Here is a 115,343-nt window from a genome sequence, read left to right on the forward strand (position 1 = left end):
TGTCACCCCTTTGAATTTTGCCACCCGCGACAAATCATCCGCCGCCGGCAGTATAAGCTCTGCTTCTTGAGGCAGTTGCGCGGCAATTTCCAGCGTCGCGTACGCGAGTAAATTAGCCACTACCGCAATCATCGCATCTTTGCCGGCAAGTCGATTTTGCAGGGAAATCGACGGCAGACGACTCTTGTCGCCATGGGCAAGAAAATCTGCCCCCTCATAGTTATCCAGACTGCACACCCACTCCGGTGCATCACGCCGATCACTGTCAGGGTATGCGCATTCAGCGTGAGCCGAGACGGCAAAAAGACCAAACACCACCGCACTCAGCGGCAATAGGTGTCGCATGTAACTACTCCTATAGCGATTATCTTGTCGCAGCCTACTAGGAATTCGCTAATTCAGCCACCACCAGCTGCCACGCACCGGCGACAATGACCATAGAATGATGAGCCCTGCCATTCCATAAAGACGAGTTCTTCACTACTGCGTCTCGCTGCGAAAAGGCTGGGTTACGTCGTGGCGGCCTGAATGGTTTTCTCAGCAAGAAGGGGGCCAACCATGAACAAATAAGCTCCGCCGCCAACATAGAAAAAGCCGCAGTATAAAGCGACGTTTTCACTACGTAGCCGCGGCCCATCCGCTAATGATCAAAACACAGCCATTTCCAGCGAAGGTTCTTAACGATGTTTTTGCAAAGCAGCGTTTAACCAGCGCCTTTAAATCAAGCAGCTGTATTATGCAGTCTGAGTGTATTCAGTCATGGGTGTCATACCTTCGGAAACTGCCTTCTTAACTCTTCAAATGCGGTCCCCGGCCCCTCTGCCAATCTTTTTTCAATTAAATCACAGACAGCATCAGGCTCATGCTGCACGGTATCAATGTCTAAATCGCTACATGTGTTTTTGTAAACTGCCTCATAGAACCAGGGCCGCAGATGATCTAATCGCGCCCTAGATTTAAGCACCTGCTCAGAGGTACTGACACCGCTAAAGCGAGCGCCAATTTCGCGGCTGGCTACACGCTCCATCAATACCTCAAAAGGAGGTTTCAGGGTAACGAACAACACCGGCAACCCTTGCAAGCGCCAGATACAATCCTGCAATATCGGAGGATCCGTCGTCAAAATATGATCGATAATAATATTGCAATTTTGCCGTGACGCGGCGGCAACCCACTCGTGAAAAGCGGCAAATCCCTGCTTACCCCACTCACCAAATCCCCAGCGCAAATTTCCTTCAGGATCATTTTCATCGACCGGGTAGGCGTAAAAACCCTCGTTACTTCGCTCGCCATGATGGCCAAATTTTTTCGGGAAAGCTGAGCCTAAAAAGAAGTCAATACCGTATAAAAGCCAAAAGTCGTCGGAGCGTTTAACAAACTCTTCACACGTGGTCGTTTTACCCGAACCCGATGTCCCATTGACAATAATAATTTGACCGGCCATTTATTCAGCCCTCTTTCGTTGGGTAGGTATTACTATTTTTGCTCAGTAACAATTAAGACTGGCCACCAAGTTTGATAACACCACGAGCAATGCGCCGAAACCGCAGACTGGCGCAAAACTCTTGGTTATCTCCCCAGTGAGTAACACCATCCATATCCCACTCCGCCAGCGACCAAACCACCGTGCGATCAGTGTAGCCGGTAAACTTAAGACCTTCGTCAATGCGCCCTGTCGCGTACATTACCCGACCTAACTGATCCTCTGCTTCAAAACTGACAAGCCTGGGCCCATATTGACCATACTCCTCAACGCGACGCACACCCGACATCAAACTGGACATTTCACCATCGCGCCACAAAAAGCCGCCAATAATACTCTGTTCAGCCCCCTCTCCCTTAGCAATCGCATGGAAAGCACTGTTCTCTGAAATGCCCCAAAAGTAGCCCCCAGTAGAAGTCTTAACATAAACCCGTGGGCCATAGGAGGTATCTCGCATAGAAAAGCAGTCAATGGAAAATTCTTTGCCATCGCGGCATAAAGTTCCCGTCAGTTTTCCAGGCTGCTCCATATGAAATTTCTGAGCCCATTGCTGTCCGGGGTCATTGCTCTTTAAAACATGCATCGGTGCAATTGCTCGCCAATCCAGGTCCAGCTTAAAGTCTTCATTGTCATACGTAATTGAATAATGCTTTAGAGGCTCTAGCACTTTTACCGCCAGAGAGTTATTCGCTGTCATATTAAATTTTTCAGCCCCCTCGGGCACAGCCTGTAAATGACTCCAATTGTAATAAAGACAATCCCATACATTAGTACCTGAGGCATCCCACAGCACGGGACCACCGTTCAACATATTCATATTCGGGCGGAAGTAATATTGTATTAAGCCGTGCTGTCGCAGTTCGGGAATACTGAAGGAAAACCAAACGCTCTCATTCCAGTAGGGGTGGTCACTGGTTTCACTGCAAAAACGATCAGCCTGAGGTAATTCATTCATACCTATCCCCTACCGTAAATATTATAGATATCGACTATTCTTTCTGGAATTATAAACACGAGACAGCTAACTTTCTCGACAGTTTGTGCCTGAAAATTAACATTCGTTACTGGCGCCGCAGCACGCCATTTCACTTTAGAGCTTTCGCTATCCTCAATGACAAATATCAATAAAGGGAACGCTTTATCCGAGCCCCGCCGCCGGCCGCAAACGCGTATTCAGGTAATGAGAATTTGTTTACCACTGACCAAACCCTTGCCGGCCAGGGCCACAAGACCGAAATTTGACCGGGTTAGCCAATTCAGCCACGGCATCAGATGATAATTGACGGTGTCTGATCGTGGAAATTTTGGGTTGCGGCGGGGTGGTCAGGCTACTTTTTCAGAGAAAAGATAATTTATAGTTCGTGTACTTAGCTTAAACAGGGGGAACCGCACGTATTCCTCAACCCAGAAGTGCGAGTCATATTTCCCTTCGGTAATACTTGTATATCAACGACATGGGCACCGGTGCCCCCAATATTATGGAAATCAAAAACGGCTGTACGCGAGCTGCGTTGTTGGAAAACACATGTCCTATCGGGAATTGAAAGTGTAGACAATCCGTCATTCTCAACAGCAGAAAGTTAGCTTGATCAATGGCTAGGACCATAAGGCAAGCAAGCATCAACCCCGACCATAACAAAGCTACTTAGTCGCAATTCCAACATTTGTGCACTTAAGCCGACTTCGATGTCAGCAAATTATTCCTCTTTCGGATTATTCACATCCGAAGTAACGCAAAACCATCAGAATGATGAGCCCGACTCTTCCAAAAAGGCGAGCTCTTCATCAGATGACAATCGTCCCAAAATGGCATTGCGGTGTGGATAACGACCAAAGCGAGCAATGATCTGCTGATGCGCAACGGCAAATCGATAATTGCTTTCTAATCCCAAGGCCTCGTAAAGCCGCAGAGATGCATTCTGAATCGCCGGCGATTCACTGTGCATATAAGGCATATACAAAAAAGCCCGCTGCTCCTCGGATAACTCCGCTTCCGCATGATTGCGAATTGCCTCCTGAGCCAACACCAAAGCTTGACCATCGGCGGAGAACGCCTTCGCCGTATCGCGGTATATATTACGCGAGAACTGATCCAGCACAATAATTTCCGCCAAGCGCCCCTGCGGTTTATGGCGCCAAGAATATAATTCGCCAGCGAGCGCGGCCTGATGTATATCGCCAAAACGTCGTGTAATTGTGCTATCGAGTTCCGCGCTACTCGCAAACCATGCCGACGGCGGCAGCTCGGCGAACCAAAATTCTAATATCGACCGGTAGTGCATTTCGAACCACATTTCCCTATTTCTTAAAAACTGCACCCATTATCACCAAAAATCCCGCCGCTAACAGTGCGGAATTACCCTCATCTCTACAGACACTGTTAGAATACGCCCCCAACGACCACCCCAACTCACCGCTCAGGAGAGGCTGATGCCCAAGGCAAAGACTGTCAATTTTGAAACATCACTCAGCGAACTGGAAAAGCTGGTTCAGAGTATGGAATCTGGCGAACTCAGCTTAGAGGATTCGCTAAAAGCATTTGAAAATGGCATGCAATTGAGCCGCGATTGCCAGCAATCACTGGCTGACGCCGAGCAAAAAGTGCAGCTATTAATGGAAAAAGACGGCGAAATCGTCAGTAAAACACTCCATACGGACAATTAATAAATGAGTTGGGAGTTTTCGGACTTTCTCGCTGCTTGCCAGCACCGAGTACAGCAAGCCCTGCCGGCGCGCCTGCAAAATACCGGCAGCGAATTCGCTGATATGGACGCCAGCAAGCACTTAAACACCCTTGGCGAAGCTAGCCTGTACAGCCTAATGAATGGCGGCAAGCGCGTGCGCGCTACCTTGGTTTATGCCACCGCACAAGCGCTAAATAGCGATATAGAAGGGCTGGACGACATCGCATGCGCCATTGAAATGGTTCACGCCTACTCACTGGTTCACGACGATCTGCCGGCCATGGACAACGACGAGCTGCGCCGTGGCAAGCCCACCTGTCACATCGCCTTTGACGAGGCAACGGCTATTTTGGTCGGCGACGCCCTGCAAGCACGGGCTTTTGAATTACTCGCCAACCTGCCGGGAAACAACAAGGCCGACACTAAACTCGCCCTTGTTCGCCAACTCAGCGCCGCTGCCGGTCCACGTGGCATGGTGGGTGGACAGGCGATTGATCTCGCCTCGGTAAATCAGCAATTAGACCTGCGTTCCCTGCAAACCATGCATCAGCTTAAAACCGGCGCCCTCATTAGGGTGGCAATCAGTATGAGCGCAAGCTGGTGCCAAGCCAGCCCAGCGCAAGCCGCTAAGTTAGATGACTACGGCAAGGCAATTGGCCTGTCATTTCAGGTGCAAGACGATATTATCGATATTGAAAGTAATACCGAAACCTTGGGTAAAACCCAAGGTGCCGATCAAGCGCTAAACAAGCCAACCTTCCCCGCGCTGCTCGGCATGCCTGGAGCGAAAGACTTGGCGGCAAAACTGCACCAGCAGGCGCTGGACGCACTTAGCGAGTTCGATGAGCGAGCCACGCCACTGCGCGCCCTCTCGCACTACATTATCGACCGCCAGCACTAAGGTCCAAAGATGTCCAAGAGTGCATATATGCCAATAGAAATCCACCTTATGCCCCACGCGAATAGGTAAAACCGGTCAAATTCGTTTACAATCTCGCCCTTTCACCGGTTCTAGGTTCTACGCTTGATGTTTCAGGAAATCCCCTTCACAAGGCCAGCTACTCCACTGCTGGACACGATCGACTCTCCAGCCGATCTTCGCCGCCTGGATGAACACGATCTCGGCGCGCTGGCCCTGCAACTAAGGGAATACCTGCTCTATACCGTCGGCCAAACGGGAGGCCACTTCGGCGCTGGCTTGGGCGTCGTCGAACTCACCATTGCCCTACACTATATTTACAACACGCCTGATGACCGTTTGGTCTGGGATGTTGGCCACCAATGCTACCCCCATAAAATTTTAACTGGCCGCCGCGAACTCATGGGCGGCATGCGTCAAGCTGGCGGGCTAGCGGGCTTTCCCAAGCGTGAAGAAAGCCCCTACGATACCTTTGGCGTAGGGCACTCCAGCACCAGCATAAGTGCCGCACTAGGCATGGCAATTGCCGCTAGACAACAGAAACTAGACCGCCACACCGTCGCCGTTATTGGCGACGGCGCCATGACCGCTGGCATGGCCTTTGAAGCCATTACCCACGCCAGTCACACCGGCGCCAATATGCTGGTGGTGCTGAACGACAATCAAATGTCGATATCCAAAAATACCGGCGGTCTGAATACTTATTTCTCAAAAATGTGGGCGTCTAAAACCTACAATCAAATTCGCAGTGGCGGCAAGTCCGTTCTCAAGAAGTTCCCGCGTTCGGCAACCGATATTGCCGCTAGACTCGAAGAGTATATGAAGGGCATGGTGTCGCCAGCGACCCTCTTTGAAGAACTGGGCTTTAATTATATCGGCCCGATCGACGGTCACGATCTCAACATTTTGGTGCCAACCCTGCGCAATTTGCGCGAGCTACCCGGCCCACAAATGCTGCACATCATGACCAAAAAGGGCAAAGGATTTACCCCCGCGGAAGAAGACCCGGTGGGCTTTCACGCCATTTCTAAAATTGAGCCCAAGCCTAAAAATGGCCAGATTCCTGTGGCAAAAGCCAAGCTGCCAAAGTATCAGGATATTTTTGGTAGCTGGCTCTGCGATCAAGCAGAATTAAGCCCCGAGCTAGTCGCCATCACCCCAGCTATGTGCGAAGGCTCTGGCATGCTGGAATACTCTGAACGCTTTGCCGAGCGCTTCTACGATGTCGCCATTGCCGAACAGCACGCGCTAACCCTCGCCGCCGGTATGGCCTGCGATGGTCTCAAGCCCGTTGTCGCAATTTACTCCACATTTTTACAGCGCGCCTACGACCAGCTCATTCACGATATTGCGCTGCAAAATTTAGACGTTACCTTTGGCATCGACCGCGCGGGCTTAGTCGGCGAAGACGGCCCCACCCACGCCGGCGCCTTTGATCTGAGCTTTTTGCGCTGCATACCCAATATGGTTGTGATGGCGCCCGCCGACGAAAACGAAACACGGCAAATGCTTCATACCGGCTATGTATACCCCGGCCCAGCGGCCATTCGCTATCCCCGCGGCACTGGCCCCGGTGTAAGCATTGAAACGAATATGACCCCGCTGGAGATTGGCAAAGGCAGACTGGTTCGCGAAGGCACACAAATCGCTATTCTGAGTTTTGGCACCCTGCTGTCATCGGCGCTGAGCGCCGCTGACGACATCGGCGCCACGGTGGCCGATATGCGTTTTGTTAAACCGCTAGACACCGCGCTGATTGATTCGCTGGCTGACAGCCACACCCTGCTGGTCACACTAGAAGAAAACGTGATCGCCGGTGGCGCGGGCAGTGCCGTGTGCGAGTACCTGAACCAGCAAGGACGCTTTATGCCGGTATTGCAACTAGGCCTACCAGATCAATTTATCGACCACGGCAAGCACCCGCAATTGCTGAGTGACATTGGCCTGGATAGCAACGGTATTATCGACAGCATTCGCCGTCGCAGCGCCTCCATTCCAGAGCTAGATGCCAGCCTTAGCGCCACAGCACAGCATTAATCTGAACAGCACCGCCTGCTAAAGTATCCGCGAGCGGCACTAGCGGCCAGATTAAAGCGGAGAGACATAAGCTTCGCTCAATGAATATTTAGCAAATATAAATAGTAGGCGCCATGCAGCTAGCGCTCATAGAAACAAAATAAATAATAATTTTATTCCCTACTTTTATAGTGCGAATACTTTTTACGATGGGAAAATCCCCCGCAAACCGGCAGTCGTTACCTTTACACTTAATTAAGAAACCTAAACCAATCCTAACACTGGCTGTTCAGGGCAGCGATCACTACCTCCATATTCCAGGAGATGCACAATGTCTAAACATCGAATCTTCACCATGTCATTTGCCAACCTTTATCCGATGTATCTCAATAAAGCAGAACGCAAAAATCGCAGTAAAGCGGAGGTTAACGAAATAATTTACTGGTTAACTGGCTACGACGAGGCCGGCTTGCAGCAGCAACTAGCACAGAAGAACGATGTAGAGACATTCTTTGCACAAGCACCGAAGTTACACGCCAACACATCGCTTATCAAAGGGGTGGTATGCGGAGTCCGAGTAGAGGACGTTGAAGATCCGTTGATGCAAAAAATTCGCTACTTAGACAAGTTAGTTGATGAGCTGGCAAAAGGAAAAGCAATGGAGAAAATTCTGCGTCAGTAAAATTAATTACTGATTTTAAAACGACAGATTAATAAAACGCATGAATACTCCCTATTAATCTGCCCATCAAAATGGCTAAAACAAATGCCCGAGCTTGCCAGACTTAGTCGCCAAATATTTTGCATTGTGGGGGTTTTGTCCGGTTTGCAAAGGCAGGCGCTCTACGACCTCGACACCTTGATCGGTAAGGGCATTCACTTTGCGCGGGTTATTGGTCATCAAGCGCACTTTAGTTATGTTCAAATGCTCGCACATCACCGCCAGTAAACTGTAGTCACGCATGTCCGCACCAAAGCCTAATTGCTCGTTGGCTTCGACGGTATCGGCGCCGGCATCTTGCAGTTTATAGGCGCGAATTTTATTCAGCAGACCGATGCCACGACCTTCTTGGCGCAAATAGAACAGCGCACCGCGCCCTTCTTCAGCAATTTTTTCTAAGGCTGCACGCAGTTGCGAGCCACAGTCACAACGCATGCTGAACAGCGCGTCGCCAGTAAGGCACTCAGAATGTACCCGCGCCAAAACAGGCTCACCATCGCTGATGTCGCCAAGGCTTAAAACAACGTGCTCTTTGCCGTTGTCGGTGTCCTGAAAACCATGAATATCAAACACCCCCCAAGGGGTGGGAAGCTTAGAGGATTCTATAAAGCTAACTGCCACGGGTATCTCCATGAGCAAATCCGGTCGCGCATTTTACCAGCACGACGACCGCGAGGCGACCACTGAGGGAATAATCATTGGCGAGATCTCTAATAACGGGGGGTTAGGACTAAGATATTGTCCCGCTCCTGCAGATCGATATGCTCTAAAAAGCTCATTCCAAGCAAAATAATATGCGGGTAATCGCCTTCGATAATCACCGCAGCGACCTGCTGTGTCTTGATATCACCCACTTCAACGCGGCTTAACATTATCCCAAAGGCCGGCTTAATACCCCCTGCTGTGGCGACAGAGGTCGGAACACCATCGCGGTAAAAAATACCCAGCTGATCTGCCTGACTCGAACTCATGGCGACCGAGGTGGCGCCGGTATCCACAAGCGCATCGGCGCTCTGGCCATTAATGCTGACGCGAGTCCTGTATTCTTTATTACTATTTTTGAGCAATGACACTGAGCTTGACGAGGGCTCGCTGTACTTCGCGCCAATATGTTTGCTCAGCGTAAGTGTCTTTCGCCGTCCCTCGATGTCTACCACGGCCTCGCGGGGGGTGGCCGACACCAATAGTATGCCGGAAGAGTCTCGCTGCCCCGCGCGCAGCAATTGCTGACGCCCGTCGATTTCCAATAGCGCAGCCTGTTGAAACAAGCCTCGCACCACAATCTGGGCCGGCGCCGCGACCGCGAGGGCGCTAGCCAAGACAGCAAGCACCACACTGATAGTTCTTACCATCACGCACCAGCCTCGTGAAGTGCCATTAATTCTGCGACAACGGCCTCTGGGTCGTCAGCCTGGGTAATGGCACTGATCATGGCAACGCTACCCACCCCCGTTGCCAGAACGTCTTTAGCGCGCTTGCTATCAATACCGCCGATGGCGGTTAAGGTGTAATCGGCAGACAACATGCCAACCCAGCGTCGCAGCTGTGGCAGGCCCTGGGGAATCCAAGGCATTTGCTTACTGGTGGTAGCGTATACTGGACCGATGGCAATATAGCTTGGCCGCAAACTATGCGCCCTTGCTACTTCGTAATAGGTGTGGGTACTCACCCCCAAGCGCAATCCGGCCTCCGCAATGGCGGCAATGTCGGCGGTATCTAAATCTTCCTGCCCCAGATGAACACCGTAGGCGCCCTCGCTTATCGCGAGCTGCCAGTAATCATTGATGAAAACCCGCGCATTAAACTTTTTACCAATGGCAACAGCCTCGCGAATCTCTTGCTGCAGGGCATCGCCCGATAAATCTTTAGTTCGCAGTTGGATAGTCTTTACGCCACAGGCCAATAAACGAGCTATCCAAGCGGCGCTGTCTACCACCGGATAAAGCCCTAACTCTCCGTCACAGGAAGCAAATTTCGTGCGCGAGCCACGTTCCGGTAGACGACGGTTTAAGCTGGGGAAATCAATTACATGTTGCGGCCAACCCATGTGGGCAACCGGCCCGGGGCCACTGCCAAGCTGTACCGACATACGCAGCCCTTGGCTGACATAGGCCTTGGCAATCACTAAGGCATCTGGCAGTGAATATCCCCGCGCCACCACCGCCGCAATCGCGGAGGAAAGACTACAACCAGTGCCGTGGGTATTTAGGGTATCGATATTGGGGCCGCTAAGCCAAAAGCCCTGTTCACCGTCGGTCCAATAATCGTGGCGCTCATTATTGCGCGCACTGAGATGACCGCCGGTTATCAGTACCGACCGCGCACCCAGCGCAACGATATCTGCAGCTGCTCGCTCGACATCGTCAAGACCATCAATGCTGCGATTAAGAAAGGCTTCTGCCTCGCTCAAATTCGGCGTTAGTAAATCTGCGCGGGGCAATAATTTCTCGATCAGTAGGTCACAGATGCCGCTAGGCATCAACTCGCCACCCGAGCTCGACACCATCACGGGGTCGCAAACGACAAATCCTGGGAAACTCTCTAGATACTTGCTCACCATCGTAACCACATCTTCTGAGGCAAGCATGCCTAGCTTGATGACATCAGCCTGCAGGTCACTGTCGAGGGCATTTATTTGCGCCGCCAAAGTACGCCTCGGCGTCACCGAGACATGGCCAACGGCAAAACTATTTTGCGCAGTAATGGCGGTAATGACTGTGCAGCCATGTACACCAAAATCATGAAAGGTGGCTAGATCGGCTTGGATACCAGCACCACCGCCGGAATCTGAACCGGCAATAGTCCACGCGATCGGCTTTTTACGACTTGCCATAAATCCTCTAAATATCGGTCTCCGCTATGATCAGTATAGCGGAGGCTAGCAAAGGCGCATTATCGCCTTTCGCAATGAATTGTTTAAGACTGACAATACGCTTGCGATGGCGTATTAGAATCGAAAGTGGGTCATCAAGCCAATGTGGTTACCGTCAAACGACACCGAACCAAAATGACTCTCTTTCTTGTAGTTGATCAGTGTAAAGCGGGTGCCCAGCCACAAATGATCCATGACTAGATAGTCATACTCCAGAATCAATCCGGCAGCGGGATCAAAATTGATAGAGTCTCGCCCAGCTCCATCCATTTTCACCATCGCGGTTGGCGAAAGATGTACCGTCAGCCCCGCGCCAAAGCGATGACGTTCGCGTACGCCAAAGAGAATGGCCTCTAATGGATAGCGCTCAAAACTCGCCTCGCCATTTTCTGCGTCGATACTATCGAAATGATAATTAGCGCTTAATTGCACAGCAGAGCGACGGTCAGCAGCTAAAAACTCAACGCCAAACCCAAACAGGAATGCGCCGCCTGCCTTAATCTGGTCGTCATCACCACCCTCAAACTCCACGTCGACTAGTGTGTCACCTCCACTGGTAAAACCAGCAGTGACAATTGCACGAGCCGAATAGTCTTCTTCCGCTAGTGTGTCTTGAGCTTGCGTCTGAGTACAGAATAAAGCCCAAATGAGCAATACCTTATTGAAAAAACTACGTGGCATTGTGGCCACCTCCCTGTGTTATGCATTCTTATAATCGGTTAAGAATGACGTAATGGCCGTATATGTTTAAATACCCTACCGTGCGGTTACACTCATTTTTGAGCTTGCGAATACTCGCTGACCGCATCGGTTAGGTCAATAAAAGCGGGATAACAAAAACAGCTGTATTATAATTACCACCACTCGAAATAGCCCTCAAAAATCTACTGCCGCTGACTCTAAGGAATTCTAGAATGACTAACATTGACGAAATCAGCGCCTTCCTTGCGCGTGAGTTTCCCCAGAGTCCCTGTTCAGTAGATGCCATTGGCCCGCAATCTGCCACGGTGCGCTATCGCGTTGACGAGCGAGCCCTGCGACCTGGTGGCACTGTCTCAGGCCCAACATTGATGACCACCGCTGACGTCGGGCTATACGCTGCAATTCTCGGCGAAATTGGCATTGTTGCGCTGGCAGTTACCACAAGCCTAAATATTAATTTTTTACGCAAGCCCAGCGCCGACAAAGATATTATCGGCGAATGTAAACTTATTAAAGTGGGCCGCCAACTGGTGATCGGCGAAGTGTCTTTGTACTCAGAGGGTGACGACAGAATGGTTGCTCACGCGGTGGGAACTTATGCCATTCCAAAGAGCTAAATTACGTTTAAAAATACGTCGACCAAGCGCCTTGACCGCCGTCGAACAATAGCTTGATACCGACAATAAAAAGGAAAAAGTAGCAAATTCGATAAATCGTTTTTTCGCTAACTTTATGCAATAAGTAAAAGCCCAGCCGAACACCGACTGGCGCCACCGGCATTAACACCGCGGCAGTGAGTAAGTTAGTGTGATCGAAGCTACCTTGCAGGCTGTAGGGAATGAGTTTTATCACATTCACTACCGCGAAAAAAATCGCCATTGTGCCCATCAACAAGGACTTCTCTAGTCGCTGCGGCAACAGATACATATTCACCGGCGGGCCGCCCGCGTGAATACCAAAACTGGTAAACCCCGCAACTGCGCCCCAAAATCCACCACGAATAATACTTACCCCCTGCGCCTTCGCCGAACTTGGTTTAAACCAGTAATTCAAACAAAATAAAACCGCGATCACGCCAATGAGAATGCGGATCATGTCTTCTGATAAATAGCGAAAACCGATGCTACCCAACACAATACCGATCACTGCGCCGGGTAGTAGGATTTTTATATTTGGCCGGTCCCACTGCCCACGAAAACTCCAGAGCGCAACCGCATCCATCACCAATAGAATTGGCAGCAAGATCGCTGCAGCCTGTATCGGCGAAATAGCCAAGCTCATTAACGGCACCGATACCACCGCAATGCCGCCGCCAAAACCGCCCTTTGCCATACCAAAGATCAGAATTGCCGGCACGGCACAAAGATAAAAAAATGGGTCTATGATCACCGGTACACCAATCCTATTTATACATTTTTAGCCACAACGCGCCGCGCATGATATTCACGCGCGCTATGACATATCGAGTTTACGCGAGCCTTACATAGGCCAGTAAACTACTGTTAGTAGTGCAACGAACTCAAACGCCGCGCTCTTCAATCACATCGGCATCAAATAATGCCTGCAGCTCATCGTGGGCTTCGCGCGCACTTTGAATGAGCGCATCGCGATCGTTGAACACCTTGTGCTGCTCGGCCAGCAACGCTTCGTCGTGACTCTGGAAGCGCTGTATACGAGCCTCTGCACGCTCGGGGCTCAAGCCAAGACCTATCAAGGTCTCGCGGCTAATCTCCAAGCTCGAGTGAAAGGTTTCGCGAATTGGCCTTGCGCCCAACTCCAATAAGCGATGGACATGAAATCGACTGCGGGCACGGGCGATAAATTTGATATGCGGATACAGGCGGCTAACCAACTCGGTAATCTTAATATTTGTCTCCGGGTCGTCGGCGGTTAGTACAAAGTACTCGGCCTTGTCCGCGTCAACCGCGCGCAATATTTCTGGTCGCATCGGGTCGCCATAATATACCGGCATGCTGTCGATACTGCGGGACAACTCAATGGTATCAACCGACAAGTCTAAGGCCACAAACGGTACCCGCTGCGCCCGCAAAATACGGGCAACAATTTGTCCCATCCGACCCATGCCGATAATCACCACCCTTGGCTCGTCGCTCTCGATCTGTTCATATTCCGGTGGCACGTCCTTGCTGACCGGCACTGGCTTGTGCATCTTTACCAGTAACATAATCAGCAGAGGCGTTAGTGCCATCGACAAAGTAATGGCAAGGATTAGCGTGCTATGTAATGTCACGTCTAACAGCTGATGATCTTTCGCGATTTGAAACACCACAAAGGCAAACTCACCTCCCGCCGCTAGAACTACACCTAAACGCAGTGCACTGCGACGATCCAAACCGCCCAGCACATTGCCGACCAAGGCGAGTATTGGCAGCTTTATTACCATAAGCAAAACCGTTAAGCCCAGCACCGTCAACGGCATTGTCGCCAGCAATTGGATGTCGGCAGTCATACCCACACTGATAAAGAAAAGCCCCAGCAGTAAGCCTTTAAACGGCTCTATCTGCGACTCCAATTCATGGCGGTACTCCGAATCGGCTAACAGCAATCCGGCGAGGAAAGCGCCCAGCGCCATCGAGACACCCACCGCATCCATTAACCAAGCTGTACCCACCACGACAAGCAGCGCGGTGGCCGTCGATACTTCCTGCAGGCCTGTCTTCGCCACCATGCGGAATATCGGCCGCAGCAAGTAGCGGCCACCCACTACCACCGCCCCAATGCTCAGAAAAATACGCAGTACCGAGCCCGCACTGGCGTCATCAGTACCAGCACTGCCGCTCAGAAATGGCACCAAAGCTATCAAGGGAATGGCGGCAATATCTTGAAATAACAATATCGCGAATGCCATGCGCCCATGGGAGCTGTTTAACTGCTTGCGCTCGGCGAGGATTTGCAAACCGAAGGCGGTGGACGACAGCGCCAAGCCTAAGCCCAGTACCACACTGGTCTGCCACGACTGCGAAAAGCCGAGATAAGCGACACCGCCAATTACCATCCCGCTCAACGCAACCTGCGTCAAGCCGACACCGAATACCGCCTTGCGCATTAGCCACAGTCGGCGCGGTGACAACTCTAGACCAATGATAAACAACAGCAATACCACGCCGAATTCAGAAAAGTGCGCGACGTTTTCGGGATTATGTATGAGCTGCAACGCTGCGGGCCCAATCACTACGCCCGCAATTAAATACCCTAATACCGCGCCCAGTTGTAAACGCTTCGCCAACGGCACAACAAATACCGCCGCCAATAATAAAACGACTGTTGCCTGTAAAAGGCTGCTTTCATGTGGCATGCACGTCTCCTGGCGGCAATGAAGTGAGATCCATATTCAGTGCTCCATGATAACTGCCTTCATGATAAATGGGACGCTTTCACGGCGCCTAATTTCATTTGCTTACGGTTTTATCAACGTATATAAAGAAAATGCTAACGATGGCAAGAGATTGTATTTCCTCCTCGCGCATATTCAATCTCAGTCGCGACCGAGTATCCAAGTGAACAAGGCGAATGCTTTTAACTGCAGACATCCGACGTCCGACGCAACCAAAGCGAATGCCTTTGGTTTTTATAAAGCACTATGCGGCTTAAGGCCCGCGGTCTATGGATCCTCGATCGGGGTCGAGGATGACGATTAGAGGGCTGGAAAGTTATCCCGTCGACCTAGCGGTGACCGAATCACCGTCATACTCGGCCACGACCGAGCGTCCAGATGAGCAAGGCGAATGCGTTTAACGGCAGACATCCGACCGTCGACGTCCGACGAAACCCAAGCGCATGCCTTTGCTTTTTACAAAGCACGATGCCGCTTATAACTGCGCAATGATTTTGGAGTATTGCTCAATCATGGGCATGACGATCTCAGGCTTATTCCAATTTTGCATGCCGACACCAATATTACAGCGAGTCACACCGCAGTCTCGGTAGCGCTTGAGCAAATCAGGCGTTATCTCGCCCATCACCACCAAGGTAACCTCTACCGAGTCTGGGTCGCGGCCAAAGTCACTTACCTGTTTGCGAAAATCTTTAATAGCGGCACCGACATCCGGTAATACCACATCCACCGGCATCCAGCCGTCTGCCCACTGTGCAGTGTGACGCACTCCCAGCGGCCCCATCGCGCCAAATATCATCTTTGGAATGTGCAGGGGTTTTGGCTCAAACCACACCGGGTCAAAATCAATGAATTCACCGTGATACTCTGGCGCCTCGTCCTTAAACAAGGCTCTCGTTGCCGCCACGGTTTCTTTCATCGCCAAATAGCGGCGCTGCCAAGGCAGGCTTGTTACATTCTCAAACTCTTCCTGATTCCAGCCCACCCCAGTGCCAATAATAACTCGGCCACCAGATAGCCGATCCAGTGTGGCAATAGTTTTAGCCTGAGAAAATAGCTCACGCTCCATCAGTAGCGCAATGCCGGTTCCCAGCTTTAATCGCGTGGTCGACGACGCCGCCGCCATCAGCGAAATATAAGGGTCCATCATTTCCTTGTACGGCTCGGGTAACTCACCGCCCGGCGGGTAAGCTGTTGTTCTACAGCGTGGAATATGACTGTGCTCGCCATACCACAGGGACTCAAAACCGGCGTCCTCCAATATTTTCGCGAGTTGTGCCGGTTCTTGATCGTTGACAGTGTTCATGGAACTAAAGCCGAGATGCATATTATCGCCTCTTACTATTTTCATTATTTTGTAAGAGTGTAGTTCACTGCCATATCAGCCGACATACTTCACTTTGATGAGGGAGTAGCTCCCTCAGCAAGCCCCAAGATGGTCGAGTCAGGCAAAACAGGAGTAAGCAACAACATCACGCCTTAAAAATCGCCTCAGCTTTTGACCACGCTGGCCGCGCGCGCAGGCGATTTAAGTAAGCCTGAATAGCTGGATAAGGCAAAAACGCCTTACCGGTCTCGTCGCCGGCTTGCGCAAATAAGGGTGATTCCAACATCATCAAAGGAAACGCGACCATAATATCGGCTCCGGAAAAGTCCCCGGCAATATAATCCCGCTCGCCGAGAATATTATTCATATAAGTGAACACGGTTATAAACTCGCCGTCGCAAAAGGCCTTCAAACCCGGCGCATCACTCGCCGTCATCACACTCAACATATTAATAAATATCGGCGTCATCAATGTCGACTCCGCGGCATGCATCCAGTGTAAATAATCAATATAGGCTGGCGTACCTTTCGCTGGCCTTAAGCGCCCCTCACCATAGTTTTCCAGAAGATACTCAACAATCGCACCGGATTCAGGAATTGTCTGGCCCTTGTCTTCAATCACAGGCGCCTTACCCATCGGGCTGACATCCCATAGCGACTGCGGTGAACGAAACGTTTCCGCATTGCGAGTATGGGTCACCAACTCATATTGCAAACCCAATTCTTCGGCCAACCAGATGCTGCGATCTGAACGGGACATACCTAGATGATGAATTTTGAGCATAAGATCCTCTGCTATTGTTATGTATTTTTAGTCTAAGCCACGCCAAGATATGCGGGCTGCGCGCAAAGATGTTTACGCAGATAGCCCCTGTTCAGATTTAGGATCGCCGTTTCACTGCTGATGCCAAAACGGCATCCCTAAGGTCGGCGTCGACGGCGATGCCGTTTGGCGCTCTGGCATCGCTCCCGCTAGAGCAGCTTGACGACCGGCCTCAATCGCGCGCTTAAATGCGCTTGCCATCAAAACCGGATTACCCGCCTGCGCAATCGCAGTATTTAACAGTATCCCGTCGTAACCCAGCTCTAAGGCTTGTACCGCGTGAGATGGTTTGCCAATGCCGGCATCCACAATTAATGGCAGCTCAGGAATACGATCACGAATAGCCTGCAAATTATAAGGGTTCATCAAACCGCGTCCGGTGCCGATGGGCGAGCCCCAAGGCATTAAAACCTGGCAACCGACATCTCGCAGTCGCTGGCAAATCACTAGATCATCGGTGCAGTAGGGGAACACCTTAAAACCAAGTTTAATTAATTGCGCAGCAGCCGCGACCGTAGCAAGGGGATCGGGCTGTAGATTGTAATCATCGCCGACAACTTCCAGTTTTAGCCAGTCTGTTTCAAATAATTCCCGCGACATCTGCGCTAAGGTCACCGCTTCTTTGACGCTATGGCAGCCAGCGGTATTTGGCAGCATGGTTTTCTTTAACTCTTTGAGCTGGCGCCAGAATGATTCGCCACCACCCTGCTCCGGCGACTGGCGGCGCAGAGACACGGTAACAATTTCCGCACCGGACTCGGTGATTGCATCGCGCATAATGGCAGGCGATGGATATAGCGCACTACCTATTAACAGTCGGCTATTGAATGTTTGGCCGTAAAGGGTCCAAGTATCGGGGGGCATAGTGTCTGTTGCTGGTATCTTCATTTTGAAACTCTACGTTATTGGCCGGAAGTCTAATGTCTAATGTGAAAACCGTACTTATCGTCAGACGCCTGACTTCGGACATCCGACATCGCATCATCACCCTCCCTGTACCGGCGCGAGCACATCCACTTTGTCGCCATGTTCCAAACAGCAACTTTTATACTGCGAACGCGGCACAAAGTTTTGATTCACTGCGATTGCGACCTTCCCCGCTTCAAAACCCCAGATCGTTAGTAACTGAGCTAGGGGCTGATCTAAGGAGCACTCTTTGCTTTCATTATTTACACTGACGGTAATTATTAATCCGGTCATGTTAGTACTCTGCATCACTGGTCGGACGTCGGAAGACAGACGCCCGAAGTAAAATTAGTCGTAAACTCCCACATCAGACGGCATCGTATCCCCTAACTATCGAGCTGAACGCTTGATAGGAGACGGTAAACGCAGAACCACCGATGTCAGTAGCCTTTGCATCTCCCGTCAGGCATATCGCTGGCCGACTCCCGACTTCCTCAGCATCGCCAAGGCCGACTCAAGCACATGAGGGCTGAGTAAATAGCCGTGCCGATAAAGTCCATTCACCACCAGCAAGCCATCCGCACATTTTATTTCTGGCAAATTATCTGGCATCGCCGGTCGACAGTGAGCGTAGGCGTGCAGTACGGTCGCCTCGGCAAAACCACTGTGTACGCTATACAGCGCCGACATGAGTTCAAGGCTTGAGCGCACCGTCACCGGCTTCATCGATTCGCTTTCAATTTCCGTCGCGCCAATCACATAGCGATTTCCGGCGCGCGGGGAGATATATAATTTATAGCGCGGGTGCATGAGACGAATGGGGCGTTGCAGATTTACTTCCGGTGCGTGAACCCACAGCACTTCACCGCGAACACCACGCAAAGCTGGCAGCTGTACTTTCGCGCCCATGCCTCGGCTATCGATAGCCCAATCAAAGGAATAGTCTTCGTTTGCCAAGCGGATCTTCCCAGCATCAACGCTCTGCACTTCGCTAAACTCCCGCCACTTGCCACCGAGCTTGCTAATCGCTGTTTCCAAGGAAATGAGCAAGGCTTCGTTGTCGAGATATGCCTCTTCCGCCAAAAACAATCCGCCGTGGTATCGCTCTGCTAACTCTGGCTCTAACTCGGCTAATCGGCGCCGATCAATCCGCTCAATAAATTCGTCGCAGTCTTGTACCTTGCCGCGCAGCTGTTGCTCAAAATGGTTTAAGCTAGATTCATCTAATTTATGCGCCACCACCACGCTGCCCTTGTTGCCAAAATCAACGTGCTGCCCAGTTATTTCCTCTAGGGCAGCCAGTTCCTCGGGCCACCACGTCAAGGCCATTCGCCCCCAATCAAAGACACAGCGCTCAGAACTAACGACTTCACTATAGGGCGCCAACATCGACGCCGCGACTATAGCCGCACTGAGCTCAGCGGCGCGACTACCGCGCTCGAATAGGGTTACCTGGTGGCCACGCTGCAGCAAATTCCACGCGAGCAAGCGACCAAGCAAGCCAGCGCCGGCGATACCTATTTTCATCGCTTGATGCTGGACGGGAGACGTAAGACGCTAAGACAGCACCAACGCTGACGCGCACCAATGAGCGAAGCGAATGCCTTTCGAATTAGCGTTCTGCGTCTAGCCTCTCCCGTCTCCCGAGAAAGCCTTCTCACTGTAGCGCGCTCCCTTTTTGCATCTCTCGTCTCCCGTCCAGCATCTCCCATCAAACCTTCTGATATATCTCACTTCCCAACTCTTTAAACTCTGCGGACTTTTTCTGCATTTCTAATTCCAAATCATCTGCTTCAAGTTTGGCGGCGTAATCACGCACGTCCTGAGTAATTTTCATTGAGCAGAATTTTGGTCCGCACATGGAACAGAAATGCGCGACCTTGGCAGACTCTTTGGGCAGGGTTTCATCGTGATATGAACGCGCTGTGTCCGGGTCTAAGCCGAGATTAAATTGATCTTCCCAGCGGAATTCAAAACGCGCTTTACTCAAGGCATTGTCTCGCAGCTGAGACCCCGGATGACCTTTGGCTAAATCTGCTGCGTGCGCGGCGATCTTGTAGGTGATGATGCCGGTTTTGACATCGTCTTTATTGGGCAAACCCAAGTGTTCTTTGGGGGTGACATAGCAGAGCATCGCACAGCCGTACCAGCCGATCTGGGCCGCACCAATACCAGAGGTAATGTGATCGTAGCCCGGCGCAATATCTGTCGTAAGTGGCCCAAGCGTGTAGAACGGCGCTTCGTCGCAATGCTTTAACTGCTCGGTCATATTTTCATGGATCATTTGCATGGGCACATGGCCCGGCCCTTCGATCATCACCTGCACGTCGTGCTCCCAGGCGCGCTTGGTCAATTCACCCAGGGTGCGCAACTCACCAAACTGCGCTTCGTCATTGGCATCGGCTACCGAGCCCGGACGCAGACCATCCCCCAGGGAAAATGACACATCGTAAGCCTTCATAATTTCGCAGATATCATCGAAATGGGTATAAAGAAAATTTTCTTTGTGATGTGACAAGCACCACTTCGCCATAATCGAGCCACCGCGAGATACTATGCCGGTCACCCGCTTCGCGGTCAGCGGCACGTAGCGCAACAAGACACCGGCATGGATCGTGAAATAATCCACACCCTGCTCAGCTTGCTCAATTAAAGTGTCGCGGAAAATTTCCCACGTTAAATCTTCGGCAACGCCATCCACTTTTTCAAGGGCCTGATAGATCGGCACGGTGCCAACCGGCACGGGCGAGTTGCGTACGATCCACTCGCGGGTTTCGTGAATATTCTTGCCGGTGGACAAATCCATCATGGTGTCCGCACCCCAGCGAATACCCCACGTCAATTTAGCAACTTCTTCTTCGATAGAAGAACCCAGGGCCGAGTTGCCAATATTGCCGTTCACTTTCACTAGAAAATTACGGCCAATAATCATCGGCTCTAATTCAGGGTGGTTGATATTAGCGGGAATAATAGCGCGGCCACGGGCCACTTCATCGCGTACAAATTCCGGCGTGATTTCTTTGGGAATACTAGCACCAAAAGCATTGCCGGGATGCTGATAACCCAGCTCCCCCGGCTGCTCGCCCGCTTCACGCGCCGCAACCAAAGCCATATTTTCACGGATAGCAATGTATTCCATTTCCGGCGTAACAATACCGCGGCGGGCGTAATACATTTGACTCACATTCTTGCCCGCCAGCGCGCGGCGAGGTTTGCGCTTGAGGTCGAAACGCAGCTGCTGAAGATTCAAATCTGCCGCCCGCTTGCGGCTGTATTCTGAGCTGTCGCCAACGAGCAATTCGGTATCCTGGCGGTCGAGAATCCACTGATCACGAATGGGCGCGAGACCTTTGCGAATATCGATATTTGCTTTGGGGTCAGTGTAGGCACCAGAGGTATCGTAAACTCGCACTGGCGGATTTGGCTCCAGGCGCGTGCTGCCATCGGCGGCTTGTACCGGGGTTGAGGTAAGCTTAATTTCGCGCATCGGCACCTGAATGTCGGCGCGACTTCCCTGCATATAAATTTTTGAGGAACCCGGTAAGGGCTCTACCGAAGCAGCATCAACTTTGGCGGTATCGCGCAATAATGGATATTCAGATGAACTCATATTCTTTCCCCTTTTTGCCAAAACGCGCGCATCGTTAAGCAATAGCGTTGAACGATAACGCCAAATAGGGATTAGATCGGCTCTAGGATTACCACGACGCAGGGAAAGCCCTGCAGAGAAGATCTTGTTTCCTACGCTGGCATTATCCAGATCAGGTAATACGGGATTCGAAAAACGATCTCAGCCTATGCGCTTACGCGCGGGCACCCCGACAAGAGTTAAGAAGTGTAGACGCTAAAAATACGAATAACAAGCCAGTACGCGTATTGATTTCGCCAAAAATATAAAAACCTAATTTATAAAGTCGCTACTTATAAAGTCACTATCACCGCCCCCGCCACCGCGAGCGCCTTCGCACGGGCCTCTTCAATATCTGCACCGCGGGCTAAACCTACCCCCATGCGACGCTTACCACTCACCTCCGGTTTACCGAATAAACGCAGCTGGGTATCTGGCACCTCTAAAGCGTATTCGAGATTGCCAAACGACACGCGCTTGGATTCACCCTCGACCAATATTACCGCCGAAGCAGAGGGACCACATTGCTGAATATTGGGAATCGGCAAGCCGAGAATGGCGCGAGCGTGCAGGGCAAATTCGGATAGATCTTGGGAGATAAGCGTCACTAAGCCAGTGTCATGAGGCCGCGGCGACACTTCACTGAATATAACGTCGTCGCCTTTTACAAATAGTTCAACACCAAATAAACCCCAGCCACCGAGGGCTGTGGTTACCTGCTTAGCGATGTCTTGTGAACGCTGCAGTGCTTTTTCAGACATCGGCTGTGGCTGCCACGACTCCTGATAATCGCCGTCTTTTTGCAAGTGGCCGATGGGCGCGCAATAGCTTGTCGCGGTATCTTCGCTGCCACCGCGATGACGAATTGTTAACAGGGTAATTTCGTAGTCAAAATCAACAAAGCCTTCGACGATAACCCGGCCAGCGCCTGCTCGCCCACCTTCCTGCGCATAGCTCCAGGCGGCGTCAACTTCCGTCAATCGTCTTACTAAACTTTGCCCCTTACCCGACGAACTCATAATGGGTTTCACTACACAGGGCAAACCAATCTCGGCGATAGCGGCGTCGAATTCGTCTTTGCTATCTGCAAAGCGATAGCTAGAGGTGGGTAATTCCAGCTTTTCTGCCACCAGGCGACGGATGCCTTCGCGGTTCATGGTGAGCTGCGCAGCGCGGGCGGTGGGCACCACGTTAAACCCTTCACGCTCTAGTTCAACGAGGGTATCGGTGGCGATCGCTTCAATTTCCGGCACGATATAATCTGGTTTTTCTAACTCTATAATGCGGCGTAGCTCGGCACCGTCTAACATCGAAAACGTGTAACTGCGATCGGCAACCTGCATCGCCGGTGCATTTTCATAGCGATCGCAGGCGATCACTTCCACACCTAGACGCTGTAGTTCAATAGCGACTTCCTTGCCAAGCTCGCCTGCGCCACAAAGTAATACCTTGCAGGCACTATTACTAAACGGAGTTCCTAAAGTGACCATAATATTCCTCGTGAAATTTCACTCGCTATCGAGTTTATCAGCTCAAAACAAAGCACAGCTGCAATACTAAAAATGCATAAACACCGGCGAGTACATCGTCAATCATAATCCCAAAACCGCCGTGGACTTTTGCGTCCAAAACCCGGATCGGCCAAGGCTTCCAAATATCAAATAAACGAAATAGCGCGAAACCGAGGGCTATCCAAAATATATTCACAGGGACTAAAAATAAAGCAATCCACAAGCCGACAAACTCATCCCAAACGATGCCGCCGTGATCGTGAACACCTAATGCTTTTGCTGTTTCGCCACAAAAATATACGCCTGCTGCGAACGCTAAAATTAATACAATGATATAATTTGCCGGCGATAAAAATTGCAACACATACCAAAATGGCAGCGCCGCAAGCGTACCGAAGGTTCCCGGTGCCTTTGTCGCTAAACCGCTGCCAAATCCGACAGAAAGTAAGTGCACGGGATTTTTTAATAATGTCACTGGAATTTTTGTTGCCATATTTTATGTAAGCCAGTTTTAAAAATGTTGGTAGCCACCGCGAGGTGAATACAAATTTTGTTGCGCGTCATAGCAACGCAAACCACTGCCAGCCTCGATATAACCAACTTCGGTAAGCGCCAAATTCAAGCTCGCACTTAAGACCTCAACGTCCGCACGGCGCGATGCCGGCACGGTAAAGCACAACTCATAATCATCGCCGCCACTGAGTGCAGAATCAATCGCGCCACCGTGTTTTATCAGCGCCGCTGACAGTGGCAGATCTTGCAGCCGCAGTACAGCCGCAACACCGCTCGCTTTTAAAATATGGCTTAAGTCTGCAACGAGGCCATCTGAAACATCGATGGCTGCAGTAGCGAGATTTCGCAGTTTTTGCCCTAGTGCTAAACGCGGTGCAGGAGTGTGATAGCGCCTTAGAAGCTCGCGCTGGTGAGGCTGTAAGTCAGAGGACTGCGTATCTAAAAAGGCCAAGGCCGCGTTGGCATCACCCAGGTTGCCCGACACAAAAACAATATCGCCAAGCTGCGCGCCATTTCGCAATAATGCTTGCCCAGAAGGCGCCGAACCCATTACTTGAAAACTCATGCACAGTGGCCCACGGGTGGTATCGCCACCTACCAAAACCACCGCATATTCACTGGCGGCCTCTGCCAATGCTGCAGAAAATTCCGCCAGCCAAACTTCGTCAACCTCTGGCAGTGTTAGCGCCAAGGTAAACGCTAGTGGAGTCGCTCCACTGGCAGCCAAATCGCTCACACACACAGCAAGTGCTCGTCGCGCGAGCAAGGCGGGAGCATAGCTCTTTGGAAAATGAACCGTTTCAACTAAGGTGTCGACCGAAAGCAGCAGCTCTTCACCGGCGGGAATGGCTAGCACTGCACAATCATCGCCAATACCACAGCGAATTGCGTTTGCGTTAGCGCCGGAAATTTGTCCGGCACCTTCGCGAAAATAACGGTGAATTATATCGAATTCAGATGCCGGCATAAGGTTGTTCGTCGCAGATTATTCTGCGTTTTTCGGCGCGCTAGGCTTAGCGGTCTTGCCCTTTTCTGCAGCCACTTCAACCGCGCGACACTCCACCGCAACCCGGTCTAGCACGCCATTTAGATAGCGGTAACCATCGGTGGCGCCAAAACGCTTACCCAAATTAATAGTTTCATTGATGGCGACTTTATAGGGCACATCAATACGACGCAGAAGCTCATAGGAACCCATGCGCAACAAGCACAACTCAATAGGATCCAAGTCTGTTAATTTTCGATCTAAATGCTTTTCGAACAGACCATGCAATGCTGTTAGCTGTGCAGGAATATTATGCACAAGGTCGTGGAAAAACTCTTTGTCTACATGGGTCATGTCGTAGTCAGTTTGAAACTGGGCTTCGATTTCATTTAAGGCCTGACCAGCCATATGCCATTGATACAATGCCTGCATAGCATAATGACGCGCTTTGCGTCGGTCTGCCGCCAACTGATTACGGGATGGGTTCTCAAGACGATTAGCCACAAAATATTCTCATGCTAGTGGTTAAAACCACAAATAAAAAACCGTGCAAGCGCGTGAAGGCTGCACGAAACAATGCTGAGCACACGCTCAATGTTTTAAAACAATTACAACTGCTTGAGGAGGCTAACCATTTCAATGGCTGACATCGCCGCCTCTTCGCCTTTATTTCCAGCCTTGGTGCCGGCGCGCTCTACTGCCTGCTCAATGGTATCGACGGTCAGCACACCAAACGCCACCGGCACGCCATATTGCATTGTCACCTGTGCCAAGCCTTTTACGCACTCGCCCGCGACATATTCAAAATGCGGGGTACCGCCGCGAATGACAGCGCCAAGCGCAATAATGGCATCGTAATTTTTACTGTCCGCAACCTTTTGGCAAACCAGCGGAATCTCAAAGGCGCCCGGTGCACGAACAATAGTAATATTGTCATCTGCAACACCGTGACGACGCAGTGTGTCTAAGGCACCTTCTAATAAACTTTCAACAACAAAGCTATTCCAGCGACCAACCACGATCGCAAACTTTCCAGCTACCGCGACGAAATTACCTTCGATGGTTTTCATATCTACTTTCCTTTCCATTTTGCAGCTACTTCACTCACGTGATGTATACCGTCATTAAGCACTTATATTATCTGGGCTAACAAATTCCACCACTTCCAGATCGAAACCCGAGATCGCATTATATTTTACCGGCGCGCCCATCAAACGAATTTTTCCAACGCCAACATCACGGAGGATCTGCGAGCCCAAACCAACATTAAAGTAGGTCGTTTGATACTGCACACTATCTCCCTGCAAAGGCGATTTAGTGCCCTGTGCGATTCCCAGCTCCGCCAGAATCGACTCAGGTGTTTCGCGGTTGGCCAGTAGCACCACCACGCCACCGTGGGCAGCGATTGTTTCTAAGCTGCGGTGCATATTCCAACCGGTGGTTGAACCCGGTGGCTGGGTTTGCAAAAGGTCGCGAACTGACGAACCTAGGTGTACACGCGCTAAGGTCGGCGTGTCAGAACTAATGTCGCCCTTCTGTACCGCGAAATGGATTTCACCGGCCACAGAATCTTTATAGGCATGCAGAACAAAATCGCCAAAGTCGGTGGAAATGGTCGCGCTGCTAATTTTATCAATGGTTTGCTCATTCAACACCTGATAGTGAATCAGATCGGCAATGGTGCCCATTTTTAAATCGTGTTCAGCAGCGAAGATTTCCAAATCGGCGCGGCGCGCCATGGTGCCGTCTTCATTCATAATTTCGCAAATCACGCCAGTTGCCTCAAACCCCGCTAACCGCGATAAATCGCAGGCAGCTTCGGTATGACCGGCGCGGCTCAACACCCCACCCGGCTCAGACATCAGCGGAAAAATATGGCCGGGCTGAACGATATCGGCTGCCACCGCATTACGCGCCGCAGCGGTTCTTACAGTATGGGCTCGGTCAGCGGCAGAGATCCCTGTTGTCACGCCCTTGGTCGCTTCAATCGACAGGGTAAACTTGGTGCCAAAGCCTGAGGCGTTGCGGTCTACCATGAGCGGCAGAGCTAGCTGTTTGCAGCGCTCGCGGGTCATCGGCATACAAATTAGTCCGCGGCCATATTTAGCCATGAAGTTAATATCTTGTGGACGCACGCATTCCGCCGCCATCACGAGATCACCTTCATTTTCGCGATCTTCGTCGTCCATTAAAATAACCATCTTACCCAGGCGGATATCCTGAATTAGATCTTCTATTTTGCTCATTGCCATAATACTGTCCTAGCTCGTCGAGACGATTGGCGGCGACTATTTCCGCGTCTTTATAAATCCATTGTCGGCCAAAGTGGCCATAGAAAGTCCCGCAGGCTTATCCGCCTGCAGTAAGCGCTCAAGATATCGCGCCACCATATCGACTTCCAAATTAACTTCCGTACCGACACCGTAGTTTTGAATGATCGTTTCGGTCGCGGTGTGCGGCACAATATTTAATTCAAAACTGCTAGCCTCAACTCGGTTAACTGTCAGGCTAACACCATCTACACAAATCGAGCCCTTGCTCGCAATATAGCGGGCCAACTCACTTGGCGCCTGAATACTTAAGCGAAGTGAACGGGCGTCTTTGTGGCAAGCTGCCACCCGTCCCACACCGTCGATATGCCCACTGACGATGTGTCCGTCAAAACGGCTACCCACCAACATTGCGCGCTCTAAATTTAAAGATTGACCAACAACAGCCTTTGCAAAGGTACTGAGTGAGAGTGTCTCATTAGAGACGTCCGCCCAAAAACCATCGCTTTCGATAGCAACCACGGTCAAACACACGCCGTTGCTCGCGATACTGTCGCCCAATTTCACATCGGTCATTGGCAGGCTAGCGCAGCTAATCCGTAGACGCATATCACCACCGCGCTTTTCAATCGCGGCGATACTACCTTGCGTCTCTACAATACCGGTGAACATTTACGCCTGCTCCAAGCCATTGTGCTGGGCTTTTGGTACGCGGCATTGAATACGCCAATCTTTACCCACCGCGCGGATATCAATGATATCAACAGCCTGTTGCTCTTGCATCGCGGTCATCGGCCAGTCGACCAATGGCCGGCCACTACTCCCCATTAAACACGGGGCCATATACACAAACCAATCATCCACCAAGCCCGCGCGAAGTGCAGCGCCAGCTAACACCGCCCCGGCCTCAAGTAATACTTCATTACAACCGCGATCCGCCAAGTAACGCATCAATGCGGGCAAGCTGACCTTGCCGCCGCCATCATCCTCAATGACTACAATCTTAGCACCCGCCGCCATTAGCGCTTTGTGCTTGGCAATGTCCGTCACTCGCGTTGCGATTAACACCTCGCCACCGCCAGCCAACAACTTAGCTGTTGGCGGCGTGCGCAGCGAAGAGTCGACAATCACACGAAGTGGCTGACGCCATTGACCGTCAAGTGCCTGGGCCGACACATCCTCTATTGAAAAACTGTCTGCCCTAACCGTCAGCGCGGCGTCGTCGTGCAGAATAGTTTCTACACCGCTCAAAATCGCGCAGCTTTGGGCCCGCAATTTCTGCACATCGACTCTGGCCTCAGGGCCGGTAATCCACTGGCTTTCACCGGATGCCATAGCGGTTCTACCATCGATACTACTGGCCGACTTTAAACGCAGCCACGGCAGGCCACCGCGCATGCGACGCATAAAACCAGGGTTTAGCGCTTCGGCCTGCACGGCCATTAAACCCACATCAACATGAATACCCGCCTCTCGCAGACGGGTAATTCCTCGGCCGGCGACTAAGGGGTTGGGGTCTTCCATCGCCACGACAACGCGGCTCACTCCGGCATTAATAAGTGTATCCGCGCAGGGCGGCGTTCGACCTTGATGACTGCAGGGTTCCAGCGTGACGTAAGCGGTAGCGCCCTTAGCGTCACTCAATTGCGCCAAGGCGTTCACCTCGGCATGACCTTCGCCGGCTCGCTGATGCCAGCCCTGCGATATCAGCTGACCGTCGCGACAAATAACACAGCCAACGCGGGGATTTGGACTCGTTGAATAGCGACCGCGCTCAGCTAAACGCAGCGCCTCAGCCATCATCCGCAGGTCGACATCGCTAAAGCTCATAACTACTCGTTAAATCCAGAGCGGGGTTCTGCCGACAGGCGGTCAATTTCAGCCCGGAATTCATCCAAGTCCTGGAAGCTTCGATATACAGAGGCAAATCGCACATACGCAACGTGATCTAAGGCCTTCAGGGCTTCCATAACCTGCTCCCCCACGTCGCGACTGTCGATCTCGCGCTCACCGGTCGCCTGCAAGCGACGCTTAATGCCGCTAATCTCAGCTTCGATATGCTCAACACTGACCGGCCGCTTTTCTAGTGCTTTTAACACCCCCGAGCGCAATTTGGCTTCGTCAAAAGGCTCTCGTGAGCCGTCAGTTTTGATGATTTTTGGCATCAATAGCTCAGCACTTTCGTAGGTGGTAAACCGTTCCGAACAAGAAAGGCACTCGCGACGACGGCGAACCTGTCCGCCTTCCGCCACTAAGCGCGAATCGATTACTTTGGTATCGTCAAAATTGCAAAACGGGCAGCGCATGAATATGCCTCAAGGGCTGGAGATATTGCTGAAGTCTAGCATATAGCGGGAGACGCTTGATGGGAGACGGTAGACGCAAAGCGTTTGCGGCGCTTATCGCGCCGTGATCTTAGCGTTTCCCGTCTCCCGTCCAGCATCAAGCGTAAACAGGATAACGCTTACAAATTTCCAGCACTTTCGCTTTCACTTCGTTGATTTTGGCAGTGGCATCGCCTGCTTCCAGCGCTTCCAACACATCGCACATCCAATTCGCCAACTCGATACACTCGGCTTCTTTAAAACCACGGGTGGTGACTGCTGGCGTACCAACGCGCAAACCGCTGGTGATGAACGGCGAGCGCGGGTCATTTGGTACCGCATTTTTGTTCACGGTGATGTTGGCCGCACCCAGCGCCGCATCGGCATCTTTACCGGTGTAAGACTTACCGATCAGATCAACTAGCATCAGGTGGTTTTCAGTACCGCCAGAGACGATATTAATACCGCGCTCAATGAAGGTCTTAGCCATTGCCTTAGCATTGCTCACTACCTGCTTTTGGTAGACCACATACTCAGGCGCCATCGCTTCTTTAAAGCTAACAGCCTTAGCGGCGATCACGTGCATCAAGGGGCCGCCCTGACCACCGGGGAATACCGCCGAATTTAGCTTCTTCTCGATTTCTTCATTGGCCTTAGCCAAGATCAAACCGCCACGCGGGCCGCGCAGGGTTTTGTGAGTTGTCGTGGTGACAACATCTGCGTAGGGCATTGGGTTGGGGTAGACACCCGCTGCAACCAAGCCGGCCACGTGTGCCATATCAACCATGAGATAAGCGCCAACCATGTCGGCGATTTCACGGAATCTAGCCCAGTCAACAATACCTGAGTACGCTGAGAAACCGGCGACAATCATTTTTGGCTTGTGCTCAAGGGCCAGAGCCTCAACCTGGGCGTAATCGATCTCGCCGGTATCGTTGTTCAAACCGTACTGAACCGCGTTATAGGTTTTACCTGAGAAATTGGGTTTGGCACCGTGGGTTAAGTGACCGCCAGCATCCAAACTCATCCCTAATACTGTCTCACCCGGCAATACCAGCGCTTGGTAAACCGCGCCATTGGCCTGTGAACCTGAGTGGGGCTGCACATTGGCGTAATCTGCACCAAACAGCTTTTTTGCACGTTCAATGGCCAGTGTTTCAGCCTTATCAACGTATTCACAACCACCGTAGTAACGCTTGCCAGGATAACCTTCAGCGTACTTGTTAGTCAGAACCGTACCCTGCGCCTGCATGACGGCGGGACTGGTGTAGTTTTCAGAAGCGATCAGCTCGATATGCTCTTCCTGACGCACCTCTTCTTCTTGGATCGCAGACCAGATTTCGTCGTCGAAACCGGCAATTGTCATCTCTTTGCTAAACATCACTACCCCCGAGGTATACACAGGCTTTGAAAAGCCGCGCATTGTACAATAAATGTGCGCTTTCGGCACCGTTTAATGGCATCCTCCGCGCCCTCAAAATAAATTTTTATCCGCATCGCTACTGGCTCGACAAAACATTGCGGAACCGCCCAGCTTTCGGTACCTTTCCGTCTATTTAATCGTCGTCGAGCCTCGGCGACACAGTGCTTTGTCAGGAGTCAGCATGGCGCAATTCGTCTTTACCATGAACCGCGTGAGCAAGGTTGTACCGCCCAAACGCGAAATTCTGCACGATATTTCTCTGTCGTTCTTCCCCGGCGCCAAAATTGGCGTACTCGGCCTAAACGGCTCTGGTAAATCTACCCTTCTAAAAATCATGGCCGGTCTCGATACCGAATTTAATGGCGAAGCGCGGCCCCAGCCCGGCACCAAAATCGGCTACCTTTCACAGGAGCCACCGCTAGACCCGAGCAAAGATGTTCGCGGCAACGTCGAAGAAGGTGTCGCCGAGGCCAAGAATGCACTGACCGAACTCGACCAAGTGTATGCGGCCTATGCCGAACCCGATGCGGACTTCGATGCCCTGGCAAAACGTCAGGCGCAACTGGAAGACATTATTCAAGCCACCGACGCCCACAACCTTGATCACAAGCTCGAAGTCGCTGCTGACGCCCTGCGCTTGCCACCATGGGATGCAGACGTAACAACCCTTTCAGGTGGTGAGCGCCGCCGTGTTGCGCTGTGTCAATTGTTGCTCTCCAACCCCGACATGTTATTGCTCGACGAGCCAACCAACCACTTGGACGCAGAATCAGTACATTGGCTGGAACGCTTTTTATGTGACTTCCCCGGCACAGTGGTAGCCATAACCCATGACCGTTATTTCCTCGACAACGCCGCCGGCTGGATTCTGGAACTGGATCGCGGTCGCGGCATTCCCTACGAGGGCAATTATTCTGACTGGCTAGAAGCCAAGGATGCCCGCCTGGCGCAAGAGGCCAAAGCAGATGCATCTCGCAAAAAGACCATCGCCACCGAACTGGAGTGGGTGCGCAGCAACGCCAAGGGGCGCCAAAGTAAGAGCAAGGCGCGCTTAGCCCGCTTTGAAGAAATGAATTCGCAGGAATTCCAAAACCGCAGCGAAACCAATGAAATTTATATTCCACCAGGACCGCGCTTGGGCGACAAAGTCATCGAGGTCAATGGAGTAAGTAAAAGCTACGGCGACCGCCTGCTCATCAACGACCTGAGCATGTCGATACCCAAGGGCGCCATTGTCGGCATTATCGGCGGTAACGGTGCAGGTAAATCGACCTTGCTGCGCATGATCACCGGCCGAGAAACCCCAGACAGCGGCACCATTGATATTGGCGATACGGTTAAGCTGGTATCGGTTGAACAGATGCGAGATGGCCTCGACGATAAAAAAACCGTTTGGGAAGCCGTGTCTGAAGGCGCCGACATATTGCGCATTGGCAGCTATGAAGTGCCATCGCGCGCCTATATTGGCCGCTTCAACTTTAAAGGTAGCGATCAGCAAAAACGCGTCGGCGAATTGTCTGGTGGTGAACGGGGCCGCTTACATTTAGCCTGCACACTCAAAGAAGGCGGCAACGTCTTACTGCTCGATGAACCCTCAAACGATTTGGACGTAGAAACCCTGCGCGCACTGGAAGACGCCCTACTCGACTTCCCCGGTTGCGCCATGGTGATCTCGCATGATCGCTGGTTCCTCGACCGTATCGCCACACATATCCTGGCCTACGAGGGCGACAGCGACATCGTGTTCTTTGAAGGTAACTACAGCGAATACCATGAAGACTTTGTTGCGCGGAAAGGGAAAAATGCGGGGCCGAAGAGGGTGAAGTATAAGAAGTTGAAGTGATGTTAAATGCTTGACGGGAGATGGGAGACGCTTTTTTGCGCGCCGCTTATTCTCTGCGTTTACCGTCTCCCATCAAGCGTCTCCCTGAATACCTACGTCATTTTCGCAACAATCCTCAGCGGTAAAAACTTCATCGCCAAGCCAACCGGCACCCAGGGCCACGCGGGTACTTTGGCCTCAGCCGGTTCTCTTTCAATCGCTTTCACCAACGCTCTGCAGCCGGTTTCCAAATCTACTCGCAAGGGTGCTTTTTTCAAATCTTTATTAATAGCCGTAAGTATAAAGCCCGGCAATATACAGCTGGCCTTTATCGGTGTACCCAATAAATCGGCGCGAATACCTTCTGTTAGCGTTCTCAGCCCCGCCTTGGTGGCAGCGTAAATATTAATGGCGCGGGGCATTCCCCGTACTGCGCTCATAGACGACATGGTGACCAAGTGACCGCTATTTTGCGCCCGAAAAATCTCCATCGCCGCTTCGCACTGGGCAAGTGCGCCGACAAAGTTTGTTTCAGCAGTGCGCCGATTTGCTTCAAAATACCCCTTGCCTAGCGACGCGCCCTTGCCCATTCCGGCATTCACAATAACGCGATCCAAACTCCCCATATCCTCTTTAAAGGCTTTGAATACGTCAAAAACCTGCGGGTAGTTGCAGACATCCAGCTCGCGAATAAATACCTTTATATTGGGATAAGCCGCCTCTAACTCGGCCTTCAGTGTTTCCATCGGCTCCATGCGCCGCGCGCATAAGGCGAGATTACACCCCTTGGCGGCGAACTCCCGCGCCATACCTTCACCAAGCCCCGAGCTAGCACCGGTGATTAATATATTTTTACGTATACTTTTTGCCATTTTAAAATTTATTCCCGCTAAAAAGGTGTGATGAGTAAACCGACAAATGTGCGTTTGCAGAAACCTCTGCCTATCGATAACTCAATAGCGCTCGATGCTTACCGTCTATATGGCTGTGCTCATTCATACTCGCCATAACGACGCCGCTCTTACCGGCCAACACTTTACTGTAGGCTGCATTCGCTAGTGTCCAGCTTAACGACAAAGCTTTTACATTATTTAAGGCCAGCAATTTCCGGCTGACAGCTGAAATAGCCCCGCCGGATGTGAATACAAATACATTGCCATTCCCACTCGCTGCAGCCTGCAATCCGCGCTCAACGCGATCACAAAACACCGACCACGTTTCACGATACTCATGATCGTGCTCACCTTCGCACCAGCGCTGCATGGCGAGGGAGAAGTGGTTCTGAAATCCAACTTTAGGGTTCTCGCCAGCCATATCTTGGACCATTTTCTCACCAACCCCAGGCAGCGACGTGTAGGCCTCTAGTATTTGCAGATGGTCGTATTCATCCCAATCGGAGTCCAATACGAAATGCTCTCCACCTTGCTGGAATGTTTCGCTCAAGCCCATCGCCGCCAAACACTGTTCTGCGGTTTGACGATGGCGTTTCATGCCACCGCAAATCACCGCACTGGGAATGATGCCTTGCTCAGCAAAATGATCACCTAAATGTCGAGACTGGCGCTGCCCAAGATCAGAGAGCTGATCGTAGTCCTCCGCTCCAAATGAGGCTTGACCGTGGCGAATTAAATACAAGGCCGGCATTAACGCTGCTCCCGAATAATTCGGCGACAGCGACGGTCGAGATACCACACAATTAACCAGAAATTTTTAAATGCGGGGTTATTGGTTTGTTTGTGATGATAGCGATAGTAGATTTGCTGAATAATGACGGCTAAACGAAACAAACCAAACACCTCGTAAAACGCCCAGTTGTTCGCATTCAAACCCATTTTTTCACAGTAGTAAGACACCACCTCTTTACGGCTTAACATCCCCGGTAGATGGGTGGGCTGACGCCGTGTGGCACGCAGTATTTTATCGTCATCGGCCTGTACCCAATACGCCAGCGCGCTACCCAAATCCATTAGTGGATCGCCAAGGGTCGCCATTTCCCAGTCGAGAATACCGAGCACCTCGGCGGGATTTTCAGGATTCAATACAACATTATCAAAACGAAAATCATTGTGAATGACGCAGGTTTGCACGTCGGTCGGCGTGTTATCTGCCAACCACGCCATCACCTTTTTAAAGCTGGGTACATTCCAGGTTTTCGATTTTTGATAGCGACCACTCCAGCCGCGCACTTGTCGCTCACAGTAACCGTCACCCTTGCCTAGTGAAGCCAGACCCGCAGATTGATAATCCACTTGATGCAGTGCCACTAATTTATCAATCACCGACAGACATAAATCGCGGGTTTGTTCAGCCGAAAGCGCCAAACCCTTGGGCATATTGGCGCGGGGGATGAGACCTTCGATGCGACGCATAACGTAAAAATCGCAATCAATAACGGCAGGATCATCACAAAACGCCAGCATCTCGGGCACAAAAGGAAATAGCGGAGCCAAGGCCGCTTGTACCTTATATTCGCGCCCCATATCGTGAGCCGATTTTGCCTTGGTGCCCTTGGGTGGACGGCGCAAAATTAGATCGTGACTTTGGTATTGCAAGCGATAGGTCCAATTAGATGCGCCACCGCTGTATTGCGTAACAATAGGCTCACCACTCAAATCTGCGATGCGTGGCTTTAACCAGGCATCTACCGCGGCAATATCTAACTCCTCCCCACTTCGCACCGTTCCCGCTACATCGATGACCGACTTGTTTTCCATTAGCAACTTAACCCTTGCGTTTATTCGTCATCATCCGCGCTGTTTGCTTCAACATCATGGCGCGATAGCGCTTAAACGGCAGCCAGCGCTTTAAACGCCAGATCGAACGCCCCTCAGGATGAGGAAGAATGTAAAACTCGCCCTTTTCAATTGAATTAAAGACCCGCCCTGCAATTTCATCTGCACCGAGCTTCGCCTTATTGACCAAGCGCTGAGTCGCAGCTTGGCTATCTGCGTCAGAGGCCCGCACTGACTCGGCAAGATTTGTTCTAAAGAAACTGGGGCACACCACCGATACATTTATATTGTCGGCATCCAGCTCTAAGGACATGGTTTCAGACAAGGCCACTACCGCGGCTTTAGTTGCGCAATACGAGGCCATTTTGGGTGGATATATTAAGCCCGCCAAGGAGGCGATATTCACAATATGTCCGCTACCCTGCTCGCGCATTAAACGCGTGAACACCTTGCAACCGCGCACGACACCGAGCAGGTTGATATTTACAATCCACTCCCAGTCATCCATGGAGAATTCGGCAATGCCACCTGCAGATGCCACGCCCGCATTGTTAATCACAATGTCCACACCACCCCAGTTACTCAGCAGCCAATCGGCCGCACTTTGCAGGGCGTGCTCCTTTGTTACATCACAATTAACATAGTGCGCCTGACCTTTGGCCTTCAACTCCGCGAGCGCTTCCGCGCCGCGCCCATCGTCAACGTCACCAATGCAAACTGAATAACCCGCATCCGCAAAGCGGTTGGCTAAAGCTCGCCCCAAGCCGGAGGCACCACCAGTGATAAAAACGCGTTTAGATCCCATTGCCCATTTTCTCCCGCAACATTTAATTTCTTATTTATATTTTGCCAATTCCATTCGAGCAATTAAGCCGCGATGCACTTCATCCGGGCCGTCAGCTAAACGCAACACCCGCGCCATCGCATACATATTCGCCAGCGGTGTGTCGTTAGATACGCCGGCACCGCCATGAATTTGGATGGCAGCGTCAACCACATCTTGCAATACATTGGGCGCAATCACTTTAATCGCGGATATTTCAGTTAGTGCAGCCAGCGCCCCCACCGAGTCAATCTTCCAAGCAGCGTAGAGCGTGAGCAGACGCGCCTGATCGATAGCGATGCGAAGATTGGCTACCCGCTCCTGATTACCGCCAAGCTTGATAAGCGGTTTTCCAAAGGCAATACGAGTGGTGCCGCGCTTAATCATTAATTCTAGCGCTTTTTCCGCCGCGCCCAAGGCGCGCATGCAATGATGAATACGACCGGGGCCCAAGCGACCCTGTGCAATCTCAAAACCGCGACCCATACCCAACACTAAATTCGTCTTTGGCACCCGCACATTCTCGAACCACACTTCACCATGCCCCTCTGGTGCATCGTAGTGGTTGAATACCGGCAGCATGCGTTTGATGGTGACGCCCGGGGTATTCATCTCTACCAAGACCATGGAATGCCGACTATGTCGGGCAGCATCGGGATTACTGACGCCCATGAAAATGCCGATTTCGCAGCGCGGGTCACCTGCGCCACTAGACCACCATTTTTTACCATTTAGGATCAGATCGTCACCATCTTCTATGATGGTCGCTTCCATATTCGTCGCGTCAGAGGACGCCACGTCCGGCTCGGTCATAAAAAATACCGAGCGAATTTCGCCCTCTAGCAGTGGTTCTAACCAGCGCTGCTTTTGCTCTTCGCTGCCATACTTCCACAACACTTCCATATTGCCGGTGTCTGGCGCGTTGCAGTTAAACACTTGTGGCGCGAGATGGGAGCGGCCCATTTCTTCCGCTAAGGGCGCGTACTCGAGGGTCGACAAACCCGCACCGCGCTCTTCGTCGGGCAAAAACAGGTTCCATAAACCCTGCTCTTTGGCTTCTTTTTTGAGGGTTTCGATTCTTGGATCCACCCGCCACCGGGTCCAGTCGCCACCACTATTACCCGCCAATATGTCAGGCATTAAATCTGCCTCTACCGGCGCGATGCGATCTTTTATAAAAGCGCGCACACGATCAATGAGTTCTTGGCAACGGGGGCTGTGACTAAAGTCCATGAATACTCTCCTGTGGTTATCCGATTAAAGATAGACCCCACCAACACATCAGTCTAATTTATTTTATAAATGACATATAATCACTACAGTGAATGTATTGGTGGGTGAGTGCTATGGATTTAAACTTATTTAAAGTCTTTGACGCGGTATACCGCGCCAACTCCCTAACCGAGGCCGCAAAAGACCTTCACATTACGCAGCCCGCAGTGAGCAACGCCCTTGCCAGACTGCGAGAGCACTTTGACGACCCGTTATTTGTGCGCCGCGGTCGCCGCATTGCGCCAACGCCGCTTGCCGACAGCATCGCCAGTGATATCGCTAACTCGCTAATAACTCTGCAGGAAAGCCTGCACAAAGGTCAGGAATTTGATCCCAGCACATCAAAACGTCAGTTCACTATCTGCATGGGCGACCCCATAGAATTTGTCGCGCTGCCAGATTTAATTACCCAATTACAGAGGCATGCGCCCGGTATTAAATTGCAAAGCCAGCGCCTGATCCGCGATCAGCTCAGTCGCCAATTAATCAGCGGCGAAGTGTCTATGGCGGTGGATATTCCACAGCCCGTCGATAACAGTATCCAGCAGCAATTTTTATTCAAAGATAATTTATGCGTACTTATGCGCCAGGACCACCCCTTAAGCGGGCAAACCCTCAGCTTGAAACAATATCTAAATGCAGGTCACATTACCGTGTCTGGCCGCAGTCGTGGTGTTGTATTAGAAGATGCCACTCTCAATCGCAAAGGCTTGAACCGGCATATTATTTTACGAGGGCAGAGCTACTACTCGGCAAGCCATATTGTCGCCACCTCAGATTTATTTCTCACTTTACCACTGCATTTAGCCCAGCGTTTCCAACAGTTTTTAGCGCTGCACACTGCGACGCTACCACTCAAAATGCCTGCATTAGAAATGATGATGTACTGGCATCGCAGCGCCAGTAACGACACCGCCCATGAGTGGCTGCGAGGCCGCATCCAAGACATTATTGCCCAAAACGCGACGCCAAAAACAAATTAAAAGCCCTAAACTCAAACCATAAAAAAAGCCGCCTGCAATAAAGCGAGACGGCTTCTAGAATTAAACGAAACGTTTAACTCAAAGGATAATGCTCAGGGTAAGGCAACTGAGCGACACCGCTATCAACGGCTGCCTGTGCAACCGCGGCAGACACTTTGCCTAATAAACGGCGATCAACTGGCTTGGGAATAATGTAGTTGGGGCCAAACGAAAGCTCCCCCACACCACAGGCATCTATAACCACCTGCGGTACATCTTCTTTTGCCAGCTCGCGAATAGCGTGGACCGCGGCAATCTTCATCTCCTCGTTGATCGCCGTTGAACGCACGTCCAAAGCACCACGGAAAATAAAGGGGAAGCCCAATACATTGTTTACCTGGTTGGGGTAATCCGAACGCCCCGTCGCCATGATTAAATCGTCACGTACCGACAACGCCAGTTCAGGCTGAATTTCCGGATCTGGATTAGAGCAGGCAAATACGATTGGCTTAGGCGCCATTGAAAGCAGCATCTCTGCGCTCAATAAATCTGCGCCTGACAAGCCGACAAATACGTCTGCATCTTTAATGGCATCACTCAGCGTGCGCGCATCGGTATCGTTCTGGAATTCTTCTTTATATTGGTTTAAACCCGCGCGCCCAGGGTAAATTACACCGCGGCGATCGATCATAAAAATATTTTTATATTGCGCACCTAAACTCACCAGCAATTTCATACAGGCAATGGCGGCGGACCCCGCACCTAAGCAAACTATTTTTGCGGTTTCAATCTTCTTGCCCTGAATCTCTAACGCGTTCAGCATGCCCGCTGCTGTCACAATAGCGGTGCCGTGCTGATCATCATGAAACACCGGTATCGGGCAGATCTCTTTTAATACGCGCTCGATCTCGAAACACTCTGGCGCTTTGATATCTTCTAAATTAATACCACCAAAAGTGATGGAGATGCGTTTAACGGTATCGATGAACGCTTGACTATCTTCCGCATCCACTTCGATATCAATCGAATCAATATCAGCGAAACGCTTAAATAATAGCGCCTTGCCTTCCATTACAGGTTTGCTGGCCAGCGGACCTAGATCACCTAGCCCCAAAATTGCTGTGCCATTTGAAATCACCGCAACGAGATTCCCCTTGCTGGTGTACTTGTAGGCGTTGAGTGGGTCTTTGGCGATTTCACGCACTGGCTCTGCGACGCCGGGGCTGTAGGCCAGCGACAAGTCATACTGAGTTTCAGCGGGCTTGGTCAACATGATGCCGATTTTGCCCGGCGTGGGGAGAGAGTGGTAATCCAGAGCCGCTTGCTTCACATCTTTGGACATTCTTTATTTCCCGATTTTAGCCTTTTCACAAAAGATGAAAACGCATTTGTAAAAGTATTCGCTCAAACAATAACTTTGTATGACAACGCCGCACTGCCGCGAGACAAGAAGATTTATGTGTTCGTCGACAACACCCGACTACCTACTTACCCAAAGCTGGCAGCGGATACATCATCGTGATTTGCACTAGCGATAAGCTCGCGCGAAATGTACCAGTCGCTACCGCGACATCTGACTTACATATTCAAACACAAACGCTGTAAACAAAAATGCCCGGTCAATTTTTTAACCAGGCACTTTCTTAGTGTGGCTGCACTCGCAGACCACCAAGCACTGCTGCGATATTACGCTTTAGTGGTACCACGGCTGCCGAAACGCTTGCGGAACTTATCAACACGGCCGCCAGTATCAAGCATTTTCTGCTTACCGGTATAGAACGGGTGACACGCTGCACATACGTCAACGTGAAGCGCTTGGCCTAAGGTAGAACGCGTTTCAAAGGCGTTACCACAGCTGCACGTTACGTTGATAGCAACATAATTCGGATGGATATCTGCTTTCATGGGTCTTTCCTCATTGGTCGCCGCCACCCGATCTTTTGCCGGGCACCGCGCAGGGCTGACAAGCTTAAAAAATAGCTTGAAATTCAGGCGGCGAATATTAACAGAAATTGTTCAAGAAGCAAGCAAGGCGCGCCGTGGGCTAAAAACGAGACTCTTACCGCCGCACTATTTCTTATACACTGTGGCTCTTTGTTGTAGCGAAACCGCTTTTTCATGTCGAAACTTGTCACTATCGCCGTCCCCTGCCCCCTGCGCCGAGGTTTTGACTACCTGTGGCCGGACACATTACAGCTAGACCCCGAGATCGGAATGCGGGTGACCATTCCATTCGGCCCCAGACGCTTGGTAGGAGTTATTATTGCCACCAACGTCAGCAACGACATCCCCAGCCACAAAATGAAAGCCGTGCTCAAGGTGCTCGACACGCGACCAACACTGCCACCGGACCTGGTTGAGTTAGGATGCTGGGGGGCGGAGTACTACCACCACCCCATCGGCGACTGCATCCAACAAATGCTTCCTGTCACATTGCGCAAAGCCGAACAAGCCAAGGAAAGGCCCGCGCAATATTGGCAGTGCAGCGATCAAATTCACACGCTACCGCCCTTGTCGACACGCGCTCACAAACAGCACAGCCTACTTGCCATTGTCCAGCAATCCGGGCAGTTGTCGCGCCGCCAAATTAAAGACTTAGGCTATAGCAACAACATTCTCAACCCCTTAATAGATGGCGGCTACCTCTGCAAGGCGGACGCTCCCAGTGCCAACACCGCTCACCTACAGGCCGAAAAACCGACATTGAATCGCGGGCAAGAGGCCGCAGTAGATGCAATAACGGCGACGCTAGGCCGCTTCGAACGCTTTTTACTAGACGGGGTAACCGGTAGCGGTAAAACCGAAGTGTATCTTCGCGCTATTGAAAGCTGCCTTGCGCGGGGTGAACAAGTGTTAGTGCTGATTCCAGAAATTGGCCTAACACCGCAAACACTGCAGCGCTTTGAACAACGCTTTCCGGCCAATGTCAGCACCTTGCACTCTGGACTAAGCGACGGCGAACGCCTGCATAACTGGCAAAAGATACAGTCTGACGAGCATAAAATTGTGCTCGGCACCCGATCAGCGGTATTCACGCCATTTAACAAATTGGGCCTAATCATTGTTGACGAAGAGCACGACGCCTCTTACAAACAACAAGATGGCTGGCGTTATTCCGCGAGAGACATCGCGGTGAAACGCGGATCAGACCACCACTGCCCAGTGGTGCTTGGCAGCGCCACGCCAAGCTTAGACAGCTTGCACAATATTGCCCAAAGTCGTTACCGGCTGCTGGAATTACGTGAGCGGGCCGGCGGCGCCAGCGCACCTTCCATTCGCCTATTAGATATTCGCAACGAACCCCTTGACGACGGCCTGAGCAAATCACTGCTCGACGCCACCACTCGCACAGTAAATGCTGGCAATCAGGCTTTAGTGTTTTTAAATAGGCGAGGATTCTCACCCCAGCTGCAGTGTCATAGTTGCGGCTGGCTGGCAAACTGCCAAGCCTGCGACGCCAAAATGACAGTGCACTTTGGCCGCCGTGAACTGCGCTGCCACCACTGCGACGCCAGCGAGCCACTGCCGACCATCTGCCCTCAGTGCCACAATCACCAACTTATATACCAAGGCCCAGGCACCGAGCGCCTGGAGTTAAGCCTAAGACGACACTTCCCAGACGTGCCGATTTATCGAATTGACCGCGACACGACCTCCGCAAAAGGCAGCATGCAATCGCTGGTGAACGATATCCGCACCGGCGAACCCTGCATTTTGGTTGGCACCCAGATGCTGGCCAAGGGCCATCACTTTCCCGATGTCACACTGGTGGGCATTGTCGATATCGATGGCGGCTTATTCAGTGCCGACTTCAGAGGCCCAGAGCGCAGCGGTCAGCTCTTGATTCAAGTCGCCGGCCGCGCCGGACGAGCCGACAAGCCCGGCACGGTATATATTCAAACCCACTGCCCCGACCATCCGGCGCTGCAAGCACTGGTCAACAGCGGCTACCAGCCTTTTGCCCAACAATTACTCGCCGAGCGCCGACTTTTTTCACTGCCGCCGATCAGCTTCAGCGCTGTTATTCGCGCAGATGCGACGTCGCTGCAAGGCGCAGAAGACTTTCTCGAACAAATCAAAGCGGCGCTGCCACTTGGCGATACCCAGTGGAGCATTGTCGGCCCACTGCCTGCGCCAATGACACGCAAGGCGGGACGTTTTCGGGCGGCCCTTATTTTACAGGCCGAACGCCGCAGCCTACTGCATACTCAGCTGCACACGGCCTGTCATATCGGCGACCAGCTCAACAAGCCACAGAATCTGCGCTGGTCGGTGGACGTAGACCCTATCGACCTTTTTTAGGTACTAATCAGACCACAGCAAATGCCTCCAGCACTGGCAGCGTGCCGCGTAAACAGTGATAATACGCGGCCTTGTTTCGACCAAAGAGTTTTTGCCCCGCCATGAAAGAGAAAGTCGCCCAACATATACAGCAGGCACTGCAAACCTTGCGCAGCGCCCAATCTTGGCCAGACGAGCTTGCGGTAAATATTCAGGTCGAACACACACGAGATAAGGCGCACGGCGACTTTGCCAGCAATATTGCCATGACTTTGGCAAAACCACTTAAGTCAAACCCCCGCGCGATTGCCCAGCAAATCGTTGACGCGCTGCCCACCACCAGCGACATCGTTAAAGTCGAGATTGCCGGCCCGGGTTTTATTAATTTCTTCGTCAATGAAGAGAGCAACTTCCAGGTGCTGCACGACATCTTCGCGCAGGGTAGTCACTTTGGTCGCCAAGCGAGTCGCGAAAAATCAGTTCAGGTTGAATTTGTCTCGGCCAACCCGACTGGCCCACTTCACGTCGGCCACGGCCGTGGCGCAGCCTACGGCGCAAGTGTTGCCAATATGCTGGAAGCCATTGGTTATAAGGTATGTCGCGAATACTATGTCAACGACGCCGGTCGCCAAATGGATATCCTCGGCACCAGCGTGTGGCTGCGCTACTTACAAGCCTGCGGCGAAGAACTCACGTTTCCAAGCAACGGCTATCAAGGCGACTATATTGCCGACTACGGTCGCGAATTATTAGCTGAGCACGGCAAGATTTTGCACCACAGCGCCAGCGATGTATTCGCGAGTGTCCGTGCTGACGCACCAGAGGGTGACAAAGAAAAGCACATTGACGATTTGATCAATCGCGCCAAAGCGCTACTGGGTGACAATTACGACATCACCTTTAATAAGGGCCTCAATGCGATTCTTGGCGACATCCGCACTGACCTTGCTGAGTTCGGCATTGAGTACCAAGAGTGGTTCTCTGAGCGCAGCCTAACCCAAGACCCCGACCAGGTTGATCGCGCCATTCGCAAACTGCAAGACAACGGTTTTATCGAAGAGCGCAACGGCGCACTGTGGTTTATGTCCACTCGCTTTGGCGATGACAAGGACCGCGTGGTAAAACGCGACAACGGTCAAACCACGTATTTCGCGTCTGATATCGCCTACCATCTCAATAAATTTGAGCGCGGCTTCGACACCGTGGTAAATATTTGGGGTGCCGACCACCACGGCTATATTGCCCGCGTGAAGGCAGCCCTGCAGGCACTCGATATCGACCCAGATAAACTCGTAGTCCGACTCGTGCAGTTCGTGTCGCTATATCGCGGCGACCAACAAGTGCAAATGTCGACCCGTTCCGGCTCTTTCGTTACCCTGCGGGAATTGCGTGACGACGTGGGCAACGACGCGGCGCGATTTTTCTATATTATGCGCAAGGCCGATCAGGCAACAGATTTTGACCTGGAGCTTGCTAAATCAGAGAGCAAAGACAATCCGGTCTACTACATTCAGTATGCTCACGCTCGGGTTGCCAGTATTTTGCGCAAGCTTGCCGAGCAGGGCGAAACCTGGAACGCGGAATCAGGTCTCACCCATTTATCAGAGCTGAGTCACGAAGTTGAAAAGGATTTGCTGGTTAAATTATCCCGTTACCCAGAAATACTTAGCAACGCGGCCGAACAGTTTGAACCCCATGCGCTCGCGCACTATTTACGAGAGTTGGCGGGTGACTTTCACACCTATTACAACGCTCATAAAATGCTGGGCGAGGAAGCTTCAGTACGCGACGCTCGTATTACCTTAGCCTGCGCAGTACAGCAGGTATTAAATAACGGATTGACACTGCTGGGGGTATCCGCCCCAGAGGAAATGTAAGGCATGGCAACACAAAAGAAAACAACTCGCGGCGCAACTCGCAGCCCCGAGCGGCAAGGACTTCCGGCATCGGCATTGCTGGGCACTGGCTTTATCGCCGGTATCATATGTTCGGTACTGGTTTACTCTACCGTCATCAGCAAGCATCCCGAGCGCGAAGCGAAGTTGGCAGAAACCAAGGCCGCCGCAGCAAAAGAAAAAGCCCAGCAAGACCGCAAAGATGTCACCACCAACACCAAGTTTGATTTCTTTACCGTACTGCCTGAGCGCGAAGTTATCGTAACCGACGAGCAACGTCCGGCCGCCAAACCCGCAACAGCCATCAAAACCGCTGACAAACCACCGGCAGTGAAACAAGATATCAGTGACGAGCGCTATATTTTGCAAGCGGGCTCATTCAGGCAAGGCGCCGACGCCGATCGCCGCAGAGCGCAGATACTACTTTTGGGCCTAGACGCTAAAGTCGAATCCGTGGAAGCCAATGGCGACCGCTGGCATCGCGTTTACGTTGGCCCCTTCCAGTCTCACAACACACTTACCGATGCTCGCAGCAAGTTAATTAATGAAAGTATCGACACTCTAGTTATCCGCCAAAAGAAATAGCGCGACCCAAAACCGCCCAGCTCGCCCTTGAAATCATCAAGGGCGCCCCCACATCTCTTAGCAGACTGCTAGGGTCATCAACACCTAATAAACCCACCTTTTTAACGATAAGGAGTCCCGCGTGGAACAGTTTCGCGGCACCACAATTCTCTCCGTTCGCCGTAACAATCAAGTTGTCATCGGCGGCGACGGACAGGTCACCATGGGTAATACTGTGATGAAGGGCAATGCCCGTAAAGTCCGCCGCTTATATAAAGATCAAGTTCTGGCAGGATTTGCCGGCGGTACCGCCGACGCCTTTACCCTCTTTGAACTATTTGAAGCTCAGCTCGAAAAACATTCCGGTAAATTAGTTCGCGCCGCCGTAGAGCTTGCCAAAGCCTGGCGGAGCGAGCGCTCACTCCGCCAACTAGAAGCACTGTTAATTGTGGCGGACAAAGAAACCACCCTCGTCATCAGTGGCAACGGCGATGTTATCGAACCCGAAGACAATATGATCGCCATCGGTTCCGGCGGCTCTTTCGCGACCGCAGCCGCCCGTGCCCTCATGGACAACACTGAGTTAAGCGCTGGCGACATTGTAGAAAAAGGCTTAACGATTGCGGGCGACATCTGCATTTACACCAATCACAGCCGCACCATCGAATCACTAGAATACTAAGCGCCACCGCGCCCTCGGAGTAACTAATGTCTAATATGACGCCCCGCGAGATTGTTCACGAACTCGACAAACACATTGTTGGCCAGAACGACGCGAAACGCGCCGTGGCCATTGCCCTGCGCAATCGCTGGCGCCGCATGCAGCTAGAAGAATCACTGCGCAATGAAATCACCCCAAAGAATATTTTGATGATCGGCCCCACCGGTGTCGGTAAAACCGAAATCGCCCGCCGCCTTGCCAAGCTATCGAATGCGCCATTTATTAAAGTAGAAGCCACCAAGTTCACCGAAGTAGGCTATGTGGGTCGCGATGTCGAGTCCATCGTCAGAGACTTGGTAGACGTGGCAATAAAGCTTTATCGCGAACAAGCAATGGAGCAAGTTGCACATCGCGCCGCCGATGCCGCAGAGGAACGCATACTCGACATTCTGTTGCCCCCCGCTCGCGGCGAGAGCAATGGCGAAGAACGCATTGACAACACCCGCCAACTATTTCGCAAGAAACTCAGAGAAGGCGAACTCGACGAACGCGAGATCGACATCGAGTTGAACGCAAGCCCCATCGGCGTGGAGATTATGGCACCGCCCGGCATGGAAGAAATGACCAACCAGCTACAGGGTATGTTTTCCAAGCTAGGTAACGACAAAAAGAAAACCCGCCGCATGAGCGTTAAAGCTGCGCTCAAACAGGCCCAGGATGAAGAAGCCGCCAAGCTGATTAATGAGGAAGACCTAAAGTCTCGCGCATTAGAAGCCGCAGAGCAAAATGGCATTGTCTTTATTGATGAAATTGACAAGGTAGCAAAACGTCAGGAAACCGGCGGCGCCGACGTTTCACGAGAAGGTGTACAACGCGATTTACTGCCTCTTATAGAAGGCTGTACCGTGAGCACCAAACACGGCGTGATTCGCACCGACCATATTCTTTTTGTTGCCTCTGGTGCGTTTCACTTAAGCAAGCCCTCAGACTTAATACCGGAATTGCAGGGCCGCTTACCGATTCGAGTAGAATTATCCGCACTCACACCGGAAGATTTTGAGCGTATTCTCACCGAACCCCACGCCTCACTAACTGAGCAGTACCAAGCACTGCTCGCCACCGAGGGCCTGAAAATAGAATTTACCAAAGACGGCATTCGTCGCATTGCCGAAACCGCGTGGGAAGTGAATGAACGCACTGAAAATATTGGCGCCCGCCGCCTGCACACCATGATGGAACGCTTACTAGAAAGTATTTCCTTCGATGCTGGTGAAGCGCAAACTATCACCATTGACGGAGATTATGTTTCAGAGCAGCTCGGTGAATTGGCAAAAGATGAAGATTTAAGCCGCTTTATTCTCTGATACGCGAAACGCGGCACGGGAGACGGGAAATGCTGTTGAGTTTGCGTCTCCCATCTCCCGTCCAGCATCAAGCCAATTACGGACACCACCATGAGCCAAGCGCCCACCGATATTAAATTCCGCAAACAGTCTCAGCAGCTAGAGCTCAGCTACGCCAGCGGCGACAGGTTTTCACTCAGCAGCGAGTTCCTGCGCGTGCACTCACCCTCAGCAGAGGTTCGCGGTCACGGGGCGGGCCAAGAAACCCTGCAGATAGGAAAGCTCAAGGTCAATATCACCGAACTAATTCCGGTTGGCAATTATGCCCTGCAACTGGTGTTTAGCGATGGTCATGACAGCGGAATTTTTTCGTGGACGTATTTGCGCGAACTCTGCGATCAACAAGATGAATTGTGGAAGAGGTATCTGCAAAAACTGGATGAGAACAAGGCGAGCCGCGACCCCGATGAGCAGGTCGTTAAATTTTTTAATTAAGGTTAATCACGCAATATAATTCGCGGACTAAGATTCACCCCGCCGTCCTCTTCCAAGACGCCGATATTGACGCCAGTCGAGTTTTCAACGACCACGAGTGGTGGCTCAAAACTGGGCTGCCGAATAAATTTAAGTGTCCAGCCAAAGTTCTCGATGCGACGCAAAGCTGCTTTTTGCATATCTGTTAGCAAATCGAGCGCATTTTCAGGGATTGCTGGGCGCCCGTCGCGCTGTTCCTGAATAAGTGTCATAGCCTCAAACGCCAACGTGGTTTTAGAAACTATCACCATACGCCGCTGGCAGCCCTACTCAAAGACGCATTTAACCGTATTGACATGGAGAGAAGCTAGGGTGTAGTGGCAAATGCCACCACAACCCTAAGCCGCGAAACTCAAGCCCAGTGCTTACAAATTCTCCTCTGCAAATGCGGCCAATCTCGAGCGCTCAATACCGTTAACATGCATAACCCCAGCGTGCTCAAAGTTTTTACTCTTTTCAACAAGATAGGTAAGCCCCGAGGTCAGCGGCGAAATATATTTATTATCGATCTGGGCTAAATTTCCCAGCACCACAATCTTTGAATTAACACCCACCCGGGTAATTATTGATTTCAATTGAAACTGCGTCAGCCCCTGCGCCTCGTCTATCACAATATAGGCATTATTGAAGGAGCGTCCGCGCATAAAATTTAATGATTTAAACTGAATATTGGCCTTGTCTTTAACATATTCGATGCTGCTATAAGGAGACTCGTCCGTACCGTGCAAGACTTCGAGGTTATCTTCAAATGCCGCCAACCACGGCGCCATTTTTTCTTCTTCGGTGCCGGGAAGAAAGCCGATATCCTCAGCCATTGGTGGCGTAGAGCGCGCCACTATCATCTTGTCAAAACGCTTTTCTTCTAAAATCGCGTGCAGACCATAAGCCAGTGCAATGAGTGTTTTACCTGAGCCGGCGGGGCCAGTGAGCACCGTCATATCGATATGCGGGCGCGAAATCAAAAAGAAGGCCATAGCCTGCTCAAAATTCCGCGGACTCAAGCCCCACATCCGCTGATGCATCAGCTGATCTCGGCTTAAATCGAGCAGCTCCAGCTTATCTTCATCCACTGACCTGACCATACTGGCAAAGCCACTATCATCGTATAAAAATTCGTTGATATGGACCTTTGGCAGCACGTCGCGATTCAGTACATGAAGGGTTTGCCCACCCTCTCTCAGGGTATCAACCTTGTCGACCTGGTCCCAAAAATTGCCCGGCAAATGCTCGTAACCCTTTGCCATATATTGAATATCTTCCAGGACACGATCCTTGCGATAGTCTTCTACATTCTCCAAGCCCGAACCCTTGGCCTTCAAGCGCATATTGATATCTTTGGTGACTAAGCACGCATAAGCCTTGGGATTCTTTACCTGCAAATGCAGCGCCACATTAATAATGCGATTGTCATTTGCCTGCTGTTGACTGCCATCAAGATACGGCGCCGGTACATCATGATTAATTAATTGATCAGGAAATATGGCCAATGTGCCATTACCCCTATCGCTGCGCGCATTAGGGATAGGAACCCCCTCTTGAATCGCCTTTGGGCTCGCGTTGAATAGAATTTTATCGATGGCGTTAATCGCTATTCGCGCCTCGCGACTTACATCTTTGTCGCGCCTGTCCTTGATATGATCTAACTCCTCCAGCACCGTCATCGGGATAACCACCCGGTGTTCATGAAAGGCGCTCAGCGCCATTGGGTCATGCAGTAACACGTTAGTATCAAGAACAAAGATTTTTTCCATAGGGCACTCTCTGTTAACAACAAAAAAGAAAGCCGACACCGATTACTGCCAAGCAAGGCCAGTTTACGGAACCAGATAAAGGGGAAACCAGGGAAGAAAATGCCAGCTCGCAGAGCGTAGGGCTGATATAGCGAGGCTGAGCGGGTACAGCGCGCAAAGGGGATGTGACTGTCAGCCCGAAGGCCAAGAAGGTGTGACGGCAATATACCTTTCCATACAACACAGCGTAGCTTGATTATTAAAAGCGATGGCCATGATTGTCAACCGTTATTACGGTGATATCGGAAGACTCCGCCACGCATTTCCGCTACCCTGTACCCCTTTTTCGCGACCCGAACACAGGTACCATCGATCCATGCTCGACAAAAATGCCTTGCAACAGCTCAGCCAGCTAAAAACCCAAATCGTTGAATCCAAAGATCAAGGCGACGGCGAAGTCCGCGGCAGCCAGCGGCGGTTTGGATTTGTACGTCTAGACGACGGTCGCGATGTATTTCTTGCTCCCGATGACATGCAAAGGGTTTTCCCCGGCGACAGGGTTCGCATCAACGTTCTCACCGACGACAAAGGTAAGTTCAAAGCGGAATTAGAAAAACTATTAGACAGCCCACTAGACTGCTTTACTGGGCGTTATGTCGTCCGCGGCCAAGGCCACTTTATCGAACCAGACTTACCACGTTTCAATAAGCTACTTTTCATTCCGCCATCGCAACGCAAAAAATGCAACGAAGGTGACTTTCTGTACTGTCAGGTTGCTCAGCACCCCTTTAAAGATGGCAAGTCGCAGGTCAAAGTCCTAGAAAATATCGGCAGTCCCGACAACCCCGGTATTGAAGGTAAATACACCCAACGCAAATTCAAGTTACCGAAGGATTGGCCGAAGGACAGTAGCATTGGTGATGACCTTTACGCCGCGAACCGCAGCGATCTTCGCGACATTCCTTTTGTTACCATCGACTCAGCGGAAACCCGCGATATCGACGATGCACTTTGGGCTCAAGCCAACGACAGTGGCTGGACTCTGTACATTGCGGTAGCCGATCCTGGCGCCTTTATAGCGCCAGGCAGCCCCCTAGACCGAGCCGCCTTACAGCGCGCCAACACAGTCTATCTACCCGGCTTCACCCAAACGATGCTGCCAAACCCCGTTTCTCAGGGAAGCTGCTCACTGCTTGCAAGTGAAGATCGTACCGCCATCGTTTGCCGCGTACAGGTCGGCAAAGACGGCGCGATCAGCGACATTCAATTTAGCGAGGCAATGATTCAATCGCGTGCCAAATTGAGCTATCACGACGTTAACGCCGACCTCCATGGTGACATGGACTTAGGTCAAACTTGTCTGAAAGATTTGTATGCGGCCAGCCTCGCGCTGAGACAATACCGCAGCGAACACCACATTGTGATGCCCGAGCAAGCTGACTTCCATTTCCAGCTGAATGAGCAGCGCAGAATTGAAAACATCACTAAAATTGAGCGCAACGATGCGCACCGCTTGGTAGAGGAATGCATGTTGGCAGCCAACCGCAGCGCTGCGCTATGGCTAGCAGATTCGCCAGCTCTATATGTGTCGCATGCTGGACTACGCGAGGATCGCTATAACAATGTCCGCGCCGTCATCGCAAAAGAAATGCCTAATTTAGCCGACTGCCAATTCGAAAACTTATCTGGTTATAAGGCACTCATCCAAGCCTGCGAACACAGCGACTCTGCTCTACCATTGCGCAGCATATTTGCGCGGATGCTGCAGCCAGGAGAGCTAAGCGTGGAAGCAAGACCGCATTTTGGCCTAGGCTTAGAGTGCTATACGACGTTTACCTCGCCACTCCGCAAATATAGCGACCTATTAGTTCAACGCTGCATACGCGCCAAACTTAATAACACGACACCAACTTTACCCAATGAAGCTGAACTCGCGGCACTGCAAGACGCAATCCGCAATGGAAGACAAGCTAGCAAGCAAATGGAACAGTGGTTGCAATATCAGTACCTAGCCCGCAACACTACCGACACCGTTTACGAAGCTCGCATTGCTCACGTGAACGGCGGCGGCTTCACCGTTGAACTACTTGATACCGGTATCAGCGGCTTTGTGGAAGCGCGTACTATTCCAGAAAAATTAAGCTTCGACGCAGACACCCTGCGCCTGTTTAACGACAAGCAATCCTTCCAGCTTGAACAGCTGGTAAGGGTAAAAACATCTGAGCTAGACGATTTCCAACGCAAATTGATGTTTTTATTGGTTGCCTAGCAACAACGATTTCCTTATCGAGTTTTAGCGCGAGCCCGACTCGATTCTGCTTAGAATAACACCAGAATCGAGTCGCACTTTACAATAGTAGCTAACCGCATCTTTATCAGCGATTTAGCACATCATCGCGAACACTTTCTGCTATTTTTGCAACTTCAGCAATATCCCCATCGCTCACACCCAACTCTTTCAATGTGGCCGCTAGGTTTTCGACCACGGCGTTAAAATGGCCATCATCAATCCCCATCCCCGCATGCGCACCTCGCATATCTCGGCCGGTGTATTCACTCGGGCCACCAAACACCATCGTTAAAAATAATTTTTGCTTGCGCGCCTGCGCGAACATATCGATATTTTCAAAAAATGCTTTAATTCGATCATCGGCCATAATCTTGTCATAAAAAATATCAACCGCCGCGTCAACCGCCGCCTAACCACCAATTCGTTCATACAATGTTGTCATATTAATCAACTCCAGCAATAACATGCAATTTAAATGCATCTTTAAAAGAGGTATAGTACTCCCACCATTTACCTCAACGCAACCCTCTAACGATGAAACTTAGCAAACAGACAGACTATGCTTTTCGGACCTTGATATTTCTCGGCCACCTACCCAGCGACCAAATGACGACTATTCAGCATATCTGCGACTATTACGACATATCCACGAACCATATCTCGAAAGTAGTTATGCAGTTGGTTAGGTTAGGTTATGTAGAAGCATTAAGAGGGAAAGGAGGAGGCATTCGCTTAAGAAAGCCAGCTGAGGAAATAGCACTAATAGATGTGGTTAGCCATTTTGAAACCACGCTAAAACCGATTAATTGCAGCGAGCAACCCTGCCGCATAATACGCAGCTGCAAATTAAAGAGTTTGTTAGATAACGCCATGAACGCATTTCTTGATGCTTTAAAGAATTACAAGCTCGCCGACATCTTGGACTCTGAAACCCAGGCCATTCTTTTTTCAGAAAAATAACATTGAGTTAAAGCCCAAGAGCGTCGACGTGCAATGCAGCTTATATTCTGCATCAATCAGTAATCGGCATGTTTTGGCGTTCGCGGAAAAGGAATCGCATCGCGGATATTTTCCATACCGGTGATGTAGTTCAGCAGGCGTTCAAAACCCAAACCAAAGCCGGCATGCGCCACCGTGCCGTAACGGCGTAAATCCCGGTACCACTCAAGTCCATCCAGCCCTTGTTCGGCCATACGTCGCTCAAGTACATCGAGACGCTCCTCACGTTGACTACCACCAATAATTTCGCCAATACCGGGGGCAAGCACATCCATCGCGGCAACGGTTTTCTCGTCATCGTTCATGCGCATGTAAAAAGCTTTAATGTCTTTGGGGTAGTTCGTCACGATGAGAGGCCCGCCAACATGCTGTTCGCACAAATAGCGCTCGTGCTCAGATTGCATGTCTAAGCCCCAGCGCACAGGAAACTCAAACTTCTTCTTCGATTTTTCTAAAATTGTAATTGCGTCGCTGTAATCCATTCGCTCAAAACGAGTACTCGCTACTTTTTGCAAACGAGCTAATACGCCATCGTCTACAAACTGATTAAAAAAGGCGAGATCGTCTTCGCAATGCTCTAAAACTTGCGATAGCAAATAACGCAGAAAATCTTCAGCCAGTGCCGCGTCATCGTCTAAGTTAGCAAAGGCAATCTCTGGCTCCACCATCCAAAACTCGGCGAGGTGACGGCTGGTATTTGAATTTTCTGCTCTAAAAGTAGGCCCAAAAGTGTAGACCTTAGACATGGCTAAACAATACGCCTCGGCATTTAACTGCCCAGACACCGTGAGGAAGGCTTCTTTACCAAAGAAATCTTCACCGAAATCGACACTACCATTATCAGTACGCGGTAAATTCATTAAATCCAAGGTGCTAACGCGGAACATTTCGCCTGCACCTTCGCAGTCGCTCGCCGTAATTAACGGTGAATTAATCCACTGAAAACCGCGCTCGTAAAAATAGCGATGTACGGCATTAGCCAATACTGTTCGCACTCGGGTGATGGCGCCGAAGGTATTAGTGCGCGGCCGCAGATGCGCAACTGTGCGCAAATACTCAAAACTATGACGCTTTTTTGCAATGGGATAGGTATCTGGATCATCAATCCAGCCACAAACTTCAATCTGCTTTGCCTGAACTTCAACACTCTGACCCTTACCCTGTGATGCAACCAAGTCGCCAGTAACAACGACGGAGCAACCAGCGGTTAGCTTCAGAATATCGATCTCATAGTTTGCAAGCTCACCCGGTGCGACGACTTGAATGGACGACTGGGCCGAACCGTCATGGACAGCTAAAAACGAAAACCCACCTTTTGAATCACGACGGCTGCGAATCCAGCCCTGAACTGTTACCTCGCAACCCGGTTCACGCTGTCCCGCCAATAGGGCTTTTATCGATACTGCAGACATATGATCTCCAAAAAATTATCGCTAGACTCGCATTATAGGCTCGCAAACCCAATAGCAGTAGTCATTGCCGACTCGGGATTTTGATACGACAATAGCTGCGCACTTTATTCCAGCTAAGATAAATTGGATACTGTTATAAAACTCCAACCGCGGTGAAATTGATATGCAAGTAGAGAACTTTGTAGCCCACCGCGGCTGGCGACAACACTACCCAGAAAACACCCTCATCGCCTTTGAAAAAGCCATTCAGGCCGGTACTGTGAATATTGAACTCGACGTTCAACTTAGCGCCGACCATATCCCCTATGTTTTTCACGACGCCAACTTAATGCGGATGTGCCAGCGTGAAGGCTTCATTTGGGATTACCCCGCCGCCGAGCTAGACACGTTTTTTGCCACCGAAAGTTATCGCTTGGGCAATGCATTTCCCGATAACCCGATGTGCCGACTCAGTGATATTGTCGCCCTGCTGCAGACCAATCCAGCCGTGAACGCCTATGTCGAAATCAAAGAAGAGAGCCTAACTCAGTTTGGCGAGCAAATTGTAGTCGACGCCGTTATCAATACCCTGCGCCCCGTCGCGTCGCGCAGTATTCTGATCAGCTTTGAACTCAGCGCTCTTCGCCTTGCTTTGCACGAGGGCTGGCAGCGTTTTGGCGCCGTGTTTGACGTATGGCCAGATCCGCAATCAGCTGCACTGGTAGAGTTGCAGCCCGAAGTTCTTTTCTGCGACCGCAACTGCGCACCGATTGATCTTCATTTAAGTACGCTACCTTGGCCTATTTTAATTTATGAAGTAGGGAGTAAAACAGAAGCCGAGGATTGGTTTAGCCGGGGCGCTGTCGCCGTAGAAACCTTTTTAATCGGTGAACTTCTCAAAGATTTTGCCTTAAACACAGGAAAGTAGTCAGTAAAAACTGCGGTCGCTGGGTGATTTTTCCCTGTCATTACAACAATTTAACTCGCGAGCCATCATTACACCCATATAACACCCGCCTAAATATTCGGTAATAGATGCGCTAAGTCTTTGTTTTTACGTACCCGCCATTCTGTCCAAATGATTAAAAAAACATGTAACAACATTATTTTAGCGACACTACGACGCACGCGGTGTAACCCAATTATTTATTGCTTCTTCGTATACTGACTACGTCATCAAGACACACACAAAACTTTATAGACGGAGCACTACCATGACTCAATTACAGCAAGCAGTACTTAACCAAGACACCAACGTTATCGGCGAATTGCTCGCAAAATACAGCCTACTAGCGATTGTTGCTGTCGGCATTGCATCTTGCTTTGTTAGCTTGATCTAGCACCATTCTACTAAAGAGGATTTAAAAATGAACTCGCACACCGTTAGCGCGTGCACAATTAGCGACATAGCTCAGCAAGGTGCAAAATTCAGCCTGATCTCCATCGTTTTTACAGGCTTGTTTTACTGCATCGCCACACTCTTCTGAGTCACAATAAAACCATCTCCATACTCAGATAAGAAGTAAAATTAGCCGCCAAACATCGGCGGCTAATTCCCTTCTCAAGCTCGTCCCAAAAACCAACCCCCCACAGCCTTTTACCCTAATATTGCAAGTGACTCATTCACCACACACACTAGGAATTATCAATATCCTTTGGATTTAACATCATGACGCCATTACACCAAACTAGTTATATTTTGTTCAGTACAAAAAAGCGGGACGGCAGTTTTGTGGCAACCCCAGTTTGGTGCGCCGGCGATGACAACACACTTTATATTTTTTCAGCCGGCCAAGCAGGCAAAGTCAAACGGGTTCGCAACTTTAGCGAATGTAAAATAGCGCCGTGTACGGTGACGGGCAAACCACTTGGCGATAATATTGACGGCAGTGCCCATTTAATCGATGACGCCGAAAGTCAGCTAGCGCATCGCCAGCTGGTAAAAAAATACGGCCTGCAAATGCGTCTATTAGACTTAGGAGCAGCCCTTGGCGGACGCAAGAAAACTCGCGCATTTATCCGCATCGACCTGACTTAGATTGCCAAACAACAATGTCAATGAGGCCATTGACCCACTTTAATCATTCACTTAGCTTAAGCTTTTTGATTGAGTAGCGGAGATCTGCTGTGCGCAACCTGACCCAATGGCTAGACGAATATAACGCTTCGCACCAAAATCCTGGCAATAAACGCATCCATTATTGGTGTGTACCCGCAATTGCCGTATGCACCGTAGCCCTACTGTGGCTGGTGCAAATACCCGCCACGCCGGTCAATCTTGGTCAGATTATCTTAATTGGCGCCATGTTCTTTTACGGCTATTTATCGGGAAAGCTAGCGCTGGGCATGCTGCCCTTCGTATTACTTCTCGCCGCAGCAATTATGGCCTACCAAAGTTATGTCGCTTTTCCACTGTGGATACCCGCTGCCACCATATGGATCATCGCTTGGGTCTTTCAGTTTATTGGCCACAAGAAAGAAGCCCAAAAGCCATCTTTCTTTACTGATATTTTGTTTTTATTAATCGGGCCACTTTGGATTTTGGGCGCGGTGTACGACAAATTCGGCATTCGTTTTCGCGACGCCTAAAGTTAATCTTGGGGCAACCGGCAAAGTAAATGCACGTAACGCCCCAGCGACCAGAAAGGCTCTTCTGCACCATATTGCCACTCAAGCGCCTGCACATCGTCGATACTTCTCTCAGCCCGCACTGCTCGCGGCATTAAATCGTAAACTAAGCGAATGCCGCGCTTAGCAAGCACCTCAAGTCCCGCCTGCTGCAATAGCTCTATTACTTCTTGCGGCTGTCGCGGCGCGGGCGGCGTCAGCCCACCGGGATGCCCTGCAAAATCTCTATCCCGTAATTTATAGAGATTACCCTTGGCCATATTACTCAAAATAAGCGCATTGCGATTATAAAACATCAGGGACAGATAGGCCCCAGGGCGCATCCCCCTGACCAGAGCAAAGATCACGGCTTCAGGATCGGCGACCCACTCAAGCACCGCATGACACAGCACCAAATCAAAGGAGCCTTGATACTCAGCGCTTGAACTAATCGTCTGTATAGCGGTATTTGATACATCGATACGCGAAGTCAGTCCTGCCTGACTAATACTATGGCGCGCCAACTCGAGCATGTCGGAAGAAATATCGTTAAGTAGCACTGAGTGGCCTAGCTCAGCCATTCGAACACTCATTTGCCCCAGACCACCGCCAGCGTCCCATATCGACATCGGCTGATTTGCGCTTAACAGAGGCAGCTTGTCGATTAACTCTCGCCAACACAAAGCTAGCCGCAGCTCCCCCTTGGCATTTCCATAGATATTCTTTTGGAAGCGCTCAGCGATACCGTCAAAGTTACGATCTATCATGGCAAACGCGCACTGTCATAAAATGGAAATCGCTGCAGGAGGCTCAAGAAAGAGCGCAGCTTAAGCAAGTCATCACAAAAGCTCAATGCAAAAAAAAGCCGGAGCAATTGCTCCGGCTTCTATAATTTCGACATCCATTGTCGCACCCAATCCATTGAATGCCTAAGTCATCCTGACGCTGACTATTATGCCCGCTTGCTAAGGAAGTAAAAGCAGATAACAGCAGCATGCTTTGTGAGATATATCTCACAAAGCATGCTGCCAGACCCGCTTCACGCATCTAGGTCCGGAATAAGCTCGTCTTTCAACCACTGTATTTCATCCTTGATGCGCAACTTTTCTTTCTTTAAGCGCTGCAAAAGCAGCTGGTTTTGATATGGATTCAAAGCCAGCTCAGTTATTTCCGTATCCAGAGCACGATGACGAATCTGCAAAAGCAAAATACGTGCGCTTATGGAAGGCATTCTGTCCATTTTTAAGCGAAGTTCCTATACGGGATATACGAAGATGTAGGTTCACGTTTTACTCTGCCAAGCATGAACACACAAGACCAAACACAACTATGGGCTTAAAATACTGATCTTTTTAGTCAATGGCGATTGATTACTTAAGCCATTGTCGACGCCCAGGGTGTCCGCAATACTAATCGGGTCAATTCATGGCGCCGTATATTCCGCGCCACAAAAAGTCAGAGGCTCGAAATGTATACCGAATTATGTAAAAAGCTCGGCATAGAATACCCCATATTTGCTTTCACACATTGTCGTGATGTAGTTGTTGCAGTCAGCAAAGCCGGTGGTATTGGCGTTTTAGGTGCTGTTGGATTCTCTCCCGAGGAACTAAAAGCGGAATTAGACTGGATAGATGAACACATCGGCGACCTGCCCTATGGCGTAGATATCGTCATCCCGCAAAAATATGAAGGCATGGGCGACATGAGCTCAGAGGAGCTCGAGAAAGAACTGTGGAAAATGGTACCGCAGGAACATATCGACTTTGCTCAAAAATTATTAGCTGATGCCGGTGTTCCTGAATGGCCAGACGGTACTAAAAACATGGGGCTATTGGGCTGGACAGAAGCAACCGCTACTCCGCTACTTATGGAAGCGCTAACCCGCCCCAAATGCAAATTGATCGCCAATGCACTCGGCACACCACCAGCCGATAAAATTAAAATGATCCAAGACAGTGGCCGTCTAGTCGGCGCGCTATGTGGTCGTGTCAAACAAGCTAAAGCCCACAAAGACGCCGGCCTAGACTTTATTGTCGCACAGGGCGGCGAAGGCGGCGGACACGCTGGGGACGTTGGCTCAGTTGTACTATGGCCGCAAGCTGTGGCTGCAGCAGCACCAGTTCCAGTACTCGCAGCCGGCGGTATCGGAAATGGTCAGCAAATGCTAGCCGCAATGAGCATGGGCTGTGCAGGTGTATGGACTGGCTCCTTGTGGTTAACGGTAGAAGAAGCCCACGCTGAACCTGCCCAAAAAGAGTCGCTACTAAATGCATCTAGCGAAGATACTGTGCGCTCACGGTCTTGGACTGGCAAAACCTGCCGCATGCTGAAAAACGAATGGACCGAAGCCTGGGAGCGCGCTGACACTCCTAGCCCGCTGGGAATGCCCTTACAAGGCTTGGTAAGTGGTGATGGTATTCGCCGCACCGCACGCTACGCATCAGTTGGCGACTGCCAAAAAGTCGCCTTTAACCCTGTCGGTCAGGTTGTCGGTCAAATCAACCATGTTGAATCGACTCGCGCCGTCATATTTCGCTTAGTCACTGAGTATGTCGACGCACTAGAGCGCGTCAACAGCCTTATGCCTAGCGAGTAAAAACCATAGCGGCTCCGGTGTAAAACGCTGGAGCCGCTTTTAACTACCCCGTTCAGCCAATACCCGCTCTACCGTATCGACAATGACTTGGGTTTGTCGGTCTACCTCTATATTTACACGATCACCAACTCGCTTATGTGCAAAGGTTGTTACCCGCAATGTTTCGGGAATTAAACAAACCGTGAACTCAGCCTCATCGCGCCTATAGTCTGCCACCGTCAAACTGCAGCCACTAACGCCAATAAATCCTTTTTTGAACACGTACTTGCTTAAGCCTTGCGGCAAACGAAAGTGCAGCGTGCAATTATTCTCAGACTCGTCAATCGCAATGATTTCCGCACAACCATCGACGTGGCCTGAGATATTATGACCACCTATTTCTGCACCCTGCTTAGCCGAACGCTCGACGTTAACACTGTCGCCTTCATTCAGCTCACCCAAGGTCGTTAAAGACAGGGTTTCCTGCATGGCGTCAAATGATACACGTGCACCATTAATACCCGTCACCGTCATGCATACACCATCTAAGCCAACACTGGCACCTATGACTAACTCGTCTAGCAATACCGGTGGGAGGTCAATGGATAGCTGATGCAAACCCGGTTTACGTATCACCGTCGCGAGTGGGTAGGCACCGTGCACAATTCCGGTATACATAATGTCATCTTCTCAATCTAGATAAATGTTAAGTAATGCGATTGTAACAGGACTTGAAGCCCATAATTCATTGCGGCATTATGCAGCGACTTAGAAGAATAACGAAGGATTCAAGTCTTATGACCATGCTATTGAAAATTGTTCAACTCAGCTTCTGGGTCGCATTCATTATAAATTTTGCCTTTCCCCTGCTCGGTGAGAACAGCCAGTGGATAACGTGGATCGGCATAGGCCTACTTGTCGCGCATGGGCTGGAATGCATCGTTTTCCGCAAAGACATCCACAGAGAATACAAAAACCCCTTGGAAGGCTATCTTGTGGTTCTGTTATTCGGCGTACTGCGCACCGGTGAATGGATTGGTAAAAAACCGTCGCAGCCCAACTAAACTGCCGCGGCACTAAAACACATAAAGTAGGGCCATAGCACCTTGGCACGAGAGCTGCTAGGATTTAGTTTTTCTCAGTAATACGTCGTCAGGGCATAAGGCAATGAAGCGGGTAATCTTTAATCAGAAAGGCGGGGTCGGCAAAACCAGCATAAGCTGCAATTTAGCCGCAATAAGCGCGTGGAAGGGCTTTAAGACACTTCTTATTGACCTTGATATCCAAGGAAATAGCAGTGAATACCTAATTGGCTCACAATTTCGTGATCTTGAAGACAATGCCGCCGATTTCTTTAAACAAAAATTGTCGCTATTTGGCAAAAGCAAAGACGCAAGCGATTGTATTTACGAAACAGAGTTTGAAAACCTGTACTTAATGCCATCGCACCCAGAGCTCGCCGTGATTGAGCGAGAGCTGGAGACACGCCACAAAATTTACAAACTTCGCGACGCACTTAATAAGCTGCAAGCTGAATACGAACATATATACATTGATACACCGCCCGCTCTCAACTTTTACAGTCGTTCGGCGCTTATTGCCGCGGATTCTCTGGTGATTCCTTTTGACTGCGACAGCTTTTCTCAAGGTGCGCTAATGGGCCTAATGGAAACCGTTGAAGAAATTCGCGAAGACCACAACCCAGATTTAAAGCTTGAGGGGATAATCGTTAACCAGTTCCAAGCTCAGGCCAGCTTGCCCACCCAGTTAATCGAAAGCATGAAAGCCGACGGACTACCTATTTTTGATCAATATTTAAGCAGCTCGGTTAAAATGAAGGAGTCACGCAGCAGGCAGATTCCGCTGATTCATTATGCGCCATCGCATAAGTTAACCCAGCAGCTTGTTAGCCTTCACGACAAATTAGACAGTGGCAAGAAAAGTAAATCTGCTAAAAGTGCTTAGTAAATACGGTGGCAGGGCTAGCAAGCCTGCCCCGATAGCTTACGGTGCAGAACTACCCATTCCGACCTTACCCACTTTATTGATCGTAATATCCCCAAGACCGAAATTCGACACCGCAGCCGTCAAACTCAGTTTGTAATCGAGATCGGATTGCATATTGCCGAGTATTTTACTCAAGACACCAAGACCGCTAAGCAAATTCACCTCGACGGGAACAACTATTTGGGCCTGCCCATTTGCCGGCAAGCTTATAGCTTCATTTAGACTACCGCCCGCGAGTGACTGGCCCTGCAATTCCAGCGTGTATCTCAATCGACCAAGGTTTAGCGCGAATGAATTTGGGTTATCGAGCTGCAAACCCACCAACAACTTTTGCTGAAAACCATTGGCAGGCGCCATTTTAATATTAGTGATTGCAACTTGGGGCTTTTCAATCGGATTGAATGCGGCACAAGCAGCCAGCACCAACACTGCAGTGAAAACCAGCAACAATCGGTAGATAATTTTTGACATTTCTTTGGCCCCAAGCTTATTTAGACAAAAAAGGGCGTCACGAATGACGCCCTTCTAAGAATAAATCGCCGGTTACTGAGTAGGTAACAACTCAATTTCTACGCGACGATTCTGCTCACGACCTGACGCAGTGCTGTTATCTGCAACCGGATCGCGCGGGCCATAGCCTGTGGTACGGATACGACTTGCTGCAACACCTTGGTTCATAAAGTAGCGACCAACACTGCCGGCACGCTGCTCTGACAATGACTGATTGGTTTGGAAACTACCGGTAGAGTCGGTAAAGCCATTAATTTGCATTAAGGTCTTATCGAATTCTTTCGCTACCAATACAACGCTATCAAGCACGTCGGTAAAACCACCTTTGATCGCTGAACTGCCGGTATCGAAAGTGATATTGCCAGGCATGATTAGCTTAATGGTATCGCCTACACGCTGAACGCCAACGCCAGTACCCTCGAGGCGCGCTCGTAATTTCGCCTCCTGACGGTCCATATAGTAGCCGTAGCCACCACCTGCAGCGGCACCAACTACTGCACCCTGTAGCGCACCTTTTTTACGGTCACTTTTACTTGATACCGCCGCGCCCAATACCGCGCCGCCCAAAGCACCCCAGCCAGCGCCTTTAGCCGTATTACTGGTCTTTTCTTCGCCGGTATATGGATCAATACTACATGCTGTTGCGAAAACTGCCGCCATTAGCAATGTAGCCCAACGGCTAACATTAATTGACATTCTCATAGGTGAACCCCCTCGTTCGTCATCGATCTACGTGTCCTGAAAGTATCATGACACAGCCATCATCTAAAAAAACATGCCAATATTCACAGCATTAAATCATTCGCACGGTATAACGATTCACATTCGGCACTTGCCGACTATGACAATCTGAACTTAAGACTAGTTCATTATCTTGGGCGCTTGCCACTTCCCGTTGCCATCGGCATCAAGGTAAATGGGGTTACTCAGGGCCAGCGGAGCTAAATCAGGCATCAGCGCGCGATACACCGCATTTGGCTCCCCGCTTACCTCCACCACCACATAGGAGTCCGTATCGGCAATTAGCTCAATCACTTTGTGATCGCCAACTGCGACCTTCAACTGACGATAAACTTCACCGTTCACCCACACAGTTAAGGTATCAACCGACACCCAAGGTGCCGCATCAATTTGAATATGCAGCTCACCGCGACGCCCCGAAAAGGTTTCTCCCATGCCCGCCTCTGAATACGCATCCCGGAGTGTTACCGCCAATAACGGGCCAGTCGTCGCAAAACTGTGCCCCGCTCTAATTGCATCAACAAAAGCCGTCTCATCCAGTGGAAGCTGCTTGTTTGAATTAGGTATGTAAACATAATTGCGAGGGGCGGCTACCACGCTTCGTAAACCATGGGTGTCGCTATTCCCCGTTGCCGCCCGCCTCGCACCTTGATTCAACAGTGAAAACCAGTCATCCCGAATTTGCGAATACACCGCAAATTCCGCACCATTAAGCACTTCAATCACATCGAAATCGATATCGCGAAACCCTGACACTGGATCAGGGGCAAGTAAGCTACCGTTATTAATACTGTCTAAAGGTTGCTTTGGATCATAGCTTTGACCTACCGATAAATGATCAAAAAAAGCTAAATCCGCATCCAAGGGAATTACCGCTCGCGGGTGATTTAATTGAAATAGCGCATTGGGCGCCTGCTCTCGCACTCCGGCAATAACCTCACGCAAGGCCCTGTTTTCTACTGCGGGACTACCACCGGCAAATTCCATTGGCTTAGCAGTTAAAGGAAATGCATTGCTATGACCCACAGTCGTTGGCGCATTCACGGTTCTAGCCATCCCCGTCAACTCACTGCCGGTAATGACCTGCACCTTACCTTCCAACCCCAAGGCGGCCACTCGCCCGCGTTGATCAATCAAGCGATTGTGCTCACTGGCCACCAACACCTCAGCCCCCTGCGCCACAAAACTGCGCAGACGCTCGTCAAAGGGCAGAATTGAGTCAAAGCTCGCGCCGCTATGGACATGTAAATCAGCAGAGTGCCAGTCCCCACCGTGCCAAATACGTTTAAGCGGGACTATTGGCAGCTGGCTGGTTTTACCGGCAACAACCGTCAACAAATACTCTCGCACATCAAACTCGATACCACGTGCCGCTAACACGCGATATTGGCCAGGCGGCAAATTAATCTCTTTTAAATCTGAGTCCACACCGGCGAGATCAATACGATTTCGGCGCAACATACCGGGTAGCTGCACGCCCTGCTCGGTAAAACCCAGTAAATCGTTGCCAAACTCTGGCGTTGCGGTATCGCCAAAACCAAAAAAATATAGGCTCAAAGGAATGTCACTCGGTAATTTCAGCGCGCCATTTTTACGGAACACCCAGCGCCCACTGTCGTTGCGCGCATCAGCCAATGACAATTCCCGGGTGATTTTTTGCCCCCAAGGCGCTGTGGCCTGCATTTTCACCCACTGCACGTGGGTGGGTAGCCTAATATTAAAACTGCCATCCGCCGCCACGCGACTCTGGGTCACGGGTCTGTCTTCCTGATCCCAAACCGCCACCGAAACATCGAAATTATTCGCATAACCACGCAATCGCGGACCGCTATAAATTTGGTCTGTCACCGATGCAACGTCAGCTCGATCACCCAACAAAATCGTAAACTTGGCAAGCATTTGCTCACCTTTTTCTAAATCCATAAACTGATTTTGCAGCAGTGACAGCCACGTTAGCCGCTCACTTTGAAACCAAAGTGGGCGCGTCATCCAACCATGTAAACTATAATCGGGAAACACGGCCAAAAATCGTGGTAAGGGCTGACGACTTCCATTTGCCTTAATCAATTCCGCGGACCCCAGCTGCACGCCGTAACTAATTTTGGTGTCGTAAGTATCCGCACCCACCAAAATATTCCAGTCGTTAGGCAACATGCCACCAAGCAGGGAAGACACTTTATTACGATCAATTGCGGGATGCTGAAAACCCAAGGTCGCATCAGGAATATAACTAGACAAACTAAATGGGGTTAATGCTCGCTGCGAGTACAGGGTAAACAAGCCACTCATCTGCACGGCACGACCGTCACCAATACGCTCTATTTTTACGTCGATTTCGAGGTTTTCGCCGCCTTCTAATAAGCGGTATGTAACGGTTTGACGTATGCCGTCGCCCTCTCCCTCGGTGACAATGTCGGCGTGATCGCCTTCAATCAACGTGCTAACTTTCGAAACTGGGATCGCGGTCTCTTTTGCCAATCCAGTCAATATATTCGCATAGGTCCACTGATCATTCCCGCGTTCACAATGCGACACATCAATAAGCGTACCACCACCGGCAACAATACCAGCGTGATGGCTAACACCACTTACCGCCACACAAATTTTGCCGTTAGACAACCACCAATCGCCAAGTCCAGCAATGCTATCCGGGCCACCGCGAGGAAAACTATCAAATGTATCACGCTTTATTTGTTCTGCGCGCAGCAACGATGGTGGCGGCGGTGCCTCCTCTACCGGCAAAAATTCTTCGGCGGTTCCGAGGCCAGCCTCTTCTGTAGCCTCGGTTTTCGCATAGCCATTTGCACTGAGGACAAAGCCCAGCGCCAAACACAATATCCGTATCTTTTTGTCCATCACTGCCGTCATTCGTTTTAAGCCGCCATTATAAATAGAGCAATACACGCTCCAAGACCGACTAAAAACGACAGAGAACGAAGCGCATCCTTGTTCGCTATGTAAAAAATTGGATAGAGTATTCGCGCGACAATAAACACCTCTGCGGCGATGGCAGATTTACTCGCGTCAACACCAGCCAAATGCGCCACCAACACGGCAGCAACGAAGATAGGTAAAGCTTCCCACGCATTCTGCTGTGCGGCGTAAGCGCGCGCCCCCGGACCTTCAAGTTGCCCATACTGAGCGCGAGGGTGTTTATTATCGATCTTACCGAACTGCTTCCCCCGAAAATACCCACACACCCATGCCGTCACGATTGGCAGCAAACACGCGATAAATACACACCAAAAAGCCACAGTCATCTTTACTTTCCCTATTAATTATTAATAACTACCACGCAGATTTGCGCATCCCTTTGCCCAACAAGCCAAAGCTCACTATTGGCCAATCAATATAACCGGCCACATTACGCTTCGATAGCCCTATATGATCACCTCTTGTTCACTCACTTCGCAGCACGAGTGACTGTCACTTGAGGGATTTCAGCGGGCATCGTGTTTAACAAAAATTCGGCTGCTTCCTGGCGCCGCAATTCACTTAATGCGAATTTTGATTCAAAAAACGAATAGACAGCCAAGGTAGTAAGCCACTGCTGACGAACAGGATTCATCGCCGAAGGCAAAGGATCCATAGTACAAAGCGCCGTTTGAGGCACCACCAATATCCCCTCCTCCGCAGAACCTAACTCGTTCGCCCACAGTTCATCCGCAGTTTTTTCGAGCCCGCGCGTTACCATCGTGCAACCCAATAAATCGGGATTATCCAGCCATCGCAGATAACGACCTGGGTCCGCAAAACCGGTGTGCGAAGCCTTAGCCATTGTCACCAAAACCGCACCTTTTACATTCGGCAAAACTGTTGCTGCATTCGTTTGATAATCAATCATGGCGTCAATCGGCGACGCGATCATCATAAAGGGAATATCTCTCGACTCGTAAAAATCTGACCCAAAAACGAAAACGGGCCCAGCAATAGAGACCGCTGCAGAAATACGTAAATCAGCACTGCGTGGGTGAAACGCGGCCAAGGTCGACGTCATACCACCTAAGGATAAACCCATCACGCCGATACGCTGCTCATCTACGCGTTCGTAAAACTGATTACTGGCATCGGTATCCCACGAGACAAACTGGTCGATCAAAAAACTAATATCGTCCGCTTGATTCACAACATCTTTTACCAGCGGCCCGCCCGGTGCGTTCATATTAGTGAGCGGATAATCCATTGCCGCAACAATATAGCCATGGCTCGCAAAATGCTCAGCGAGATAACTACCGCCGCTTCGCGACGACATAAAGCCATGACTGTATATCAGCAGCGGCGCCGACCCCACAAACCCATCGGGATACCATATCCGAGTTTGCAAGCGACGCTCATCACTCCCCGCGTAATCCCCATTTTTTTGGGTCGGACGAGTATCATCAACTAACTCGACATCAAAATAACTGACGTCATATATGCCGCCCTCCAACCAATGACTACTTTGCGTATCCGCCGGCAAGGGCTCAGGCAGGTGACCAAATCGAAGATACACAGCCGCAACAATTAACAACACCGTCAGCGATAATAAGATTTTTTTAAACATGGCGCTCACTTGTCCTGATTAAAAACAACCCCTAACTTATCAAGGCTGCCTGAATGACTCCACCTTAAAGCGCTTATCTATCAATTTATAGCGAAATAAACACCTTGCTGATCACGCTAGCACGCATTATTAAACTGCGCACTTAATTAGTGTTGACGAGTGGTATTTGCAAAAAACGACAGCTGACAGAACAATTGGCGGGAGAAACTTTAAACCCTATCGGGGCAACCTAAAAATCACTAAAAAAAAGCCCCTTTACAAGGGGCTCAAGAAAAACAAAGCAACGCAGACATTAATGCTCGACAAAAGCTCGCTCGATCACGAAATGACCATACTGACCACCACGCGTCTCCTGAAAACCGGCACCGTTAAGCAGGCTACAAGTATCTTTCAACATGCTTGGGCTACCGCAGATCATAAAGCGGTCATCATCGATATTCAGCGCAGGCAAACCCACATCCGCCATCAGCTTTCCGCTGCGAATTAAATCGGTAAGACGACCTTGGTTAGCGAACTTTTCACGGGTAACCGTGGGGTAATACACCAATTTATCGCGCACCACGTCGCCAAAAAACTCATGCTGCGGCAAATGGTGGCGAATAAAGTCTTGATAGGCCAACTCACTTTCGTAGCGAACACCATGTACCAGCACTATTTTCTCAAACTTCTCATAAATATCTGGGTCTTTGATAATGCTCATAAACGGCGCCAAGCCCGTACCCGTGCTCAGCAAGTATAAATTTTTACCGGGCAATAAATTATCCGCAACCAAGGTACCTGTCGGTTTACGGCTGATTAAAATTTCATCACCCACTTTGATTTGTTGAAGCTTAGAGGTCAGCGGACCATCAGCCACTTTGATACTAAAAAACTCAAGCTCCTCCTCGTAATTCGCACTCACAATGCTATAGGCGCGCATCAAGTTTCTTTCACCCTGCTTCAGACCAATCATAGTGAAATGGCCATTCTCAAAACGGAAAGATGGATCACGGCTAGTTTTAAAACTAAATAGCGTGTCGTTCCAATGGTGTACGCTGGTAACTCGCTCAGAAACTATATTACTCATTGCAAACCTCTCTTCAGTATTAGCGCATTGCCCGCGCCACTAATCTCGCTTGCCAACACTGTAAGGCAGGTCTATGATATCTGCAAAATGACTTATAATGATTTTTTATATCGGTTTTACAGGTATGCACTACACTCTACGCCAACTCGAAGTTTTCCTTGCCGCCGCTCACACCGAGAACATCACGCGCGCCGCAGAAAAACTCGCCATGTCGCAATCCGCCGCCTCTAGCGCTCTCAAAGACCTGGAACAGCAATTTTCGATACAACTATTTGATCGAATAGGTAAGCGACTGCAAATTAATGAGCTCGGACGCGCGCTGCGCCCTCAAGCAGAGGCGCTACTAGACCAAGCGCTGGCACTGGAACAAGGCTTTAGACGTCACGACCAAGTGGGGGAGCTGAACGTTGGCGCGACACTCACTATCGGCAACTATCTCGCGGTCGACATTATGGCGGAGTTCATTAATCGCTATCCCGCGGCAAAAGTGCAGCTAAATGTTGCCAATACCGCCGTCATTAGCCAGCAAGTCTTAAATTTCGACTTAGACATAGGCTTAATAGAGGGTGAGTTACACCACCCAGACCTTGAAGTGACGCGCTGGCGTGAGGATGAACTGCAAATATTTTGCAGCGCTAAGCACCCCTTAGCCAAAAAGAAAAATCTAAGCAACGAAGATCTGCTGGCCGCGCAATGGATATTGCGCGAAGCCGGTTCCGGCACACGCCAAGCTTTCGATCGCGCCGTCCACGAACTGCTGCCCGACCTCAATATTCGACTTGAATTACAACATACTGAAGCGATTAAACGGGCCGTTGAAACCGGACTTGGAATAGGCTGCCTTTCAACTCTGTCGCTACAAGCTGCCTTTGACAGCGGCCGGCTCGTGCCGCTAACCGCTAATGGTCGCGACTTTAAACGCTACTTCTACTTTATCCTGCACCGCCAAAAATACCGCAGCGAGGGCATTTTGCGCTGGTTGGAGCTCTGCCAAAACAGCTAATCGTGCATTATTTAATAGCGACAAGCTCGGAGGAGTGTTTTGGTACAAACCACCATGCGACAAGTGCAGCGGCAAACATCGTTAAAGTCATTGGCCACATTTGGTCGCTTAAAAACAAAGTCGATACACCACTAACAAGCGCAGCAATTAAATATTGCGCGCTACCAAGCAAAGCTGAGGCAATACCACTGTGATGAGGAAAATACTGCAGCGCACTCGCCTGCGAATTCCCCATTACCCCACCAAGCGCGCCTATACTGAGCATAATCAAAGGCACGACCAACCAAATCGGTGGTGCGAAGCCACTAATCAGTACTAATCCACCCGTCGCTACACACTGCAACACCATAGCCTTAGGCAAAATTTGCGCGGCAAGCGTGGTATTCAACAACTTATTATTTACCCGATTGGCAACAGCCAAGGTGACAATATTTGCCGCGAACAACATCGAAAACTGGGTTTCAGTCATGCCATATTGATCGATATAAATAAGCGCCGCATTCGCTAAGAACGTCACCATCACGCTAAACGCGAGGCCTTGCGATAGTAAATACCGCATCGCTTTGCGATTGCTCAACACATAGCGATAGCGAGCAATTAAGCTATCGCGAACGGGCTTAGGTTCATCAGCAGATCGCGAACCCTTAGGCTCACCGCCAATAAATATTGCCCCCATAATACACACGACAACGGCATACGCGGCAAGCACATAGAACACCATACGCCAGCCGCTTACGCTATAAATAAAGGTACCAATACTGGGGGCTACTGCAGGCGCAATAATGGTAATTAACATGATTTGCGAAAACAATTTCGCGGTCGCCTGACCTTCGGTGTGATCGCGAACAATAGCGGGCACGACCACCGCGGCAAAACCACCGCCGACGGCTTGTAAGAATCGCGCAAACCAAAGTACCTGCAAAGAATTTGTCAGCGCAATACTGAGACTCGCCAACGCAAAAACGGTTAAGCCAAAAAACAGCACGGGGCGTCTGCCAATATAGTCACTGATCGGCCCACCAAAAAACTGACCAAAACTTAAACCCAATATATAAAGACTGACTGTAATCGCAACGTCTTGCACAGGTACCGCCAGCTCATCTGCGATCGCAGGAATGGTAGGCAAGTACATATCAATTGCTAATGGCGATAAGGTAAAAATCAACGCCAATGAAATAATTAACCGCATGGGCGGCATAGAGGAGACCATATAAATTCCATATTTATCTTACCGGAAAGATATTATCTAGAATTTATCTTTCCAGCAAGATAAGATCCAACTATTCACTAAACAAGTCACGAGCAACAACCTCGCGACAACGATATATAGCGGGATTATCCATGGATGACAAACGTATCACCGTCGACGAACTTCACCGCCAGCAAGAAGCAAACTGGCCGGAAATGTATGCGGCTACAAAACCCGCTGTACTAAGAATACTCCGCGCCAGCGACGTATTTACGAATCAAACGACACTCAAGCTTAAAGAGCACACACTTTCGCGAGCAGAGTTCGATGCCCTAGCAACGCTCCGCCGCCAAGCTGCCCCGCACCGCATAACACCCACAGCGTTGTGCAAAGCGCTGCTCATCAGCTCCGGCGGCTTAACCAAACTGCTGTATCGACTGGAATCTGCAGAATTAATCAAACGTCCCGCAAGCCCAGAAGATGGCCGCAGCTTGCTAGTACAGCTCAGTCCAAAGGGGAAAAAACTCATTGAAGGCTTGGTCGCAACGATTGGCCAACTGCACACGGATCGACTGCGCAATTTGACCGACACGGAACAGGCCCAGCTGGATCATCTATTACGCAAAATGCTTCAAGACAACGAGGGAGAAGCGCTTACACGAGAAGACCACCTAGAAGGTCCAACGTAAGCGCCAAAAAAAGTCTGCTTCTAAGGTATCAAGGCGCGCTTGATCGACCACATCATCCATTAACGGCGCCGCCGCAACTAACTCCGTCTCAAAACCATAAGCAAGTTCGAGGCTCAGACGAACACCGGCATCGGCCACAATCTGATCTGAACCAAGCTCGCCGGACACATTATTAAAACTTGTCGCCCCGTATTCAACGAAAATTGACGCCTCCATCGGCATGCCCCAAACACGCTGCTTGGCATTAATGGCGGCATGTAAAAAATAACCGTTGTCGCCAATCAACACACCCGGTAGATAGGCACTTAAACTATTCATCCCACCCAGCACATACTGTTGCTGCTGAGGCAATTGGGTGTTGTCGGTAAACTGCCCATCTAAGTTCAATGCCAACTCATACTGTGGGGCTAAGGCAAGTTTATAACCCAATTTGGGCCGCAACATTAAAAAGTCCGCCGAGCGCTGACCTATGCCAACACCGTCGCTGCGATTACTCTCTAAACTGCCACCATCGCCAAATCCGCCCCGCACAGAAAGTTGAGCTTTAAAATACGACGGTGACTGGCCCAAAGCGCCGCGCACCGAATACTTCGCACCAAGCTCCAGAGTTTGATACGACTCATCTAATAAGGGCTGAGATTGCAAGTCGGATTGAATTTCCGAATTAACATACTCGATGCGCTCAAAGACTGACCAGCGCCGCACCGGATTACTGTATAGCACCTGCTCACCGGAAAGCGCCGCAATATCTATTTTGGCATCGAGATCCACCACCGTTGAGCCGCCGCTAGGTGTACAGCTAATCAAGGGCGGCAAACACAAGCCGAGAAGACCACCCGTTGTCGCTCCGCCGCCAACCACGGGCTGCCGCTCATACTCAATACGAGTCAGATCCAGACCATACAACCCGAAGGTAAACGGATGCTCGATACTGATATCCATCTGCTGATAACCGTCACCGTCGCCCGCTTCACCAAACTCTTCAAAGATAGTTTTGTAGGCGACACTTGCCTCGGTTCCGCTCGTAAAACGATGCCGGACGCCAGCCAAGCCAAAGTAGCGCCCGAGGAAACGGCTACCCTTATTATTTGCTTCCAGCACCACGTCAGTCGCGTCGTGATTGTCGACAGGCACTTCGCGAAAATCGAGAATCACCTGATTATCATAGTGCTGCTCATAGGCAATGCTATACGCCAAGCCAGCGCGTTGCGCGTGCAAATCTGCCAAGACCCGCGCGCGATCAAATTCCGCCAAGCTTAAATCGGGATCGCCAACCAGCCCATCAAAATGCGCGGTAATGGCGGGATTACCACGAAAGCCTTTGACAGCTGCTTGATTCACTAGAATCGTCACGGTGTCGTCTACGCGAAAGTAACTCACGCTCACCAACAAATAGCCGGCATTGTAATAGCGCCGCGTTAAAGCCGTAATCGCGGCGGAGGGTGTTTCTGCCGCAGACAATATTGCGGTGATTTGCGCAGGGGACAAATATTGATTACCCACAACGCGCAGAGTGATACCCGCCACAACCGCAGTAATCGCCTCGGCATTTGCTTGCGCTGCGGCTTCAATCTGAACATGGGTCGCCAACTGTGGTGGCATCACGGGTGGCAGATCAATTGCCATTCACATTCTCCTAAACTCATTCGGCTGCAGTGAGGCCGCAAGACCCCACCAGTGTTTTGCTACTGCGCTCTTTTTACTATTCTGAGCTCCACGCGACGATTCAAGGCCCGCCCCTTGTCACTCGTATTGTCCGCTCGTGGCGACGACTCGCCGTAACCTTTAGTCTCCAAGCGCGCCTGTTGAATGCCTTGAGCAATCAAGTATTCACGCACTGTGGCTGCACGCGCCGCCGACAAGCGCAGATTGTATTCAGCATCACCGGCATTGTCGGTGTAACCACCCACTTCAATTAGGGTCGCTGAGGACTGTTTAATAACCTCGGCAACTTTACGGAGTATTTGCTGGGCAGGAATAGTTAGCTGATCACTGTCATTTGCAAAAAATACGCCCTCAAGCGCGACACCACGAGGGCCGTCTAAATAGCAGCCATTGGCGAGAACCTTAATACCGACAGGTGTTTTTAAACACTGGTCGTCCTGATCACATACCCCATCGCCGTCACCATCGCTGCATTGATAAGTTTGGGTTTGTATTTGCCCCACATCAAACACAGGATCGAGGTTTACTAAAGGAATCAAAGCCGGCTGATCAAAGGCGGGAGCAGGTGCAAACACACTGGATAAAATAGTGCCAAGGGCGGACGTCACCGGCGTATCCATACTCAGCAAATCACTGCTTTGCTCTGATGTTAAATTCAGTTCGGCGCCCATCATATCTGCGCCGCTCATATCTACACCGAGCACGCCACTAACAGCCCCATCGAGGCTTGTCACGGTATCGTCTAATTCAATACCCACTGCCGTGGTCACTGGCGTGACAATATTAAGAATGCCTGTTTGGGTGAGCAACTCTCGCAATACGCCAGCGTGACTGGGCACGCAAACGCTGATTGTGATCATCAGCACCACCAGGGCATATATTCGACTTGTTCTTTGTTCCATCATGCAAACAGCTCAACCTTAAGCGCTGAATCACCGTGTGACCCAAAAATAGAATTCCGTGTTTTAGATTAAATCGTATTTAACACGATGAAGCATGGAGTTTATTCAAAATGCGGTGTCTTTTTTAAAAAGAGGAAACGGCGCGACAGGGGATTTGTGACGCCATTCACACGTCCCCAGCAGACTACTACTCCTTCAACATGATATTGAAGGAGCACTAGGCTAGCTGATGCTCGGCTATCACAGAGGCTTTTGCTTGCTCGAACTCAGCATCGCTCAAGGCGCCAGACTTATGCATGACATCTAAACCCTGTAGGGCCTCGACCAATGACTGACTGGGCGACTCCGATTCCAGCGGTGCTGACGTAGAAGGAGATGCGGTTAATGCTACCGCCGGATCACCTGCTGCGTCGCGGGTTTCATCTGCCAGGCCAAGCCACTGACCAATTTTCCGAAAAATCCGTCCAATTCCACGCCATAACTTTGGCAGCAACCAAATTAATAACAACAGGAAGGCAACAAAACCTATCAAGAATAGCACCGGATGATTCAGCGCAACCCACAAGCCACCGAAAACAGCGACGTCCTCAGAAATAGACGCAACCCAATTACTCACCGGTTCCGGTGAGGTATTTATTAAAACCCGCGTACTCGCCTTGGCGGCATGGGTTACCGACGTAACCGAGCCCCCCACAATACCCGCCGCAAGCTGCAGGGCAGGACTGACATCGCCGACGGTATTCGCTGCCAACAAAGCACCGGCGGGAATTCTGATAAAGGTGTGCAAGGCGTCCCAACCGGTATCCACGCCGGGCACTTTATCCGCAAAAAATTCGACTGCGTACATCAACCCCGCCGCCAGCATAACCGCCGGATCCTGCACAATCTGCAGGCTTTCGGGTAAATCGATATTGCCCGTAGAGCCCCCAAAACCCAATACCAGAATGGCAGCATAAAGATTCAGACCACTGGCCCAGGCCACCCCCATCGTCAGGGAAATAACGCCTATCAACTGTTGATATTCATCCACTGCTTTATTCCTCGCTGCGCTTTAAACCACGCGCCAATAGCCAGCAAATCACCACCGTACTCAACTCAAATGCGAGCGCTGATGCCGTGTATACAGACATAGTGCCAGCAAGCGCGACGCCAACCAAGCGACCACCCGCAATGCCGCCAGCAACCACGCCATTCAAGAATAAAACATGACAGCGCCAACGCGGACGCAATAGGGCCAGGAGCACCGCGCCACCAATGGCCAGCTCCATACCGCCATACATTGCCCGCAGCTCAGCTTCGCCGGTTGGGGTCAAGGCCGCCACCCCCGCGTAGGATTCCAAGGCGCTGGGGTCGTAAATTAGCCATGCACCAATGCCAAACCAACTCAACATTAAATACACTAAAAATATCGCCATTCACTCCACCACCTTATTGTTATGTCGTCCGCCATTTCCGGCAATGACCGAAAGCGTCACTGAAATAGACCGCTAAGGTCACTTTCTTTAGCCGCCAAGTCGATAATATCGTAGCCTATTGTGGAGGATACGTATGCACGCGGCGCCAGACTACCCAGAAAACCCGAATTACGGCCTAGGCCGTTATAGACGCCGCATACGCCTAACATCTATTGGCAACAGCGTTCACGGCGAGCTCGAAGACAGCAATCACGCATTTCGCTGCGAAATTAGCCACGATGGCGAGCGCGTCACTGACATTCAAAGCGAGGTCCTCAGAATACCCTTTAACACCTGCCCCGGCGCGTCGGAGCCCATCCGCAAACTCATTGGTCTCAGCCTGTGTGACGATATCCAAGAACTTATTCCACACACCGACACCAGCGGCAATTGCACCCACTTACTTGATTTAGCGCTACTGGCAATTCGCCACGCCCGCAGACAAGAAAGCGAGCGCGTGTACGATATTTGTATCGAGGATCAACAGGGCGAGCAAACTGCGCAGGCGGAAATACTCGCCAATGGCGAGCTCGTTCACAGTTGGCAGACCCACAACTGGGAAATTATAGAGCCCGCGCCATTGACGGGAAAAGTCTTATACAAAGGGTTTAGTCAGTGGGCCAGCGCCACATTCAGTGGCGATATCAAAGAAGCCGCATTTGCCCTGCAAAAGGGATATTTTGTATCGAGTGCGCGCCGTTACAATATCAACGCTCAAGCCGGACTGCCCGCCGCCGAACACATGGATGTCATGTTGGGCGCATGCTATAGCTACAGCTCGCCACAAATTGAAGTAGCACTGCGCACCGCCAATAGCGCCCGCGACTTCAGTGACACACCTGAGCAATTACTTATGTTTCTCGACCCCACCGTAACGTGAGTATTTTTATGCCGATTCATAAGCATAATTACGAATATTGTTCCAGCTCTGTTGCCACTATTCTGAGACCATTGTTAAGGCACACAGTCCCATCCAACGGTCTCCATAGTAGCACCCCCGCTTGGCACCCAAATTTTGGGTGCTTTTTTTATGCCTGGGGATTTGCCAATCACAGCGCAACCCCCAGCATTGGCTCACTTCAGCAAAAACACCACATTCAAGGTTGCGCTCACCGTCTCTTTACCGAGCAACATTGGCGCGGCGCTCATCTTGGCGTCCATCATCACCATTCGCTCCTGACGAATAGGCCCCTCAGTGCCTTCGTCAATGTGGTAAACACCCGCCACTCTGCGCCCAAAGCCGGCTGCCAGGGTAGCCGCCTTCGCATTGGCGTCAGCCATCGCCGCTTGAAGAGCCTGGGCCATCAGCGCATCGCGATTGGACAGGTCAAAACTCACATTGCCCAATTCGGTAATGCCAGCCTGCACAAGACCGTCAAGTACCGCCCCGTAGCGACTCAAGTCGTTCAAGGTCAAATCGATACTGCGCTCAACCCTTTGCCCGCGAAGAATGCGCTTGCCGTCATCCCATTCGTAATCGGGATAAATTCGAATTTGCGACGCCTGAATATCTTCATCGGCGATGCCCTGCTCCCGCACGGCAGTCAACACCCTCGCGGTGCGCTCATCGACGCGATTTTTAGCATCGGCCGCGGTGTCGCGGGTTTCGGAAATTTGCAACTGCAAGCGCGCAATATCTGGCAGCGCCTCAACCTCGCCGCGCGCCGACACCACCACATGCGGATCATCAGGCAAAGTGGCGGCGGCGGCAAACATAGGCAGCAAAGCGCACAAGACAATAACCCATTTACGATTCAAGATAAGACCAATCCGATTTTTCATCTGCACATTCCTTATATATCTACTAAGGCTCGCTTGACCACAAGCAAGCCACAAACGCGTCACTACCATAACCATAAAACGACTACGACAGGGAGAATACTATGAGCAATCTCGGCGAAAACTCAGTTATTTCAGCTATGCGCAGCACGCTCGACAGCCAGCGACGGCTTTGTACCAGCGGCGGCGCTGTCAGTGCGGAGGTTCGCATAGACCGCCTATCCCGCGCCATAGATATGGTTTTTGACAATCGCGAGGCAATTGTCGAAACACTGGCATTAGATTTTGGCCATCGCAGCAGCCATCAATCACTGATGTCAGACATCTATGCCACCATTGAGTGCCTTAAACACAACAAGAAACATCTTAAAAAATGGATGAAAACCGAGAAACGCAAAGCCCCATTTCCCATGAATTTAATGGGTGGCAAAGCAAAAGTTGAATACCAGCCAAAAGGCGTCATCGGCATTATTGGCACGTGGAACTTCCCGCTAAACACCGTGTTCGCGCCCTTAGGCGGAGTACTCGCCGCAGGCAATCGCGCCATGATCAAATGTTCCGAGGTAACACCACAAACTGGCGCGCTGCTAGAAACCCTCGCAGCAAAATACTTTTCAACCGACGAAGTCGCGGTATTCAATGGCGGCCCAGACGTGGGCGCGAGTTTCGCCGCGCTGCCCTTCGATCATATAATTTTCACTGGTGCGACCAGCATTGCGCGCCACATTCTGCGCGCCGCCGCCGACAATCTAACGCCAGTGACACTAGAGTTAGGCGGCAAGTCCCCCGTTATTATTAGCGACAGCTACCCTCTGCAAGAAGCGGTTGAGCGGATATTCAACGGCAAAATCCTCAATGTCGGTCAAGTCTGCTTATCGCCAGACTATGTGTTTGTACCGCAAGCGCAACTGGAAGAGTTCTGTACCACGGCGACGAGCTATATATGCAATCTGTTTCCAACCCTGCGCGAAAACCCCGACTACAGCTCGGTGGTGAATGAACGTCACTACCAGCGTTTAATGAGCTACCTGGAAGATGCCCGTCAGAAAGGCGCTGATATTCGCGAAATCAATCCGGCCAACGAAGATTTCTCGCAGCAAAAAGGCACCCACAAAATTCCACTTACACTCATCATCAACCCCAGCGACGATATGCTAGTGATGCAGGAAGAATTGTTCGGCCCCGTGATCTGCGTAAAAACCTACTCCTCGGTGGACGATTGCATAAGCTACGTCAATGCCCGCCCGCGGCCGCTGGCGCTCTACTATTTTGGTAAAAACAAAGATGAGCAGCGGCATATTTTGGACTCGACTGTCTCGGGTGCCGTTACCATTAATGACGTGATCTTCCACGTGAGCTGCGAAGACCTGCCCTTCGGCGGTATTGGCCCCAGCGGCATGGGCAGCTACCACGGTCAAGACGGTTTCAAAACCTTTAGTCACGCCAAAGCCGTTTACAAGCAAAGCAATGTGAACTTCCAAAAACTCGGAGGCATGCTGCCGCCCTACGGCGATAAATGTGATAAAACGCTCAATACAATGATAAGAAAATAAGTCCCGCCCAGGCTTGTGCAGCGACGGTGGCACCCATGCCACCATCGCTGCACTAGTTAAAAAAACCTCACCAAAGCTATTACCTGACAATCTAAGCCGCTATGCTGGCCACCTTAATGCCTGATTTCAAAGAGGTCGCGTTTGGCACAGACAACTCTAGGATGGCGCGAATGGGTCAGACTACCTGATCTAGGCATAGACGGTATCAAGGCAAAAATTGATACCGGTGCACGCAGCTCGTCACTTAATGCAGTAGACATTCACCCGATCGATGTCGATGGCGAACAGTGGGTGGAGTTCAAGGTATATCCCGTACAGCACCAAACCGACCACGCAGTACCATGCCGAGCGCGGGTAAAAGACTACCGCCAGGTCACCGATTCTGGCGGCCACCGCAGTATGCGCTATGTTATAGAGACCACCATCACCATCGGCAGTGAACAATTTACCGCAGAGATGACACTGGCAGACCGTTCACAAATGATGTTCCGCATGTTGTTAGGGCGCACCGCCATGAAAAATCGCTACACCGTAGACCCTGGCCGATCTTACTGCGCGAGCCAGAAACCCCCGAAAGCAACGGGAACTATTTAGGGTTCAGGCGAATCACAGCACACCGCCTCTACACCCGCACAACCAAGAGATACCGTCATCATGAAAATTGCAATACTGTCACGCAACAGACGCCTTTACTCCACCCGCCGCCTGGTTGAGGCCTGCACCGAGCGCGGCCACGAAGTGCGAGTACTAGATACACTAAAATGCTATATGGAGCTCAGCTCACATGAGCCAGTGGTATGGTATAAAGGCGAAAAATTAGAGGATTTTGACGCGATCATTCCCCGTATCGGCGCGTCGATTACGCCCTATGGCTTGGCCGTTATTCGCCAGTTCGAAATGCTCGGCACCTATAGCCTCACGGAATCCGTCGCGCTGGGTCGCTCACGGGACAAGCTGCGGGCACTGCAATTACTGTCGCGCAAAAACGTCGGCATGCCCATTTCCAGCTTTGCCCACGACGTACACAACACCAAAGAGCTCATCAAGCTGGTTGGTGGCGCGCCGGTGGTGGTCAAACTGCTGGAGGGCACCCAGGGACGCGGCGTTGTGCTGGCAGAAACCGCAAAAGCGGCCGAGAGCGTCATCGACGCCTTCCGTGAATTAAAAGCCGACTTCCTTGTTCAAGAGTTTATTAAAGAAGCAGGCGGAGCCGATGTGCGCTGTCTTGTTATTGGCAAAAAGGTCGTCGCGGCTATGCAGCGCACCGCCGCCAGCGGCGAATTCCGATCAAACTTACATCGCGGCGGCACCGCTGAACTCACACGCCTCACACCTGCCGAACGGGCAACCGCTGTAAAAGCCGCGCAAATTATGGGCCTCAACGTTGCCGGCGTAGATATTTTGCGCTCGTCACGGGGGCCGCTGGTAATGGAAGTCAATTCCTCCCCCGGTCTAGAAGGCATTGAAACCGCCAGTAAGAAAAATGTTGCCGCAGAAATCGTAAAATTTATTGAAGAAAATGCCGGCCCGAATAAAAATAAAACCCGTGGAACCGGCTGAAAAAACAAGAATGCAAAAACTAACCATCGCAGGGATTGATATCACCCCGGGCACTCGCCAACAAATCGAGCTGCCCGTTGCCAACCTTTATACCCACACCGAATTATCGATGACGGTAAAGGCGGTGCGTGGCCGCAAAGATGGCCCAACCTTGTTCGTAAGCGCCGCTATTCACGGCGACGAAATCAACGGCGTAGAAATTGTTCGGCGGCTCCTGCAACACAAGGCCTTGCGCTCAATACGCGGAACGCTGCTGGCCATTCCCATCGTCAACGTACACGGTTTCTTAAACAATAGCCGCTACCTTCCCGATGGTCGCGACCTTAATCGCTCGTTTCCCGGCTCACCAAAAAGCTCACTCGCGGGACGTATGGCCCACACCTTTTTAAATGAAGTGGTGCTGAAGTGTACCCACGGCATCGACCTACATACCGGCGCTAGGCACCGCAGTAACCTGCCGCAAATTCGCGCCGACATTAAAGACAAAAGCACCCTCGCCATGGCCGAAAGCTTTGGCGCACCGGTTATTTTGCACTCAGCAACGCGGGATGGTTCGCTGCGAGAAATCGCCAGCGAAAACAATATTCAGGTTCTACTTTACGAAGCTGGCGAAGCCCTACGCTTTGACGAAGTGGCCATTCGCGCCGGTGTCAGCGGCATTCTCAATGTGATGCGTCACATTGGCATGTTGCCGCCTTCGCGAAGTAAAAAACCAAAACGCAGTAGCATGATTACCGGCCAGTCTGCATGGCTACGCGCGACCAGCAGCGGCGTACTAAGGGCACTAGTCCCGCTTGGAGCCTTTGTTAGTAAAGGCGACGTACTCGCACTGATATCAGACCCGATGGGCGACAATAGCTCCGACGTAAAAATACTTGCCAGCGACGACGGCATTGTCATCGGCCGAACGTTTTTACCACTGGTCTATGAGGGCGACGCACTCTTCCACATTGCCAAATACAAAGCCAATATTGAAGAAGCGTTGGAACAGGTTAATGCGTTTAGAGAGGCCTTTGAGCCCGAGATATACCCCATCGCCGACGAGTATGACGACCATCCGCCCATTGCAGGCTAGATTTTGAATACTGTAAACAAAACCCACTACCAAGCACAAGCTGCACTTGGTAGTGGCGACAAACAAGATTTATTCGGTACGAATCCCAACCAATAATTCCATAAAGGAAAATTCACCAGTAGAACCATCATTAAAGGTAGTATCACCAGCCTCAAATGATCTGGTTAATAGCACCGAACCATCACCACTTACTATAAAGTCGACCGTGAATGTGTCGCCATCGTCTGGAAACGTCACGCTTACAGTACTGCCAGTTTGCACATAAGTAATCTGATTAGTTTCACTTTCTGAATCAGAAAAATCGGTGAAGCGATTGAATGGCGTATTTGCCTCATAGGTCTTATCAGCGCCAGCGTCCACAACAAATGTGCCGCTAAGGCTTTCGCTAGAAAAGCTAAGCGTAGCGGCAAGGCTGCCGTTACTGATATTGGCAAAATCGTTAGGACCGTCTTGTTGATATCCATTTTGAGCACTACTACCCACTGCCACTTCGCTATTAATACTGCGAATTTGGTACGTGCCCCCAGCAACGGAATTATTAGGTTCCGCCAGCTCTAAATTGCTGATTCGCTCAGCGTTGTCGTTAATCGCAGCAATAAGCGCGCCGAAAGTGCTGTTGACTTCCGCCGCCTTTGCCGGAGTACCGGCGCTAAACGTTGTGACCGAAGAGGCATCCACTTCGCCGGCAAATAAGCTTGGTGTAGCAAAACCCAGTACCGCTGCAAAAATAATGTGCTTTTTCATTTTTATATTCCCCTAAAACTGCTCACTAAAATCTGTTTTTTTTAATTACGGTGTTCTTACTGCCAATTGGCGTCATCCCAATTAAAGCTATCCCACACGGCTAAGGTCGGTTCTGGATCATCCTCATCACACACATCACCGATATCATCGCTATCGCTGTCGGCTTGATCCTCATTCGCGACCGCCGGGCAGTTGTCTACGTCATTGTCAACGCCGTCACCATCCACATCGGTATCACCGTTGTCACCAACACCGTCGCCATCCGAATCCACGGACTCATTTTCATCCAGCGGAAAGGCATCGTCAGCATCAGCAACGCCGTCATCGTCATCATCGGTATCCGCATTGTTGCCAATGCCATCGAGATCGGTATCAGTGGTTTCCGACGGATCTAGCGGAAAGGCATCATCAACATCGGCGGTATTATCGCCATCGTCATCGGTATCCGCATTGTTGCCAATACCGTCACTGTCGGTATCAACGGTCTCAGTAGCATCATTTGGGAAGGCATCATCTGCGTTTGGGACACCGTCTCCATCGCGATCACCATCACAGACATCACCAGCGCCATCTTCGTCCAGGTCTTCTTGACCGGGATTACTAACGGTTGGGCAATTGTCTGTGCTATCCGCAACAGCATCACCATCGATATCCGAGGCTGTCTTTGCAGGCTCTGGGTCTGCGGAAACGCTGCCACTTGCAACATCAGCGCTATCTACGTCTTCACCAGTGGCGTCCTGCTCAGCGACCAGCACAGATTCAATATCCGCAATGGACGTGTCGGTGCCGGGAACCTTAAGCGTTGCCGGGTCAACCGTCACCAGCGCAACAACATCGGTAATGTCGGCAAACGCAGAAATTGGCTCACCACCGACCGAGCCATCAATTACGTCATCACCAAGGTCAGCCGCCAGCGCGGATAACAGTGAATCTGTAGTTTGTGTCGAGCTGGCATTGTTCGCCGTCGCGTCATCTTTCATCGTTATCAAGATGGCACTCAAAGCCTCTATCGCAGCGCGATAACGTATCGCTTTAAGCTTGGCATCAGTAGTCGTCGTTGCCGAGGTAAGTAACGCTGGGGTGGCATTAAGGTCTGTATCAAGCTCTAGACCAAAGCCCACCGTCGCCAGTACCTTTTGCGAAGCTAGAGCAAACGCGGCTGTCAGTTCATCTTCACTTACACTGCCGTCATCATTCCCGCCGTATGCGGCCGAGTCGGCATTATCCACTGCCAGTTCGTAGGCTAACGAGGTCAGCGGCGATGGATACACAGGAACATTGCTTTGCACATTACTGCTATTCAACACCGTGCGAAACACGGTGATCGCCGGAGCCAGATCAGTGCTTAAATCGCGGGTTTGCTCGTTCGCTCGAACTTCCAGAATAAAGACGCCACTGTAATCACTGGGCAGTCTTAGGCCGGTAATTGCAGCTTGCGCATTGGTCGTGCCGCTTGCCAATAAACTCCCTATCAAGCGGTCATCGCTGGCATCAAAACGAAAAGCCGATACATCTGCATTGACCATCGGGCCTTTAATCGGCGTCCCGCTAATGTCAGTGCCCCCGGCGCCGGCAGAACCGCCACCCCCACCTCCACTGCCGCAAGCCGCTAGCAGCACAGATGACAATGTGATGCCAAGCAAGCCCCTATTGGCTTGTGTTTTATGAAATCCCACCATAAATCTACCCTTGGTTTTGCGCGACGTAGCTGAACTCTGCCACACGCTTTATTTTTGTCATAACCTTGGATTCTCTATTTAACGTGCTAAGAAATCCGTCATATTCCTTCATTAGCGCATCTAGTACCCACAGCATTAACAGCAGGGGCACTTAGAATTGCTCACGACTAAATCTAACGGTATAGTTTACTCAGCGCCTCCCCTAGATTGGGGAGAACGACTTAAAAATGGCCGTAGGGAAGCGAGTCAAGAAAAAATAACAAGGCCATAAATAATTAATGCGAAATAGTAAATTGTCCCAGCTAATTGGTGAGCTATATCGACATGCTCACCAAGCTGATGGATGGATGGCATTTTTTGCCATGCTAGAAACTGAAATACCATCGAGGTCGACAACCTTGATGTTTGAGGAAATCGAAACTCACGCAAGCGATATTGTTTTTTCTCGGCACTTGAGTGACGACGAATTGCAGCTTTACGGCGAACACTTCATACATACCGATGTGTGGGCGGAGGCGATGGCCGATCTTCCGCTATTACAATTCCACAGCAACGAGATGTTTCCAGATCGAAAATTTCTATCTTCAGAATTTTATGCCGACTATACCAAGCCACTCGACATAAGATATGCCTGCGGCGCGTACATTGAAGACCCAAAGATTGGCCAGGCTTTTCGCGTAACTATTCAGCGCGGCCACCAGCATAAGCCATTTAGCAAGGAAGAACTCCAAACACTAAACCTGTTTATTCCCCACCTGCAAAATGCCCTGGCCATTTATAAGCGCAACATTGCGTTAGAATCTTTGCAAAGCATTTTTGACTCTATTACCAGCATCACCGACAGCGCCGCCTACCTGCTGCGATCAGACTCCACCATCGTGTCGCAAAATGCATTAGCCGAAGAATTTCTTTGTCAAGACATCGCCTGCATTAGCGCAGGCAAGCTGTCGTTCCGGTCACATAAATTACGCAATACCATCGAACGATTAATAAATAATAATAATGACTTTACGGAAAATAAAAGGCGCAATCGACGAAATTATGCGCGAACCGAGCACTACCAAATCAGCATAGAGCCGCACTTACTTCCGAGCTTAACGCCCGGCACACAGGAACTCGGCTTTCTTCTGCAAATTAAAAGTATTAATACAAATATGAATATTGATTTGGCAGGCCTCGAAATTTTATACGGACTTACCACAACCGAAGCTATGGTTACGCGCCACTTAAGCCGCGGCCTTGTGGTCAGAGAAATTTCAGACGCCATGACGGTAAAAGAGAGCACCATAAGATCACATTTTAAAGCTATTTATGCAAAGCTTGGCGTGCGCTCTCAATCTGAATTGCTCAGTAAAATTATGTCGTCGCTCGCCCGAACCAAAATGGATTTAATATAAATATTTAATCACTAATATCGAAGCTAAGTCCTAGCAAGAGCTAGGACTTAGCGGCACTGAACAAGCACTCATTCAGCTGAAAACTAGATAAAGGTTACTTCAAGGCTACTGCCAACCCGGCACCCACGTTTTACTAAACGCAGGACTCGCCCATCCAGCAGGAAAATCTGCAGGCGTCATTTGCTCTCCGCCGATAATCACCTCACCCAGATCATCTTGATACTTCAGCCAGGGAATTGTTGGCTGCCAAGCCAGAGGTTTTTTAGACCAGTCACACACCCCTGTCGCAAAGGTTTGCTCTAACTTCTGCCAGTCCGCCTCTTGCCAAACCAAATTGCCCAAACCGTAATCATCAGCTCGGCTAAAGGGTTTTAATTGGCACTGCACCTGATCACCATACTTGTCAGCACCGGCCTGGGTGCGTGGCGTACCGAATACCAACATAAGTTCGTCTGGACACATTTGCCCCGGCACGCCGCTACACTGATCTTGCACACTCGCGGGCTTGTTGGTCACTATTTTCTGCGCCAGTGGTGCGTCGCTGGTGTCGGCTTCTATCGTGTCTAACCACGATGCCATGGCGATCAGCGATTGACTCATATACGTCAGATCACCAATCAATGGCGTTAGGCCGCCCCAGTGAACAAAGTTGTCGCGGTTGCCAAACTCTCGCTCTAAGCGCCAGCGCACCCAATAGCCGTGCACACTGTCGTGAGCGATGCCCGGATCAGGCCCCGTCATATTAATAATCGGCACCGTGTCCATATTCACTACGGTATTTAAAATCCCCGTGCGATAGGCATTGGGCAATGCCGGATAGTCAGGTTTTAAGCGTTCAGCGGTCACATTCAAGCTAGGATCAAGCCCGCCAATATTGGTGTTCAACTTTAAAAATTGGTCGGGAGTAAGAAGCCCTTGTTGCAGTGGAATGAGGCCGTATTGCACGCCTTCATTGCCCAACGGAAAACCGGAAAATGCGTAACCTAAGTCTTTTTCAATTTGCGACCAATGATCGCGCAGCTGATCCTCAGCGGGGAATTGCTCGCGCTGACCAATCATATTTTGCATAAACGTCAGCACGTCACAGCGCGCGCCGCCGGGGTTAGTATCTTGATCGAAGCGCTCTTCATCGCTGATGCCGCCGCAGCTAGACGCAGGATCAACCGCCTCGGCAAACAGCGCCGAATCGGCAACAGACGCATTCACAATGCCGTTGAGATGACCGTAAACCTCGTTCTGTTGAAGCACCGTAAATAGCGTGCCATCACGCGCCAACAACGCCGGATCATTCATATTGGTTTTAAAGTAACGCAGCAAAATATGATAATCCGCAAACTGGGTCGCCGTACTCATCACATCGGGATAAGTACAGGTCGTCAGCAAGCCTTGGTACAAACCAGGGTAGGCATTGGCGATCATATTCTGGGTTATCGCACCGCCGGAACAACCTGTACCCACGGTGTAACGGAGCTCGCCGTACTGCTCTATAAAGCGCTCCTTCGCCATCATCAGCGATTCCGCTTGATAGCTAAGATTACAGTTGTGACCAAGATTCAACTGCGCGGTAGACAGCACCGACCACCCCATACTCAGCGCCGTAATATAAGACTGATCAATCAGCGGGTTGCCTGGAATCGTGCCAGAATAATCGTCGGTTTTTGGCGAGCTAGTATCGTGGTCGCCTCGGCAATTACCGCCGTGGGTGACCAACAATCGTCCATTCCACTGCGACTGGGGCTGAACCGGTGTCCAATCTTCACCCACCTTCTGCAGTGTAAAAATCGTGTACTGATCCCGCGCCTGATAACCAATCTCCTGCCGCACAATAAACGGCAGCGTTTCGCCGGTATCGGTCGTAGTCATCGCCACATCGTCTGGCGGGGCTTCCGGGTCATAGGGCAGCAAACCGCCATTTAGGGGATTGCTCGATTTATAAAGCCACTTGTATTCCACCTGCTGATTACAATCTTCATCAGCCGCCGTATCTTGGCACTCCCAAGGCTGAATATGCGGGCCTGTAAACACTGGGCCACCAGAAGGATGGTTCACCACCGTAAGGTCATTGCCGACATTGGTGCTGAGGGTGTTGTCACCCACCGCCAAACCGTCAACCACACCCACTAAGCGCAGAGGGTTATCTGGCGTGGCCTGCAACACACTAGTTACATCGCTGCCATTGCGGGTCAACACCAGTCCTTCTACCGCAGCAGCATTTTCTAACACCACCTCCACTAGCACATCGCCCGCCGACACCATATCTGGCCGATTAGACAACACCCGCAGCTGCGCTGTGTCTTCAGCCGTGCCACCAGAACCGGGATCAGGGTCTGGCGTACCAGCAGAACTGCCACGACCAGAACCACTGCCGCCGCAGGCGGCCAACGTCAGAGCGATCAATACCGTTATTATTTTTACATTCACTGCTACAACCTCTGCTCGCGCTTGCGAACTGACTTACGAAACAAAAACCACTACGACACTTTATAGGCAAAATGTGCAGTGTCAACTTACATAGTATTTAGAAAGTATAGACGTCGAGGGAAAAAACAGTCGGAATTAGCGGCAAAAATAGAAAAATCGAGACTAGACAAAGGATTACGCTAGCGAGTGAATGTTAGCCTCAACACCCAACAGATTTACCAACATAACTGAACCAGAGCTTTCTATGTTGTTGCGCTCTTTGTGAACAATTAAGCCCTAGCTGCAACCCAGGCATTACGCCGACACACGAAATACATCGCCACAGCCCAATCAAACGTCGCACAAAACGCACCATAGGCGAGTGGTACCTGCGTAGCTTGCCTACCGGCGAACACATTCGTTCCGCTGTGCTGGTGAATCTCATGAAGAAGATCCCACGCTCCATGCAATGCGTAGCCCGCGATAAGCAATATCGGCAGCCTTATGCCGAGACAACCCAAAACAGCAAAGACGACAACCGCTGTCGTTTCAAGCCGCCATGCCGACTGATCACCAAAATAAGACGTAAACGCCAGATAAAAAGCAGCGATAAAAATCAGGAACGCACCATACAACGCAGACTCGAATCGAGCCGGCACAAAACGGTGAGAGAGATACATCGAACCGACCGCAGCCAAAACACCGACGCTGACATACAAGATCATAATGATTGCTAGCGCCATCAACGTCATCTCTATTTAAGCTATTCGTAAATTTATTATTCACACGTATCGCCAACCCTAAATGAAAATCTAGAGGGCGCTAAATCGAATATTGCCTTACTTAATTCCAATTCAAATATGCCATATCTCGACGTGCACTTACTAGCACAATTAAGCCCAAAGCAATCCGAAACAGAAATATTAATAGCGATTAATTATCCACAAGAAAATTAAAAAAGCCCCTCAAACGAGGGGCAAAGAGGTGTACAAGATTAGAGCGATTTAAGCAGCTTGCCCCTGCTCAGTTTTTACTGACGCCTCCGGCTCATCAACCACTTGTCGGATAAGATAATCAAAGGCACCCAGCGCTGCGGTGGCTCCGCTACCTACCGCGACAACAATTTGTTTGAACGGTACGGTGGTCACATCACCCGCCGCAAACACGCCTGGGATTGATGTTTCACCGCGTGCGTTAATTTCAATTTCGCCGCGCGGTGTTAATGCCACTGTGTCTTTCAAAAACTCGGTGTTGGGCACCAAACCGATCTGCACAAAGATGCCCGCTAGGCTTACCTTCTGCGCGTCGCCGGTTTTGCGATCTGTGTACTGCAAACCGGTAACACGTTGGCCATCGCCGAGCACTTCGGTGGTCTGCGCACTGGTAATAATGTCGATGTTTTTCATCGACCGCGCTTTGCGTTGCAGTACTTCGTCAGCACGCAATTTACTGTCGAACTCCAATACCGTGACGTGTGCAGTTATACCTGCCAAGTCAATTGCGGCTTCTATGCCGGAATTACCTCCGCCGATGACCGCGACGGATTTACCTTTAAATAAGGGGCCGTCGCAGTGTGGGCAGTAGGCCACACCTTTGCCGCGGTATTCTTGCTCGCCGGGTACGTTCATTTCTCTCCAGCGTGCACCGGTGGCTAATAGCGCCGAACGGCTGCGTAATACCGCGCCGCCTTCAACGCTGACTTCTATACTGCCGTCGTCTGCAACGGTCAGTGCAGATGCTTTGTGGCCGCGCATAATATCCACATCGTAGGCGCCAACGTGGGCTTCTAAATTAGCGACTAATTTAGGGCCTTCGGTTTCTGATACTGAAATAAAGTTTTCGATGCTGACGGTATCTAGCAATTGACCGCCAAACTTATCGGCGAGTACACCGGTGCGGATACCTTTACGCGCTGCGTAGATAGCCGCCGATGCGCCCGCCGGACCGCCGCCGACAATCAGCATGTCGAACAGGTCTTTCTCCGCCAATTTTTTAAGGCTGCGCGCACCGGCATTTTTGTCGATCTTTTTCAAAATATCAGCCAAGCCGATTCGGCCCTGCGAGAACTGCTGGCCGTTCATGAATACGGTGGGCACAGCCATGACTTTGCGCTCATCGACTTCTTGCTGGAACAGCGAGCCGTCAATCATTTCATTGCTGATTTGCGGGTTGATCGCGGCCATCATATTCAGCGCCTGAACCACTTCTGGGCAGGTCTGGCAGCTCAAGGAAATATAGGTTTCAAAGCGGTATTCACCGTCAAGATTGCGCACTTGTTCTATCAAGTCTTTATCGACTTTCATTGGGTGGCCGCCACTGTGCAATACAGCTAATACCAGCGAGGTAAATTCGTGACCAAGCGGCACGCCTGCAAAACGCATTTCTGTGCCGTTCGCAACTGAGCGCACACCCATCGCCGGACGACGCGCCGCGGTGTCTTCGCCCTGAACAATGGATACCAGCGCAGACAGCGCTGATATCTCGTTCATTAGGCTTTCAAGTTCCCGGGATTTGTCCTGGCCATCGAGATACGCGACCAGCTCTACCGGTGTTTTCAGATTTTGGAGGTAGGCCTCCAACTGGGTTTTTAATTTCGCGTCTAGCATGATGACTACCTCGTCCCGTAAATTCATTATTCATTCAAGGAAATAGACTTTAAAAAAGGCCCCGTCGCCGAGGCCAACAGGGGTGTTAAATTTTACCGACTAGGTCTAGTGACGGAGACAGTGTCGCCTCACCTGGCTGCCATGCTGCTGGGCAGACTTCGCCGTCGTGTTCTGCAACGTATTGAGCTGCTTGTACTTTACGCACTAACTCTTTGGCTGAACGGCCGATACCGAGGTCATGTAGCTCTGCCACTTTGATTTCACCCTCCGGGTTAATCACGAAAGTGCCGCGCAATGCCAAGCCGTCTTCTTCGATCATTACGCCAAAGTTGCGTGAAATGCGGCCTGTTGGATCGCCGATCATTGGGTACTGAATTTTGCCAATGGTGTCGGAGGTGTCGTGCCACGCTTTGTGGGTGAAGTGGGTGTCGGTTGATACTGAGTAGACTTCCACGCCCATTTCTTGCAGCTGTGCGTAATGGTCTGCCATGTCGCCCAACTCGGTGGGGCATACAAAGGTAAAGTCGGCAGGGTAGAAAACAACCACTGACCACTTGCCCAGCAGGTCGGCATCGCTGACGTCAATAAAGCCGCCATTGTGGTAAGCCGTCGCTTTGAAGGGCTGTACTTTGGTATTGATAATGGTTGGAAACATAGTGTTACTCCTGAGGTGTTGGTATAAGTAAATTCGGTTTGCCTTAAGCTCAGGAGCCATACTACGGAAGAGAAGATTTGGTATCTAATCGATCATTATTATGATATTGATAGGTTTTACCAATACTTATTGAGCGCCATGATTAAGATTCGCGACCTGCAATACCTCGACGCCGTTGCCAGGCACGGCCACTTTGGCCGAGCAGCAGAGGCCTGCTTTGTCAGCCAGCCCACACTGAGCGGACAGATTATGAAGCTGGAAGATCAACTAGGGCTGAGCCTATTTGAGCGCCATCGCAAGAAGGTCATGCTGACCCCGGCGGGGGAAGCACTACTGGTACGCGCGCGGCAGGTATTGCGTACCGTCGAGGATTTTGAAGAAACAGCCAAAGCTTTGTCTGACCCGCTAAGTGGTGACTTGCATGTGGGCTTAATTCCCACAGTAGCGCCCTACTTGCTGCCGCATATTATGTCGGCGCTGAGCGCCGCCCTGCCCAATATCAATTTCTTTCTGCACGAGAATCAAACCGACGTACTGCTAAAACAATTAGATGAAGGCAAGCTCGACGTGCTGATTCTAAGCTGGCTCGACACTATGGAGAATGTCGAACGCTACTCCCTAATTAACGAACCCTTGGTATTAGCGACTCCCGTCAATCATGCCTTGGCGCAAAAAAATGACCTTAGCCTAAAGGACTTAAACGGGCAGTGGGTACTCACCCTTGAAGATGGGCACTGCCTTCGCGACGAAGCCTTGGGCTATTGCTTTAGCGCCGGCGCCAAGGAGGATTCGCGATTTCAGGCAACGAGCTTAGAGACCTTGCGCTATATGATCGCCAGCGGCATGGGGATCACCCTAATTCCGGAACTGGCAATCAAAGAAGGGGAACACGGTCTGCGCTACACACACTTTAAGGCGCCCGTCCCGAGCAGGGAGATTTGCTTGCTGGTCAGACCCAACTACTCAAGAATGGAATGCGTGCGGGCCGTGGTGTCGTCGATCAGAACGTCGATGGTAGATTTCATAAAATGATCGGGCCACCGAACACAGACTGTTAGGCGACCCGTGGCTTGCGCTTACTCAATAAAGGAAATGCTACCCAGATAATCCAATTTGCCCAGATCGACACCGTTGTTACGCAAAATTGCATAGGCCGTTGTCACGTGGAAATACAAATTGGGAATAACAAAACTAGTCGCAAAGGTGCTGCCCAACATTTTCTTGCCATCTAACCACGGCAGACTAATTTCTTTGGATGCGGTCTCCGCAAAATCTGCGGGGGTATAGGTGGCCAAGTATTCCTGCACCGCGGCAATACGAGCATAGAGCTCATCGACGGTTGTCTCGGTATCTTCATGTTTTGGTGCACTGTCTGCCTTACCGGCTAAACGCGCTGCACCTAGCTTGGCGGTGTCACAGCAAATTTGAACTTGGCGAATCAGAGGAAACTGGTCTGGCGCCAAACGCGAGTTTAATAACACCTCTGGGGCGACCTTTTTGGTTTCTGCAAACTCCTCGGCTTTCTCCAGCATTACCTTCAAATTACCCAGCATCTTGCTCGCTTGCACAACTGTAATGTCATAGAACATGGTAGATCACCTCGCGGAATGGATTGAGCTTTTATGGTTTTTGTTACTGAGTAAGAGTTTGGGGTATAAATGAGTGATTCAATAGCATAGAGATGAATATTTTGCAGCCAACATAAACCCTAGCTGCAGCGGAGATCAAGTTACGGCGTGGCAGCACGGTCAAGCTCATATGGAAACAATCCCCGCCTGCGGGGTGTCTGTGCCGAAAGTATGCTCTGAGATAGGCGCCCCCGCACGCAACAGGGCTTGGCGGTGCTGTTGAATAGGTGTCTTCAAACAAATCAACTCGAACTGATGAAGTTTAGTGAAACAGTCCATCTGCAATAGATCTTGCACATAGCGACAAACCTTTGGCCAACGACTTTCATCAAGTTGATAACGCGCAAAGGCGGCATTCCTAAAAAAGCTCGCCACCGAAATATCGGCTATCGTCACGTTGCCAAAAAGAAACCCACTATCTGGAAGCTGCGTTTCAAGATAGTCCATTAGCTCTGGAATTTCACACGTCAATGCCTTGGCCAAAATAGCCTCATCCGGCTCTTTGCCCCACACAAACTTGCGGATAACCACTTGATTGTATAAATGCCAGATAAAGACCTCACCCAAGCGCGAGTCCGCGTACTCCTCGATCCATCGGGCACGCCCGCGCTCAGCGACATCGCTTGGCATGAGATCGGGGGTCAGATACTTTTCATTGAGGTATTCCACAATGACCGTAGAATCTGACAGCACAATATTATTATCGATTAACACCGGTACTCTGCGCAGTGGACTGACACCACTAAATTCTGATGAGCCGTAAAAAGGAACGATGGGGTCGATTTCATACGCTAAGCCCTTCAACTCTAAACAAGCCAGAACTTTCCTGACATACGGAGACAAGTAAGACCCGATAATCTTCAATTTCGACCTTCCTGGTTTTGCTCTATTCACGTTGTTATCTTTAAAAGGCATACAGCAATTTACAAACAGTCTTTGTTATAGCACTTTTTCACGCTATGTCCATATAGCTCGCCGCTGCGCACCATACAATAGGAGGGCGGTGGTGCGAGCTCATATTTTTCGAGCGTGAAGGTCACTGATGTAAGAGGAGGAAAAGCAAGAATATGCTACGGTGTATTCTTATTAATTTTGCACACCCACTGCATCACCACGACGCAACCAACGATAGTCATAAGGTGCGAGCAGTATGCTGTGCTGACTGCGAATATCAGCGCCATCAATCAAGATATCCTGCCAGGATACTGACTCATCAAGATTTAAATCTGACAACAAAATTTCCTGCGGCTCTGCGCTTATATTGTAAACCGCAACAATAGCGGCACCCGTGCTGTGACTCTCGCGACGAATACCAAACACCTTGTCACCTAGGTGCAAAGGGTATTGCGCAGCGTTGGGATGGAAGGCAGCTTGCGTTGAACGCAGTGTGATAAGCGCCTTAAGGATATTAAAAATTCTAGCGTGATGGCTGTCGGTGCTGAGCTGTGACTCTAGGTCATCCGCCACCCATTGGTGACGATTTATTGAGCGATTATGGCTGGTGTGCAATACGCGGTTTTCGTCGTTCTCCGTTGCCAATAGACTGTGAATATAAAACGCGGGCACACCTTGCACGGCCAGCATCAAGGCATGAGCGCAGATAAAGCGCTGCTCTTGGAAGCCATCTTCGCCGTCATTTTCATTACTGGAGTATAGGTGCCGGCGCATAGCGTCAAACAAACTGATGTTTATTTCATAGGGGCGATTTTCGCCATTGGCCAGCGCGCGCCACGACACGCGACCGCCGCTCTTTTGCATAAGGGTAACTAATTGATTTATTTCGGCGTCTTCTAACAAACCCTCTGCCGGGCGTAAGCCGATGCCGTCGTGGGAGGCAATAAAGTTAAAATAAGTGGTGCCATCCTGCGCAGCGGGCATGCCCATCATCCAGGTTTTTAAGGCCTTACAACTACCACTTACCATGGTGTTAATTAATAGGGGCGGCAGCGAGAAGTTATAAACCAAATGCGCTTCATTGGCGTTGCCGAAGTAGGCTAAATTTTCCCGCAGTGGGATATTGGTCTCGGTAATGATAATGGCCTCAGGGATCGCGTGCTCAATAAGGCTTCGAACAAGGCGCACGACCTCGTGGGTTTGTTCCAAATTTAAACTGGTGGTGCCGGGAATCTTCCATAAAAATGCAACGGCATCGAGGCGAAAAATTTTCACACCCATGTCGAGGTAGTAGCGAATAATTTTTACAAACTCTAATAATACCGTGGGGTTTTGAAAATTAAGATCAACCTGATCGTGGCTAAAGGTACACCAGACGTGGCGTTTGCCATCTAGGGTTTGCACCTCATTTAATAGCGGACTGGTGCGAGGCCTGATAACCTCACTTAAATCCGTTTCGGGATCGACTTCAACAAAATAGTCCATGCCCGGATCACGGCGCTGTTTAAAATTTTCAAACCACAGGCTGCGACTAGAACAGTGATTAATGACTAAGTCAGCCATTAGGTCAAAGTCTCGCGCAATAGCATTTATGTCCTTCCAGTCACCAAGCGACGGATTCACTTCAACATAGTTAATAACGGAAAAGCCGTCGTCCGAGCTGTAGGGATAAAACGGTAAAATATGCACGCCGCTAATTAAACCGCGCAACTCCCGGCGCAAAAAATCATGCAGGGTATGCAGCGGCCATTCGCCCTCGCGCAGAATAGAATCGCCGTAGGTAATGACCAGCGTGTCACTTTCGTCCCACAGGTTTTTATGCGCTTCTGGCATAAAGCAGCGTTGATCCAGCGCCATCAATGCAATTATGTCTTCCAGCAAAGCGGCTTTTTCGAGGTGTGGATATAAGACCTCCAAATGGGCGCTAAGCCTTTCACGTAAATGCTGTTCTGGCGTTATCTCCGTCATTCAAGAAAACTCCTCATTGTCGGCGACCACCGCTGCCATCATGTCCTCTAATAAAGTCGGCTCTGCGCTGCACACCCGATTCCAGCTTGGAATAAACGGGGTTTCCATGGGATTTTCTAAAAACATATTGCCAGCTTTTACAATATTTTGAGCAAACAGTTCAACCGCCTGCTCTTCGCCGTGGAGGTCTAGGTCCAAGCCGTTCATGACCGCATCGTTGCGATAACTATCGACAAAATCTAAAGCCACGCGGTAGTAAGTTGCCTTGATCGAGCGGAAGGTTTCACTATTGAACACCACGCCATTTGTGGCCAGTTTGCGGAACACCGCTTTGGCGATATCGATAGACATTTTTGACAATCCGCCGCTGTCATCCTGCTCCGACAGATCTTGATGTTTATGGTCGTACACGTCCGCGATATTGACCTGACACAAGCGGTTGGTGGAATAATTGCGATACATTTCTGACAACACGCCGATCTCTAATCCCCAATCGCTAGGAATACGCAAATCGTTTAAGACGTCTTTGCGCATGGAGAATTCACCCGACAAGGGGTAGCGATAGCTGTCGAGATAATCTAAATAATCTAGGGAGCCAAATATTTTTTTCAAAGAACGAATTAGGGGTGTAACTAATAAACGACTCACTCTGCCGTTTATTTTTCCGTCGGCCACCCGCGCGTAATAGCCTTTGCAAAACTCATAATTAAAACCGGGATTGGCCACGGGATAAAATAGTTGCGCTAGCAGGCGACGATCGTAGGTGAGAATATCGCAGTCGTGCAGCGCGATTGCCTCCGCCCGCCCAGAGGCTTGTATATAGCCGATACAAAACCACACATTGCGGCCCTTACCTGGCTCTGCGGGCGACAAACCGCGGGATTTGAGACGCTGGTCTATCGCCTGCAAACGCGGGCCGTCATTCCATAGTACGCGATGACGCTGAGGCAGTCTGCTGAAAAATTTCAATGCATGGCGATACTGTTCTTCGTTTGCCTGATCAAGACCAATGATAATTTCATCGATGTAATCTACTTTTGCAATTTCATCGATAATCGCCGGCAAGGCTGTGCCTTCAAGTTCAGAAAACAGCGATGGTAGAATTAAGGCCATTGGCCGCCGTTTAGAAAATGTGAGTAACTCTGCCTCTAACTCCGCCACAGGTCGGTCGACCAAATTGTGTAGCGTAGTGATAATGCCGTTTTGATAAAAATCGCCCATAAAAATCTCATTTTATTTTTTAATTTGGTTTTAACAACTTTGCCAAAATGCACTTGCAAAAGGAATCACGCTAATAAGTTTAAAAGTGCCTCGTTCCAGCCAGCAGGACCGTATTGCTCAGTGCACATAATCTCGCCCTGCGGATTTTTTACTTCAGGCGCAGGATGATGCTCTGACCTTATAACAACGCCGATATCAGCCGCCGCCAACATCGCCACATCGTTGCCACTGTCACCCAAGGCAATCACCCGTGGTCTGGCGCCTGTGGGATATAAGCAAGAAACCAGCCACGACATCGCCACGCCCTTGTTTGTTGGCCCCATAATATGGTGAAAGCGGCCGCCCTTTAGCGCTTGCAGACCTGCACTTTTTAAGTCTTCACAAAACTGCAGCCAACGCTCGTCGCTGTCCTCCCAGCAAATCGGTTCAGAATAATCGCGCCGCAGCGCTAGCTCAGCGTCGGCCTGCTCCAAGCCGGTAATTTCCTGCAGGGCAGCAACATCAAAATCGCTGAATCCGGAAAATTTATAGCCCTTATCCGCGCGCCAGCGATGAAGCAAAACTAGGATGTCACTGCGGTGCGGCGCAAAACGCTTATGCCTCGCTCCGTCGATTAATTCCATCTCAACATCGGCCAGTAAATCACAACTCTTGGGCACCACCACCGCCGCGCCGTTCTCAACAATATAGGGATAGGGGTTAGCCAGTCGCTGGGAAAGCGGATGCAATTCCGCGCTGGTTTTGCTGGTGTTTAATACCCAGACTATCGACTGTGCAGCAATCTGGGCCAATGCAGGTGCGGCAGCGGCAAATGAATAGCTATCATGATCTAACAAGGTGCCATCGAGATCGGTGAAGATCACATCCTTCGTCGATAACTCGGTCATCTATCCTCCCTATACGTCACGTTCAGTATTTCGCGCTGCTCACCTAGCGCCATTACGCAATCAGCCTTCGCGGCAAGTGTCTTCAGGCAGTGCGTCGTTAATCGTTCATAGTGCTGTATAAATCGTAGAATTTCTTGCTGACTCATTACGCCTTTGGCGGCCGCAGCATCCGTCTGGCGCTGGGCTAATTTTCTCTCTTGCTCACTCCGCCAACCAGCGACACACGCAAAACTCGGGGCGCTCAACATAAGTAAATAATCAATTTCACCGAACAACACTTGGTAGTCGGCAGCCAGGCAACTATTCACATAGCCTCGCCAGCCACCATCGCTATCTTCTAACCGTTCTAGATCATTCACCGGCAACGTTAATTCAGCAGGTGATTGCGGGCTCGCACCCACACACCAGCCTTCGAACACAATGAGATCAATCGGCCCATTTACTGTTGGCCACGCCGCTTCGGGTGCGCGGTCGTCCCGGGCTTTATCAAATCGCGGCAAGCGCATGGTTTCATCGCGTTTAAGCAACCGCAACTTAGCAAGGGTATTCAAGGCCAAAGGAATATCGTGGGTCCCCGGAACGCCGCGGGTTCGCAACAAGGGGTGTGTTGTGCTGGCGAGTTCTTTACGCTGCACAGCCCTTAGGTAAAAGTCATCCAGCGATAATAGGGCTATATTTAGACCTTCTCGCTCTTGCAAATACCAATGTATAAACTCGGCCAAGGTCGATTTTCCGCTACCCTGCGAACCATAAATACCGAGTACGGGAACACGCCCCTCAGCCCCCAGCAAAGGCCGAAGCGTTTCTATGAATGGAATAAAATTCTTTTGGGCCTGTTCCCGATAACTATCGGGCAATTTCTCTCTTTCAAGAAATTCGCTCAGGGCATCCTTAGGCAAAATCTCTCTCCGGCCAAGCGTTGTTGTATTACCTTAGACTATTTTGACAGCTAAGTACTACAAGCAAATTAAGCAGGTTTCTTGCCAGTATTGAGCGAAAAAGTGAAGTTAGTTGAGTTGCGAAAAGTGACGAGCAAAAAAAAGAGGCCGCATGGCCTCTTTCTATAGTCAGTCCGCAATTAGTGCTGGTGGCCGCCCGCGCCATGAACATGGCCGTGGCTTAGCTCTTCTTCGCTTGCAGCGCGAACAGACTCAATACTCACGTCAAAATTCAAGACTTGACCCGCTAGTGGATGGTTAGCATCAACGGTGACATTTTCATCGTCTACTTCTTTCACAACCACTGTCTGCATTTGACCGCCCTGGCCCTGCGCTTGAAACTGCATGCCGACTTCGATTTGATCAACACCTTGGAACGCTGCGCGTGGAACAGGTTGAATCAATTCCGGATTGAGTTCACCGTAACCATCAGCTGGCTGTACCGTTACTTTCATTGCGTCGCCGGTGGTTTTACCCGCCAATTCACGCTCAAGACCTGGGATGATGCCGCCGTGGCCGTGAAGATACGTTAGTGGTTCCTGACCTTTTGAAGAATCAATTTCAGTGCCGTTGTCGTCAGTCAGGGTGTAGTGAAACGCCACTACGCTATCATTAGCAATAATCATGGGAGCCTCCCGTTAAAATAAGCCGACAAGCATGACAGTTTTGCCCGACGAGGTCACGCGAGAGCCTCAATTTATTGGGTATTGCACGACATTAACGACCTAATCGCCAATATCGACGCGCCAGACCGAAGATAATTCACCGCGCGCCTAGAGCCAAAATCTTCAACCGCCGCTGGGATCGGTAATAGCTTGGCCAACTTCAACAATTCGACGACGCAGCCAAATATGACCAGGATCGTGTTGCAGCAGCGGGCTCCACGCCAGCTTCAACTCAATTGGAATTATCATAAATGGCGGCTTGCGAATCGCCAACCGTGGATCTTCGTCATATAAACGGGCAACTTGGGTCGGCAAGGTTGCGATCAGATCCGGGTGTTTCGCTAACAATGCGGCCACTTGATAGTGACGAGTAAACACGCGAATTTGGCGCTCGTGACCACATTCAGCCAAGGCTTCATCTACCCAACCTAAGCGTTGGCTGTCGCGCTGGCTCATTCCTCGCCCTACGCCCATACCGGTTTTGCTTACCCAAATATGGGGCGCTGCCAAAAACGCATCCATATCAAAATTGTCGAGGGCCTTGTTCTCGCTGCTCATCAAGCACGAAAAGCTGTCTCGCCACACCGTGGCTTGGTGAAAGGACTGGGGTAGACGATCAAAACGGTTGATCGCCATATCAATTTTGCCCTGCTCTAAATCTTGAAAGGTCACATCACTTGGCGTAAGGACGTCCAGTGTGATATTGGGCGCTTCGTCACGCAGCTTGAACAACAGCGGCGCCAACAGAGTGGACTCCGCGTAGTCGCTGGCCATAATCCGAAACACACGGGTGCTCTTGGTCACTTCAAAATCGGATACCGGCAACACCGCCTGCTCAACCGACGACAATATAGTACGCACCTGCGGCTGTAATTCGACTGCCCGCTCGGTGGGAGTCATGCCCTCACTAGTTCTAACCAATAGTGGGTCATTGAATAAATCGCGCAAGCGCCGCAAACCGTTACTCAACGCCGGTTGAGTGATACCCAGCTGCTCCGCAGCGCGGGTAACATTTTTCTCCCGCAACAATACGTCGAGATAGACAAGCAGATTTAGGTCAATACGCGACAGATTCATAGCAAGAATAACTCCGCTGGGTTTAATAGTTTTACGTGATTATGGGCATTTTAAAGCTTTACTGCCAGAGGCTGCAAAACAAGCTGGCGGCTGGACGCCTGATGTCGGACATAAAGACCGTTAAACACACGTCAAACTTCAGACACCCGACATCTGACTTCACAAAAAAAAGGCCCGGAAAATCCGGGCCAAGCCTCACTGACAGGAACTGTTACAAGATGCGAGTTCTATAAAAACTTAGCTCGCGTGCTTTGCTTTGTATTCAATACGGCGACGATGTAAAACGGGTTCTGTATAGCCGCTTGGCTGTTCGCAGCCTTTTAGAACTAGCTCCAAAGCCGCCTGAAAAGCGACACTGTCGTCAAAATTATCAGCCATTGGCGTGTAGTCAGCATCGCTCGCATTTTGGCGGTCAACCACCGCCGCCATGCGCTTCAATGTTTCTAGCACCTGCGCCTCTGAACAGATACCGTGACGCAACCAGTTGGCGATGTGCTGGCTAGATATGCGCAGTGTCGCGCGGTCTTCCATCAAACCCACATCGTTAATATCTGGCACTTTTGAGCAGCCCACGCCATTGTCGATCCAGCGCACAACATAGCCCAACATACCTTGGGCATTGTTATCTAACTCTTGCTGGATTTCTTCCGCGCTCCAATTTGGATTCTGCGCCACAGGGAACGTCAAAATATCATCTAGCGCTGCGCGCTGACGGCTGGCCAACTGCTCCTGCACGGACAATACGTTTACTCGGTGGTAATGCATGACGTGCAAAGTTGCTGCTGTTGGCGACGGTACCCACGCGCAGTTTGCGCCGGCTTGCGGGTGGCCAATTTTGGCATCCATCATCGCTGCCATTTCGTCTGGCATTGCCCACATGCCTTTACCAATTTGCGCATGACCACTTAAGCCGCACGCCAAACCAATATCGACATTCCAATCTTCATAGGCTTTGATCCACGCCTGCTGTTTCATATCCGCTTTGCGAACAAAGGGGCCCGCTTCCATGCTGGTGTGGATCTCATCACCGGTGCGATCAAGGAAGCCCGTATTAATAAAAATAACGCGCTCAGGCACTGCCGCAATACAGGCTTTCAAGTTTACTGTGGTGCGACGCTCTTCATCCATGATGCCGATTTTTAAGGTGTTGCGCGCAAGGCCAAAGGCATCTTCAACCCGCGAGAACAATTCCGCAGCGAAGGCGACTTCCTCAGGCCCGTGCATTTTCGGCTTAACTATATACACACTACCAGCACGTGAATTGCGCAAAGCACCTGTTTGTTTAAGATCATGCATGGCGGCCAACACAGTTACCATGGCATCCATAATGCCTTCTGGCACTTCAAAACCATCAGCATCGATAATGGCGCCATTGGTCATCAAGTGACCTACGTTACGCACCAGCAACAAACTACGACCATGCAAAACGGTTTCGCCACCGCCAGCGGCAGTAAATACGCGGTCAGCGGCGAGGGTGCGAACAAGTTCTTTGCCGCCTTTCATGAATGACTCTTGAAGGTCGCCCTTCATCAGACCCAGCCAGTTGCGGTAGACCTCTACTTTGTCGTCAGCATCCACAGCTGCGACGGAATCTTCACAGTCTTGAATTGTGGTTAAAGCCGATTCCAACACGACGTCTTTTACGCGCGCAGCATCGTCCTTACCAATTGGGTGCTGCTCATCAATCTGAATATCGATGTGCAGGCCATTATTGACCAGCAATACATTGCTCGGTGCTGCCGCGTCACCTAAATAGCCAACAAACTGCGAGGGGTCTGCCAAGCCTGTCACACTGCCATCTGCGAGGGTAACGGCCAAGGCTCCATCAACTACGCTATATAAAGTCGCGTCTGCATGGCTGCCATCGCTCAAGCTCGTGTGTTGATCAAGAAACTGGCGTGCATAGGCGATAACTTTGGCGCCGCGAACAGGGTTGTAGCCTTTGCCTTTATCAGCACCGTCGCCCTCTGAAATTACATTGGTGCCGTAGAGCGCATCGTACAAACTACCCCAGCGCGCATTTGCTGCGTTAAGCGCGTAACGCGCGTTCATTACCGGAACAACCAACTGCGGACCAGCTAAGGCGGCAATTTCTTCGTCTACATTTTCAGTGGCGACGCTAAAGTCCGCTGGCTCAGGTAGTAAGTAGTTAATTTCTTGCAAAAACGCCTTGTAGGCCGTAGCGTCAAAGCTGCCTACGTTGGCGCGGTGCCACTCGTCAATCTGAGTCTGAATTCGTTCGCGTTTCTGCAGCAATTCACGATTTTTCGGCGCCAAGTCTTTTAAGATATCAGCAAATGCCGACCAAAACGTGTCGGAGCTAATGCCTGTACCAGGAGCGACTTCATCATTCACCAAGCGATAAAGTACATCGGCAATTTGAAGTCCGCTGTGCTGTACTCTGGAAATGGCCGAAGACATAAACACTCCTATCTATAAGGTAATTTGGCATGATTTAGGGACACTATCCTAGCAGCTAAGGATAATTCTGCAAATTTATCCATATTATCACTGTTATTTTTACTATGAATACTTAAAGCGAATCACAAGGCTATAATAAGGCAGTGCGCGACCAGTGCGATTTGCAAATATTGTGCTCAAGAACTATATAGCCCTTCAAAAGCTCTGCCGCAAACATTATTTTTAAAATGAATATCGAGCATAATAACTATAAATTAGAAAAATTTAAACGCCGAGCGTAAACTTGCCAACGTTAATAACCCAACCCGCAACAAAATAGGGACCACATATGTCAACTCTAGACGCAGACATCCAGGCAGTTGCCTCTCTTAAAGAACAAGCTGGCAGCAGCTGGGACGCCATCAACCCCGAATCTGCAGCACGTATGCGTGCCCAGAACAAATTTAAAACCGGTTTAGACATCGCCAAATATACTGCCGACATCATGCGTGCAGACATGGCCGCGTTTGACAAAGACAAAACCAAATACACCCAGTCACTGGGTTGCTGGCACGGCTTTATCGGTCAACAGAAGATGATTTCTATTAAGAAGCACTTCAACGGCAAAACTGACCGTCGTTACTTGTACCTTTCTGGTTGGATGGTTGCAGCACTGCGCTCTTCGTTCGGTCCTCTGCCTGACCAGTCAATGCACGAAAAAACAGTTGTTGCTGACCTAGTACGTGAGCTTTACACCTTCTTACGCCAAGCTGATGCACGTGAATTGGGCGGCTTGTTCCGCGCACTAGACGCTGCTCGCGAAGCTGGTGACAAGGCTGAAGAAGCTAAAATCCAAGATCAAATCGACAACCACGTTACTCACGTAGTACCAATTGTTGCCGATATCGACGCTGGTTTCGGTAATGCAGAAGCGACTTACCTAATGGCTAAGCAAATGATCGAAGCTGGCGCTTGCTGCTTGCAGATCGAAAACCAAGTTGCTGACGAAAAGCAGTGCGGTCACCAAGACGGCAAAGTAACCGTGCCTCACGCCGACTTCCACACCAAGCTGCGCGCTTTGCGTTACGCTTTCTTGGAATTGGGTGTCGACAACGGTGTTATTGTTGCACGTACCGACTCTGAAGGCGCTGGCCTTACTAAAGAAATCGCTGTTGTTAAACAACCTGGCGACCAAGGCGACGTATACAACTCGTTCCTAGACGTTGAAGAAATCGACGTAGCTGACATGGCTGAAGGCGATGTCTGCTTCAACCGTAACGGCAAGCTGGTTCGTCCTAAGCGTTTACCTTCTGGTTTGTACCAGTTCCGCGAAGGCACTGGCCACGAGCGTTGCGTATTTGACTGTATCGAAGCGATCAACGCTGGCGCTGACCTGCTTTGGATTGAAACTGCCGTTCCGACTGTTCACGAAATCAAAGGCATGATGGACGAAGTTCGTAAAGTACACCCAAATGCGAAGTTGGTTTACAACAACTCTCCTTCTTTCAACTGGACTCTGAACTTCCGTCAACAAACGTTCGACACTTGGACCGCTGAAGGCAAAGACGTATCTGCTTACGATCGTGCGAACCTAATGTCAGCTGAATACGACGAAACTGAATTGGCTGCCGTTGCTGATGCACGTATCAAGACTTTCCAAGCAGATACTGCTCGCGAAGCGAACGTATTCCACCACTTGATCACTCTGCCTACTTACCACACTGCAGCATTGTCTACTGACAACCTTGCAAAAGAGTACTTCGGTGAGCAAGGTATGCTGGGTTATGTTGCTGGCGTACAGCGCAAAGAAATCCGTCAAGGCATTGCCTGTGTTAAGCACCAAAACATGTCTGGCTCAGACATGGGTGACGACCACAAAGAATACTATGCCGGCGAACTTGCACTGAAAGCGGGTGGCGCGAAAAACACGTCTAACCAGTTCAACTAAGTTGAATTAGCGTTTGGCACACCTCATCGCCAGACACTCTGACGATGAAAAAAAGGCGGCCCCTTGCAAAAGGTGTCGCCTTTTTTATTAATAGAATAGGATAACGACCTAAACCTGATTAAGTGATTTCAATTATGACTGATACACCTACGTTTCTTAAAGACGCAAAAGATGTGCTGAGTGACCAAGGATTTGCGGCGAGCAACATCTGGTATCACGGCACCTCATCTGCGCTGGTCGACTCAATCAAACAGCAGGGCGTGAAGCGCTCAGGTGACAAAGCGCTGAAAGATGCCGCCAAAAAAACCATGGCAACCATCGGCAATAGCTATACAGAATCTATTGAGCCCGTGTTTTTAACACCAAGCAAAGAAGTCGCATTTTACTGGGCACAGCAAACGGTGCGAAACCGCAGCGTCCGCATTGAGGGCGACGAGCAGCCCGCAGTATTTGGTATCACACTCCCAAACGAACTAAATAAGAAAGTGAAACCGGACGTAGGTGCCGCAAGCTTGCTACTTTTGAAAGAAGGTGAAGAATTTATGGCGTTCCTGGCCGGAATTTACCAGGAAAATGGTTACGACATGCCTGGGATTGACCTAATGAAGGCAAACCGCCTCGAGTATTTAAATATATTAGGTATGGCCTATTTTGACGCGGACATTGACGCCGCCTGCATCGAAGTCATTACCGGCTGAGGATCACAGCTAACTTAAGACAGGTGCATTAAAGAATACGGTGACCAGAATATTAGCCTTTCTTACAAAGATACTGGACGCCAGCCGTCAGATACAAAACAATGACAAATCTATTAAGCCTATTTTCCAGGGCAAACCAGAACACAGGAGCAAATCATGCCTACTGTATCCACCCCCGATCTCTGCGATGAACATGGCGACAAGGTTCGCGTTATTGAAGGGCAATTTCGACACTATGGCGGCAAGCAAAACTTCAGCGGCCAAATCGCTACCATAAAATGCTTTGAAGACAATTCCAAAGTTGCCGAGCGCGTAAAAGAAGCAGGCAATGGCCGAGTACTGGTGATCGACGGCGGTGCGTCACCGCGGCGCTCACTATTGGGCGACAACCTAGCTAAAGCAGCAGTAGATAATGGCTGGGCCGGCATCGTTATTTACGGCTATCTTCGCGACGTAGAGGAGATTGCCCCAATGCCTATCGGTATCATGGCGCTCGGCAGCGTACCCCGCAAAACGGAAAAATTAGGCGATGGCCGCTGCGATGTGCAAATCGAATTCGGCGGCAGCATTATTCGCCCCGGCGAATACCTTTACGCCGACCTAAGCGGTATTATCGTGTCAGAAAAGGCCTTGTAAGCAATGAAATACGCAACGCTGTAATCCACTAAACTATAAAAATGAAATGCGGGAGACGCACATGAAACTCGGACTATTACTCGGCTACTCTGGGGCAAAGTTATCACTGCCAATGGACACCGTAAAAAAAGCTGAAGCACTCGGCTTCGACTCGGTGTGGACCGCCGAAGCCTACGGTTCAGACGCCGTTACTCCCGCAGCATGGATATTGGCGCAAACCAGCAAAATCAAAGTCGGTACTGCCATCATGCAAATGCCAGCGCGCACTCCCGCCATGTGCGCAATGACGGCCATGAGCCTAGACCAACTATCCTGCGGACGCTTTATTGTTGGGCTTGGTGCATCCGGCCCCCAAGTAGTAGAAGGATGGCATGGTGTACCCTACGGTAAACCTGTTACTCGTACCCGCGAGTATATTCAAATCATGAAAAAGATTTTCGAGCGCGAAGGCCCGGTAGAATTTGACGGTGGCATGTACCAAATGCCGTATAAAGGACCTGGCGCGACAGGCCTCGGCAAGCCCTTAAAATCAATTTTACATGGCGACCCAAGCATCCCGATTTACACAGCATCGATTACACCTGCAGGCGTTAGCGCCTCAGCGGAGGTTGCTGATGGTGTATTTCCGGTGTGGATGAGCCCAGAAAAATACTCTGTGCTTGAACCAAGCATTACAAAAGGCCTAGAGAAAAGCGGTCGCAATAAAGCAGACTTCGATGTAGCGCCTTTTGTTGGCGTCATCATGGACGACAATATCGACGGCTGTCGCTACTTTATTAAAGACTTCCTTGCACTTTATATTGGCGGCATGGGCGCCAAAGGTAAAAACTTCTACACCGATTACGCCTCACGCATGGGCTACGGTGACGCGGCGGAGCAAGTACAAGATTTGTACTTGGCTGGCAAAAAAGACGAGGCTCGCAACGCCATACCAGACGCCCTCGTAGACGAAATCGCCTTAGTCGGACCGGAAGCGCGTATTCGCGAGCGTGCGGCTGACTGGAAAGCCGCATCAAAGCGCGGCGAAGTAAATTCTATGCTGCTCAACTGCGCGCAGCCAGAAGCGATGGAAGTGATGGCGGATTGCTTCCTTTAATGGGAGACGCTTGGCGGAAGTCGGAAGTCGGAAGTCGGAAGTCGGAAGTCGGAAGTCGGAAAATAATTGATCACACACATGCTATGATCAAGCAATGCGTGTTTATTTTTCGTCGACCATCCGACGCCAAACGTCAATCTGCGCCCTCATCTCCCGTCCGGCGTATAGCAACAAACTAATGGCAACACACAAGGACAACCCAACAACGTGACCACAAATACCCGTCGGCTTGCCATGGCCATTTTGAATGGCTTTGATGCGTTTTTCGCAGAGTACAAAAATATCACTCTCGGAGCCCAAGCTCGCTTTGAAGCGGCCGACTGGCACGGAGCACAGAAGGCTATTCGCGATCGTCTCGCGCTGTGGAAACAAAAGCGCTCCATCGTGGCCGAAGCGGCCTACACCATTACCGGCGGCAGTGTTGAAGATCGCGACAACTGGGAAATTGCCAAGCAAGAATACGCGCAGCTTATTCAGGGCCACGACAATTACGAAATTGCCCAATCATTTTTTAACTCTATTTACTGCTATGTCTTCGACCACGAAAAAATTCGCGACATCCATACTTTCGCACTCAGCTCCAGCCAAGAACGTCCGCCCATCGCCAGCAATTCCATATTAAAGCGCTACCGTTTTGACGGTGACAATGCCGCCGATATCGTTCGCTCGATGCTAGATGACTGTGAATTTAATATTCCCTGGGAAGACCAGCAGCGCGACGTCAGCTTTATTATGAAAGTCGTTAACCGCGAACTCATTCCAAAAATTCGCGATAAAGACAAAGAGGTCTATGTCGAAACCCTGGAGTCACTATTCTTTCGAAATAAAGCTGCCTATTTAGTTGGCCGTATTGTCAGTGGCGATTTCAATATGCCCTTTGTGCTACCTATCCTTCACAGCGAAAACAAATCCATTTTCGTCGATACCGTTTTATATGATCCCGACGATATTTCTATTTTATTTAGTTTTAGCCGCAGCTATTTCATGGTGGATACATCCATACCCTCGGAATACATCGCCTTCTTGCATCGGCTGATGCCCAACAAAGAAATCTTCGAACTTTACAGTGCCATTGGCATGCCCAAGCACGGCAAAACCGAGTTCTATCGCTTTGCTGTTGAAGACACTGCGAGTAGTGAAGAACCCTATATTATCGCACCCGGTATAAAGGGCATGGTTATGCTAGTGTTTACTCGCCCTGATTTTGGCTACGTCTACAAAGTAATAAAAGATCGCTTTACCCCACCCAAAGACATGAGCCAAGAACACGTGCGTCAATGCTATAGCCTAGTAAAGCGCTGGGATCGCGGCGGCCGCATGGCCGACACTCAGGAATTTAATAATTTGGCTTTTGATCGCCGTCGTTTTTCTGATGAATTAATTGCTGAACTTGAGAAAGAAGCACCCTCGAAAATAAGAGTGAGCGGCAACGCACTGCTACTCAAACATGTGTACATAGAACGCAAAATGATACCGTTAAATTTATATCTTAAAAATTGTGATGAGCAACAATTAGAAAGTGTCATGGGCGAGTATGGCAACGCAATTAAACAGCTTGCAGCGGGTAATATTTTCCCCGGTGATATGCTGCTAAAAAACTTTGGTGTTACCCGTCACGGCCGCGTTGTTTTCTATGATTACGACGAAATTTGCCCCCTCACCGATTGTAATTTCCGTAAGCTACCTGAACCGAAAAACGACGAGCAAGCAATGGCAACCCAGCCATGGTATGAAGTGAAACCGGAGGACGTTTTTCCAGAGGAATTTAGATTATTTTTCTCAGGCAATCAGCGTGCCAAAAAAGTTTTTGACAGGTTACACAGCGAACTGTATGACCCCGAGTATTGGCGCGGATTACAGGAAACAATTCGCAACGGCTATGTCGCCGACGTATTCCCCTATCGGAAAAAACAACGCTTTCAGCAGCGCCACTCTATCTAATGCGTCTTTTAAATTGACCCCGCTGACACCAGGAACAGTATCAGCGGGATCAATCCAACAGAATATCTCTCATACTTAACTACAATGGCGACATGATTTGCCCACGACTCATGCCTTGCATATCCTCCAGAAAATCTCTGTGGGCACTCACTGCCCGAGATAATTGCTCAGCGGGAATACGATCGGGTGTATCCTCCTCGGTGTGATAGTGTGGCGTCGCCATGGTGAGATTAACGCTTGGCACACCGATCTCGCCCATCGCACCCTCTAAATCACTGTTAGCGTTAACAGTGGGTATAGTCGGTAATACCCCGGCCAAAAGGCCATACTTAACAAGATAAGGTAGGAAGGTGCGCGCCAGTGCTGGGTGGGCCGTTGTGAATAACATACGTTCTTCATCACCGGGCCGCTCAACAACCAAGCCGAGCATATCAATCAGCCCGGTACCGGAAATATGCTCCTCTCCTTTCGCGGCAAGGTGATCTAAATTTACAAATAAATCGAGGCTGGTAACTTCGTCAGGATGAGCGTCCACCCTATGATGAACACCTCCATAGGGAAACCCAACATCATGCCCCGTTACGCCGACAAAAATCATATCGTGGGGCCGATCCTGTACTGGCAACGACGCGAAGTGTTCTGCTAGTCCAATAAGACCTGCCACGCCAGTCGCGTTATCTAGCGCGCCGGTAAACCACGCATCGTAGTGAGCACAAACCATAATCGGGCCCGCTTCAGCTCCAGAACCCGGCAAACGGCCGACAACATCGTGAGTAGTGCCGTCTACATGTTCGGCATCGAGTTGCCAAGTGACCGAAGCACCATCACGGGCAGCATCGCGTAGCCGAGCTAGGTCCTGTGCGCCTAATTGAAAGGCGGGGATTTCATTATCATCTAAATAATTCTGACCAGAGCTGGTTGGCCGAATAAGGTTATCTGGCGCGTCTGAGGTAACAAACATAGCAACAGCGCCGAGTTCCGCCGCGCGATGGTAGGTCTCCTTGTATGTAGCAAACACATTTAGCAGAGCCTTACCGGTCACTACGACGGCCTTGCCCTGTATGTTTCTAGCAAGCAATTCAAGCTCGCTACCCAATCCAACATCGATCAATTCGGCGGTGCCACTCCCCCCCTTGGTAGACCACATCGGAAAACTTTTAATTTCCTCTTCATAGGTGTCGTGTATCAAGCCCACACGCCAATCGTCGAGCTGCCACTTTCTCATGTAGTAGGGCTCAATTTTGGTATTCAGTCCCGCGTCACTTAGCCTCGCCGCCAACCATTCAGCGGCGCGCCGCTCTTCAGGATATCCAGCCCAGCGCGGTTGAAACTCACAGAGCTGGCGCACCCAACTGTGCAGACGTTCGGGATTCATCGGGTCAGACTGCAACACAGACTCTTCGTCGCCGACAGGGTTAGAAGAGCTACCTTGACTAGATGACTTGCACCCAACAAACGCCGCAGGCAATGTCACGGCGGTCGCCACTAACGCCGAGTGCTGCAGAAACGTGCGGCGCCTCAACATAGCACTTACTTGTGAGCGATCAGCAGATCGAACAGACAACTCACTAATTAATTTAGATAAATACTTCATTTTCCGAAGCGCTCCATAATCCAATTTGCAATCGTCGGTGCAGCCATGTCCGCCGTCGGCGAATGGTCAGCGGGCCAACGATCATAGCTAACCTCATAACCCTGCTGCCGATACTCTTGCACCAACTGATCGGTAAAAGGCAGCAATGCAACAGCATCTAAAATACCCGCATCAATTCGAATCGCGATATCGCGGCGCATAGGAATTAAGCGCACATCGTCCTCTTGCAATGCACGACGCATTTCGGCTACCACCTCGCGCCCGCGCGACCCTTTCATTTCATCTGGCGACATACCGCCCCAGGATGTCTCATGACTGAGGTCTTCTAAACACAGGCGTTCAAGATCAGGCCACAGCGCCAGTGCTCTTTCCGACAAACCGCCGTCTTGAAGAATCAGCTTCTCAAAGGTCGGGTCTACCGTGGCGATACCTTTCAATACTAATCCCGCCAATGCCACCGCTACGTCCACACCCGGCGCGGTGATCGGTGATGATTCCAACGCGGCGATAAGGTTCTCCAGTTGAGTAACGGGAGTGATCGCAGCGACACCTAAAAGATTAAGGCCTTTGGCGTTTTGATGCTCTCTACTTCCTGTATTGAGGGCTGCGACACCCCCCTCAGAATGCCCTGCTGCTACCCACTTATCCCCGATCTCACCCCAGTAACCAGCTACCGCCGAGGCCATATCCCGCATGCTGCGTGCAAGTGAATCCCCCCTCAAATATGGATGCGGACCAGGTTCACCAATCCCCTCGTAATCGGGTCTCGCGACCACAACCCCCCGACTTAAGAGTTGACGCGCCAGCTCATCGCCCTGCTGCATTCGACGCAATTCATTAGACTCGGCAATACCGTGGGTTGGCGCGCAGGCATCAGCCATACCTGTCGTCATATGGCCGTAAACGACCAAGGGCCAGTCGCCAGTCGCATAATGTACTGCCTCAGGTATCAACACCAATCCTGATGCCAGAACCGGCAAACCCTTCACACTTATCGTTGTGTAGCGCACAAAAAATGATTTGGCCGCGCCTTCAACTTGACTTGAAGCGGGTGCGTCAAAAATATCAATAATTGTTCCTGGTGGACGAGCTTGCCAACCCTGCGCTACAACGCCAGGAATGCGCTCTTGTGGCGTATCTGGGAGTGGATGTTGATTACCGCTATAAATGATTAAGCTGGAAAGCAGCCCACTCCACGCATTTGAAGACGATAGAGTGATTGTCAAGGCTAAAAGAAAAGCCTCAATAATTTTTATATGTATCATGGACTTACCCTTAAGTCGGTCTATTTCCGACTTTTATTAATCTAAGTAACCATGATTTCACAGCCTATGTGGGCTGACTTGTATGAAATGACTATTATTGAATTACATCGTAGAAAATATGGTGAAAATGGCGGTAAATAGCTTTTAATTAAAGAACCTTAAGGGACGTAGTGACGCTCAACAACGTTTGAGTCAACCGCCAACGTAGGGCTGATACCAAAAACCTCGACGAAATTTCTGCTTACGTGGGCAAGATCAAAAAAGCCAGCATCCATGGCGACATCAGTGAAGGTTCGGCCTTGTGTGTACTGACCTAACGCCTGCCACACCGCTGACCATCGTGCGTATTCACCGATCGAGTGACCGATAGTTTGTTTAAAAAGACTTCGCAATCTCGACGAAGACAAATTAACTTGTTGCGCAATTGCCTCAATATTAAATTCATTTAGAGGCAACGTGGCTAATATTTCACAGCTCCTCACAATACGTGGATCCATTGGCGCAATTTCCGTATTCGATCCAACTAGAATACCTAAGGTTTCATAGGCAAGCGCCTTAACATCAGAGCCAGCCAACTTCCCGTCAAAAGCCTGCTGCAATTTGGGCAATACCGGACTAAAGTCATCCAATTCCAATTCGACAACAGACTCATTCCCTAAACGACGTCTCAAACCACCATACTCAGGCCGCTCTATGGGGAGATAAAAAAGCGCCATATCGCTATCACGAGCCTCTACACTTGCACGACGACTCTTAGGTGCAACTATCGACGCCCGAGTGCTCAACCGCTGTCCATCTACGTCAATTGTATAAGGTTCGCGAAGTGCAATTCGCAAGGTGGCGGCAATCGATGTAGTCGGCCTATGAAGCACTAAGGATTTCGCCAGTAACAGCAAACCGCCATGCCAATAGTAGAGCTTTACTCCCTCTACTACGGGCTCTCGCATATTGCTATCTTTCGTTTTAACAACCACCCAAACTCACACATTTATTTTTAATTATAGTTTATGCACTATAGACCTAAACCTTATCTAAGTAGAGGTTTAGCGGGCATATTTGCTAACAAAGCCCATCTGTATTTACTATTTAATTCCTCAGATAGTGCCTTTACACGCACTGGGAATAGATACCGAAGCATTGGCAGCCAAAAGTATAATATAAAAAAATCCCCGCCAGTGGCGAGGATTTTGTAGTACCGTCAATGCACCTTCTAGAAGGGTCAAAGACAAAACAATTTAAAAAACTTAAAACGCCAAGCGCGCATTGATACCTACTGAATCGGTATCGTAGTCACCCACAAAACTACGGCTGATATTACCCGCTACTGAAAACTGCGGAACAATATAGACACGCAAACCTGCGCCTAATACTGCACCTGCATCAGAGTCACCGTCCACATCTTGATATGCCAAACCTGCACTCAAGTTGCCTTCAATATTATTGGTAAGCCACGTACGTGACATGACGCTACCGGTTAACGTATCGACATCAATATTATCTAACGCGGGATTAGTGCTTTCTGATTCAGCAAAACTATAATCTAAAGCCATCACTAAATCGCTGCGATCAGATAGCTTTCTCGGAGTACCGACACCTATACTCACGGTATCAAACTCTAAATTCCTGTTGTAATCGAGGTTCCCAATTGAACCGCGAACAAAGATATTCCGATCCAAAGCTAATGAGCCACCGCCATAAATTTGATCGGCATCGTCGTTGTCAACTTCAACATCAGCGTAACCACCTTCAACATAAGTGTAGCTAAAATCTTTTGCCAATAATGGACCCGCAGCAATTGCACTGGTGAAACCCGCCGCAAGTAATATCGTTTTTTTGTTTAACATGATTTTCGCTCTCCATAATGTAGACAGCGATTTAGACTGTGTTTTAGCAAACAGTTCCTAATATTTTTTGCAGACGTGAATTATTACTTTTACGAAAACTAAAGTGAACTTTTTAAGAAGCCCAAATATCACTCTAAGCTTCTAGCAAAAACGTCACCGGACCATCATTGAGCAAACTGATTTGCATATCGGCAGCAAACCGACCAAATGCAACATTAGCGTGTTTTGCGCTCAAATCCTCGACGGCATAATCATATAAATTTTCTGCGCGAACAGGGTCAGCCGCAGTAGAGAATCCCGGACGCAATCCTTTTTTAGTGTCTGCCGCCAAAGTAAATTGCGACACCAACAGCACCCCGCCATTAATATCTGTGACTGACTTATTCATCCTTCCTTCGTCATCGGCGAAAATTCGATACGCAAGTAGCCTGCTAATCAGTTTGGCAGCCTGCTCTTCACTATCGTCCTTCTCGACACCCAGAAAAACCAGCAAGCCCTGCTCTATTTCGGCAACGCATAACCCATCAACTTCAACTTTCGCAAACCGTACACGCTGTAGTAACGCTTTCATTCACACCCTAATTTTCAAATTTATTTGATCCCTACCACTGCGATGAACACACTAGCAGGCTGTTGAAAAACGTTGGCGAGACAGCGGATGCAAGGCAAAAATGGCTGAAAAGGCGGAGTTTACACGTAGTAAATGAGCATTTTGAGGCCATTTTTAACGCCGCAGACGCAACGTAGGTAGTTTTTCAACAGCCTGCTAGTAACTTAATTCGCCATTGCTTAGTAGGTCAGCTATATCGTTGCTCGCTTTAACCAGGGCATCAGAGATGCTTGGTTCAAAGGCGGAATGGCCGGCATCACGAATGATATGCAGCTCTGAACTCGGCCAGCGCTGATGCAACTCAACCGCGTTCTCAAGCGGACAAATCATGTCGTAACGACCGTGAACAATAATGCCCGGAATATTTTCGATCACCGCCATATTATCAAGTAGCTGATTGTCTTCCATAAAAGCATCATTAATAAAATAATGGGTTTCAATATGCGACATCGACACGGCGGTATGAGGGTCCATTAGGTGATCTTCGACATCGTGATTTGGCCGCAACGTCGAACAGCGAGCCTCCCATATTGACCAGGCTTTGGCAGCTGACATTCGCGCCACTTCATTCTGACCATGCAGTACCCGATGATAAGCTTGTATGCGATTCTCCTCGTCGCGAGGAAGCACGCAATCAGCAAAATCTTTCCAGTAATCGGGAAAGATTTTGCTGGCACCACCCTCGCTGTAAAACCACTCTAATTCCTGTGGGCGACATAAAAAGATACCACGCAATATCAAAGCCTTTACTCGAGCTGGCTGCGCTTGCGCATAGGCAAGGCTCAGGGTAGAACCCCAAGACCCACCGAACAGCACCCAAGTATCAATATTTAGGTAGTGCCGTATTTGCTCCATGTCGGCAATGAGCGCCGGTGTTGTATTATTTTCTAGGCAGGCATGAGGCTCAGAGCGGCCGCAGCCGCGCTGATCAAACAAAATAATCCGGTAGCGTTCGGGGTCGAAAAAGCAACGCGCCCTTGGACTACAGCCTGCGCCTGGCCCGCCATGTACAAACAGCACGGGAATACCATCCGGATTGCCAGATTCCTCGACATAAAGAACGTGGGGTGCCTGAACTGGCAAATGATGAGTTTGATAGGGCTTTATATCGGGAAAAATCGTGAGCATAACGACACCAATCCAAAAATTGCGCTTAGTCAGTGTAGCCTAGTCGCGGACGTATCGGTATGTGATCTATCGTGTGAATCGAATCGGAGGAGAGAGAACGGCGACTGTGGAACACAGCCGCCGAAGTGAGAACGTTTACTTAGCGCGCTTGCGCTCGTTCTCTTTCAACAGTTTCTTACGCAGACGAATGCTCTTTGGTGTCACTTCCACCAGCTCATCGTCTTCGATGAATTCAAGAGCCTGCTCCAAAGTGTGTTTAATGTGCGGCGACAACGTCAGCGCATCATCAGTACCAGAAGCGCGAACGTTGGTCAGCTGCTTAGCCTTGGTTGGGTTAACAACTAGATCATTGTTGCGGTTGTGAATACCGATGATCTGACCTTCGTAAACCTCTGCCGCATGACCCAAAAAGAGACGGCCGCGATCTTGCAAATTGAACAGACCGTAGCTCAGCGTTTTACCGCCAACCATAGAAACCAGAACGCCGTTCTGACGGCCAGCTAGCTCGCCGCCTTTCACTTCACCGTAGTGATCGAAAACGGTGGTCATGATGCCGCTACCAGACGTCATTGTTAAGAACTGGCCACGGAAACCAATCAAGCCACGCGCTGGTGCGATAAACTCAAGTTTAACGCGACCTTTGCCATCTGGCTCCATATTGGTCATCTCGGCTTTACGCAAGCCAAGCTCTTCCATAACCGAACCTTGGTGCTGCTCTTCAACATCAATAACAACATGCTCAAAC

General features: G+C 50.4%; 110 protein-coding genes, 2 pseudogenes and 1 riboswitch (2 of these 113 cut by a window edge). Of the genes and pseudogenes, 36 read left to right on the forward strand and 76 right to left on the reverse strand.

Annotation, left to right across the window (positions count from 1 at the left end; all coding sequences use genetic code 11):
- The 5 genes from KXJ70_RS07820 to KXJ70_RS07840 all read right to left on the reverse strand — a co-directional run.
- Nucleotides 1-345, reverse strand: the 5' portion of a protein-coding gene (locus KXJ70_RS07820) for a hypothetical protein (protein ID WP_219042853.1). The gene continues 177 nt to the left of window position 1, outside the view; the window shows 345 of its 522 coding nt (coding positions 1-345); the start codon lies at nt 343-345; its stop codon lies beyond the left edge, outside the window.
- 37 nt (nt 346-382) lie between these two features.
- Nucleotides 383-619 (reverse strand): hypothetical protein, encoded by a 237-nt coding sequence (locus tag KXJ70_RS07825; RefSeq protein ID WP_219042854.1) that lies wholly within the window; start codon nt 617-619, stop codon nt 383-385.
- Nucleotides 620-766: 147 nt separating this feature from the next.
- On the reverse strand, nt 767-1,444 hold the full coding sequence (locus KXJ70_RS07830; protein WP_219042855.1) for a phosphotransferase-like protein: 678 nt from the start codon (nt 1,442-1,444) through the stop codon (nt 767-769).
- 52 nt (nt 1,445-1,496) lie between these two features.
- Nucleotides 1,497-2,438: a DUF7064 domain-containing protein gene (locus KXJ70_RS07835; protein ID WP_219042856.1), complete on the reverse strand. Its 942-nt coding sequence runs from the start codon at nt 2,436-2,438 to the stop codon at nt 1,497-1,499.
- Nucleotides 2,439-3,225: 787 nt separating this feature from the next.
- Nucleotides 3,226-3,777: a DUF924 family protein gene (locus KXJ70_RS07840; protein ID WP_255558218.1), complete on the reverse strand. Its 552-nt coding sequence runs from the start codon at nt 3,775-3,777 to the stop codon at nt 3,226-3,228.
- Nucleotides 3,778-3,913: 136 nt separating this feature from the next.
- Here KXJ70_RS07840 and KXJ70_RS07845 point away from each other — a divergent pair, with 136 nt between their 5' ends.
- The 4 genes from KXJ70_RS07845 (at nt 3,914) to KXJ70_RS07860 (ending at nt 7,784) form a co-directional block, all read left to right on the forward strand.
- Nucleotides 3,914-4,147, forward strand: coding sequence for an exodeoxyribonuclease VII small subunit (locus tag KXJ70_RS07845; RefSeq protein WP_219042857.1), 234 nt, complete (start codon nt 3,914-3,916; stop codon nt 4,145-4,147).
- Nucleotides 4,148-4,150: 3 nt separating this feature from the next.
- Nucleotides 4,151-5,068 (forward strand): polyprenyl synthetase family protein, encoded by a 918-nt coding sequence (locus tag KXJ70_RS07850; RefSeq protein WP_219042858.1) that lies wholly within the window; start codon nt 4,151-4,153, stop codon nt 5,066-5,068.
- A 126-nt stretch (nt 5,069-5,194) separates the two neighbouring features.
- A complete protein-coding gene (gene dxs / locus KXJ70_RS07855; protein WP_219042859.1) occupies nt 5,195-7,123 on the forward strand; it encodes a 1-deoxy-D-xylulose-5-phosphate synthase in 1,929 nt (642 codons plus the stop codon).
- Between the two features lie 310 nt (nt 7,124-7,433).
- Nucleotides 7,434-7,784: a DUF2200 domain-containing protein gene (locus KXJ70_RS07860; protein WP_219042860.1), complete on the forward strand. Its 351-nt coding sequence runs from the start codon at nt 7,434-7,436 to the stop codon at nt 7,782-7,784.
- Nucleotides 7,785-7,859: 75 nt separating this feature from the next.
- On the opposite strand, the gene ribA is transcribed toward KXJ70_RS07860, so the two are convergent.
- The 4 genes from ribA to KXJ70_RS07880 form a co-directional block, all read right to left on the reverse strand.
- Nucleotides 7,860-8,456 (reverse strand): GTP cyclohydrolase II, encoded by a 597-nt coding sequence (ribA, locus tag KXJ70_RS07865; protein ID WP_255558219.1) that lies wholly within the window; start codon nt 8,454-8,456, stop codon nt 7,860-7,862.
- A 77-nt stretch (nt 8,457-8,533) separates the two neighbouring features.
- Nucleotides 8,534-9,175, reverse strand: a complete 642-nt coding sequence (locus KXJ70_RS07870; RefSeq protein WP_255558348.1) for a retropepsin-like aspartic protease family protein — start codon at nt 9,173-9,175, stop codon at nt 8,534-8,536.
- Nucleotides 9,175-10,656 (reverse strand): bifunctional hydroxymethylpyrimidine kinase/phosphomethylpyrimidine kinase, encoded by a 1,482-nt coding sequence (gene thiD / locus KXJ70_RS07875; RefSeq protein WP_219042863.1) that lies wholly within the window; start codon nt 10,654-10,656, stop codon nt 9,175-9,177. Before thiD ends, KXJ70_RS07870 begins: the two co-directional genes overlap by 1 nt.
- 114 nt (nt 10,657-10,770) lie before the next feature.
- Entirely contained in the window at nt 10,771-11,376 is a 606-nt protein-coding gene (locus KXJ70_RS07880) for a hypothetical protein (protein WP_219042864.1), read from the reverse strand.
- 233 nt (nt 11,377-11,609) lie between these two features.
- Here KXJ70_RS07880 and KXJ70_RS07885 point away from each other — a divergent pair, with 233 nt between their 5' ends.
- The gene (locus tag KXJ70_RS07885; RefSeq protein WP_219042865.1) at nt 11,610-12,014 is read left to right on the forward strand and encodes a PaaI family thioesterase; all 405 of its coding nucleotides are present in this window, start codon (nt 11,610-11,612) and stop codon (nt 12,012-12,014) included.
- Nucleotides 12,015-12,021: 7 nt separating this feature from the next.
- Here the strand turns inward: KXJ70_RS07885 and KXJ70_RS07890 are convergent, their stop codons facing one another.
- The 19 genes and pseudogenes from KXJ70_RS07890 to glyA all read right to left on the reverse strand — a co-directional run bounded on the left by KXJ70_RS07890 (nt 12,022) and on the right by glyA (nt 30,420).
- On the reverse strand, nt 12,022-12,786 hold the full coding sequence (locus KXJ70_RS07890; RefSeq protein ID WP_219042866.1) for a sulfite exporter TauE/SafE family protein: 765 nt from the start codon (nt 12,784-12,786) through the stop codon (nt 12,022-12,024).
- Between the two features lie 130 nt (nt 12,787-12,916).
- Nucleotides 12,917-13,606: an NAD-binding protein gene (locus KXJ70_RS19635; RefSeq protein ID WP_439655076.1), complete on the reverse strand. Its 690-nt coding sequence runs from the start codon at nt 13,604-13,606 to the stop codon at nt 12,917-12,919.
- Nucleotides 13,598-14,713, reverse strand: a pseudogene (locus KXJ70_RS19640) (monovalent cation:proton antiporter-2 (CPA2) family protein); the annotation flags it as partial. The pseudogene KXJ70_RS19640 and the gene KXJ70_RS19635, both read right to left, overlap by 9 nt.
- A gap of 514 nt (nt 14,714-15,227) precedes the next feature.
- On the reverse strand, nt 15,228-16,058 hold the full coding sequence (locus tag KXJ70_RS07900) for a TIGR03619 family F420-dependent LLM class oxidoreductase (RefSeq protein ID WP_255558220.1): 831 nt from the start codon (nt 16,056-16,058) through the stop codon (nt 15,228-15,230).
- A 166-nt stretch (nt 16,059-16,224) separates the two neighbouring features.
- Nucleotides 16,225-16,863 (reverse strand): glutathione S-transferase family protein, encoded by a 639-nt coding sequence (locus tag KXJ70_RS07905; protein ID WP_219042869.1) that lies wholly within the window; start codon nt 16,861-16,863, stop codon nt 16,225-16,227.
- A 111-nt stretch (nt 16,864-16,974) separates the two neighbouring features.
- Nucleotides 16,975-17,790: a thiazole synthase gene (locus tag KXJ70_RS07910; RefSeq protein WP_255558221.1), complete on the reverse strand. Its 816-nt coding sequence runs from the start codon at nt 17,788-17,790 to the stop codon at nt 16,975-16,977.
- Nucleotides 17,791-17,886: 96 nt separating this feature from the next.
- Nucleotides 17,887-18,102, reverse strand: a complete 216-nt coding sequence (thiS, locus tag KXJ70_RS07915) for a sulfur carrier protein ThiS (protein WP_255558222.1) — start codon at nt 18,100-18,102, stop codon at nt 17,887-17,889.
- A 168-nt stretch (nt 18,103-18,270) separates the two neighbouring features.
- Nucleotides 18,271-19,335 (reverse strand): glycine oxidase ThiO, encoded by a 1,065-nt coding sequence (gene thiO, locus KXJ70_RS07920; RefSeq protein ID WP_219042870.1) that lies wholly within the window; start codon nt 19,333-19,335, stop codon nt 18,271-18,273.
- Nucleotides 19,336-19,519: 184 nt separating this feature from the next.
- Nucleotides 19,520-21,418, reverse strand: a complete 1,899-nt coding sequence (gene thiC / locus KXJ70_RS07925) for a phosphomethylpyrimidine synthase ThiC (protein ID WP_219042871.1) — start codon at nt 21,416-21,418, stop codon at nt 19,520-19,522.
- Nucleotides 21,419-21,529: 111 nt separating this feature from the next.
- Nucleotides 21,530-21,639, reverse strand: a riboswitch (TPP riboswitch).
- A 90-nt stretch (nt 21,640-21,729) separates the two neighbouring features.
- Complete coding sequence (gene purT, locus KXJ70_RS07930; RefSeq protein WP_219042872.1) at nt 21,730-22,926, reverse strand: formate-dependent phosphoribosylglycinamide formyltransferase; 1,197 nt, start codon at nt 22,924-22,926, stop codon at nt 21,730-21,732.
- Nucleotides 22,927-22,963: 37 nt separating this feature from the next.
- A complete protein-coding gene (locus tag KXJ70_RS07935; protein ID WP_219042873.1) occupies nt 22,964-23,440 on the reverse strand; it encodes a phosphatidylglycerophosphatase A family protein in 477 nt (158 codons plus the stop codon).
- Between the two features lie 18 nt (nt 23,441-23,458).
- Entirely contained in the window at nt 23,459-24,427 is a 969-nt protein-coding gene (gene thiL / locus KXJ70_RS07940) for a thiamine-phosphate kinase (RefSeq protein WP_219042874.1), read from the reverse strand.
- Between the two features lie 18 nt (nt 24,428-24,445).
- Entirely contained in the window at nt 24,446-24,949 is a 504-nt protein-coding gene (nusB, locus tag KXJ70_RS07945) for a transcription antitermination factor NusB (protein ID WP_219042875.1), read from the reverse strand.
- Nucleotides 24,950-25,053: 104 nt separating this feature from the next.
- Complete coding sequence (gene ribH, locus KXJ70_RS07950) at nt 25,054-25,515, reverse strand: 6,7-dimethyl-8-ribityllumazine synthase (protein ID WP_219042876.1); 462 nt, start codon at nt 25,513-25,515, stop codon at nt 25,054-25,056.
- Between the two features lie 54 nt (nt 25,516-25,569).
- The gene (gene ribBA / locus KXJ70_RS07955; RefSeq protein WP_219042877.1) at nt 25,570-26,697 is read right to left on the reverse strand and encodes a bifunctional 3,4-dihydroxy-2-butanone-4-phosphate synthase/GTP cyclohydrolase II; all 1,128 of its coding nucleotides are present in this window, start codon (nt 26,695-26,697) and stop codon (nt 25,570-25,572) included.
- Nucleotides 26,698-26,733: 36 nt separating this feature from the next.
- Nucleotides 26,734-27,387, reverse strand: coding sequence for a riboflavin synthase (locus tag KXJ70_RS07960; protein WP_219042878.1), 654 nt, complete (start codon nt 27,385-27,387; stop codon nt 26,734-26,736).
- The gene (ribD, locus tag KXJ70_RS07965; protein WP_219042879.1) at nt 27,388-28,545 is read right to left on the reverse strand and encodes a bifunctional diaminohydroxyphosphoribosylaminopyrimidine deaminase/5-amino-6-(5-phosphoribosylamino)uracil reductase RibD; all 1,158 of its coding nucleotides are present in this window, start codon (nt 28,543-28,545) and stop codon (nt 27,388-27,390) included. It abuts the gene before it with no gap.
- A 2-nt stretch (nt 28,546-28,547) separates the two neighbouring features.
- Nucleotides 28,548-29,021 (reverse strand): transcriptional regulator NrdR, encoded by a 474-nt coding sequence (gene nrdR, locus KXJ70_RS07970; RefSeq protein WP_219042880.1) that lies wholly within the window; start codon nt 29,019-29,021, stop codon nt 28,548-28,550.
- Between the two features lie 136 nt (nt 29,022-29,157).
- The gene (glyA, locus tag KXJ70_RS07975; RefSeq protein WP_219042881.1) at nt 29,158-30,420 is read right to left on the reverse strand and encodes a serine hydroxymethyltransferase; all 1,263 of its coding nucleotides are present in this window, start codon (nt 30,418-30,420) and stop codon (nt 29,158-29,160) included.
- Nucleotides 30,421-30,643: 223 nt separating this feature from the next.
- Here glyA and ettA point away from each other — a divergent pair, with 223 nt between their 5' ends.
- A complete protein-coding gene (ettA, locus tag KXJ70_RS07980) occupies nt 30,644-32,305 on the forward strand; it encodes an energy-dependent translational throttle protein EttA (RefSeq protein WP_219042882.1) in 1,662 nt (553 codons plus the stop codon).
- 92 nt (nt 32,306-32,397) lie between these two features.
- Here ettA and KXJ70_RS07985 read toward each other — a convergent pair whose 3' ends face one another.
- From KXJ70_RS07985 to KXJ70_RS08005, 5 genes are all read right to left on the reverse strand, one after another.
- The gene (locus tag KXJ70_RS07985) at nt 32,398-33,156 is read right to left on the reverse strand and encodes an SDR family oxidoreductase (RefSeq protein ID WP_255558223.1); all 759 of its coding nucleotides are present in this window, start codon (nt 33,154-33,156) and stop codon (nt 32,398-32,400) included.
- 70 nt (nt 33,157-33,226) lie between these two features.
- Nucleotides 33,227-33,928 (reverse strand): histidine phosphatase family protein, encoded by a 702-nt coding sequence (locus tag KXJ70_RS07990; protein WP_219042883.1) that lies wholly within the window; start codon nt 33,926-33,928, stop codon nt 33,227-33,229.
- The gene (locus KXJ70_RS07995; protein ID WP_219042884.1) at nt 33,928-34,998 is read right to left on the reverse strand and encodes a phosphotransferase family protein; all 1,071 of its coding nucleotides are present in this window, start codon (nt 34,996-34,998) and stop codon (nt 33,928-33,930) included. The genes KXJ70_RS07990 and KXJ70_RS07995 overlap by 1 nt, the downstream gene beginning before the upstream one ends.
- 7 nt (nt 34,999-35,005) lie before the next feature.
- Entirely contained in the window at nt 35,006-35,821 is an 816-nt protein-coding gene (locus KXJ70_RS08000) for an SDR family oxidoreductase (RefSeq protein ID WP_219042885.1), read from the reverse strand.
- Between the two features lie 30 nt (nt 35,822-35,851).
- Nucleotides 35,852-37,072, reverse strand: a complete 1,221-nt coding sequence (locus KXJ70_RS08005) for an acyl-CoA dehydrogenase family protein (RefSeq protein ID WP_219042886.1) — start codon at nt 37,070-37,072, stop codon at nt 35,852-35,854.
- 113 nt (nt 37,073-37,185) lie between these two features.
- On the opposite strand from KXJ70_RS08005, the gene KXJ70_RS08010 reads away from it, so the two are divergent.
- Complete coding sequence (locus KXJ70_RS08010; protein WP_219042887.1) at nt 37,186-38,094, forward strand: LysR family transcriptional regulator; 909 nt, start codon at nt 37,186-37,188, stop codon at nt 38,092-38,094.
- 73 nt (nt 38,095-38,167) lie between these two features.
- Here the strand turns inward: KXJ70_RS08010 and KXJ70_RS08015 are convergent, their stop codons facing one another.
- Entirely contained in the window at nt 38,168-39,415 is a 1,248-nt protein-coding gene (locus KXJ70_RS08015) for a malic enzyme-like NAD(P)-binding protein (RefSeq protein ID WP_219042888.1), read from the reverse strand.
- Between the two features lie 344 nt (nt 39,416-39,759).
- A complete protein-coding gene (gene rpmE / locus KXJ70_RS08020; protein WP_219042889.1) occupies nt 39,760-39,978 on the reverse strand; it encodes a 50S ribosomal protein L31 in 219 nt (72 codons plus the stop codon).
- A 213-nt stretch (nt 39,979-40,191) separates the two neighbouring features.
- On the opposite strand from rpmE, the gene KXJ70_RS08025 reads away from it, so the two are divergent.
- From KXJ70_RS08025 to KXJ70_RS08050, 6 genes are all read left to right on the forward strand, one after another.
- Nucleotides 40,192-42,375, forward strand: a complete 2,184-nt coding sequence (locus tag KXJ70_RS08025; RefSeq protein ID WP_219042890.1) for a primosomal protein N' — start codon at nt 40,192-40,194, stop codon at nt 42,373-42,375.
- Nucleotides 42,376-42,476: 101 nt separating this feature from the next.
- Entirely contained in the window at nt 42,477-44,231 is a 1,755-nt protein-coding gene (gene argS, locus KXJ70_RS08030) for an arginine--tRNA ligase (protein ID WP_219042891.1), read from the forward strand.
- A gap of 3 nt (nt 44,232-44,234) precedes the next feature.
- Nucleotides 44,235-44,834: an SPOR domain-containing protein gene (locus KXJ70_RS08035; RefSeq protein WP_219042892.1), complete on the forward strand. Its 600-nt coding sequence runs from the start codon at nt 44,235-44,237 to the stop codon at nt 44,832-44,834.
- A 121-nt stretch (nt 44,835-44,955) separates the two neighbouring features.
- Nucleotides 44,956-45,495 carry an ATP-dependent protease subunit HslV gene (gene hslV / locus KXJ70_RS08040; protein WP_103684373.1) on the forward strand — a complete coding sequence of 180 codons (540 nt, stop codon included), beginning with the start codon at nt 44,956-44,958 and terminating at the stop codon, nt 45,493-45,495.
- Between the two features lie 26 nt (nt 45,496-45,521).
- Nucleotides 45,522-46,838 carry an ATP-dependent protease ATPase subunit HslU gene (gene hslU, locus KXJ70_RS08045; protein ID WP_219042893.1) on the forward strand — a complete coding sequence of 439 codons (1,317 nt, stop codon included), beginning with the start codon at nt 45,522-45,524 and terminating at the stop codon, nt 46,836-46,838.
- A gap of 90 nt (nt 46,839-46,928) precedes the next feature.
- Nucleotides 46,929-47,312 (forward strand): gamma-butyrobetaine hydroxylase family protein, encoded by a 384-nt coding sequence (locus tag KXJ70_RS08050; RefSeq protein ID WP_219042894.1) that lies wholly within the window; start codon nt 46,929-46,931, stop codon nt 47,310-47,312.
- Nucleotides 47,313-47,314: 2 nt separating this feature from the next.
- On the opposite strand, the gene KXJ70_RS08055 is transcribed toward KXJ70_RS08050, so the two are convergent.
- Nucleotides 47,315-47,563 (reverse strand): hypothetical protein, encoded by a 249-nt coding sequence (locus tag KXJ70_RS08055; RefSeq protein WP_219042895.1) that lies wholly within the window; start codon nt 47,561-47,563, stop codon nt 47,315-47,317.
- Nucleotides 47,564-47,716: 153 nt separating this feature from the next.
- Nucleotides 47,717-49,102, reverse strand: coding sequence for a PhoH family protein (locus KXJ70_RS08060; protein WP_219042896.1), 1,386 nt, complete (start codon nt 49,100-49,102; stop codon nt 47,717-47,719).
- 355 nt (nt 49,103-49,457) lie between these two features.
- On the opposite strand from KXJ70_RS08060, the gene KXJ70_RS08065 reads away from it, so the two are divergent.
- Nucleotides 49,458-51,350, forward strand: coding sequence for a VacB/RNase II family 3'-5' exoribonuclease (locus KXJ70_RS08065; protein ID WP_219042897.1), 1,893 nt, complete (start codon nt 49,458-49,460; stop codon nt 51,348-51,350).
- Nucleotides 51,351-51,456: 106 nt separating this feature from the next.
- On the opposite strand, the pseudogene KXJ70_RS08070 reads toward KXJ70_RS08065, so the two are convergent.
- Nucleotides 51,457-51,765, reverse strand: a pseudogene (locus KXJ70_RS08070) (group I truncated hemoglobin); the annotation flags it as partial.
- 140 nt (nt 51,766-51,905) lie between these two features.
- Between KXJ70_RS08070 and KXJ70_RS08075 the strand changes: the two are divergent.
- Complete coding sequence (locus KXJ70_RS08075; protein WP_219042899.1) at nt 51,906-52,331, forward strand: Rrf2 family transcriptional regulator; 426 nt, start codon at nt 51,906-51,908, stop codon at nt 52,329-52,331.
- 56 nt (nt 52,332-52,387) lie between these two features.
- Here the strand turns inward: KXJ70_RS08075 and asnS are convergent, their stop codons facing one another.
- Nucleotides 52,388-53,782, reverse strand: a complete 1,395-nt coding sequence (gene asnS / locus KXJ70_RS08080; RefSeq protein ID WP_219042900.1) for an asparagine--tRNA ligase — start codon at nt 53,780-53,782, stop codon at nt 52,388-52,390.
- A 163-nt stretch (nt 53,783-53,945) separates the two neighbouring features.
- Here asnS and KXJ70_RS08085 point away from each other — a divergent pair, with 163 nt between their 5' ends.
- The 4 genes from KXJ70_RS08085 (at nt 53,946) to KXJ70_RS08095 (ending at nt 56,350) form a co-directional block, all read left to right on the forward strand.
- On the forward strand, nt 53,946-54,689 hold the full coding sequence (locus tag KXJ70_RS08085; RefSeq protein WP_219042901.1) for a glycerophosphodiester phosphodiesterase family protein: 744 nt from the start codon (nt 53,946-53,948) through the stop codon (nt 54,687-54,689).
- 286 nt (nt 54,690-54,975) lie between these two features.
- Nucleotides 54,976-55,101: a hypothetical protein gene (locus tag KXJ70_RS19330; RefSeq protein WP_255558224.1), complete on the forward strand. Its 126-nt coding sequence runs from the start codon at nt 54,976-54,978 to the stop codon at nt 55,099-55,101.
- A 329-nt stretch (nt 55,102-55,430) separates the two neighbouring features.
- Nucleotides 55,431-55,799 carry a PPOX class F420-dependent oxidoreductase gene (locus tag KXJ70_RS08090; protein WP_219042902.1) on the forward strand — a complete coding sequence of 123 codons (369 nt, stop codon included), beginning with the start codon at nt 55,431-55,433 and terminating at the stop codon, nt 55,797-55,799.
- 89 nt (nt 55,800-55,888) lie between these two features.
- On the forward strand, nt 55,889-56,350 hold the full coding sequence (locus KXJ70_RS08095; RefSeq protein WP_219042903.1) for an Mpo1 family 2-hydroxy fatty acid dioxygenase: 462 nt from the start codon (nt 55,889-55,891) through the stop codon (nt 56,348-56,350).
- Between the two features lie 2 nt (nt 56,351-56,352).
- Here KXJ70_RS08095 and KXJ70_RS08100 read toward each other — a convergent pair whose 3' ends face one another.
- Together KXJ70_RS08100 and KXJ70_RS08105 are read right to left on the reverse strand one after the other, a co-directional pair.
- Nucleotides 56,353-57,135 carry a methyltransferase domain-containing protein gene (locus KXJ70_RS08100; RefSeq protein ID WP_219042904.1) on the reverse strand — a complete coding sequence of 261 codons (783 nt, stop codon included), beginning with the start codon at nt 57,133-57,135 and terminating at the stop codon, nt 56,353-56,355.
- A gap of 272 nt (nt 57,136-57,407) precedes the next feature.
- The gene (locus KXJ70_RS08105) at nt 57,408-57,608 is read right to left on the reverse strand and encodes a YdcH family protein (protein ID WP_219042905.1); all 201 of its coding nucleotides are present in this window, start codon (nt 57,606-57,608) and stop codon (nt 57,408-57,410) included.
- A 228-nt stretch (nt 57,609-57,836) separates the two neighbouring features.
- Here KXJ70_RS08105 and KXJ70_RS08110 point away from each other — a divergent pair, with 228 nt between their 5' ends.
- Entirely contained in the window at nt 57,837-58,964 is a 1,128-nt protein-coding gene (locus KXJ70_RS08110) for a nitronate monooxygenase (protein ID WP_219042906.1), read from the forward strand.
- A 39-nt stretch (nt 58,965-59,003) separates the two neighbouring features.
- On the opposite strand, the gene KXJ70_RS08115 is transcribed toward KXJ70_RS08110, so the two are convergent.
- On the reverse strand, nt 59,004-59,621 hold the full coding sequence (locus KXJ70_RS08115; protein WP_219042907.1) for a riboflavin synthase subunit alpha: 618 nt from the start codon (nt 59,619-59,621) through the stop codon (nt 59,004-59,006).
- A 119-nt stretch (nt 59,622-59,740) separates the two neighbouring features.
- Here KXJ70_RS08115 and KXJ70_RS08120 point away from each other — a divergent pair, with 119 nt between their 5' ends.
- Together KXJ70_RS08120 and KXJ70_RS08125 are read left to right on the forward strand one after the other, a co-directional pair.
- Entirely contained in the window at nt 59,741-60,007 is a 267-nt protein-coding gene (locus KXJ70_RS08120; protein WP_219042908.1) for a DUF1145 domain-containing protein, read from the forward strand.
- Nucleotides 60,008-60,110: 103 nt separating this feature from the next.
- Nucleotides 60,111-60,908, forward strand: coding sequence for a ParA family protein (locus tag KXJ70_RS08125; protein ID WP_219042909.1), 798 nt, complete (start codon nt 60,111-60,113; stop codon nt 60,906-60,908).
- A 39-nt stretch (nt 60,909-60,947) separates the two neighbouring features.
- Here the strand turns inward: KXJ70_RS08125 and KXJ70_RS08130 are convergent, their stop codons facing one another.
- The 6 genes from KXJ70_RS08130 to KXJ70_RS08155 all read right to left on the reverse strand — a co-directional run bounded on the left by KXJ70_RS08130 (nt 60,948) and on the right by KXJ70_RS08155 (nt 67,810).
- Nucleotides 60,948-61,421 carry an LEA/WHy family protein gene (locus KXJ70_RS08130; protein ID WP_219042910.1) on the reverse strand — a complete coding sequence of 158 codons (474 nt, stop codon included), beginning with the start codon at nt 61,419-61,421 and terminating at the stop codon, nt 60,948-60,950.
- 72 nt (nt 61,422-61,493) lie between these two features.
- Entirely contained in the window at nt 61,494-62,156 is a 663-nt protein-coding gene (locus tag KXJ70_RS08135; RefSeq protein ID WP_439655077.1) for a YiaD family glycine zipper/OmpA-like lipoprotein, read from the reverse strand.
- Nucleotides 62,157-62,321: 165 nt separating this feature from the next.
- Nucleotides 62,322-65,069, reverse strand: coding sequence for a CehA/McbA family metallohydrolase (locus KXJ70_RS08140; RefSeq protein WP_219042912.1), 2,748 nt, complete (start codon nt 65,067-65,069; stop codon nt 62,322-62,324).
- A 5-nt stretch (nt 65,070-65,074) separates the two neighbouring features.
- Entirely contained in the window at nt 65,075-65,461 is a 387-nt protein-coding gene (locus KXJ70_RS08145; RefSeq protein ID WP_219042913.1) for an MAPEG family protein, read from the reverse strand.
- Nucleotides 65,462-65,604: 143 nt separating this feature from the next.
- The gene (locus KXJ70_RS08150) at nt 65,605-66,744 is read right to left on the reverse strand and encodes an alpha/beta hydrolase family protein (protein WP_219042914.1); all 1,140 of its coding nucleotides are present in this window, start codon (nt 66,742-66,744) and stop codon (nt 65,605-65,607) included.
- A gap of 292 nt (nt 66,745-67,036) precedes the next feature.
- A complete protein-coding gene (locus KXJ70_RS08155; protein ID WP_219042915.1) occupies nt 67,037-67,810 on the reverse strand; it encodes a ferredoxin--NADP reductase in 774 nt (257 codons plus the stop codon).
- Nucleotides 67,811-67,934: 124 nt separating this feature from the next.
- Here KXJ70_RS08155 and KXJ70_RS08160 point away from each other — a divergent pair, with 124 nt between their 5' ends.
- Entirely contained in the window at nt 67,935-68,813 is an 879-nt protein-coding gene (locus KXJ70_RS08160; protein ID WP_219043130.1) for a LysR family transcriptional regulator, read from the forward strand.
- A 7-nt stretch (nt 68,814-68,820) separates the two neighbouring features.
- On the opposite strand, the gene KXJ70_RS08165 is transcribed toward KXJ70_RS08160, so the two are convergent.
- Nucleotides 68,821-70,023: a multidrug effflux MFS transporter gene (locus KXJ70_RS08165; protein ID WP_219042916.1), complete on the reverse strand. Its 1,203-nt coding sequence runs from the start codon at nt 70,021-70,023 to the stop codon at nt 68,821-68,823.
- 131 nt (nt 70,024-70,154) lie between these two features.
- Here KXJ70_RS08165 and KXJ70_RS08170 point away from each other — a divergent pair, with 131 nt between their 5' ends.
- A complete protein-coding gene (locus tag KXJ70_RS08170; protein WP_219042917.1) occupies nt 70,155-70,691 on the forward strand; it encodes a MarR family winged helix-turn-helix transcriptional regulator in 537 nt (178 codons plus the stop codon).
- Here the strand turns inward: KXJ70_RS08170 and KXJ70_RS08175 are convergent.
- The 4 genes from KXJ70_RS08175 to KXJ70_RS08190 all read right to left on the reverse strand — a co-directional run bounded on the left by KXJ70_RS08175 (nt 70,674) and on the right by KXJ70_RS08190 (nt 74,673).
- Nucleotides 70,674-72,317, reverse strand: a complete 1,644-nt coding sequence (locus tag KXJ70_RS08175) for a ShlB/FhaC/HecB family protein (RefSeq protein WP_219042918.1) — start codon at nt 72,315-72,317, stop codon at nt 70,674-70,676. The two genes, KXJ70_RS08170 and KXJ70_RS08175, sit on opposite strands and share 18 nt — an antisense overlap.
- 59 nt (nt 72,318-72,376) lie before the next feature.
- Nucleotides 72,377-73,216: an OmpA family protein gene (locus KXJ70_RS08180; RefSeq protein WP_219042919.1), complete on the reverse strand. Its 840-nt coding sequence runs from the start codon at nt 73,214-73,216 to the stop codon at nt 72,377-72,379.
- Nucleotides 73,217-73,475: 259 nt separating this feature from the next.
- Nucleotides 73,476-74,288, reverse strand: coding sequence for a DUF4126 domain-containing protein (locus KXJ70_RS08185; protein WP_219042920.1), 813 nt, complete (start codon nt 74,286-74,288; stop codon nt 73,476-73,478).
- A gap of 4 nt (nt 74,289-74,292) precedes the next feature.
- Nucleotides 74,293-74,673: a DUF4345 family protein gene (locus KXJ70_RS08190; protein WP_219042921.1), complete on the reverse strand. Its 381-nt coding sequence runs from the start codon at nt 74,671-74,673 to the stop codon at nt 74,293-74,295.
- A 133-nt stretch (nt 74,674-74,806) separates the two neighbouring features.
- Here KXJ70_RS08190 and KXJ70_RS08195 point away from each other — a divergent pair, with 133 nt between their 5' ends.
- Complete coding sequence (locus KXJ70_RS08195) at nt 74,807-75,592, forward strand: DUF2889 domain-containing protein (RefSeq protein ID WP_219042922.1); 786 nt, start codon at nt 74,807-74,809, stop codon at nt 75,590-75,592.
- A gap of 194 nt (nt 75,593-75,786) precedes the next feature.
- Here the strand turns inward: KXJ70_RS08195 and KXJ70_RS08200 are convergent, their stop codons facing one another.
- Complete coding sequence (locus KXJ70_RS08200; protein WP_219042923.1) at nt 75,787-76,494, reverse strand: SIMPL domain-containing protein; 708 nt, start codon at nt 76,492-76,494, stop codon at nt 75,787-75,789.
- A gap of 101 nt (nt 76,495-76,595) precedes the next feature.
- Here KXJ70_RS08200 and KXJ70_RS08205 point away from each other — a divergent pair, with 101 nt between their 5' ends.
- The 4 genes from KXJ70_RS08205 to KXJ70_RS08220 all read left to right on the forward strand — a co-directional run bounded on the left by KXJ70_RS08205 (nt 76,596) and on the right by KXJ70_RS08220 (nt 80,679).
- Nucleotides 76,596-78,044 (forward strand): coniferyl aldehyde dehydrogenase, encoded by a 1,449-nt coding sequence (locus KXJ70_RS08205; protein ID WP_219042924.1) that lies wholly within the window; start codon nt 76,596-76,598, stop codon nt 78,042-78,044.
- Nucleotides 78,045-78,185: 141 nt separating this feature from the next.
- Nucleotides 78,186-78,638 (forward strand): ATP-dependent zinc protease family protein, encoded by a 453-nt coding sequence (locus KXJ70_RS08210; RefSeq protein ID WP_219042925.1) that lies wholly within the window; start codon nt 78,186-78,188, stop codon nt 78,636-78,638.
- A 60-nt stretch (nt 78,639-78,698) separates the two neighbouring features.
- Nucleotides 78,699-79,604 carry a 30S ribosomal protein S6--L-glutamate ligase gene (rimK, locus tag KXJ70_RS08215; protein WP_219042926.1) on the forward strand — a complete coding sequence of 302 codons (906 nt, stop codon included), beginning with the start codon at nt 78,699-78,701 and terminating at the stop codon, nt 79,602-79,604.
- A gap of 10 nt (nt 79,605-79,614) precedes the next feature.
- Nucleotides 79,615-80,679 (forward strand): succinylglutamate desuccinylase/aspartoacylase family protein, encoded by a 1,065-nt coding sequence (locus tag KXJ70_RS08220; protein ID WP_219042927.1) that lies wholly within the window; start codon nt 79,615-79,617, stop codon nt 80,677-80,679.
- Between the two features lie 69 nt (nt 80,680-80,748).
- Here KXJ70_RS08220 and KXJ70_RS08225 read toward each other — a convergent pair whose 3' ends face one another.
- Together KXJ70_RS08225 and KXJ70_RS08230 are read right to left on the reverse strand one after the other, a co-directional pair.
- A complete protein-coding gene (locus tag KXJ70_RS08225) occupies nt 80,749-81,423 on the reverse strand; it encodes a hypothetical protein (RefSeq protein ID WP_219042928.1) in 675 nt (224 codons plus the stop codon).
- A gap of 56 nt (nt 81,424-81,479) precedes the next feature.
- Nucleotides 81,480-83,102, reverse strand: a complete 1,623-nt coding sequence (locus tag KXJ70_RS08230; RefSeq protein ID WP_219042929.1) for a thrombospondin type 3 repeat-containing protein — start codon at nt 83,100-83,102, stop codon at nt 81,480-81,482.
- Nucleotides 83,103-83,380: 278 nt separating this feature from the next.
- Between KXJ70_RS08230 and KXJ70_RS08235 the strand changes: the two genes are divergently transcribed.
- On the forward strand, nt 83,381-84,499 hold the full coding sequence (locus tag KXJ70_RS08235; RefSeq protein WP_219042930.1) for a helix-turn-helix transcriptional regulator: 1,119 nt from the start codon (nt 83,381-83,383) through the stop codon (nt 84,497-84,499).
- Between the two features lie 105 nt (nt 84,500-84,604).
- Here KXJ70_RS08235 and KXJ70_RS08240 read toward each other — a convergent pair whose 3' ends face one another.
- From KXJ70_RS08240 to ahpC, 4 genes are all read right to left on the reverse strand, one after another.
- The gene (locus KXJ70_RS08240; protein ID WP_219042931.1) at nt 84,605-86,920 is read right to left on the reverse strand and encodes a DUF6351 family protein; all 2,316 of its coding nucleotides are present in this window, start codon (nt 86,918-86,920) and stop codon (nt 84,605-84,607) included.
- Between the two features lie 269 nt (nt 86,921-87,189).
- The gene (locus KXJ70_RS08245) at nt 87,190-87,642 is read right to left on the reverse strand and encodes a DUF6010 family protein (RefSeq protein WP_219042932.1); all 453 of its coding nucleotides are present in this window, start codon (nt 87,640-87,642) and stop codon (nt 87,190-87,192) included.
- 261 nt (nt 87,643-87,903) lie between these two features.
- Nucleotides 87,904-89,505 (reverse strand): alkyl hydroperoxide reductase subunit F, encoded by a 1,602-nt coding sequence (gene ahpF / locus KXJ70_RS08250; protein ID WP_219043131.1) that lies wholly within the window; start codon nt 89,503-89,505, stop codon nt 87,904-87,906.
- An 85-nt stretch (nt 89,506-89,590) separates the two neighbouring features.
- On the reverse strand, nt 89,591-90,160 hold the full coding sequence (gene ahpC, locus KXJ70_RS08255) for an alkyl hydroperoxide reductase subunit C (protein WP_219042933.1): 570 nt from the start codon (nt 90,158-90,160) through the stop codon (nt 89,591-89,593).
- Between the two features lie 138 nt (nt 90,161-90,298).
- Here ahpC and oxyR point away from each other — a divergent pair, with 138 nt between their 5' ends.
- On the forward strand, nt 90,299-91,192 hold the full coding sequence (gene oxyR, locus KXJ70_RS08260) for a DNA-binding transcriptional regulator OxyR (protein WP_219042934.1): 894 nt from the start codon (nt 90,299-90,301) through the stop codon (nt 91,190-91,192).
- 44 nt (nt 91,193-91,236) lie between these two features.
- Here oxyR and KXJ70_RS08265 read toward each other — a convergent pair whose 3' ends face one another.
- The 9 genes from KXJ70_RS08265 to KXJ70_RS08305 form a co-directional block, all read right to left on the reverse strand.
- Complete coding sequence (locus KXJ70_RS08265) at nt 91,237-91,749, reverse strand: DUF1993 domain-containing protein (protein WP_219042935.1); 513 nt, start codon at nt 91,747-91,749, stop codon at nt 91,237-91,239.
- 165 nt (nt 91,750-91,914) lie between these two features.
- Nucleotides 91,915-92,682, reverse strand: a complete 768-nt coding sequence (locus tag KXJ70_RS08270) for a glutathione S-transferase family protein (protein ID WP_219042936.1) — start codon at nt 92,680-92,682, stop codon at nt 91,915-91,917.
- 192 nt (nt 92,683-92,874) lie between these two features.
- The gene (locus tag KXJ70_RS08275) at nt 92,875-94,650 is read right to left on the reverse strand and encodes a sugar phosphorylase (protein ID WP_219042937.1); all 1,776 of its coding nucleotides are present in this window, start codon (nt 94,648-94,650) and stop codon (nt 92,875-92,877) included.
- A complete protein-coding gene (locus KXJ70_RS08280) occupies nt 94,651-95,871 on the reverse strand; it encodes a glycosyltransferase family protein (RefSeq protein ID WP_219042938.1) in 1,221 nt (406 codons plus the stop codon).
- Nucleotides 95,872-95,936: 65 nt separating this feature from the next.
- Entirely contained in the window at nt 95,937-96,758 is an 822-nt protein-coding gene (locus tag KXJ70_RS08285) for an HAD-IIB family hydrolase (protein WP_219042939.1), read from the reverse strand.
- On the reverse strand, nt 96,755-97,657 hold the full coding sequence (locus tag KXJ70_RS08290) for a phosphoribulokinase (protein ID WP_219042940.1): 903 nt from the start codon (nt 97,655-97,657) through the stop codon (nt 96,755-96,757). The genes KXJ70_RS08285 and KXJ70_RS08290 overlap by 4 nt, the downstream gene beginning before the upstream one ends.
- A 179-nt stretch (nt 97,658-97,836) precedes the next feature.
- A complete protein-coding gene (locus tag KXJ70_RS08295) occupies nt 97,837-98,322 on the reverse strand; it encodes an FKBP-type peptidyl-prolyl cis-trans isomerase (RefSeq protein WP_219042941.1) in 486 nt (161 codons plus the stop codon).
- 162 nt (nt 98,323-98,484) lie between these two features.
- Entirely contained in the window at nt 98,485-99,438 is a 954-nt protein-coding gene (locus KXJ70_RS08300) for a LysR family transcriptional regulator (RefSeq protein WP_219042942.1), read from the reverse strand.
- Nucleotides 99,439-99,675: 237 nt separating this feature from the next.
- Nucleotides 99,676-101,859 (reverse strand): malate synthase G, encoded by a 2,184-nt coding sequence (locus KXJ70_RS08305; protein WP_219042943.1) that lies wholly within the window; start codon nt 101,857-101,859, stop codon nt 99,676-99,678.
- A 328-nt stretch (nt 101,860-102,187) separates the two neighbouring features.
- On the opposite strand from KXJ70_RS08305, the gene KXJ70_RS08310 reads away from it, so the two are divergent.
- The 5 genes from KXJ70_RS08310 to aceK all read left to right on the forward strand — a co-directional run bounded on the left by KXJ70_RS08310 (nt 102,188) and on the right by aceK (nt 108,157).
- Nucleotides 102,188-103,786, forward strand: a complete 1,599-nt coding sequence (locus tag KXJ70_RS08310) for an isocitrate lyase (RefSeq protein ID WP_219042944.1) — start codon at nt 102,188-102,190, stop codon at nt 103,784-103,786.
- 134 nt (nt 103,787-103,920) lie between these two features.
- Complete coding sequence (locus KXJ70_RS08315; RefSeq protein ID WP_219042945.1) at nt 103,921-104,484, forward strand: hypothetical protein; 564 nt, start codon at nt 103,921-103,923, stop codon at nt 104,482-104,484.
- Between the two features lie 156 nt (nt 104,485-104,640).
- Entirely contained in the window at nt 104,641-105,120 is a 480-nt protein-coding gene (gene rraA / locus KXJ70_RS08320) for a ribonuclease E activity regulator RraA (protein ID WP_219042946.1), read from the forward strand.
- Between the two features lie 61 nt (nt 105,121-105,181).
- Complete coding sequence (locus KXJ70_RS08325; RefSeq protein WP_219042947.1) at nt 105,182-106,216, forward strand: LLM class F420-dependent oxidoreductase; 1,035 nt, start codon at nt 105,182-105,184, stop codon at nt 106,214-106,216.
- Between the two features lie 207 nt (nt 106,217-106,423).
- Nucleotides 106,424-108,157: a bifunctional isocitrate dehydrogenase kinase/phosphatase gene (aceK, locus tag KXJ70_RS08330; protein ID WP_219042948.1), complete on the forward strand. Its 1,734-nt coding sequence runs from the start codon at nt 106,424-106,426 to the stop codon at nt 108,155-108,157.
- Nucleotides 108,158-108,236: 79 nt separating this feature from the next.
- On the opposite strand, the gene KXJ70_RS08335 is transcribed toward aceK, so the two are convergent.
- From KXJ70_RS08335 to typA, 7 genes are all read right to left on the reverse strand, one after another.
- Nucleotides 108,237-109,751, reverse strand: coding sequence for a M28 family peptidase (locus KXJ70_RS08335; RefSeq protein WP_219042949.1), 1,515 nt, complete (start codon nt 109,749-109,751; stop codon nt 108,237-108,239).
- The gene (locus KXJ70_RS08340) at nt 109,748-111,016 is read right to left on the reverse strand and encodes an alpha/beta hydrolase (protein ID WP_219042950.1); all 1,269 of its coding nucleotides are present in this window, start codon (nt 111,014-111,016) and stop codon (nt 109,748-109,750) included. The genes KXJ70_RS08335 and KXJ70_RS08340 overlap by 4 nt, the downstream gene beginning before the upstream one ends.
- Before the next feature lie 158 nt (nt 111,017-111,174).
- Nucleotides 111,175-111,963, reverse strand: a complete 789-nt coding sequence (locus tag KXJ70_RS08345) for a helix-turn-helix domain-containing protein (protein ID WP_219042951.1) — start codon at nt 111,961-111,963, stop codon at nt 111,175-111,177.
- Between the two features lie 297 nt (nt 111,964-112,260).
- Nucleotides 112,261-112,860, reverse strand: coding sequence for a hypothetical protein (locus KXJ70_RS08350; RefSeq protein WP_219042952.1), 600 nt, complete (start codon nt 112,858-112,860; stop codon nt 112,261-112,263).
- A 133-nt stretch (nt 112,861-112,993) separates the two neighbouring features.
- Nucleotides 112,994-113,431, reverse strand: a complete 438-nt coding sequence (gene dtd / locus KXJ70_RS08355) for a D-aminoacyl-tRNA deacylase (RefSeq protein ID WP_219042953.1) — start codon at nt 113,429-113,431, stop codon at nt 112,994-112,996.
- Nucleotides 113,432-113,626: 195 nt separating this feature from the next.
- Nucleotides 113,627-114,598, reverse strand: a complete 972-nt coding sequence (pip, locus tag KXJ70_RS08360) for a prolyl aminopeptidase (RefSeq protein ID WP_219042954.1) — start codon at nt 114,596-114,598, stop codon at nt 113,627-113,629.
- A gap of 135 nt (nt 114,599-114,733) precedes the next feature.
- Nucleotides 114,734-115,343, reverse strand: the final stretch of a protein-coding gene (gene typA, locus KXJ70_RS08365; protein WP_219042955.1) for a translational GTPase TypA. Its footprint extends 1,202 nt past the window's final position; the window shows 610 of its 1,812 coding nt (coding positions 1,203-1,812); the start codon falls outside the window, past its right edge; its stop codon occupies nt 114,734-114,736.

The organism is Zhongshania aquimaris (assembly GCF_019312595.1).
Lineage (GTDB): Bacteria > Pseudomonadota > Gammaproteobacteria > Pseudomonadales > Spongiibacteraceae > Spongiibacter > Spongiibacter aquimaris.

Bases quoted from the DNA above. Each gene is read 5' to 3' on its own strand.
- KXJ70_RS07830 (WP_219042855.1), bottom strand. From the start codon at position 1,444: ATGGCCGGTCAAATTATTATTGTCAATGGGACATCGGGTTCGGGTAAA.
- KXJ70_RS07835 (WP_219042856.1), bottom strand. From the start codon at position 2,438: ATGAATGAATTACCTCAGGCTGATCGTTTTTGCAGTGAAACCAGTGAC.
- KXJ70_RS07840 (WP_255558218.1), bottom strand. From the start codon at position 3,777: ATGTGGTTCGAAATGCACTACCGGTCGATATTAGAATTTTGGTTCGCC.
- KXJ70_RS07845 (WP_219042857.1), top strand. From the start codon at position 3,914: ATGCCCAAGGCAAAGACTGTCAATTTTGAAACATCACTCAGCGAACTG.
- KXJ70_RS07850 (WP_219042858.1), top strand. From the start codon at position 4,151: ATGAGTTGGGAGTTTTCGGACTTTCTCGCTGCTTGCCAGCACCGAGTA.
- dxs (WP_219042859.1), top strand. From the start codon at position 5,195: ATGTTTCAGGAAATCCCCTTCACAAGGCCAGCTACTCCACTGCTGGAC.
- KXJ70_RS07860 (WP_219042860.1), top strand. From the start codon at position 7,434: ATGTCTAAACATCGAATCTTCACCATGTCATTTGCCAACCTTTATCCG.
- ribA (WP_255558219.1), bottom strand. From the start codon at position 8,456: ATGGAGATACCCGTGGCAGTTAGCTTTATAGAATCCTCTAAGCTTCCC.
- KXJ70_RS07870 (WP_255558348.1), bottom strand. From the start codon at position 9,175: ATGGTAAGAACTATCAGTGTGGTGCTTGCTGTCTTGGCTAGCGCCCTC.
- thiD (WP_219042863.1), bottom strand. From the start codon at position 10,656: ATGGCAAGTCGTAAAAAGCCGATCGCGTGGACTATTGCCGGTTCAGAT.
- KXJ70_RS07880 (WP_219042864.1), bottom strand. From the start codon at position 11,376: ATGCCACGTAGTTTTTTCAATAAGGTATTGCTCATTTGGGCTTTATTC.
- KXJ70_RS07885 (WP_219042865.1), top strand. From the start codon at position 11,610: ATGACTAACATTGACGAAATCAGCGCCTTCCTTGCGCGTGAGTTTCCC.
- KXJ70_RS19635 (WP_439655076.1), bottom strand. From the start codon at position 13,606: ATGGCACTAACGCCTCTGCTGATTATGTTACTGGTAAAGATGCACAAG.
- KXJ70_RS07900 (WP_255558220.1), bottom strand. From the start codon at position 16,058: ATGAACACTGTCAACGATCAAGAACCGGCACAACTCGCGAAAATATTG.
- KXJ70_RS07905 (WP_219042869.1), bottom strand. From the start codon at position 16,863: ATGCTCAAAATTCATCATCTAGGTATGTCCCGTTCAGATCGCAGCATC.
- KXJ70_RS07910 (WP_255558221.1), bottom strand. From the start codon at position 17,790: ATGAAGATACCAGCAACAGACACTATGCCCCCCGATACTTGGACCCTT.
- thiS (WP_255558222.1), bottom strand. From the start codon at position 18,102: ATGACCGGATTAATAATTACCGTCAGTGTAAATAATGAAAGCAAAGAG.
- thiO (WP_219042870.1), bottom strand. From the start codon at position 19,335: ATGAAAATAGGTATCGCCGGCGCTGGCTTGCTTGGTCGCTTGCTCGCG.
- thiC (WP_219042871.1), bottom strand. From the start codon at position 21,418: ATGAGTTCATCTGAATATCCATTATTGCGCGATACCGCCAAAGTTGAT.
- purT (WP_219042872.1), bottom strand. From the start codon at position 22,926: ATGGTCACTTTAGGAACTCCGTTTAGTAATAGTGCCTGCAAGGTATTA.
- KXJ70_RS07935 (WP_219042873.1), bottom strand. From the start codon at position 23,440: ATGGCAACAAAAATTCCAGTGACATTATTAAAAAATCCCGTGCACTTA.
- thiL (WP_219042874.1), bottom strand. From the start codon at position 24,427: ATGCCGGCATCTGAATTCGATATAATTCACCGTTATTTTCGCGAAGGT.
- ribH (WP_219042876.1), bottom strand. From the start codon at position 25,515: ATGAAAACCATCGAAGGTAATTTCGTCGCGGTAGCTGGAAAGTTTGCG.
- ribBA (WP_219042877.1), bottom strand. From the start codon at position 26,697: ATGGCAATGAGCAAAATAGAAGATCTAATTCAGGATATCCGCCTGGGT.
- KXJ70_RS07960 (WP_219042878.1), bottom strand. From the start codon at position 27,387: ATGTTCACCGGTATTGTAGAGACGCAAGGTAGTATCGCCGCGATTGAA.
- ribD (WP_219042879.1), bottom strand. From the start codon at position 28,545: ATGAGCTTTAGCGATGTCGACCTGCGGATGATGGCTGAGGCGCTGCGT.
- nrdR (WP_219042880.1), bottom strand. From the start codon at position 29,021: ATGCGCTGCCCGTTTTGCAATTTTGACGATACCAAAGTAATCGATTCG.
- glyA (WP_219042881.1), bottom strand. From the start codon at position 30,420: ATGTTTAGCAAAGAGATGACAATTGCCGGTTTCGACGACGAAATCTGG.
- ettA (WP_219042882.1), top strand. From the start codon at position 30,644: ATGGCGCAATTCGTCTTTACCATGAACCGCGTGAGCAAGGTTGTACCG.
- KXJ70_RS07985 (WP_255558223.1), bottom strand. From the start codon at position 33,156: ATGGCAAAAAGTATACGTAAAAATATATTAATCACCGGTGCTAGCTCG.
- KXJ70_RS07990 (WP_219042883.1), bottom strand. From the start codon at position 33,928: ATGCCGGCCTTGTATTTAATTCGCCACGGTCAAGCCTCATTTGGAGCG.
- KXJ70_RS07995 (WP_219042884.1), bottom strand. From the start codon at position 34,998: ATGGAAAACAAGTCGGTCATCGATGTAGCGGGAACGGTGCGAAGTGGG.
- KXJ70_RS08000 (WP_219042885.1), bottom strand. From the start codon at position 35,821: ATGGGATCTAAACGCGTTTTTATCACTGGTGGTGCCTCCGGCTTGGGG.
- KXJ70_RS08005 (WP_219042886.1), bottom strand. From the start codon at position 37,072: ATGGACTTTAGTCACAGCCCCCGTTGCCAAGAACTCATTGATCGTGTG.
- KXJ70_RS08010 (WP_219042887.1), top strand. From the start codon at position 37,186: ATGGATTTAAACTTATTTAAAGTCTTTGACGCGGTATACCGCGCCAAC.
- KXJ70_RS08015 (WP_219042888.1), bottom strand. From the start codon at position 39,415: ATGTCCAAAGATGTGAAGCAAGCGGCTCTGGATTACCACTCTCTCCCC.
- rpmE (WP_219042889.1), bottom strand. From the start codon at position 39,978: ATGAAAGCAGATATCCATCCGAATTATGTTGCTATCAACGTAACGTGC.
- KXJ70_RS08025 (WP_219042890.1), top strand. From the start codon at position 40,192: ATGTCGAAACTTGTCACTATCGCCGTCCCCTGCCCCCTGCGCCGAGGT.
- argS (WP_219042891.1), top strand. From the start codon at position 42,477: ATGAAAGAGAAAGTCGCCCAACATATACAGCAGGCACTGCAAACCTTG.
- KXJ70_RS08035 (WP_219042892.1), top strand. From the start codon at position 44,235: ATGGCAACACAAAAGAAAACAACTCGCGGCGCAACTCGCAGCCCCGAG.
- hslU (WP_219042893.1), top strand. From the start codon at position 45,522: ATGTCTAATATGACGCCCCGCGAGATTGTTCACGAACTCGACAAACAC.
- KXJ70_RS08050 (WP_219042894.1), top strand. From the start codon at position 46,929: ATGAGCCAAGCGCCCACCGATATTAAATTCCGCAAACAGTCTCAGCAG.
- KXJ70_RS08055 (WP_219042895.1), bottom strand. From the start codon at position 47,563: ATGACACTTATTCAGGAACAGCGCGACGGGCGCCCAGCAATCCCTGAA.
- KXJ70_RS08060 (WP_219042896.1), bottom strand. From the start codon at position 49,102: ATGGAAAAAATCTTTGTTCTTGATACTAACGTGTTACTGCATGACCCA.
- KXJ70_RS08065 (WP_219042897.1), top strand. From the start codon at position 49,458: ATGCTCGACAAAAATGCCTTGCAACAGCTCAGCCAGCTAAAAACCCAA.
- KXJ70_RS08075 (WP_219042899.1), top strand. From the start codon at position 51,906: ATGAAACTTAGCAAACAGACAGACTATGCTTTTCGGACCTTGATATTT.
- asnS (WP_219042900.1), bottom strand. From the start codon at position 53,782: ATGTCTGCAGTATCGATAAAAGCCCTATTGGCGGGACAGCGTGAACCG.
- KXJ70_RS08085 (WP_219042901.1), top strand. From the start codon at position 53,946: ATGCAAGTAGAGAACTTTGTAGCCCACCGCGGCTGGCGACAACACTAC.
- KXJ70_RS19330 (WP_255558224.1), top strand. From the start codon at position 54,976: ATGACTCAATTACAGCAAGCAGTACTTAACCAAGACACCAACGTTATC.
- KXJ70_RS08090 (WP_219042902.1), top strand. From the start codon at position 55,431: ATGACGCCATTACACCAAACTAGTTATATTTTGTTCAGTACAAAAAAG.
- KXJ70_RS08100 (WP_219042904.1), bottom strand. From the start codon at position 57,135: ATGATAGATCGTAACTTTGACGGTATCGCTGAGCGCTTCCAAAAGAAT.
- KXJ70_RS08105 (WP_219042905.1), bottom strand. From the start codon at position 57,608: ATGGACAGAATGCCTTCCATAAGCGCACGTATTTTGCTTTTGCAGATT.
- KXJ70_RS08110 (WP_219042906.1), top strand. From the start codon at position 57,837: ATGTATACCGAATTATGTAAAAAGCTCGGCATAGAATACCCCATATTT.
- KXJ70_RS08115 (WP_219042907.1), bottom strand. From the start codon at position 59,621: ATGTATACCGGAATTGTGCACGGTGCCTACCCACTCGCGACGGTGATA.
- KXJ70_RS08120 (WP_219042908.1), top strand. From the start codon at position 59,741: ATGACCATGCTATTGAAAATTGTTCAACTCAGCTTCTGGGTCGCATTC.
- KXJ70_RS08125 (WP_219042909.1), top strand. From the start codon at position 60,111: ATGAAGCGGGTAATCTTTAATCAGAAAGGCGGGGTCGGCAAAACCAGC.
- KXJ70_RS08130 (WP_219042910.1), bottom strand. From the start codon at position 61,421: ATGTCAAAAATTATCTACCGATTGTTGCTGGTTTTCACTGCAGTGTTG.
- KXJ70_RS08135 (WP_439655077.1), bottom strand. From the start codon at position 62,156: ATGTCAATTAATGTTAGCCGTTGGGCTACATTGCTAATGGCGGCAGTT.
- KXJ70_RS08140 (WP_219042912.1), bottom strand. From the start codon at position 65,069: ATGACGGCAGTGATGGACAAAAAGATACGGATATTGTGTTTGGCGCTG.
- KXJ70_RS08145 (WP_219042913.1), bottom strand. From the start codon at position 65,461: ATGACTGTGGCTTTTTGGTGTGTATTTATCGCGTGTTTGCTGCCAATC.
- KXJ70_RS08150 (WP_219042914.1), bottom strand. From the start codon at position 66,744: ATGTTTAAAAAAATCTTATTATCGCTGACGGTGTTGTTAATTGTTGCG.
- KXJ70_RS08155 (WP_219042915.1), bottom strand. From the start codon at position 67,810: ATGAGTAATATAGTTTCTGAGCGAGTTACCAGCGTACACCATTGGAAC.
- KXJ70_RS08160 (WP_219043130.1), top strand. From the start codon at position 67,935: ATGCACTACACTCTACGCCAACTCGAAGTTTTCCTTGCCGCCGCTCAC.
- KXJ70_RS08165 (WP_219042916.1), bottom strand. From the start codon at position 70,023: ATGGTCTCCTCTATGCCGCCCATGCGGTTAATTATTTCATTGGCGTTG.
- KXJ70_RS08170 (WP_219042917.1), top strand. From the start codon at position 70,155: ATGGATGACAAACGTATCACCGTCGACGAACTTCACCGCCAGCAAGAA.
- KXJ70_RS08175 (WP_219042918.1), bottom strand. From the start codon at position 72,317: ATGGCAATTGATCTGCCACCCGTGATGCCACCACAGTTGGCGACCCAT.
- KXJ70_RS08180 (WP_219042919.1), bottom strand. From the start codon at position 73,216: ATGATCACAATCAGCGTTTGCGTGCCCAGTCACGCTGGCGTATTGCGA.
- KXJ70_RS08190 (WP_219042921.1), bottom strand. From the start codon at position 74,673: ATGGCGATATTTTTAGTGTATTTAATGTTGAGTTGGTTTGGCATTGGT.
- KXJ70_RS08195 (WP_219042922.1), top strand. From the start codon at position 74,807: ATGCACGCGGCGCCAGACTACCCAGAAAACCCGAATTACGGCCTAGGC.
- KXJ70_RS08200 (WP_219042923.1), bottom strand. From the start codon at position 76,494: ATGAAAAATCGGATTGGTCTTATCTTGAATCGTAAATGGGTTATTGTC.
- KXJ70_RS08205 (WP_219042924.1), top strand. From the start codon at position 76,596: ATGAGCAATCTCGGCGAAAACTCAGTTATTTCAGCTATGCGCAGCACG.
- rimK (WP_219042926.1), top strand. From the start codon at position 78,699: ATGAAAATTGCAATACTGTCACGCAACAGACGCCTTTACTCCACCCGC.
- KXJ70_RS08220 (WP_219042927.1), top strand. From the start codon at position 79,615: ATGCAAAAACTAACCATCGCAGGGATTGATATCACCCCGGGCACTCGC.
- KXJ70_RS08225 (WP_219042928.1), bottom strand. From the start codon at position 81,423: ATGAAAAAGCACATTATTTTTGCAGCGGTACTGGGTTTTGCTACACCA.
- KXJ70_RS08230 (WP_219042929.1), bottom strand. From the start codon at position 83,102: ATGGTGGGATTTCATAAAACACAAGCCAATAGGGGCTTGCTTGGCATC.
- KXJ70_RS08235 (WP_219042930.1), top strand. From the start codon at position 83,381: ATGCGAAATAGTAAATTGTCCCAGCTAATTGGTGAGCTATATCGACAT.
- KXJ70_RS08245 (WP_219042932.1), bottom strand. From the start codon at position 87,642: ATGGCGCTAGCAATCATTATGATCTTGTATGTCAGCGTCGGTGTTTTG.
- ahpF (WP_219043131.1), bottom strand. From the start codon at position 89,505: ATGCTAGACGCGAAATTAAAAACCCAGTTGGAGGCCTACCTCCAAAAT.
- ahpC (WP_219042933.1), bottom strand. From the start codon at position 90,160: ATGTTTCCAACCATTATCAATACCAAAGTACAGCCCTTCAAAGCGACG.
- oxyR (WP_219042934.1), top strand. From the start codon at position 90,299: ATGATTAAGATTCGCGACCTGCAATACCTCGACGCCGTTGCCAGGCAC.
- KXJ70_RS08265 (WP_219042935.1), bottom strand. From the start codon at position 91,749: ATGTTCTATGACATTACAGTTGTGCAAGCGAGCAAGATGCTGGGTAAT.
- KXJ70_RS08275 (WP_219042937.1), bottom strand. From the start codon at position 94,650: ATGACGGAGATAACGCCAGAACAGCATTTACGTGAAAGGCTTAGCGCC.
- KXJ70_RS08280 (WP_219042938.1), bottom strand. From the start codon at position 95,871: ATGGGCGATTTTTATCAAAACGGCATTATCACTACGCTACACAATTTG.
- KXJ70_RS08285 (WP_219042939.1), bottom strand. From the start codon at position 96,758: ATGACCGAGTTATCGACGAAGGATGTGATCTTCACCGATCTCGATGGC.
- KXJ70_RS08295 (WP_219042941.1), bottom strand. From the start codon at position 98,322: ATGATTATTGCTAATGATAGCGTAGTGGCGTTTCACTACACCCTGACT.
- KXJ70_RS08300 (WP_219042942.1), bottom strand. From the start codon at position 99,438: ATGAATCTGTCGCGTATTGACCTAAATCTGCTTGTCTATCTCGACGTA.
- KXJ70_RS08305 (WP_219042943.1), bottom strand. From the start codon at position 101,859: ATGTCTTCGGCCATTTCCAGAGTACAGCACAGCGGACTTCAAATTGCC.
- KXJ70_RS08310 (WP_219042944.1), top strand. From the start codon at position 102,188: ATGTCAACTCTAGACGCAGACATCCAGGCAGTTGCCTCTCTTAAAGAA.
- KXJ70_RS08315 (WP_219042945.1), top strand. From the start codon at position 103,921: ATGACTGATACACCTACGTTTCTTAAAGACGCAAAAGATGTGCTGAGT.
- rraA (WP_219042946.1), top strand. From the start codon at position 104,641: ATGCCTACTGTATCCACCCCCGATCTCTGCGATGAACATGGCGACAAG.
- KXJ70_RS08325 (WP_219042947.1), top strand. From the start codon at position 105,182: ATGAAACTCGGACTATTACTCGGCTACTCTGGGGCAAAGTTATCACTG.
- KXJ70_RS08335 (WP_219042949.1), bottom strand. From the start codon at position 109,751: ATGAAGTATTTATCTAAATTAATTAGTGAGTTGTCTGTTCGATCTGCT.
- KXJ70_RS08340 (WP_219042950.1), bottom strand. From the start codon at position 111,016: ATGATACATATAAAAATTATTGAGGCTTTTCTTTTAGCCTTGACAATC.
- KXJ70_RS08345 (WP_219042951.1), bottom strand. From the start codon at position 111,963: ATGCGAGAGCCCGTAGTAGAGGGAGTAAAGCTCTACTATTGGCATGGC.
- KXJ70_RS08350 (WP_219042952.1), bottom strand. From the start codon at position 112,860: ATGTTAAACAAAAAAACGATATTACTTGCGGCGGGTTTCACCAGTGCA.
- dtd (WP_219042953.1), bottom strand. From the start codon at position 113,431: ATGAAAGCGTTACTACAGCGTGTACGGTTTGCGAAAGTTGAAGTTGAT.
- pip (WP_219042954.1), bottom strand. From the start codon at position 114,598: ATGCTCACGATTTTTCCCGATATAAAGCCCTATCAAACTCATCATTTG.